112 protein-coding genes and 1 rRNA gene (1 of these 113 running past the window's edge) are annotated in these 110,819 nt (G+C 59.6%); 48 read left to right on the top strand and 65 right to left on the bottom strand.

The window, feature by feature from the left end:
• The first annotated feature begins 5 nt into the window (after positions 1-5).
• A 5S ribosomal RNA gene (rrf, locus tag K5E40_RS20000) occupies positions 6-121 on the top strand.
• A 179-nt stretch (positions 122-300) separates the two neighbouring features.
• Here the strand turns inward: rrf and K5E40_RS20005 are convergent.
• Positions 301-1,017, bottom strand: coding sequence for a response regulator transcription factor (locus tag K5E40_RS20005; RefSeq protein ID WP_221732224.1), 717 nt, complete (start codon positions 1,015-1,017; stop codon positions 301-303).
• A 167-nt stretch (positions 1,018-1,184) separates the two neighbouring features.
• Between K5E40_RS20005 and K5E40_RS20010 the strand changes: the two genes are divergently transcribed.
• The gene (locus tag K5E40_RS20010) at positions 1,185-2,717 is read left to right on the top strand and encodes a HAMP domain-containing sensor histidine kinase (protein WP_221732225.1); all 1,533 of its coding nucleotides are present in this window, start codon (positions 1,185-1,187) and stop codon (positions 2,715-2,717) included.
• 168 nt (positions 2,718-2,885) lie between these two features.
• On the opposite strand, the gene K5E40_RS20015 is transcribed toward K5E40_RS20010, so the two are convergent.
• From K5E40_RS20015 to glyQ, 4 genes are all read right to left on the bottom strand, one after another.
• Complete coding sequence (locus K5E40_RS20015; RefSeq protein ID WP_221732226.1) at positions 2,886-3,665, bottom strand: 1-acyl-sn-glycerol-3-phosphate acyltransferase; 780 nt, start codon at positions 3,663-3,665, stop codon at positions 2,886-2,888.
• An 82-nt stretch (positions 3,666-3,747) separates the two neighbouring features.
• Positions 3,748-4,287 carry a D-glycero-beta-D-manno-heptose 1,7-bisphosphate 7-phosphatase gene (gene gmhB, locus K5E40_RS20020; RefSeq protein ID WP_221732227.1) on the bottom strand — a complete coding sequence of 180 codons (540 nt, stop codon included), beginning with the start codon at positions 4,285-4,287 and terminating at the stop codon, positions 3,748-3,750.
• A gap of 4 nt (positions 4,288-4,291) precedes the next feature.
• A complete protein-coding gene (gene glyS, locus K5E40_RS20025) occupies positions 4,292-6,346 on the bottom strand; it encodes a glycine--tRNA ligase subunit beta (RefSeq protein ID WP_221732228.1) in 2,055 nt (684 codons plus the stop codon).
• Positions 6,343-7,296: a glycine--tRNA ligase subunit alpha gene (glyQ, locus tag K5E40_RS20030; RefSeq protein WP_034152298.1), complete on the bottom strand. Its 954-nt coding sequence runs from the start codon at positions 7,294-7,296 to the stop codon at positions 6,343-6,345. The genes glyS and glyQ overlap by 4 nt, the downstream gene beginning before the upstream one ends.
• A gap of 81 nt (positions 7,297-7,377) precedes the next feature.
• On the opposite strand from glyQ, the gene tag reads away from it, so the two are divergent.
• From tag to K5E40_RS20045, 3 genes are all read left to right on the top strand, one after another.
• Positions 7,378-7,935 (top strand): DNA-3-methyladenine glycosylase I, encoded by a 558-nt coding sequence (tag, locus tag K5E40_RS20035; RefSeq protein WP_221732229.1) that lies wholly within the window; start codon positions 7,378-7,380, stop codon positions 7,933-7,935.
• Positions 7,936-7,975: 40 nt separating this feature from the next.
• Positions 7,976-8,863: a lysophospholipid acyltransferase gene (locus K5E40_RS20040; protein ID WP_221732230.1), complete on the top strand. Its 888-nt coding sequence runs from the start codon at positions 7,976-7,978 to the stop codon at positions 8,861-8,863.
• Positions 8,864-8,947: 84 nt separating this feature from the next.
• Positions 8,948-9,187 carry a PilZ domain-containing protein gene (locus K5E40_RS20045; RefSeq protein WP_221732231.1) on the top strand — a complete coding sequence of 80 codons (240 nt, stop codon included), beginning with the start codon at positions 8,948-8,950 and terminating at the stop codon, positions 9,185-9,187.
• A gap of 1 nt (position 9,188) precedes the next feature.
• Here the strand turns inward: K5E40_RS20045 and K5E40_RS20050 are convergent, their stop codons facing one another.
• The 5 genes from K5E40_RS20050 to def form a co-directional block, all read right to left on the bottom strand.
• Positions 9,189-9,503 carry a tetratricopeptide repeat protein gene (locus K5E40_RS20050; protein WP_221732232.1) on the bottom strand — a complete coding sequence of 105 codons (315 nt, stop codon included), beginning with the start codon at positions 9,501-9,503 and terminating at the stop codon, positions 9,189-9,191.
• A gap of 144 nt (positions 9,504-9,647) precedes the next feature.
• A complete protein-coding gene (gene trkA, locus K5E40_RS20055) occupies positions 9,648-11,024 on the bottom strand; it encodes a Trk system potassium transporter TrkA (protein WP_221732233.1) in 1,377 nt (458 codons plus the stop codon).
• 22 nt (positions 11,025-11,046) lie between these two features.
• Positions 11,047-12,357 (bottom strand): 16S rRNA (cytosine(967)-C(5))-methyltransferase RsmB, encoded by a 1,311-nt coding sequence (rsmB, locus tag K5E40_RS20060; RefSeq protein WP_221732234.1) that lies wholly within the window; start codon positions 12,355-12,357, stop codon positions 11,047-11,049.
• Entirely contained in the window at positions 12,354-13,313 is a 960-nt protein-coding gene (gene fmt, locus K5E40_RS20065) for a methionyl-tRNA formyltransferase (RefSeq protein WP_221732235.1), read from the bottom strand. Before fmt ends, rsmB begins: the two co-directional genes overlap by 4 nt.
• Before the next feature lie 57 nt (positions 13,314-13,370).
• Positions 13,371-13,877, bottom strand: a complete 507-nt coding sequence (gene def, locus K5E40_RS20070; protein ID WP_221732236.1) for a peptide deformylase — start codon at positions 13,875-13,877, stop codon at positions 13,371-13,373.
• A gap of 158 nt (positions 13,878-14,035) precedes the next feature.
• Between def and K5E40_RS20075 the strand changes: the two genes are divergently transcribed.
• From K5E40_RS20075 to K5E40_RS20085, 3 genes are all read left to right on the top strand, one after another.
• Positions 14,036-15,061 carry a LysM peptidoglycan-binding domain-containing protein gene (locus tag K5E40_RS20075; protein WP_221732237.1) on the top strand — a complete coding sequence of 342 codons (1,026 nt, stop codon included), beginning with the start codon at positions 14,036-14,038 and terminating at the stop codon, positions 15,059-15,061.
• Between the two features lie 80 nt (positions 15,062-15,141).
• The gene (gene dprA / locus K5E40_RS20080) at positions 15,142-16,242 is read left to right on the top strand and encodes a DNA-processing protein DprA (protein WP_221732238.1); all 1,101 of its coding nucleotides are present in this window, start codon (positions 15,142-15,144) and stop codon (positions 16,240-16,242) included.
• 54 nt (positions 16,243-16,296) lie between these two features.
• Positions 16,297-16,854 (top strand): L-threonylcarbamoyladenylate synthase, encoded by a 558-nt coding sequence (locus tag K5E40_RS20085; protein WP_221732239.1) that lies wholly within the window; start codon positions 16,297-16,299, stop codon positions 16,852-16,854.
• Positions 16,855-16,943: 89 nt separating this feature from the next.
• On the opposite strand, the gene K5E40_RS20090 is transcribed toward K5E40_RS20085, so the two are convergent.
• Positions 16,944-17,921, bottom strand: a complete 978-nt coding sequence (locus tag K5E40_RS20090; protein ID WP_221732240.1) for an NADPH:quinone reductase — start codon at positions 17,919-17,921, stop codon at positions 16,944-16,946.
• Between the two features lie 162 nt (positions 17,922-18,083).
• Here K5E40_RS20090 and hemF point away from each other — a divergent pair, with 162 nt between their 5' ends.
• Both hemF and aroE read left to right on the top strand, forming a co-directional pair.
• The gene (hemF, locus tag K5E40_RS20095) at positions 18,084-18,998 is read left to right on the top strand and encodes an oxygen-dependent coproporphyrinogen oxidase (protein ID WP_221732241.1); all 915 of its coding nucleotides are present in this window, start codon (positions 18,084-18,086) and stop codon (positions 18,996-18,998) included.
• 9 nt (positions 18,999-19,007) lie between these two features.
• Positions 19,008-19,829, top strand: coding sequence for a shikimate dehydrogenase (aroE, locus tag K5E40_RS20100; RefSeq protein ID WP_221732242.1), 822 nt, complete (start codon positions 19,008-19,010; stop codon positions 19,827-19,829).
• A 91-nt stretch (positions 19,830-19,920) separates the two neighbouring features.
• Here aroE and K5E40_RS20105 read toward each other — a convergent pair whose 3' ends face one another.
• The 3 genes from K5E40_RS20105 to betC form a co-directional block, all read right to left on the bottom strand.
• Positions 19,921-21,489, bottom strand: coding sequence for a SulP family inorganic anion transporter (locus K5E40_RS20105; protein WP_221732243.1), 1,569 nt, complete (start codon positions 21,487-21,489; stop codon positions 19,921-19,923).
• 149 nt (positions 21,490-21,638) lie between these two features.
• The gene (choX, locus tag K5E40_RS20110; RefSeq protein ID WP_221732244.1) at positions 21,639-22,559 is read right to left on the bottom strand and encodes a choline ABC transporter substrate-binding protein; all 921 of its coding nucleotides are present in this window, start codon (positions 22,557-22,559) and stop codon (positions 21,639-21,641) included.
• 16 nt (positions 22,560-22,575) lie between these two features.
• Complete coding sequence (gene betC, locus K5E40_RS20115; RefSeq protein WP_221732245.1) at positions 22,576-24,090, bottom strand: choline-sulfatase; 1,515 nt, start codon at positions 24,088-24,090, stop codon at positions 22,576-22,578.
• A 114-nt stretch (positions 24,091-24,204) separates the two neighbouring features.
• Here betC and K5E40_RS20120 point away from each other — a divergent pair, with 114 nt between their 5' ends.
• Complete coding sequence (locus tag K5E40_RS20120) at positions 24,205-25,155, top strand: choline sulfate utilization transcriptional regulator (RefSeq protein ID WP_221732246.1); 951 nt, start codon at positions 24,205-24,207, stop codon at positions 25,153-25,155.
• A gap of 6 nt (positions 25,156-25,161) precedes the next feature.
• Here K5E40_RS20120 and K5E40_RS20125 read toward each other — a convergent pair whose 3' ends face one another.
• On the bottom strand, positions 25,162-25,827 hold the full coding sequence (locus K5E40_RS20125) for an NAD(P)-dependent oxidoreductase (RefSeq protein WP_221732247.1): 666 nt from the start codon (positions 25,825-25,827) through the stop codon (positions 25,162-25,164).
• An 83-nt stretch (positions 25,828-25,910) separates the two neighbouring features.
• On the opposite strand from K5E40_RS20125, the gene K5E40_RS20130 reads away from it, so the two are divergent.
• The 10 genes from K5E40_RS20130 (at position 25,911) to K5E40_RS20175 (ending at position 36,959) form a co-directional block, all read left to right on the top strand.
• Complete coding sequence (locus K5E40_RS20130) at positions 25,911-26,237, top strand: DOPA 4,5-dioxygenase family protein (RefSeq protein ID WP_221732248.1); 327 nt, start codon at positions 25,911-25,913, stop codon at positions 26,235-26,237.
• Between the two features lie 296 nt (positions 26,238-26,533).
• Positions 26,534-27,841, top strand: a complete 1,308-nt coding sequence (locus K5E40_RS20135) for a CitMHS family transporter (protein ID WP_221732249.1) — start codon at positions 26,534-26,536, stop codon at positions 27,839-27,841.
• A gap of 85 nt (positions 27,842-27,926) precedes the next feature.
• Positions 27,927-28,691, top strand: coding sequence for a TerC family protein (locus tag K5E40_RS20140; RefSeq protein ID WP_221732250.1), 765 nt, complete (start codon positions 27,927-27,929; stop codon positions 28,689-28,691).
• A 326-nt stretch (positions 28,692-29,017) separates the two neighbouring features.
• Positions 29,018-30,676, top strand: coding sequence for a Na/Pi cotransporter family protein (locus tag K5E40_RS20145; RefSeq protein ID WP_221732251.1), 1,659 nt, complete (start codon positions 29,018-29,020; stop codon positions 30,674-30,676).
• Between the two features lie 181 nt (positions 30,677-30,857).
• Entirely contained in the window at positions 30,858-32,246 is a 1,389-nt protein-coding gene (locus K5E40_RS20150; RefSeq protein ID WP_221732252.1) for a pitrilysin family protein, read from the top strand.
• 103 nt (positions 32,247-32,349) lie between these two features.
• On the top strand, positions 32,350-33,378 hold the full coding sequence (locus tag K5E40_RS20155; protein ID WP_221732253.1) for a DUF5924 family protein: 1,029 nt from the start codon (positions 32,350-32,352) through the stop codon (positions 33,376-33,378).
• Between the two features lie 54 nt (positions 33,379-33,432).
• Entirely contained in the window at positions 33,433-34,581 is a 1,149-nt protein-coding gene (locus tag K5E40_RS20160) for an ABC transporter permease (protein WP_221732254.1), read from the top strand.
• Complete coding sequence (locus K5E40_RS20165) at positions 34,578-35,381, top strand: ABC transporter ATP-binding protein (RefSeq protein ID WP_221732255.1); 804 nt, start codon at positions 34,578-34,580, stop codon at positions 35,379-35,381. Before K5E40_RS20160 ends, K5E40_RS20165 begins: the two co-directional genes overlap by 4 nt.
• Before the next feature lies 1 nt (position 35,382).
• Positions 35,383-36,321 carry an MlaD family protein gene (locus K5E40_RS20170; protein ID WP_221732256.1) on the top strand — a complete coding sequence of 313 codons (939 nt, stop codon included), beginning with the start codon at positions 35,383-35,385 and terminating at the stop codon, positions 36,319-36,321.
• A complete protein-coding gene (locus tag K5E40_RS20175) occupies positions 36,318-36,959 on the top strand; it encodes an ABC-type transport auxiliary lipoprotein family protein (protein WP_221732257.1) in 642 nt (213 codons plus the stop codon). Before K5E40_RS20170 ends, K5E40_RS20175 begins: the two co-directional genes overlap by 4 nt.
• A 109-nt stretch (positions 36,960-37,068) precedes the next feature.
• Here K5E40_RS20175 and K5E40_RS20180 read toward each other — a convergent pair whose 3' ends face one another.
• From K5E40_RS20180 to K5E40_RS20200, 5 genes are all read right to left on the bottom strand, one after another.
• Positions 37,069-38,298, bottom strand: coding sequence for a nucleoside recognition domain-containing protein (locus K5E40_RS20180; RefSeq protein ID WP_221732258.1), 1,230 nt, complete (start codon positions 38,296-38,298; stop codon positions 37,069-37,071).
• 249 nt (positions 38,299-38,547) lie between these two features.
• Positions 38,548-39,879: a glutamate/aspartate:proton symporter GltP gene (gltP, locus tag K5E40_RS20185; protein WP_221732259.1), complete on the bottom strand. Its 1,332-nt coding sequence runs from the start codon at positions 39,877-39,879 to the stop codon at positions 38,548-38,550.
• Between the two features lie 714 nt (positions 39,880-40,593).
• Positions 40,594-41,064 (bottom strand): inhibitor of vertebrate lysozyme family protein, encoded by a 471-nt coding sequence (locus tag K5E40_RS20190; protein ID WP_221732260.1) that lies wholly within the window; start codon positions 41,062-41,064, stop codon positions 40,594-40,596.
• Between the two features lie 2 nt (positions 41,065-41,066).
• Positions 41,067-41,231: a DUF1328 domain-containing protein gene (locus tag K5E40_RS20195; protein ID WP_003177151.1), complete on the bottom strand. Its 165-nt coding sequence runs from the start codon at positions 41,229-41,231 to the stop codon at positions 41,067-41,069.
• Positions 41,232-41,304: 73 nt separating this feature from the next.
• Positions 41,305-41,589: a hypothetical protein gene (locus K5E40_RS20200; RefSeq protein WP_221732261.1), complete on the bottom strand. Its 285-nt coding sequence runs from the start codon at positions 41,587-41,589 to the stop codon at positions 41,305-41,307.
• Between the two features lie 427 nt (positions 41,590-42,016).
• On the opposite strand from K5E40_RS20200, the gene algB reads away from it, so the two are divergent.
• A complete protein-coding gene (gene algB, locus K5E40_RS20205) occupies positions 42,017-43,363 on the top strand; it encodes a sigma-54-dependent response regulator transcription factor AlgB (RefSeq protein WP_047597026.1) in 1,347 nt (448 codons plus the stop codon).
• Between the two features lie 10 nt (positions 43,364-43,373).
• Positions 43,374-45,164, top strand: coding sequence for a KinB sensor domain-containing domain (locus tag K5E40_RS20210; RefSeq protein WP_221732262.1), 1,791 nt, complete (start codon positions 43,374-43,376; stop codon positions 45,162-45,164).
• On the opposite strand, the gene K5E40_RS20215 is transcribed toward K5E40_RS20210, so the two are convergent.
• The 7 genes from K5E40_RS20215 to K5E40_RS20245 form a co-directional block, all read right to left on the bottom strand.
• On the bottom strand, positions 45,161-46,774 hold the full coding sequence (locus K5E40_RS20215) for an EAL domain-containing protein (protein WP_221732329.1): 1,614 nt from the start codon (positions 46,772-46,774) through the stop codon (positions 45,161-45,163). The genes K5E40_RS20210 and K5E40_RS20215 overlap by 4 nt on opposite strands.
• 76 nt (positions 46,775-46,850) lie before the next feature.
• Positions 46,851-47,633, bottom strand: a complete 783-nt coding sequence (locus K5E40_RS20220) for an N-acetylmuramoyl-L-alanine amidase (protein WP_221732263.1) — start codon at positions 47,631-47,633, stop codon at positions 46,851-46,853.
• A gap of 101 nt (positions 47,634-47,734) precedes the next feature.
• A complete protein-coding gene (locus K5E40_RS20225) occupies positions 47,735-49,804 on the bottom strand; it encodes a GGDEF domain-containing protein (protein ID WP_221732264.1) in 2,070 nt (689 codons plus the stop codon).
• Entirely contained in the window at positions 49,801-50,679 is an 879-nt protein-coding gene (locus K5E40_RS20230; RefSeq protein ID WP_221732265.1) for an endonuclease/exonuclease/phosphatase family protein, read from the bottom strand. Before K5E40_RS20230 ends, K5E40_RS20225 begins: the two co-directional genes overlap by 4 nt.
• Before the next feature lie 14 nt (positions 50,680-50,693).
• On the bottom strand, positions 50,694-51,335 hold the full coding sequence (dsbA, locus tag K5E40_RS20235) for a thiol:disulfide interchange protein DsbA (RefSeq protein ID WP_221732266.1): 642 nt from the start codon (positions 51,333-51,335) through the stop codon (positions 50,694-50,696).
• Positions 51,336-51,535: 200 nt separating this feature from the next.
• Entirely contained in the window at positions 51,536-52,141 is a 606-nt protein-coding gene (locus K5E40_RS20240) for a cytochrome c (protein ID WP_221732267.1), read from the bottom strand.
• Positions 52,142-52,173: 32 nt separating this feature from the next.
• Entirely contained in the window at positions 52,174-52,479 is a 306-nt protein-coding gene (locus K5E40_RS20245; RefSeq protein WP_221732268.1) for a cytochrome c5 family protein, read from the bottom strand.
• Positions 52,480-52,670: 191 nt separating this feature from the next.
• On the opposite strand from K5E40_RS20245, the gene yihA reads away from it, so the two are divergent.
• Complete coding sequence (gene yihA / locus K5E40_RS20250; RefSeq protein ID WP_123455004.1) at positions 52,671-53,315, top strand: ribosome biogenesis GTP-binding protein YihA/YsxC; 645 nt, start codon at positions 52,671-52,673, stop codon at positions 53,313-53,315.
• Positions 53,316-53,648: 333 nt separating this feature from the next.
• On the opposite strand, the gene polA is transcribed toward yihA, so the two are convergent.
• Positions 53,649-56,453 carry a DNA polymerase I gene (polA, locus tag K5E40_RS20255; protein ID WP_221732269.1) on the bottom strand — a complete coding sequence of 935 codons (2,805 nt, stop codon included), beginning with the start codon at positions 56,451-56,453 and terminating at the stop codon, positions 53,649-53,651.
• A gap of 74 nt (positions 56,454-56,527) precedes the next feature.
• Between polA and K5E40_RS20260 the strand changes: the two genes are divergently transcribed.
• Together K5E40_RS20260 and K5E40_RS20265 are read left to right on the top strand one after the other, a co-directional pair.
• Positions 56,528-56,818, top strand: a complete 291-nt coding sequence (locus K5E40_RS20260; protein ID WP_221732270.1) for a DUF2782 domain-containing protein — start codon at positions 56,528-56,530, stop codon at positions 56,816-56,818.
• 60 nt (positions 56,819-56,878) lie between these two features.
• Positions 56,879-57,832 (top strand): homoserine kinase, encoded by a 954-nt coding sequence (locus K5E40_RS20265; RefSeq protein ID WP_221732271.1) that lies wholly within the window; start codon positions 56,879-56,881, stop codon positions 57,830-57,832.
• A 100-nt stretch (positions 57,833-57,932) separates the two neighbouring features.
• On the opposite strand, the gene K5E40_RS20270 is transcribed toward K5E40_RS20265, so the two are convergent.
• Positions 57,933-58,853 (bottom strand): metal ABC transporter solute-binding protein, Zn/Mn family, encoded by a 921-nt coding sequence (locus K5E40_RS20270; RefSeq protein ID WP_221732272.1) that lies wholly within the window; start codon positions 58,851-58,853, stop codon positions 57,933-57,935.
• Between the two features lie 66 nt (positions 58,854-58,919).
• Here K5E40_RS20270 and K5E40_RS20275 point away from each other — a divergent pair, with 66 nt between their 5' ends.
• From K5E40_RS20275 to K5E40_RS20290, 4 genes are read left to right on the top strand one after another with little or no spacing between them, the layout of a single operon-like run.
• On the top strand, positions 58,920-59,402 hold the full coding sequence (locus K5E40_RS20275) for a Fur family transcriptional regulator (RefSeq protein WP_007911760.1): 483 nt from the start codon (positions 58,920-58,922) through the stop codon (positions 59,400-59,402).
• Positions 59,402-60,187 (top strand): zinc ABC transporter ATP-binding protein ZnuC, encoded by a 786-nt coding sequence (gene znuC / locus K5E40_RS20280; RefSeq protein ID WP_221732273.1) that lies wholly within the window; start codon positions 59,402-59,404, stop codon positions 60,185-60,187. Before K5E40_RS20275 ends, znuC begins: the two co-directional genes overlap by 1 nt.
• On the top strand, positions 60,180-60,968 hold the full coding sequence (gene znuB, locus K5E40_RS20285) for a zinc ABC transporter permease subunit ZnuB (RefSeq protein WP_221732274.1): 789 nt from the start codon (positions 60,180-60,182) through the stop codon (positions 60,966-60,968). The genes znuC and znuB overlap by 8 nt, the downstream gene beginning before the upstream one ends.
• Positions 60,969-61,005: 37 nt before the next feature.
• Positions 61,006-61,719: a PA5502 family lipoprotein gene (locus K5E40_RS20290; RefSeq protein WP_221732275.1), complete on the top strand. Its 714-nt coding sequence runs from the start codon at positions 61,006-61,008 to the stop codon at positions 61,717-61,719.
• A 124-nt stretch (positions 61,720-61,843) separates the two neighbouring features.
• On the opposite strand, the gene katE is transcribed toward K5E40_RS20290, so the two are convergent.
• The gene (gene katE, locus K5E40_RS20295) at positions 61,844-63,985 is read right to left on the bottom strand and encodes a catalase HPII (protein WP_221732276.1); all 2,142 of its coding nucleotides are present in this window, start codon (positions 63,983-63,985) and stop codon (positions 61,844-61,846) included.
• Between the two features lie 262 nt (positions 63,986-64,247).
• Between katE and K5E40_RS20300 the strand changes: the two genes are divergently transcribed.
• The 3 genes from K5E40_RS20300 to K5E40_RS20310 all read left to right on the top strand — a co-directional run bounded on the left by K5E40_RS20300 (position 64,248) and on the right by K5E40_RS20310 (position 66,781).
• Entirely contained in the window at positions 64,248-65,255 is a 1,008-nt protein-coding gene (locus tag K5E40_RS20300) for a methionine ABC transporter ATP-binding protein (RefSeq protein WP_221732277.1), read from the top strand.
• Positions 65,255-65,929 (top strand): methionine ABC transporter permease, encoded by a 675-nt coding sequence (locus K5E40_RS20305; protein WP_221732278.1) that lies wholly within the window; start codon positions 65,255-65,257, stop codon positions 65,927-65,929. Before K5E40_RS20300 ends, K5E40_RS20305 begins: the two co-directional genes overlap by 1 nt.
• Positions 65,930-66,007: 78 nt before the next feature.
• The gene (locus K5E40_RS20310; RefSeq protein WP_221732279.1) at positions 66,008-66,781 is read left to right on the top strand and encodes a MetQ/NlpA family ABC transporter substrate-binding protein; all 774 of its coding nucleotides are present in this window, start codon (positions 66,008-66,010) and stop codon (positions 66,779-66,781) included.
• Between the two features lie 174 nt (positions 66,782-66,955).
• Here the strand turns inward: K5E40_RS20310 and K5E40_RS20315 are convergent, their stop codons facing one another.
• The 5 genes from K5E40_RS20315 to K5E40_RS20335 are packed head-to-tail and all read right to left on the bottom strand — an operon-like array spanning position 66,956 to position 70,864.
• Positions 66,956-67,591, bottom strand: a complete 636-nt coding sequence (locus K5E40_RS20315) for an SCO family protein (RefSeq protein WP_221732280.1) — start codon at positions 67,589-67,591, stop codon at positions 66,956-66,958.
• Positions 67,588-68,487: a heme o synthase gene (gene cyoE, locus K5E40_RS20320; RefSeq protein WP_221732281.1), complete on the bottom strand. Its 900-nt coding sequence runs from the start codon at positions 68,485-68,487 to the stop codon at positions 67,588-67,590. Before cyoE ends, K5E40_RS20315 begins: the two co-directional genes overlap by 4 nt.
• Complete coding sequence (locus tag K5E40_RS20325; RefSeq protein WP_221732282.1) at positions 68,475-69,554, bottom strand: heme A synthase; 1,080 nt, start codon at positions 69,552-69,554, stop codon at positions 68,475-68,477. The genes cyoE and K5E40_RS20325 overlap by 13 nt, the downstream gene beginning before the upstream one ends.
• A 10-nt stretch (positions 69,555-69,564) precedes the next feature.
• Positions 69,565-70,158 carry a hypothetical protein gene (locus K5E40_RS20330; RefSeq protein ID WP_221732283.1) on the bottom strand — a complete coding sequence of 198 codons (594 nt, stop codon included), beginning with the start codon at positions 70,156-70,158 and terminating at the stop codon, positions 69,565-69,567.
• Positions 70,124-70,864, bottom strand: coding sequence for an SURF1 family protein (locus K5E40_RS20335; protein ID WP_221732284.1), 741 nt, complete (start codon positions 70,862-70,864; stop codon positions 70,124-70,126). The genes K5E40_RS20330 and K5E40_RS20335 overlap by 35 nt, the downstream gene beginning before the upstream one ends.
• A gap of 70 nt (positions 70,865-70,934) precedes the next feature.
• Between K5E40_RS20335 and K5E40_RS20340 the strand changes: the two genes are divergently transcribed.
• Positions 70,935-71,138, top strand: coding sequence for a twin transmembrane helix small protein (locus tag K5E40_RS20340; RefSeq protein WP_007911731.1), 204 nt, complete (start codon positions 70,935-70,937; stop codon positions 71,136-71,138).
• Positions 71,139-71,145: 7 nt separating this feature from the next.
• Here K5E40_RS20340 and K5E40_RS20345 read toward each other — a convergent pair whose 3' ends face one another.
• The 4 genes from K5E40_RS20345 to coxB form a co-directional block, all read right to left on the bottom strand.
• Positions 71,146-72,033 (bottom strand): cytochrome c oxidase subunit 3, encoded by an 888-nt coding sequence (locus K5E40_RS20345; RefSeq protein WP_221732285.1) that lies wholly within the window; start codon positions 72,031-72,033, stop codon positions 71,146-71,148.
• A 25-nt stretch (positions 72,034-72,058) separates the two neighbouring features.
• Complete coding sequence (locus tag K5E40_RS20350; protein ID WP_221732286.1) at positions 72,059-72,610, bottom strand: cytochrome c oxidase assembly protein; 552 nt, start codon at positions 72,608-72,610, stop codon at positions 72,059-72,061.
• Between the two features lie 63 nt (positions 72,611-72,673).
• Positions 72,674-74,260: a cytochrome c oxidase subunit I gene (ctaD, locus tag K5E40_RS20355; protein WP_221732287.1), complete on the bottom strand. Its 1,587-nt coding sequence runs from the start codon at positions 74,258-74,260 to the stop codon at positions 72,674-72,676.
• A gap of 82 nt (positions 74,261-74,342) precedes the next feature.
• A complete protein-coding gene (gene coxB / locus K5E40_RS20360; protein WP_221732288.1) occupies positions 74,343-75,470 on the bottom strand; it encodes a cytochrome c oxidase subunit II in 1,128 nt (375 codons plus the stop codon).
• Positions 75,471-75,840: 370 nt separating this feature from the next.
• Here coxB and K5E40_RS20365 point away from each other — a divergent pair, with 370 nt between their 5' ends.
• The gene (locus K5E40_RS20365) at positions 75,841-76,491 is read left to right on the top strand and encodes a hypothetical protein (protein ID WP_221732289.1); all 651 of its coding nucleotides are present in this window, start codon (positions 75,841-75,843) and stop codon (positions 76,489-76,491) included.
• A gap of 137 nt (positions 76,492-76,628) precedes the next feature.
• On the opposite strand, the gene K5E40_RS20370 is transcribed toward K5E40_RS20365, so the two are convergent.
• The gene (locus K5E40_RS20370; RefSeq protein ID WP_221732290.1) at positions 76,629-78,155 is read right to left on the bottom strand and encodes a SulP family inorganic anion transporter; all 1,527 of its coding nucleotides are present in this window, start codon (positions 78,153-78,155) and stop codon (positions 76,629-76,631) included.
• A gap of 90 nt (positions 78,156-78,245) precedes the next feature.
• Entirely contained in the window at positions 78,246-78,974 is a 729-nt protein-coding gene (locus tag K5E40_RS20375) for a carbonic anhydrase (RefSeq protein ID WP_221732291.1), read from the bottom strand.
• Positions 78,975-79,403: 429 nt separating this feature from the next.
• Between K5E40_RS20375 and K5E40_RS20380 the strand changes: the two genes are divergently transcribed.
• Complete coding sequence (locus K5E40_RS20380; protein ID WP_221732292.1) at positions 79,404-79,796, top strand: hypothetical protein; 393 nt, start codon at positions 79,404-79,406, stop codon at positions 79,794-79,796.
• A 64-nt stretch (positions 79,797-79,860) separates the two neighbouring features.
• Here the strand turns inward: K5E40_RS20380 and K5E40_RS20385 are convergent, their stop codons facing one another.
• Positions 79,861-80,919, bottom strand: a complete 1,059-nt coding sequence (locus K5E40_RS20385) for a PA0069 family radical SAM protein (RefSeq protein ID WP_221732293.1) — start codon at positions 80,917-80,919, stop codon at positions 79,861-79,863.
• A 217-nt stretch (positions 80,920-81,136) separates the two neighbouring features.
• On the opposite strand from K5E40_RS20385, the gene K5E40_RS20390 reads away from it, so the two are divergent.
• Positions 81,137-81,439 (top strand): hypothetical protein, encoded by a 303-nt coding sequence (locus K5E40_RS20390; RefSeq protein WP_221732294.1) that lies wholly within the window; start codon positions 81,137-81,139, stop codon positions 81,437-81,439.
• A gap of 105 nt (positions 81,440-81,544) precedes the next feature.
• On the opposite strand, the gene K5E40_RS20395 is transcribed toward K5E40_RS20390, so the two are convergent.
• Positions 81,545-82,090 (bottom strand): hypothetical protein, encoded by a 546-nt coding sequence (locus K5E40_RS20395; RefSeq protein ID WP_221732295.1) that lies wholly within the window; start codon positions 82,088-82,090, stop codon positions 81,545-81,547.
• 263 nt (positions 82,091-82,353) lie between these two features.
• Between K5E40_RS20395 and K5E40_RS20400 the strand changes: the two genes are divergently transcribed.
• The gene (locus tag K5E40_RS20400) at positions 82,354-82,629 is read left to right on the top strand and encodes a hypothetical protein (protein WP_221732296.1); all 276 of its coding nucleotides are present in this window, start codon (positions 82,354-82,356) and stop codon (positions 82,627-82,629) included.
• 56 nt (positions 82,630-82,685) lie between these two features.
• On the opposite strand, the gene K5E40_RS20405 is transcribed toward K5E40_RS20400, so the two are convergent.
• From K5E40_RS20405 to K5E40_RS20415, 3 genes are read right to left on the bottom strand one after another with little or no spacing between them, the layout of a single operon-like run.
• Positions 82,686-83,984: a cytochrome c gene (locus K5E40_RS20405; RefSeq protein ID WP_221732297.1), complete on the bottom strand. Its 1,299-nt coding sequence runs from the start codon at positions 83,982-83,984 to the stop codon at positions 82,686-82,688.
• 12 nt (positions 83,985-83,996) lie between these two features.
• Positions 83,997-85,781 carry a GMC family oxidoreductase gene (locus K5E40_RS20410; protein WP_221732298.1) on the bottom strand — a complete coding sequence of 595 codons (1,785 nt, stop codon included), beginning with the start codon at positions 85,779-85,781 and terminating at the stop codon, positions 83,997-83,999.
• Between the two features lie 2 nt (positions 85,782-85,783).
• Positions 85,784-86,521 carry a gluconate 2-dehydrogenase subunit 3 family protein gene (locus K5E40_RS20415; RefSeq protein ID WP_221732299.1) on the bottom strand — a complete coding sequence of 246 codons (738 nt, stop codon included), beginning with the start codon at positions 86,519-86,521 and terminating at the stop codon, positions 85,784-85,786.
• A gap of 290 nt (positions 86,522-86,811) precedes the next feature.
• Between K5E40_RS20415 and K5E40_RS20420 the strand changes: the two genes are divergently transcribed.
• Positions 86,812-87,456 (top strand): tyrosine-protein phosphatase, encoded by a 645-nt coding sequence (locus tag K5E40_RS20420; protein ID WP_221732300.1) that lies wholly within the window; start codon positions 86,812-86,814, stop codon positions 87,454-87,456.
• A gap of 9 nt (positions 87,457-87,465) precedes the next feature.
• Here K5E40_RS20420 and K5E40_RS20425 read toward each other — a convergent pair whose 3' ends face one another.
• From K5E40_RS20425 to prlC, 3 genes are all read right to left on the bottom strand, one after another.
• Positions 87,466-89,496: a M3 family metallopeptidase gene (locus K5E40_RS20425; RefSeq protein ID WP_221732301.1), complete on the bottom strand. Its 2,031-nt coding sequence runs from the start codon at positions 89,494-89,496 to the stop codon at positions 87,466-87,468.
• Positions 89,497-89,606: 110 nt separating this feature from the next.
• Positions 89,607-89,897, bottom strand: coding sequence for a YheV family putative zinc ribbon protein (locus tag K5E40_RS20430; RefSeq protein WP_221732302.1), 291 nt, complete (start codon positions 89,895-89,897; stop codon positions 89,607-89,609).
• Entirely contained in the window at positions 89,894-91,945 is a 2,052-nt protein-coding gene (prlC, locus tag K5E40_RS20435; protein ID WP_311775962.1) for an oligopeptidase A, read from the bottom strand. Before prlC ends, K5E40_RS20430 begins: the two co-directional genes overlap by 4 nt.
• Positions 91,946-92,034: 89 nt before the next feature.
• Here prlC and K5E40_RS20440 point away from each other — a divergent pair, with 89 nt between their 5' ends.
• The gene (locus tag K5E40_RS20440; protein ID WP_221732304.1) at positions 92,035-92,580 is read left to right on the top strand and encodes a gamma carbonic anhydrase family protein; all 546 of its coding nucleotides are present in this window, start codon (positions 92,035-92,037) and stop codon (positions 92,578-92,580) included.
• A 28-nt stretch (positions 92,581-92,608) separates the two neighbouring features.
• Positions 92,609-93,262 carry an HAD family hydrolase gene (locus K5E40_RS20445; protein WP_221732305.1) on the top strand — a complete coding sequence of 218 codons (654 nt, stop codon included), beginning with the start codon at positions 92,609-92,611 and terminating at the stop codon, positions 93,260-93,262.
• Between the two features lie 106 nt (positions 93,263-93,368).
• Here the strand turns inward: K5E40_RS20445 and K5E40_RS20450 are convergent, their stop codons facing one another.
• Positions 93,369-94,445, bottom strand: coding sequence for an aminopeptidase (locus K5E40_RS20450; protein ID WP_221732306.1), 1,077 nt, complete (start codon positions 94,443-94,445; stop codon positions 93,369-93,371).
• A gap of 58 nt (positions 94,446-94,503) precedes the next feature.
• Here K5E40_RS20450 and K5E40_RS20455 point away from each other — a divergent pair, with 58 nt between their 5' ends.
• Together K5E40_RS20455 and K5E40_RS20460 are read left to right on the top strand one after the other, a co-directional pair.
• Positions 94,504-94,926, top strand: a complete 423-nt coding sequence (locus K5E40_RS20455) for a hypothetical protein (protein ID WP_221732307.1) — start codon at positions 94,504-94,506, stop codon at positions 94,924-94,926.
• Between the two features lie 40 nt (positions 94,927-94,966).
• Positions 94,967-95,386, top strand: coding sequence for a hypothetical protein (locus K5E40_RS20460; RefSeq protein WP_221732308.1), 420 nt, complete (start codon positions 94,967-94,969; stop codon positions 95,384-95,386).
• A gap of 6 nt (positions 95,387-95,392) precedes the next feature.
• Here the strand turns inward: K5E40_RS20460 and K5E40_RS20465 are convergent, their stop codons facing one another.
• Together K5E40_RS20465 and K5E40_RS20470 are read right to left on the bottom strand one after the other, a co-directional pair.
• The gene (locus tag K5E40_RS20465) at positions 95,393-95,632 is read right to left on the bottom strand and encodes a DUF1161 domain-containing protein (protein WP_221732309.1); all 240 of its coding nucleotides are present in this window, start codon (positions 95,630-95,632) and stop codon (positions 95,393-95,395) included.
• 243 nt (positions 95,633-95,875) lie between these two features.
• The gene (locus tag K5E40_RS20470; RefSeq protein ID WP_221732310.1) at positions 95,876-96,307 is read right to left on the bottom strand and encodes an OsmC family protein; all 432 of its coding nucleotides are present in this window, start codon (positions 96,305-96,307) and stop codon (positions 95,876-95,878) included.
• Between the two features lie 238 nt (positions 96,308-96,545).
• Between K5E40_RS20470 and K5E40_RS20475 the strand changes: the two genes are divergently transcribed.
• Positions 96,546-97,547, top strand: a complete 1,002-nt coding sequence (locus K5E40_RS20475) for an LLM class flavin-dependent oxidoreductase (RefSeq protein WP_221732311.1) — start codon at positions 96,546-96,548, stop codon at positions 97,545-97,547.
• An 84-nt stretch (positions 97,548-97,631) separates the two neighbouring features.
• Here the strand turns inward: K5E40_RS20475 and K5E40_RS20480 are convergent, their stop codons facing one another.
• Both K5E40_RS20480 and K5E40_RS20485 read right to left on the bottom strand, forming a co-directional pair.
• The gene (locus K5E40_RS20480) at positions 97,632-97,856 is read right to left on the bottom strand and encodes a DUF1161 domain-containing protein (protein ID WP_221732312.1); all 225 of its coding nucleotides are present in this window, start codon (positions 97,854-97,856) and stop codon (positions 97,632-97,634) included.
• Positions 97,857-97,983: 127 nt separating this feature from the next.
• Positions 97,984-98,199 (bottom strand): dodecin, encoded by a 216-nt coding sequence (locus tag K5E40_RS20485; protein ID WP_221732313.1) that lies wholly within the window; start codon positions 98,197-98,199, stop codon positions 97,984-97,986.
• Positions 98,200-98,355: 156 nt separating this feature from the next.
• Between K5E40_RS20485 and K5E40_RS20490 the strand changes: the two genes are divergently transcribed.
• Positions 98,356-98,682, top strand: coding sequence for a YqjD family protein (locus K5E40_RS20490; protein ID WP_221732314.1), 327 nt, complete (start codon positions 98,356-98,358; stop codon positions 98,680-98,682).
• Here the strand turns inward: K5E40_RS20490 and K5E40_RS20495 are convergent.
• The gene (locus tag K5E40_RS20495) at positions 98,655-99,572 is read right to left on the bottom strand and encodes a LysR family transcriptional regulator (protein ID WP_221732315.1); all 918 of its coding nucleotides are present in this window, start codon (positions 99,570-99,572) and stop codon (positions 98,655-98,657) included. The genes K5E40_RS20490 and K5E40_RS20495 overlap by 28 nt on opposite strands.
• Before the next feature lie 107 nt (positions 99,573-99,679).
• On the opposite strand from K5E40_RS20495, the gene trpB reads away from it, so the two are divergent.
• From trpB to K5E40_RS20510, 3 genes are all read left to right on the top strand, one after another.
• Positions 99,680-100,912 (top strand): tryptophan synthase subunit beta, encoded by a 1,233-nt coding sequence (gene trpB, locus K5E40_RS20500; RefSeq protein ID WP_221732316.1) that lies wholly within the window; start codon positions 99,680-99,682, stop codon positions 100,910-100,912.
• Complete coding sequence (gene trpA / locus K5E40_RS20505) at positions 100,912-101,724, top strand: tryptophan synthase subunit alpha (protein ID WP_221732317.1); 813 nt, start codon at positions 100,912-100,914, stop codon at positions 101,722-101,724. The genes trpB and trpA overlap by 1 nt, the downstream gene beginning before the upstream one ends.
• A 121-nt stretch (positions 101,725-101,845) precedes the next feature.
• On the top strand, positions 101,846-102,298 hold the full coding sequence (locus tag K5E40_RS20510) for an anti-virulence regulator CigR family protein (protein WP_221732318.1): 453 nt from the start codon (positions 101,846-101,848) through the stop codon (positions 102,296-102,298).
• Between the two features lie 47 nt (positions 102,299-102,345).
• On the opposite strand, the gene K5E40_RS20515 is transcribed toward K5E40_RS20510, so the two are convergent.
• The 10 genes from K5E40_RS20515 to K5E40_RS20560 form a co-directional block, all read right to left on the bottom strand.
• Positions 102,346-104,307, bottom strand: a complete 1,962-nt coding sequence (locus K5E40_RS20515) for a DUF4105 domain-containing protein (protein WP_221732319.1) — start codon at positions 104,305-104,307, stop codon at positions 102,346-102,348.
• A complete protein-coding gene (locus K5E40_RS20520; RefSeq protein ID WP_221732320.1) occupies positions 104,304-104,624 on the bottom strand; it encodes a DUF2388 domain-containing protein in 321 nt (106 codons plus the stop codon). Before K5E40_RS20520 ends, K5E40_RS20515 begins: the two co-directional genes overlap by 4 nt.
• 27 nt (positions 104,625-104,651) lie before the next feature.
• Positions 104,652-104,960: a DUF2388 domain-containing protein gene (locus tag K5E40_RS20525; RefSeq protein WP_221732321.1), complete on the bottom strand. Its 309-nt coding sequence runs from the start codon at positions 104,958-104,960 to the stop codon at positions 104,652-104,654.
• Between the two features lie 108 nt (positions 104,961-105,068).
• A complete protein-coding gene (locus K5E40_RS20530; protein WP_221732322.1) occupies positions 105,069-105,386 on the bottom strand; it encodes a DUF2388 domain-containing protein in 318 nt (105 codons plus the stop codon).
• 134 nt (positions 105,387-105,520) lie between these two features.
• Positions 105,521-105,730 (bottom strand): DUF1127 domain-containing protein, encoded by a 210-nt coding sequence (locus tag K5E40_RS20535; protein WP_221732323.1) that lies wholly within the window; start codon positions 105,728-105,730, stop codon positions 105,521-105,523.
• Between the two features lie 258 nt (positions 105,731-105,988).
• Positions 105,989-106,204, bottom strand: a complete 216-nt coding sequence (locus K5E40_RS20540; RefSeq protein ID WP_003220409.1) for a DUF1127 domain-containing protein — start codon at positions 106,202-106,204, stop codon at positions 105,989-105,991.
• Between the two features lie 321 nt (positions 106,205-106,525).
• Positions 106,526-108,019, bottom strand: coding sequence for an acetyl-CoA hydrolase/transferase family protein (locus K5E40_RS20545; protein ID WP_221732324.1), 1,494 nt, complete (start codon positions 108,017-108,019; stop codon positions 106,526-106,528).
• A 214-nt stretch (positions 108,020-108,233) separates the two neighbouring features.
• Complete coding sequence (locus K5E40_RS20550) at positions 108,234-109,667, bottom strand: NAD(P)(+) transhydrogenase (Re/Si-specific) subunit beta (RefSeq protein ID WP_221732325.1); 1,434 nt, start codon at positions 109,665-109,667, stop codon at positions 108,234-108,236.
• Positions 109,667-109,987 (bottom strand): NAD(P) transhydrogenase subunit alpha, encoded by a 321-nt coding sequence (locus tag K5E40_RS20555; RefSeq protein WP_003220416.1) that lies wholly within the window; start codon positions 109,985-109,987, stop codon positions 109,667-109,669. Before K5E40_RS20555 ends, K5E40_RS20550 begins: the two co-directional genes overlap by 1 nt.
• A 15-nt stretch (positions 109,988-110,002) precedes the next feature.
• Positions 110,003-110,819: the 3' portion of a Re/Si-specific NAD(P)(+) transhydrogenase subunit alpha gene (locus tag K5E40_RS20560; RefSeq protein WP_221732326.1), read on the bottom strand. Its footprint extends 305 nt past the window's final position; only the last 817 of its 1,122 coding nucleotides appear in the window; the start codon falls outside the window, past its right edge — the gene reads right to left on this strand; the stop codon is at positions 110,003-110,005.

The raw sequence follows: 110,819 nt of genomic DNA on the forward strand, positions 1-110,819 counted from the left end.
AATTTCTTGACGACCATAGAGCGTTGGAACCACCTGATCCCATCCCGAACTCAGCAGTGAAACGATGCATCGCCGATGGTAGTGTGGGGTTTCCCCATGTGAGAGTAGGTCATCGTCAAGATTAAATTCCGAAACCCCAATTGCGAAAGCAGTTGGGGTTTTGTTTTTTGGCTCGAAAAAGCATTCTAAAAGTAACTGTCCGGTCAGTACCCACTCCATAACCGTTCTCCAAATTAACCAAGATAGTGGACACCATTTTTTAATGGGCACTATCTTGGAGGTAGGGTGGCGTTCGGACGCTTACTTCGCTATCGCCACACTTTCTAACCGATATCCATAACCGTAAATTGTCAGCAGTTGCCAACCACGATCCGCTGTAAGTCCTAGCTTGTTGCGCAGGCGATAAATGTGGGTATCCAGAGGTCTCGACGAAGCCACTTCTTCATGGGGCCAGAAGCGCTCATAGAGATAGTCGCGTGATAACGGCCGACCGAGATTGCTGAACAGACAGCGCGCTAACCGATACTCGCGCTCCGTCATGATGATCGCCTTGCCTTCGCGGGTGACGCTCAGTTCGGCGTCATCGAAGGTCAAATCATTGAAGCAGCGGACTTCGGTAGCGGCAGTACGTTGCAGACTGTGTCGGCGCAGTACCGCAGCAACTCGAGCCTTCAGCTCGTTGGGCCGAAACGGTTTGCTGACATAGTCATCAGCTCCTGCATTCAATGCCTGAACGATATCGCTTTCGCCGTCGCGGCTGGTAAGCATGATCGCGGCCGGTGGCGCTTCCATGTGTTCGCGGGTCCAGCGTAAGAGGGCCAGGCCGGAGAGGTCGGGGAGTTGCCAGTCGAGGATTAGCAGGTCGAAGGTTTCCCGGCGCAACTGTCGCAGCAGGTCTTCGCCACGTTCGAAGCTGTGCAGTGACCATGGCTGATCTCCGGCGTCAGCCATTTGTTGCAGGGTTTGCTCGACCCGGCGCAGTTCGGCGGGCTCGTCGTCCAGTATCGCAACGCGCATACGCGGTTCTTCCTTGTTGCTGGGGCGGTGGGGTATCGACAATACCGGCTCGCCCATCGCTATGAAAGTAAGCGGCCGCCATTGGTCGACGTCCGCTATGATTCTTCGTTCTACGTATTCAGACCTGTGGCCCATGAAACCATTCACCCTCCCTCGCCCTTTCTCCCATGAATGATCGGCGTCGGTACGAAAGTCGTGAACCCAGCCAAGTGCAGCGACTGTTTCGACAGTTGGTACGCGAGTGGTTGTGGATAAGTCTAGTGCTGTTGCCGCTGACTGCGTTGCTGTCTTATCGCGCGCAGATCAACTTGCACGCTGCGTCACCCGGAGTGGGAGCGTTGCTGTCGGTGGGCATGGTGGCGTTTGTGTTGGGTTTGCTGCTTTGGCGTCCGCGATGGGCGCTTTGGATAACGCTGACAGGCATGGCGTGTGCGCTGACGACCAGTGCCGGGCTCGCTGAAATGCGTCGTTGGTGGTCGCCGACGCCTGCGGTACTGGGCATGTTGTTCGGCTATTTGATCTGGAACTGGCGACGTCTGAGTGTGGTGTTGACCTACTTCGGTTGGGAGTTGGCACGACTGGACAGCGAGCCGAAAGTCTTTCCCGAACGCCGCCGCACACAACTCACCGGCGCCGATCGATTGCAGGGCCAGATCATGGCGCTTGAGCAAGCCATGAGCCGCACCCGTGATACTCGGCGTTTCATCGCTGACGGCCTGGAATACCTGCCGGTCGCGACACTGATCAGCGATCCAAAGGGGCAAATCCTGCTGGGCAACCGTAAGGCTCGGCATCTCTTCGAAGATCAACTGGTGGGCGCCGACATCCTCGTTCAACTGGCGCGCCTCGGTTATCCAGAGTTATCTACCGAGCCACACCCGCAGTTGTCCGCGCTGCCACTGTTGGAGTTCAGAGATCACAAGGAACGCAGCCTGCGCCTGGAACGTGCGGCACTGCTGCCGGTGGACGGTGACACGCCCATCGGCTGGCTGTTGAGCCTGACAGATCTGAGTGCTGAACGCGCTGCGGAAGAACAACGCGGGGTGTTGCTGCGCTTTCTCTCCCATGATCTGCGCGCTCCACACTCGGCGATTCTCGCGTTGCTCGACGTCCACCGTCATCAGGCCGGTGCTGACTCGCCGTTATTTGAACAGATTGAGCGTCAGGTCCGTCGTGCTCTGGATCTGACCGATGGCTTCGTGCTGCTGGCGCGCGCCGAATCCGAGGCCTATCAGTTTCAGCCAACGTTGTTCGCGATGTTAGTGCTCGACGTGCTGGATCAAGTCTTACCCATTGCCCAACAAAAACGCATCGAAGTGTTTCACAACATGGATGAGCAATCGCAGGAGCGGTTGATACAGGCCGACCAAGGGTTGCTGACCCGCGCCTTGTTCAACTTGCTGGAAAACGCGATCAAATACAGCCCGGCGGATAGCCGGATCGCGCTGCGTGTCAGTTGTGACGGTGAATGGCTGCAGTGTGAGTTGACCGATCAGGGCAAGGGCATTGCCGCGCAGGAACTGCCGGATCTGTTCAGCCAGTACCGGCGTTTTTCATCCGCCCAAGGCATTGATGGTGTAGGCCTGGGCCTGTCGATGGTCAAGGCTGTGGTCGATCACCATGGCGGCCGCATCGAGTGCCGCAGCGTGGTTGATCAGGGCACCACGTTCGTCCTTGAGTTGCCGCTGATACCCGAGTGAACAGGTACAAAAAAACCGGCTATATCAGCCGGTTTTTTTACATCCGAAAAAAACTTATGCACCATTTACGGCGTTTTATGAGGTTGAGAAATATATAAGTAAATCAATCTCTTATATTGAATATTCAGGCTTTTTCATAAGAATCGTGCACAGGTTATCCACAAAATCTCAGACAGCCACCTGATCGCTGGCGGCGGGTGCTTGCGGGGCCGGTGGCAGTGAACCCATTTCGCGCTGGGTCTTCTCGTTCCACGCTTGCACACGGTCATTGAGTTCGGCGATGGCGCGAGGGCCAGTGCCTTCGGCGTACATCGGCTCGCCGATGACCACCGTGATCACACCAGCGTTTTTCCCCCAGCCCATTTTCGGCCAGAATTTGCCGGCATTGTGTGCAATCGGTAGCACCGGCAGTGCAGCATTCACCGCTAAAGCGCTGCCACTGCGGGAGAACTTGCCGACAGTGCCAAAAGGAACGCGTGTACCTTCAGGGAAGATCAGTACCCAGACATTGTCCTTGAGCAGTTCATCACCCTTGGCCGCGACTTGTTTGAGCGCCGCTTTTGGGTTGTCCCGATCAATCGCGATCGGCCGCAGCATCGCCATGGCCCAGCCGAAGAAAGGCACGTAGAGCAATTCGCGCTTGAGCACTTGGCTCAAAGGCGAGAAATAAGCGGAGAGAAAGAACGTCTCCCAAGTGCTCTGGTGGTTCGATTGAATCACGCAGGGCTGGTCAGGCACGTTTTGCGCGCCTTTGACCTCGTAACGGATACCCAGAAACACCTTGGTTAACCACAAGGCGCAACGACACCAGTACACGTTGATAAAACGATACCGCGCCTTGAATGGCAGAAAGGGCGCGATGAAAAAGCTCAGGCTGCACCACAACAAGGAGGTGGTGCCCAGCAGCAGGTAAAAGAGGAATATTCTGAAGGCCCGCAGTATCGACATGGCGACGTTTACCGTTACGGGCAATGCCCGACTGTTCAAGCGCACTCCCGATCAATCCCTGGTCAGGAATTTCAGAAGTACTCTAGTTGTGGATAAGTTCTGCGGCAATCGCCGCTAGATCGTCAAAAATCAGAGTGCCAACCGGCAGGGTTTTGCCCTGAGTCTTTTCGCCTTTCCCGGTCTTTACCAAAACGGGTTGTGAATCGACGGCTTTGGCGGCCTCCAGGTCACCAAGGCTGTCACCGACGAACCAGACATGGGTCAGCTCGACGTTGTAATGCGCCGCGATGGTTTTCAACATCCCCGGTTTCGGCTTGCGGCAATCGCAGCCTTCATCCGGCCCATGCGGGCAATACACGATCAGCCCGACTTCACCGCCCTGCTCCGCCACCAACTCGCGCAGGTGCGCGTGCATGGCGTCGAGGGTGGCGAGGTCGTAGTAGCCGCGAGCAATGCCCGACTGGTTGGTGGCGACCGCCACCGTCCAGCCGGCCTTGCTCAACTGCGCAATCGCCTCGATCGAGCCGGGCAAAGGAATCCACTCCTCCACCGACTTGATGTAAGCGTCGGAGTCGTAATTGATCACTCCGTCACGATCGAGAATCAGCAGTTTCAACAGCAATTCCTCAACCCAGCAGCGAAATATCGGCCACGCCCAGGAACAGGCCACGCAGACGCGCCAGCAGCGCGTAACGGTTGGCCCGCACATTGGCGTCTTCGGCATTGACCATCACCGCGTCGAAGAACGCATCCACCGGCTCACGCAATGCCGCCAGGCGTGCCAGCGATTCGTTGTACTGACGCGCTGCGGCCATTGGCTGTACAGCCTGATCCGCTTGCTGGATCGCCGAATACAGCGAGAACTCGTTGGCATTGTCGAAGTACTTGGCCTGAACCTCGGTCGGTACAGCGCCTTCAAGCTTGCTCAGCAAGTTGGAAACACGCTTGTTCACCGCCGCCAGCGCTGCGGCCTCCGGCAATTTGCGGAAGGCTTGAACCGCTTGCACACGCTGGTCGAAGTCCAGCGCCGAACCTGGCTTCAGGGCACGTACCGACAGGTAGGTCGCCACATCCACGCCTTCGTCTTCGTAACGCGCACGCAGACGGTCGAAGATGAATTCCAGCACGGATTCGTTGAGGCCGGCAGCCTTGACCTTGGCACCGAACGCATTCACGGCGAAGGCCACGGCGTCGTTCAGGTCCAGATCCAGTTGTTTCTCAATCAGGATGCGCAGCACGCCGAGAGCCGCACGGCGCAGGGCGTACGGGTCTTTGCTGCCCGTTGGCAGCATGCCGATGCCGAAGATACCGACCAGAGTGTCGAGCTTGTCAGCGATAGCGACGGCTGCACCGGTCAGGGTCGCCGGCAGTTCAGCACCGGCACCGCGTGGCATGTACTGCTCGTTCAGCGCCAGCGCGACATCTTCCGGCTCGCCGTCATTGAGGGCGTAGTAGTAACCGGCGACACCTTGCATCTCCGGGAACTCGCCGACCATTTCGGTGGCCAGGTCGCACTTGGACAGCAAGCCTGCACGGGCAGCCCACGAAGCATTGCCACCGATGCGTGCGGCGATATAAGCCGCCAGTTTCGAAACGCGCTCGGCCTTGTCGTAGACGCTGCCGAGTTTTTCCTGGAACACCACGTTCTTCAGGCGATCATTGAAAACTTCGAGTTTCTGCTTCTTGTCTTGTTTGAAGAAGAACTCGGCGTCGGTCAGGCGTGGACGAACCACTTTCTCGTTACCGGCGATGATCTGCTGTGGGTCTTTGCTTTCGATGTTGGCGACAGTGATGAAGCGTGGCAGCAACTTGCCGTCGGCATCCAGCAGGCAGAAATACTTCTGGTTGTCCTGCATGGTGGTGATCAGTGCTTCCTGCGGCACGTCGAGGAAGCGTTCCTCGAACGAGCACACCAGCGGCACCGGCCATTCAACCAGTGCGGTCACTTCGTCGAGCAGCGCCGGCGGAACGATTGCCGTGCCTTCCTGACGGGTGGCCAGTTCTTCGGTGCGCTTGCTGATGATCTCGCGACGCTCGTTGGCATCGGCCAACACATAAGCGGCACGCAGGTCGGCCAGGTAGCTCGACGGCGAGCCGATGCGAACGCTTTGCGGGTGGTGGAAGCGGTGACCACGAGAGTCACGGCCAGCCTTCTGCGCGAGGATCGTGCAGTCGATGACCTGGTCACCGAGCAGCATCACCAGCCATTGGGTCGGACGCACGAATTCTTCCTTGCGCGCACCCCAACGCATGCGTTTCGGGATCGGCAGGTCGTTCAGAGAGTCTTCGACGATGGTCGGCAGCAGGCTCGACGTCGGCTTTCCGGCGATGTTCTGGCTGTAGCGCAGTTTCGGACCGCTCTGGTCGATTTCGCTCAGATCGACGCCGCACTTCTTGGCAAAACCCAGGGCTGCTTGCGTCGGATTGCCTTCAGCATCGAATGCGGCCTGACGTGGCGGGCCGTCCAGGTTGATGCTGCGATCCGGCTGCTGAGTCGCCAGTGCGGTGATCAGTACTGCCAGACGACGCGGCGCGGCGTAGACGGTTTTCGTCTCGTAGCTCAGGCCGGCGGCTTGCAGGCCCTTGTCGATACCGGCGAGAAACGCGTCGGCCAAAGTGTTCAGGGCTTTGGGTGGCAGTTCTTCGGTGCCCAGTTCAACCAGAAAATCTTGCGCACTCATTGTGCAGCCTCCAGCTTGGCCAGTACTTCGTCACGCAGGTCCGGGGTCGCCATCGGGAAGCCCAGCTTGGCGCGAGCCAGCAGGTAGGCTTGCGCAACGGAACGCGCCAGGGTGCGCACGCGCAGAATGTATTGCTGACGCGCGGTCACCGAGATCGCCCGGCGCGCGTCCAGCAGGTTGAAGGTGTGCGAGGCCTTCAACACCATTTCGTAGCTCGGCAACGGCAGCGGCTGGTCGAGTTCGATCAGGCGCTTGGCTTCGCCTTCATAGAAGTCGAAAAGTTCGAACAGCTTGTCGACGTTGGCGTGTTCGAAGTTGTAAGTGGATTGCTCCACTTCGTTCTGGTGGAACACGTCGCCGTAGGTCACTTTGCCCATCGGGCCGTCAGCCCAGACCAGGTCGTAGACCGAGTCCACGCCTTGCAGGTACATGGCCAGACGTTCCAGACCGTAGGTGATCTCGCCGGTCACCGGGTAGCACTCGATGCCGCCCGCTTGCTGGAAGTACGTGAACTGAGTGACTTCCATACCGTTGAGCCAGACTTCCCAGCCCAGACCCCATGCGCCGAGGGTCGGCGATTCCCAGTTGTCTTCGACAAAGCGAATGTCGTGGACCAGTGGGTCCAGGCCGACATGCTTGAGGGAGCCCAGGTACAGTTCCTGGAAGTTGTCCGGGTTCGGCTTCAGAACAACCTGAAACTGATAGTAGTGCTGCAGACGGTTCGGGTTTTCGCCGTAGCGGCCGTCAGTTGGACGGCGGCTTGGCTGCACGTAGGCGGCGTTCCAGGTTTCCGGGCCGATGGCGCGCAGGAAGGTCGCGGTGTGGAAAGTGCCGGCGCCTACTTCCATATCGTAGGGCTGAAGTACCACACAACCTTGCTCGGCCCAGTATTGCTGGAGCGCGAGGATCAAGTCTTGGAAGGTACGCACGGCTGGCGTAGGCTGGCTCACGAAATTCACCTGTTTCTTGGGCTGCGATTTAAAGAGCGGGAGTATACCCGATTCGTTGCTGCGCACGCCCCCTGGAGCCTTATGCCACGCTGCTTTTGGTGTACCGAAGATCCGCTGTACATGGCTTATCACGATCAGGAGTGGGGCACGCCGCTACGCGATGCGCAGGGTTTGTTCGAGTTGCTTTTGCTCGAAGGGTTCCAGGCCGGGCTTTCCTGGATCACCGTACTGCGCAAACGCGAGCGTTATCGCGAGGTGTTGTTCGGCTTCGACGTCCAGCGCGTGGCGCAGATGACTGACGCCGAAATCGACGAATTGATGCTCGATCCGGGGATTATCCGCAACCGCCTCAAACTCAATGCTGCGCGGCGCAATGCCCAGGCGTGGCTGGCGCTTGAGGACCCGGTGGGCTTTCTCTGGTCGTTCGTTGGCGACCAATCGATCATCAATCATTTCAAGGATCGCAGCGAAGTCCCGGCGATTACCCCCGAAGCGCTGGCGATGAGCAAAGGCCTGAAAAAGGCCGGGTTCACGTTCGTCGGCCCGACCATTTGCTACGCGCTGATGCAGGCCTCGGGCATGGTCATGGATCACACTCGGGACTGCGACCGCTACGCGCAGCTCGTCAACGGCGGTTAGAATGGCCGCCTCGCGCACAGCACAAGATCAGGAGTGACCTGTGGAAAAGTTTAAAGGCGCCTTGCTGGTAGGCGCTCTGCGGCTGTTTGCCCTGCTGCCATGGCGGGCCGTGCAGGCCGTGGGTTCGGCGATCGGCTGGATCATGTGGAAAACCCCCAACCGTTCACGCGACGTGGTGCGGATCAACCTCGCCAAGTGTTTTCCACAGATGGACCCGGCCGAGCGTGAACGCCTGGTCGGCCAGAGCCTGAAAGACATTGGCAAGTCTCTGACCGAAAGCGCCTGCGCTTGGATCTGGCCAGCCCAGCGTTCCATTGATCTGGTGCGCGAAGTCGAAGGCCTCGACATCCTCAAGGATGCACTGGCCTCGGGCAAAGGCGTGGTCGGCATCACCAGTCACCTGGGCAACTGGGAAGTGCTCAACCACTTCTATTGCAGCCAGTGCAAACCGATCATTTTCTATCGCCCGCCCAAGCTCAAGGCTGTGGATCAATTGCTGCGCAGACAGCGCGTGCAGTTGGGCAACAAAGTCGCCGCTTCCACCAAAGAAGGCATCCTCAGTGTCATCAAGGAAGTGCGCAGAGGTGGTGCGGTGGGCATTCCGGCCGACCCGGAACCGGCCGAATCCGCCGGGATCTTCGTGCCGTTCTTCGCCACTCAGGCGCTGACCAGCAAATTCGTACCGAACATGCTCGCTGGCGGCAAAGCGGTTGGCGTGTTCCTGCATGCACTGCGTCTGCCCGATGGTTCCGGCTACAAAGTGATCCTCGAAGCCGCGCCCGACGCCATGTACAGCACCGATACCGAGACGTCCTGCGCGGCCATGAGCCAAGTGGTCGAGCGTTATGTGGCGGCGTATCCGAGCCAGTACATGTGGAGCATGAAGCGTTTCAAGAAACGTCCACCGGGCGAGGAGCGCTGGTACTGAGGCGTTGGAGATCATGATTGGCATGATCTGTGGATAACTTAACCTTCAGGGTTATCCACAACCGTTCATTCAAGGGCGCAGCAGATGTCCGAACACCGCAAATCGTTTCGCATCAAAATCAGTCACGACAGTTTTGGCGAATGCCTTGGGCAAACGCGCAACCTGTCGCCTACCGGGGTGTATGTCCAGCATCCGCGTTTGGCGTCATTGCCCAAAGGCGCGGTGGTTTACGGGCAGGTGCAGGATTTACCCACAGGCGCGCCGCGCGTGCGGATGGAAGTGGTGACGGTGGATGCCGACGGGATCGGCCTGCGCTATCTGTAGATCATTGCGCCTGACGATCGAGCTTCTTCAGAAAAACCGTCATTTCCTTCTCGGCTTGCTTGTCGCCATGGGCGCGGGCCGCTTCCAGACCGTGCTCCCACGCCTGCCGTGCGGCGGCGCTATCGCCCAACGCCAGTTGCGCCTTGCCCAACAGTTTCCACGCCGCCGAATATTTCGGATCGAAACCGACACAGCGCTCAAAGTGCTCGGCAGCCTTGGCGTTCTCTCCCAGATCCAAGTAGCCCTTACCCAAGCCAAAGCGCAGCAGGGCGTTATCCACACCCTTGGCGAGCATTTTTTCCAGGGATTCGAGCATTTGTGGATTCCTTTCTGTGGAGTGTCAGGAGTTGATGGGGGGTAGTGAGGCCTATTCGCGAGCAAGCCCGCTCCCACAATTGGAACGCATTCCCCTGTGGGAGCGGGCTTGCCCGGGAAGAGGCCAGTGCTGTCACCGCAACACTCAGAAAAAGCTCAACCCCACATGGAACAACTTCTCCACATCCCGGATATGTTTTTTATCCACAAGGAACAGAATCACATGGTCACCCGCTTCGATCACGGTGTCGTCGTGGGCGATGATCACTTGTTCATTGCGGATGACGGCGCCAATGGTGGTGCCCGGTGGCAGGCCGATTTTATCGATGGGCTTGCCGATCACTTTGCTCGACTTGGCATCACCGTGGGCGATTGCTTCGATCGCTTCCGCAGCCCCCCGTCGCAATGAGTGCACGCTGACGATATCGCCACGGCGTACGTGGGCCAGCAAGGTGCCGATGGTCGCCAGTTGCGGGCTGATGGCGATGTCGATGTCGCCGCCCTGGATCAGGTCGACGTAAGCCGGGTTGTTGATGATCGTCATCACTTTCTTCGCCCCCAGCCGTTTGGCCAGCAGCGACGACATGATGTTGGCTTCGTCATCGTTGGTCAGGGCGAGGAAGATATCCGCGTCGGCGATGTTCTCTTCCAGCAGCAAGTCGCGGTCCGACGCGCTGCCCTGCAGCACCACGGTGCTGTCGAGGGTGTCGGAGAGATAGCGGCAGCGTGCCGGGCTCATCTCGATGATCTTCACCTGATAACGGCTTTCGATGGCCTCGGCCAAGCGTTCGCCGATCTGCCCGCCACCGGCGATGACGATGCGTTTGTAGGTTTCGTCGAGACGGCGCATTTCACTCATCACCGCGCGAATATCCTCACGCGCAGCGATGAAGAAGACTTCGTCATCGGCTTCGATCACCGTGTCGCCCTGGGGCAGGATCGGCCGGTCGCGGCGGAAAATCGCCGCCACGCGGGTCTCGACATTCGGCATGTGTTCGCGCAATTGGCGCAGTTGCTGACCCACCAGCGGCCCGCCGTAATAGGCACGCACGGCCACCAGTTGCGCCTTGCCTTCGGCGAAGTCGATCACCTGCAAGGCGCCGGGATGCTGGATCAGGCGCTTGATGTAATTGGTGACGACTTGCTCGGGGCTGATCAGCACGTCGACCGGAATCGCTTCGTTCTGGAACAGCTGTTCCTCGCGGGCCAGGTAAGACGCTTCGCGCACCCGGGCGATTTTGGTCGGGGTGTGGAACAGCGTGTGGGCGACCTGGCAGGCAACCATGTTGGTTTCGTCGCTGTTGGTCACCGCTACCAACATGTCGGCGTCGTCGGCGCCGGCCTGACGCAGCACCGACGGCAGCGAGCCACGGCCCTGAATAGTACGGATGTCGAGGCGGTCGCCGAGGTCGCGCAGGCGCTCGCCGTCCGTGTCGACCACCGTGATGTCGTTGGCCTCGCTGGCCAAATGTTCAGCCAGCGAACCGCCGACCTGTCCTGCACCGAGGATGATGATTTTCATCCAGTCACTCCGTTGAATCCGTTTAGCCGCGAGATGCAGCGATCTTGATCAGCTTGGCGTAATAGAACCCGTCATGGCCACCCTGCTGGGCCAGCAATTGGCGACCATGGGGCTGCTTGATCCCGGCCGTCGTTGCCAGATCCAGTTCCCGTGCGCCCGCCGTGCGTTCGAGGAACGCGGCAATCACTTCGGTGTTCTCGGTCGGCAAAGTCGAGCAAGTGGCGTAGAGCACAATGCCGCCGACTTCGAGGGTTTTCCACATCGCGTCGAGCAACTCGCCTTGCAGTTGCGCCAGAGCCGCGATGTCGTCGGCCTGGCGGGTCAGTTTGATGTCCGGATGGCGGCGGATGACGCCTGTGGCCGAGCACGGTGCGTCGAGCAGGATGCGCTGGAACGGTTTGCCGTCCCACCATACCGCCGTTTCGCGACCGTCGGCTGCGATCAGTTCGGCGCTCAGCCCCAAACGTTCAAGGTTCTCTCTGACTCGCACCAGGCGCTTGGCTTCCAGATCCACCGCCACCACGCCAGCCAGCGCGGGTTCGGCCTCAAGGATGTGGCAGGTCTTGCCTCCCGGGGCGCAGCAGGCATCGAGCACCCGCTGGCCCGGAGCGAGGTCGAGCAAGTCGGCGGCCAGTTGCGCCGCTTCGTCCTGCACGCTGATCCAGCCATCGGCAAAACCCGGCAGGCTGCGCACATCGGCCGCGGCTTCGAGGACGATGCCGTCGCGGCTGTAAACGCACGGTGTCGCCGCGATACCGGCCTCAGTCAGCAATCCCAGGTAGGCGTCGCGACTGTGATGACGGCGATTGACCCGCAGAATCATCGGCGGATGCGCGTTGTTGGCTTCGCAGATCGCTTCCCACTGCTCGGGCCAGAAAGCTTTCAGGGATTTTTGCAGCCAGCGGGGGTGGGCGGTACGCACCACCGGATCACGCTCCAGCTCGGCGAAAATCGTTTCGCTCTCGCGTTGCGCGTTACGCAGCACAGCATTGAGCAGACCTTTGGCCCAAGGCTTTTTCAGCTTGTCGGCGCACCCCACCGTTTCACCGATGGCGGCGTGGGCCGGCACACGGGTGTAGAGCAGTTGGTAGAGCCCGACCAGCAGCAACGCCTCGACATCGGCATCGGCGGCCTTGAAGGGCTTCTGCAGCAGTTTCTCCGCCAGTGCCGACAAGCGTGGCTGCCAGCGCGCTGTGCCGAACGCCAGATCCTGAGTGAAGCCGCGATCGCGATCCTCGACCTTGTCCAGTTGCGTCGGCAAGGAACTGTTCAGCGAGGCTTTGCCACTCAGTACAGCGGCGAGTGCCTTGGCGGCGGCCAGACGCGGGTTCATTGCGCGGCCACCGCAGCGCCCAGCACGGTGCCGACGGCGAATTTCTCACGACGGCTGTTGAACAGGTCGCTGAAGTTCAGCGCCTTGCCGCCGGGCAATTGCAGACGGGTCAGGCACAGTGCCTGTGCGCCGCACGCGACGATCAAGCCGTCCTTGCTGGCGCTGAGGATGGTGCCCGGTGCGCCGTTGCCTTCGGCGAGCGTCGCCGCCAGCACTTTCAGCGCTTCACCGTTGAGGGTGCTGTGGGTGATCGGCCATGGATTGAAGGCGCGGACCAGACGCTCCAGCTCAACGGCCGGGCGGCTCCAGTCGATGCGTGCTTCGTCCTTGTTCAGTTTGTGCGCGTAGGTGGCGAGGTCATCGTTCTGCACTTCGCCTTCCAGCGTCCCGGCAGCGAGACCGGCAATCGCCTGCACCACGGCCGGTGGGCCCAGCTCGGCGAGACGGTCGTGGAGGCTGCCGCCAGTGTCGCCGGCGCTGATCGGCGTGACGACCTTGAGCAGCATCGGCCCGGTGTCGAGACCCGCCTCCATGCGCATCACGGTCACGCCACTTTCGGCATCACCCGCTTCGACGGCGCGCTGAATCGGCGCCGCACCGCGCCAGCGAGGCAGCAAGGAGGCGTGGCTGTTGATGCAGCCCAGGCGCGGAATATCCAGCACCACTTGCGGCAGGATCAGGCCGTAGGCGACCACCACCATCAAGTCCGGCTTCAGCGCGGCGAGTTCAGCCTGAGCGTCAGCGTTGCGCAAAGTCGGCGGCTGCAACACCTGGATATTATTTTCCAGCGCTAGCTGTTTAACCGGGCTCGGCATCAGTTTTTGCCCGCGACCGGCCGGACGATCCGGTTGGGTGTAGACCGCAACGATCTCGTAATGGCTGCTCAGCAAGGCCTTGAGGTGTTCTGCGGCGAATTCCGGGGTACCGGCAAAAACGATGCGCAGTGGCTCAGTCATGGAAGGAGTCTCATAAAAAGAAAAAGGCTTGCCGCAGCAAGCCTTTGAAGAGGGGCATCAAGCGTTCTGGCGATGCTGCTTTTCCAGTTTCTTCTTGATCCGGTCGCGTTTGAGCGTGGACAGGTAATCGACGAACAATTTGCCGTTGAGGTGGTCGCATTCGTGCTGGATACACACGGCGAGCAGGCCTTCGGCGATCAGTTCGTAAGGCTTGCCGTCACGGTCCAGCGCCTTGATCCTGACCTTCTGCGGGCGGTCGACGTTTTCGTAGAAACCCGGCACCGAGAGGCAGCCTTCCTGATACTGATCCATTTCTTCGGTCAGCGATTCGAACTCGGGATTGATGAATACCCGTGGTTCGGTGCGGTCTTCTGAAAGGTCCATCACAACGATACGTTGGTGCACGTTGACCTGGGTCGCGGCGAGGCCGATGCCCGGCGCTTCATACATTGTTTCAAACATGTCATCGACCAACTGACGCACTTCGTCGTCCACTACGGCCACAGGCTTGGCGATAGTACGCAGACGCGGGTCCGGAAATTCGAGGATGTTTAAAATGGCCATAGGCTGATTGCTGCACGTATTGAGTAAAGTCGGGTCGATGGCCTGGCAGGTCCGAAGATGCAGGCTACCGTTGTGAAGCGTAGCTGCTGCAATTGCAGGAGCGAGCCACGGGGGCTCTGACGATTCACGCGAACGCACATGATAAAGGGATTCGCTGCATGAGGAAAACACTACTCGCCCTGCTGCTTCTGGCTTCGGCCGGCGTGGCGCAAGGGCAAGTGCAACTCAGGGATGGTTTTCCACAGCAATACACGGTGGTTTCGGGGGATACGCTCTGGGATATTTCCGGCAAATACCTGCGCGAGCCCTGGCAGTGGCCACAGCTGTGGCGGGCCAACCCGCAGATCGAAAACCCCAACCTGATCTACCCCGGCGACACGCTGACGCTCAGTTACGTCAACGGTCAGCCGCAACTGACCCTCAACCGTGGCGAGTCACGGGGCACGATCAAGCTGTCGCCACGAATTCGCACCAGCCCGGTGGCCGAGGCGATTCCGAGCATCCCACTGAAATCGATCAACAGTTTTCTGCTGAGCAACCGCATCGTCGACAAGGTCGAGGACTTCGACAAGGCGCCGTACATCGTCGCCGGCGATGCCGAACGGGTGCTCAGCGGCACCGGCGACCGCATCTTCGCGCGTGGCCATTTCGACCCGAACCAGCCGGTTTACGGGATTTTCCGCCAGGGCAAGGTCTACACCGATCCGCAGACCAAGGAGTTTCTGGGGATCAACGCCGACGACATCGGTGGCGGTGAGATCGTGGCCACCGAAGGCGACGTCGCCACCCTCGCCCTGCAACGCACCACCCAGGAAGTGCGCCTCGGCGACCGTTTGTTCAGCGGCGAAGAGCGTTCGATCAACTCAACCTTCATGCCCAGCGCACCGGCCAGCAACATCAACGGGGTGATCATCGACGTGCCACGCGGCGTCACCCAGATCGGCGTGATGGACGTGGTCACCCTGAACAAGGGCAAACGCGACGGTTTGGCCGAAGGCAATGTGCTGGTGGTGATGAAAACCGGGGAAACCGTGCGTGACCGCATCACCGGCCAACCCTTGAAAATTCCCGACGAACGCGCCGGATTGCTGATGGTGTTCCGCACCTACGAAAAGCTCAGCTACGGCCTCGTGCTCAACGCATCGCGCTCGCTGGCGGTGCTCGACAAGGTGCGCAATCCGTAAGCGTGCTCAACAAGTTACCAACAGAGTTATCCACAGCTTGTTCCGAATGGTTCGGGGCTTATAACGATCAAGGATGATCCATGATGATGTCTGTCTGTACGCCCGTTTCCCCGGCGGAACTGGAAGCGCGCCTGCGCCTGCACCGCTTGCCGGAAATCGGCCCGAAGCGGTTTGCCAAATTGCTCGAAGCCTTCGGCTCGGCTTCCAAAGCCATCAGCGCCCCGGCCAGTGCCTGGCGCTCGCTGGGTTTGCCAGCGGCATGCGCTGAAGCGCGGCGCTGTCCTGAAGTGCGCGATGGCGCCAGTCATGCCATGCGCTGGCTAGAGCGCCCAGGTCAGCATTTGCTGATGTGGGATCAACCGGATTACCCGGCCTTGCTGGCGCAGATTCCTGATCCGCCACCGCTGCTGTTCGTGGCTGGTGATCCGCTTATTCTGGAGAAACCGCAACTGGCGATGGTGGGCAGTCGACGCGCTTCGCGTCCGGGTATGGACACGGCGGCGGCGTTTTCCCGCAGTCTCGCCGGGGCCGGTTTTGTCATCAACAGTGGCTTGGCGTTGGGTATTGATGCCGCCGCGCATCAAGCGGCACTGGACGTGGGAGGGCAGACGGTCGGCGTGCTCGGCACGGGTCTGGAAAATTTTTATCCACAGCGCAATCGGCGACTGGCTGACGCAATGATTGCCTCGGGCAGCGCGGTGCTTTCGGAGTTCCCGCTGGACGCCGGACCGAGCGCGAGCAACTTCCCGCGACGTAACCGGATCATAAGTGGCTTGTCCCTTGGTGTATTGGTGGTGGAGGCAAGTGTCGCCAGTGGTTCGTTGATCACCGCGCGGCTGGCGGCGGAGCAGGGGCGAGAGGTTTACGCCATTCCTGGCTCCATTCATCACCCCGGTGCGCGGGGTTGTCACCAGTTGATCCGCGATGGCGCGGTGCTGGTGGAAACCATCGAACATATTCTTGAAGCGCTGCGTGGCTGGCAGCATCTACCGATATCCACCGACACCCCGAAAACCGATCACCCACTGCTGCGCCTGCTCCACGCGGCGCCACACACCAGTGAAGCCTTGGTCGATAGCAGCGGCTGGGCTTTGCCCAAAGTGCTGGCGGCACTGACCGAACTGGAAATGGACGGCCGTGCAGTGTGTGAAAACGGTCGCTGGTTGGCGAGGACACGCTAGGTTTTACAGGGAAGATCGGTAAACTGCGCGAAACCTGTTTGCGGAGAGTTTTTCATGGTCAACAGTTGGCGTGTGCAACAAGCCGCACGAGAGATTCGTGCCGGGGCGGTGATTGCCTATCCAACCGAAGCCGTCTGGGGACTGGGTTGCGACCCGTGGAACGAAGAGGCGGTGGATCGGTTGCTGGCGATCAAGAATCGTTCGGTCGACAAGGGCCTGATTCTGGTCGCCGACAACATCCGCCAGTTCGACTTTCTGTTCGAAGACTTCCCGCAGGAGTGGATCGACCGCATGGCCAGCACCTGGCCAGGGCCGAACACCTGGCTGGTGCCGCACCAGAACCTGCTGCCTGAGTGGGTTACGGGTGTACACGACACCGTGGCGTTGCGGGTCAGCGATCATCCGCAGGTGCGCGACTTGTGCTCGATGGTCGGGCCGCTGATTTCGACCTCGGCCAACCCACAAGGGCGTCCGGCGGCGCGCACGAGGTTGCGGGTCGAACAGTATTTTCGTGGGCAGATCGATCTGGTGCTGGGCGGGGAACTGGGTGGGCGCAAGAACCCGAGCCTGATTCGCGATCTGGCCACCGGCAACGTCGTGCGCCCGGCCTGAAGACCGAGCTGCGCTCCTTCGCGAGCAAGCCCGCGCCCACAGGTTATCGGTGATCTCTGTGGGCGTGGGCTTGCTCGCGAAGGGGCCGGTCAAGGCAACAGGATTGTTGACCCCGTCGTGCGCCGTGCCGACAACTCGGTTTGGGCTTTAGCCGCATCCGCCAGTGAATACCGCTGACTGATAGCCACGTTGAGCTTGCCGCTGATGATCATCCCGAACAGCTCATCGGCCATGCGTTGCAGGTTCTCGGCATTGTTGGCGTAGGTCGCCAGGGTCGGCCGGGTCACGTACAACGAACCTTTCGCTGCAAGAATCCCCAGATTGACACCGTCGACTGCACCGGACGCGTTGCCGAAGCTGACCACCAGCCCTCGCGGCGACACGCTGTCGAGCGAGGTCAGCCAGGTGTCCTTGCCGACGCCGTCATACACCACCGGGACTTTCTTGCCGTCGGTCAACTCCAGCACGCGCTGCGCGACGTTTTCGTGGCTGTAGTCGATGGTCGCCCAAGCGCCGTTGGCTTTGGCCAGGTCGGCTTTCTCTTTGGAACTGACGGTGCCGATCAGTTTGACGTCCAACGCCTTCGCCCATTGGCAGGCCAGCGAACCGACGCCGCCAGCAGCGGCGTGGAACAGAATGGTTTCGCCCCCCTTGAGCTCAAAAGTCTGGCGCAGGAGGTACTGCACGGTCAGGCCCTTGAGCATGACCCCGGCAGCGGTTTCGAAACTGATGGCGTCTGGCAGGTGCACCAGATTGGCTTCGGGCAGAACGTGCAGTTCGCTGTAGGCACCCAACGGGCCGCTGCCATACGCCACGCGGTCACCGACCTTGAACCGGGTGACCTCGCTGCCCACGGCATCGACGATGCCCGCACCTTCCGCGCCCAGACCGGACGGCAAGGCCGGCGGTGCGTAAAGACCGCTGCGAAAGTAGGTGTCGATGAAGTTCAGGCCGATGGCTTTGTTGCTCACGCGAACCTGCTGCGGGCCAGGCTCCGCAGGCTGGTAGTCAATATATTCGAGGACTTCGGGACCGCCGTGGGCGCGGAACTGGATACGCTTTGCCATCTGCCTGCTCTCCTTGGGTCTTTTGTGAGGTCCCTATCCAACTCCCATGCTTGATCTTCGTCAACTGCGGTGCGCCGGTTTGCGGTGGTATGCTACGCGCCCATTTGCGTCGACCCCCGCCTGCGGGGCGCCGCGTAGTGATGCCCGATTCAAGGTGAAGCCATGACGACCCGCACCGACGCCGTAAAGGCCTATCTGCTCGACCTGCAAGACCGTATCTGCGCCGCGCTGGAAATCGAGGACGGCGGCACGCGCTTCGTCGAAGACGCCTGGGCCCGACCTGCTGGCGGTGGCGGTCGCACCCGCGTGATCGAAAACGGCACGCTGATCGAGAAGGGCGGCGTCAACTTTTCCCATGTCTTTGGCAGCGGTCTGCCGCCGTCGGCCAGCGCCCATCGGCCGGAGCTGGCCGGTCGCGGTTTTGAAGCCCTCGGCGTATCGCTGGTGATTCATCCGCACAACCCGCATGTGCCGACGTCGCACGCCAACGTGCGCTTTTTCATCGCCGAGAAGGAAGGTGAGGAGCCGGTCTGGTGGTTCGGCGGCGGCTTTGACCTGACCCCGTATTACGGCAACGAAGAAGACTGCATCCATTGGCACCGCGTCGCCGAGCAGGCCTGCGCGCCGTTCGGTGCGGACGTCTACCCGCGTTACAAGGCTTGGTGCGACACCTACTTTCACATCAAGCATCGCCACGAACCGCGCGGCATCGGCGGCCTGTTCTTCGATGACCTGAACGAGTGGGACTTCGACACCAGTTTCGCCTTCATGCGTGCCATCGGCGATGCCTACATCGACGCGTATCTGCCCATCGTGCAGCGGCGCAAACACGATGCGTTCACCGCCCAGCAGCGTGAGTTCCAGGAATTCCGTCGTGGCCGCTACGTTGAATTCAACCTGGTTTACGACCGTGGCACGCTGTTCGGCCTGCAATCGGGCGGGCGTACCGAGTCGATCCTTATGTCGCTGCCGCCGCAAGTGCGCTGGGGCTACGACTGGAAAGCCGAGCCCGGCAGCGAAGAAGCACGCCTGACCGAGTACTTCCTGCAAGACCGCGACTGGCTCGCCCAGGCCTGAGGACATCTGATGGATCGTTACGTCGTTTTCGGTAACCCGATCGGCCACAGCAAGTCGCCGATGATTCACAAGCTGTTCGCCGAACAGACCGGGCAGAGCCTCGACTACAGCACCTTGCTGGCGCCCCTCGACGATTTTTCCGGTTGCGCCACGGCGTTTTTCCAGGAAGGTCGCGGCGCCAACGTCACCGTGCCATTCAAGGAAGACGCCTATCGTCTGGCCAACAGCCTGACCGCTCGTGCACAACGTGCTGGCGCGGTGAACACCTTGAGCAAACTGGCTGACGGCTCGCTGCTGGGCGACAACACCGACGGCGCCGGACTGGTGCGTGATCTGACGGTGAACGCCGGATTCAGCCTGACCGGCAAACGCATCCTGCTGCTCGGCGCCGGTGGCGCCGTGCGTGGGGCGCTGGAGCCGTTGCTGGCGGAGCAACCGGCGTCGGTGATCATCGCCAACCGCACGGTGGACAAGGCCGAATGGCTGGCCGAGTTGTTTTGCGATCTGGGGCCGGTATCGGCCAGCGGTTTCGACTGGTTGCAGGAGCCGGTGGACATGATCATCAACGCCACCTCCGCCAGCCTCTCCGGTGAAGTACCGCCTATTGCGCCGAGCCTGATAGAGCCGGGCAAGACCCTGTGCTACGACATGATGTACGGCAAGGAGCCGACCGCGTTCTGCCGCTGGGCCAGTGAACACGGCGCAGCGGTGTCGATGGATGGTTTGGGCATGCTGGCCGAGCAAGCTGCCGAGGCGTTCTTTTTGTGGCGCGCAGTGCGGCCCGACACGGCGCCAGTACTCGAAGAGTTGCGTCGTCAACTAGCCCTTTAAAAGCTTCGCGAGCAAGCCCGCGCCCACATTTGAGATGCATTCCAATGTGGGCGCGGGCTTGCTCGCGAATGGCAGCACCGCCGATCCTGGATCAATCCTCAAACCGGATCGGACACTGCTCCGGCCCTTCGAGCTTGCGCAACTCCTCCACCACCTGCGGCCGCGCACCGCGCAACGTCAGGCTGCGATTCTGACGCAATAAACGCCGCGCCTCCTGATGCAGCATCTCCACCCCTGAATAATCGATGAAGTTGATCTGCTGCGCCTCAATCACCACCCGCGTGCCGTGCATGCGTTGCAAACGCACTTGCAGGTAATGGCTGGCGCCGAAAAAAATGGAGCCGCCAACCCGCAGCACATCGTCCTCACCATCGCGAAAATGCTGCACTCGTGGTTGTGAAGTGCGCTTGAGATAGAAGAACAGCGACGCCAGCACCCCGGCGTAAATCGCCGTCTGCAATTCCAGCAGCAACGTGGCGAGACAGGTCAGGGCCATGACCACGAACTCGGCACGGCTGACCCGCAGCAATGACCGAATGCCGCGATGATCCACCAGTCCCCAGGCGATCAACAAAATGCTGCCGGCCATGGCCGGAATTGGAATCTGCGCGATCAGCCCTGCCCCGAAAATCGCAAACAGCGCCACCCAGATCGCCGAAAACACTCCGGCCAGCGGCGAGCAGGCACCCGCCTCGTAACTGAGGCCCGAGCGGGTAAACGACCCGGCCGACAGCGAGCCGGAAAAGAACGCCCCGACGATATTGGATAAACCCTGCGCCCGAACCTCTTGATTGGCGTCGAGCAGTTGTTGCGAGCGCGCTGCAATCGAGCGGGCAATCGACAGGCTGGTGACCAGCCCGAGCATGCCCACCGCTACAGCGCTCGGCAGCAGGCGCAGGATCAAGTCCAGATCCAGCGGCAAGCCACTGAACGGCGGCAGACGCCCGATAAAAGCGCTGACCCGGTGCACATGCCCGAACATTGCCGGCCACAGCCAAACCAGCAAGCTGGCCAGTACCAGCGTGATCAACAGCGTTGGCCAGCGTGGCAGCAATTGTTTCAACACCACGCCGACCGCGACCGTGGCCACGCCAAGCGCCAGCGAAGGTTTATCCACAGCCCTGAGGTGTTGCAGCAGATCCATCAAACTGGCCAGCGCCGTGGCTTTGGCCGGCAGATCCAGCCCCAACAGATTGGGCAACTGGCCGATGGCAATCACCACCGCCGCGCCCAGGGTGAATCCGAGCACCACCGAATGCGAGACGAAGTTCACCAGTGCGCCAAAGCGCAGCAAACCGATCAGCCATTGGAAAACCCCGGCGAGAAAGGTCAGCAGCAGAATCAGGGTGATGTAGTCCTGTGACGCTGGCACGGCCAATGGACTGACGCTGGCAAACAGCACAATCGAAATCGCCGCCGTAGGCCCGCAGATCAGATGCCACGACGAACCCCACAGGCAGGCGATCAACACCGGGATGATCGCCGCGTAGAGACCGTATTCGGGTGGGAGTCCGGCGATCAGCGCGTAGGCAATCGACTGGGGTAACGCGAGAATTGCACCGCTGAGGCCGACGATCAGGTCCCGTCCGACGCTGGCGCGGGTTTGCCGGGGCAGCCAGGTGAGGAAGGGGAACAGTGAGCGGCGAGTGGGGAAGGCCATGGGTCCTCGCGGTTTGGGGTTTGCGCAAGAGTAACAGGGTAAAACGTACGGGAGCGTGCCCTCTGGTGAATGCGGTGGGTCATTCGACAGAGACACCGCATTCGCGAGCAAGCCCGCTCCCACGGGGTGAGACGACTGCCTCTAGTGAATCAGAGCCTGGCTTTCACCGCCGGCAAAGCCGCCTTCCCATCCAACGTCTTCACGCCGTCCAGCCACTTGTCCAGCACCGCCGGATTCGCCTTGATCCAAGCCTTCACCGCCTCAGCATTGCTGACCTTCTTGTTGGTCACCTCCGCCATGATGCTGTTCTCCATCTCCTGAGTGAACGAAAGATTGGTCAGCAATTTACCCACATTCGGACACGCCTCGGCGTAGCCCTTGCGCGTCAACGTAAACACGCTGCCGGTGTCGCCAAAATACTTCTCGCCACCCTTGAGGTAATGCATGTTCAACTGCACGTTCATCGGATGCGGGGTCCAGCCGAGGAAGGTGACGAACTTCTGTTTCTTCACCGCCCGCGAGACTTCGGCGAGCATTGCCTGTTCGCTGGACTCGATGAGCTTCCACTGGCCCAGGTCGAAGTCATTTTTCTTGATGATTTCCTGCAACGAGATGTTCGCTGGCGCGCCCGAACCGATGCCGTAGATTTTCTTGCCGAACTTGTCGGCGAATGTATTCAGATCCGCGAAGTTGTGCACACCCGCGTCCCAGACGTAATCCGGCACGGCGAGGGTGAATTCGGTGCCGTCGAGGTTCTTCGCCAGTTGTGTCACGTCACCGGTGGCGATGAACTTGTCGTAGAAGCCCTGCTGCGCCGGCATCCAGTTCCCCATGAACACATCCACCTGGCCATCCTTCAGGCCGCCGAAGGTGATCGGTACCGCGAGGGTGTCGACCTTGGCCTTGTAGCCCATGCCGTCCAGCAGAAAACCGGTGATGGCGTTGGTCGCGGCGATGTCGCTCCAGCCGGGATCGGCCATTTTCACCGTCTCGCAACTTTGCTCGGCAAATGCCGAGGCACTGCCCAGAGCCAGCAGGCTGACCGTCAGTGCTGTGGATAACTTGCGCATGGACTTCCCCTTAACGTTATTGGTTTTGGCAGGGTTGTGGGTAACGTGCTTTGCGTTCCAGATCATCGAGGTCGATGTGGTTGCGCATGTACTGCTGACTGGCGTCGACCAGAGGCTGGTGATCCCAGCTCTTCAGCTTGCCGACGGTCAATGCATCGGCGACAAAACGGCGGCGACGCTGGCTGGCGAGGACGGCCCGGTGGATCGCCGGCATGTCCCACTTGGCCCGTGCCTCGGCGAGAAAATCGTCGAATAGCTGGTGATGTTGCGGCGATTGGCTGAGTTCTTCCAACTCGCGCGGATCGTTGTCTACGTCGAAGAGTAGGCAAGGGTCGCTTTCACTGTAGATAAATTTCCAGGCGCCACGGCGGATCATCATCAGCGGACTGATGGTGCCTTCGGCCATGTACTCGCCAAATACCTCGTCATGGCCGCCCTGCCTTTGCAGGTGTGGCACCAGCGAGCGGCCATCCAGCGGCAGGCCCGGCTCCAGCGTGCCGCCGGCCAGTTCGACGAAGGTTGGCAACAGGTCTGCGGTCGACACGGCAGCGCTGATGCGCCCGGCCTCGAACTGGCCAGGCGCACTGATCAACAGGGGGACGCGGGCGGCCATTTCGTACCAGTGCATTTTGTACCAGAGGCCTTTCTCGCCAAGCATGTCCCCGTGGTCGCCGGAGAAGACGATGATCGTTTCGTCCATCAGCCCTGTTTCTTCAAGGGTTTGCAGGAGTTTGCCGACGTTGGCGTCGATATAGCTGCAAGCGCCGAAGTAGGCGCGCCGTGCATCGCGAATCTTATCCACAGGCAGCGGCTTGTCCCACAGGTCGTAAACCTTGAGCAGACGTTGCGAATGCGGGTCGAGTGCGTGTTGAGCCGGCGTTGTCGGAAGCGGGATATCGCCATCGTCGTACAAATCCCAGAAGGCCTTGGGAATCGTGTACGGATCGTGTGGGTGAGTCATCGACACCGTCAGGCAGAACGGCTGATCGCCGTCCTCGCGAATGTGATCGAACAGATATTGCTGGGCCTTGAACACCACCTCTTCGTCGAAGTCGAGCTGGTTGGTACGCACGCAGGGCCCGGCTTGCAGCACCGAAGACATGTTGTGATACCAGGTCGGCCGCACGTCAGGCTCATCCCAGTTCACCGACCAACCGTAATCGGCCGGATAGATATCACTGGTCAGGCGTTCTTCGTAGCCGTGCAACTGATCGGGGCCACAGAAATGCATCTTGCCCGACAGCGCGGTGCGGTAGCCGAGACGGCGAAGGTAGTGGGCGTAGGTCGGGATGTCGGCGGGGAAATCAGCGGCGTTGTCGTAGGCGCCGATTTTGCTCGGCAATTGGCCGCTGACCAGGGTGAAGCGCGACGGTGCGCACAATGGGCTGTTGCAGTAAGCGGCATCGAACACCACGCCTTGGGCGGCGAGGCGCGAAAGATTCGGCAGTTTGATCGGCGATGGGCCATAGATCGGCAACATTGGCGCGGCCATCTGATCGGCCATGATGAAAAGAATATTCTTGCGCTTCATGTGATCGCGGCATTCCATAGTGAATATTTATGCGACATTGCTGCAATCGAGCATGGAGTCCATGCGCTATCCGGTAAAGCCCGTGCCGGACAATGACTAGGATAAGCACAGCTTATGTATGACGCCCTTGGCGATTTGTCTCTGGACTTGCTCCGCGCCTTCGAAGCCGCCGCCCGTCAGCGCAGTTTTACCGCCGCCGCGGTAGAGCTTGGCACCACGCAACCGGCGATCAGCCAGCAGATCAAACGGCTTGAGGAACAGCTCGGCACGCGCCTGTTTGATCGCATCTACCGGGGCATCGAACTGACTGAGGTCGGCACGATTCTTTTTGAACAGGTTCAGCTCGGTTTGCAGAATATCGATGCAGGATTGAGCGCAATCAGCGCCCAACAGCAGCATGAGGTGTTGCAAGTCGCCACCGACTTCGCCTTCGCGGCGTATTGGCTGATGCCACGACTGCACCGTTTCCATGAAGCCAATCCCCACGTTGACGTCAGCCTGGTCACCAGCGAGCGCAACCACAATATGCTGCGCACCGACATCGACGTGGCCATCCTGTTTGGCGACGGGCGGTTCAAACAGGGTGAAAGCCACTGGCTATTCAGCGAGGAAGTGTTCCCGGTGTGCAGTCCGCAATTGCTCAAGGATCGCTCGTTACCCTTACCGGCTGACACGTTGCTGGAACTCCCGTTGCTGCACCTGCGTGGTGAAAACAGCAGCAACTGGTTCGACTGGAGCGGGCTGTTCCGCGAGCTTGGCATCACTGCGCCGCCAGCCCCGGGGCAACTGCGTTTCGACAATTACACCCTGATGATTCAAGCGGCAATTGGTGGCCAGGGCGTGGCGATTGGCTGGCGGCACCTTGTGGATAACTTGCTGACCCAAGGTTTGCTGTGCCGACCCATCGCCGAAACCACGTTGTCGCGCCTCGGCTATTACGTGGTGCTGCCGCAGCGCAAACGCCGAGGGGCGTTGATTCAGCAGTTTGTCGATTGGTTGATGGCGGAGCAGGCCGGCAGCGTTGAGTCTCTGAGCGGGTTGGGATTTGCGTCGATTGCGGTTTGAAGATTTTTACGAATCCGAAGACGCCACAAAATTTACATGCTGGCCCACATGCAGATTCAAGCGCAGCTCATCGGCAATCCCTACCGCCACGCGATTCAGGCGTTCCAGCGGTTGCGCCAGTCCCGCCTCCAGACTGCTACTGACCTGGTTGAAATGCTCAATCGTCAACCCCGCTAAGCTGTGAGGCGCATTGACCAGCGTCCACTTCAGCGGACTGCTCTGCAGCGCTTCGCGGATTTCTTCGGCAGCGTGGCGTTGCAGGCGATCATCCCGATCCGGCTCGTCGAGCACGGCAAAATCGCCCACCAGAAACAGCCGCGAGACATTGGCCGCTTGCAGGCCATCCACCAGCGAATCCACCGCCAATACCTGCTCGACCGGCCCCAGCAGGGCCGTGCGTTCAACTTGTTCGCTGCTGAACGGCAAACCCGGCGCATCAAGCAAACAGATGACCGCCGAGCTGCCGGCGACACTTTGATTGACCCGCTCTGAATCGAACAGATCGCCGCTCTTGGTGCGCAGACCCGGGCGCGGCGCGAGCGCGGTGAGGTCGTCGAGAATAGCGATGACTTCGTGCTGTCGGCGCAGCAACTCAGCCATCAACGCGCCGCCCAGGCTACTCATGGCACCATAGAGCACCACTTTGACCACCGGGGTTTCGGCATTTTTCATGGCTGATCCCTTTTGTTTTCCCTTGTATGGCGTGTGACATACGCGTAACGACAAGGGTTCGAACCGATTTTCGAGGGTTTGCGATGCAAGCGATCAAGGGTTACCACGCCCATGTCTATTTTGATGCCAGCACCCTTGAACGGGCGCGGGCCTTGTGCGAGCGGGCTGCGCAGTTGTTTGCACTGCAAATGGGCCGCGTCCACGAACGCCCGGTCGGCCCGCACCCGGACTGGAGTTGCCAATTAGCCTTCGGCCCGGAGCTGATCGGCGACGTGCTGCCGTGGCTGGCACTCAATCGCCAAGGCTTGGTGGTGTTTTTGCACCCGGACACGGGCGATGATTTGCTTGATCACACCGAGCATGCGATCTGGATGGGCGCCATGAGGCCGCTGAATCTGGCTGTTTTTTGATGACGCCCGCCGCATTCGGCGGGCCGGTTGACCGTTCACTCAAAGCTTTCACCCGCGAAAGCTGGCTGAAAGCTTCCCCCATTAGGATCGCCCCCACTGCCGGCAACAGACCGGTTGGCCAACGCGTGTGATTGCTCGCATGCAAGGCCCAATTAACAACAACAATGGTGATTCTGATGTCCTCTGTAGCCCGCCTCCGCGCTGTCACTCCGTCCGTACGTCTCGTGCTCCCCGTTCTGCGCTGATCCCGTCCGATCCGCTCATTCAATTAGCCGCGCTACGCCTGGAGTATTCCCATGCTGACTTTCCTTGGCTTCGCCATGGTCATCACGTTCATGTTCCTGATCATGACCAAGCGCCTGTCCGCGCTGATCGCTCTGATCATCATCCCGATCCTTTTTGCTCTGTTCGGTGGTTTTGCGCCGAAGATCGGTCCGATGATGCTCGAAGGCATCACCAAGCTTGCGCCGACCGGCGTGATGCTGATGTTCGCCATTCTCTATTTCGCCCTGATGATCGACTCCGGTCTGTTCGACCCGGCCGTGCGCAAGATCCTCAAACTGGTCAAGGGCGACCCGCTGAAAGTTTCGGTCGGCACCGCCGTACTGGCGCTCGTCGTTTCCCTCGACGGTGACGGCGCGACCACTTACATGATCTGCGTGGCCGCCATGCTGCCGCTGTACAGCCGCATCGGCATGAGCCCGCGAATCATGGCCGGCCTGATCATCCTTGCCGGTGGTGTGATGAACATGACGCCATGGGGCGGCCCGACCGCCCGTGCTGCCAGTGCGTTGCACGTCGACCCGTCGGACATCTTCGTACCGATGATTCCGGCCATGGCGGCCGGCGTGGTGGCGATTCTGGTCATTGCCTATTTCTACGGCAAACGTGAGCGAGCGCGTCTGGGTGAGTTGCACCTGATCGACGACGAGATCGATCACAGCGAAATCAGCGTTTCGCAGTTTCCGGACGCCCGTCGTCCGAAGCTGATCTGGTTCAACGGCGCCCTGACCTTCGGCCTGATGTGCACCCTGATTGCTGGCCTGTTGCCGCTGCCGGTGTTGTTCATGGTGGCGTTCAGTATTGCCATGATCGTCAACTATCCTTGCCTGCAAATGCAGAAGGACCGCATCGCGGCCCACGCCGGCAGTGTACTGGCAGTGGTCGGGCTGATCTTTGCGGCGGGTATCTTCACCGGTATCCTGTCGGGCACCGGCATGGTCGATGCGATGTCCAAGAGCCTGCTGGCGGTGATCCCGGATTTCCTCGGTCCTTACCTGGCCGTGATCACGGCACTGGTGAGCATGCCGTTCACGTTCTTCATGTCCAACGACGCGTTCTACTATGGCGTGTTGCCGGTGATGGCCGAAGCCGCCAGTCACTACGGCATCACCGCCGTGGAAATGGCCCGGGCCTCGATCGTCGGTCAGCCCGTTCACTTGCTCAGCCCGCTGGTGCCATCGACCTATCTGTTGGTGGCCCTGGCCGGGATTGATTTTGGCGACCACCAGCGGTTCACCCTCAAATGGGCGATCCTGGTTTGTATCTGCATTCTGATTGCTGCACTGCTGCTCGGGACTTTCCCGGTGTTCAGCACTCTATAAGCCCAAGACTCACCGTTTGCGGTCCTGGCTTCGTGGTTTGAAGCCAGGACTTTTTTCGGTTTAACACACGCTCAAAGGAATACACATGGATTGGCTGACCAACCCCGAAATCTGGGTTGCCTTCTTTACCCTGACCGCCCTGGAAATTGTCCTGGGTATCGATAACATCATCATGATTTCGATCCTGGTCAGCCGCATGCCCAAACACATGCAGCCGCGCACGCGGATCTTCGGTCTTGGCCTGGCCATGATCACGCGGATCCTGTTGCTGCTGTCGATCACTTGGGTCATGCGCCTCACCGCCGACCTGTTCGAAGTGTTCGGCCAGGGCATCTCCGGGCGTGACCTGATCCTGTTCTTCGGGGGGCTGTTCCTGCTGTGGAAAAGCTCGCAGGAGATGTACCACGCGCTGGAAGGTGAAGACGAAAGCGGCGACGAGCCTTCGGGCAAGGGCGGTAACTTCCTCTACACCATTATTCAGATCGCGATCATCGACATCGTCTTCTCGCTGGACTCGGTGATCACGGCGGTCGGCATGGTGTCCCATGTCCCGGTGATGGTTGCAGCGATCATCGTCGCGGTGCTGGTGATGATGGCGGCGTCGGGCAAGATCAGCGAATTCATCGACAAACATCCGTCGCTGAAGATGCTCGCGCTGTCGTTCCTGTTGGTGGTCGGTACGGTACTGATCGCTGAATCGTTCGATGTGCACGTACCCAAAGGTTACGTCTACTTCGCCATGGCGTTCTCGCTGGCGGTGGAAGCGATCAACATCAAACTGCGCGGCGCGATGGCCAAAAAGAAGCAGCAAGATCCGGTGAAACTGCGCAAGGACATTCCGGGGCAGTAATCCGGTCGTCCAGCAATACGCAATACCCCTGTGGGAGCGGGCTTGCTCGCGAAGGCGGAGTATCAGTCGACAAAAATGTTGGCTGATCTACTGCCTTCGCGAGCAAGCCCGCTCCCACATTTGTTTTGTACGTTGGCTAACACTCACTCCAGCAGGGAGGGTGTCAGTGAAGCGCTGTTCATGACACTTTTGTTTCAATCATGGTTTTAGCTGTGCAATGCTGGCGCCCAGACCGTTAGCCAACTACAGCTTAAGTATCAGAACGTAGAAACCGCGCGGTACCGTCAACTTGCCTCTCTGGGGCGCTGCCATTACAGGGGGTCTGCATGCTCACCCTGCTCAATCTTCTTTCTGCCGTCGCCCTGCTGATCTGGGGCACGCACATCGTTCGAACCGGCATCTTGCGGGTGTATGGCACCCAGCTGCGCCATGTGATCGGTCAGAACATGTCCAAGCGCTGGCTGGCGTTTGTTGCGGGCATCGTCGTCACGGCGATGGTGCAAAGCAGCAACGCGACGGCGATGCTCGTCACCTCTTTCGTTGGCCAGGGCCTGATGGCGCTGACGCCGGCGCTGGCGACCATGCTCGGCGCCGATGTCGGTACGGCACTGATGGCGCGGGTGCTGACGTTCGACTTGTCGTGGCTGTCGCCATTGCTGATTTTCCTTGGGGTGATTTTCTTTCTGTCGCGCAAACAGACGCGGCTCGGGCAAATGGGCCGGGTCAGCATCGGTTTGGGGCTGATCATTCTCGCGCTGCAACTGATCGTCGAGGCCGCTGCACCGATCACCCACGCCCAAGGGGTGAAGGTGATTTTCGCTTCGCTGACCGGCGACATCCTCCTCGACGCCCTGGTCGGCGCGCTGTTTGCGATGATTTCCTACTCCAGCCTCGCCGCTGTGCTGCTGACCGCTACCTTGGCCGGCGCTGCCGTGATCAGTCTGCCGGTGGCGATTGGCCTGGTGATCGGCGCCAACATTGGCAGTGGCATTCTGGCGTTCATGAGCACCAGCATGCAGAACGCTGCCGGGCGGCAAGTGGCGCTGGGCAGCCTGTTGTACAAACTGATTGGCCTGCTGTTGATCATCCCGGTGCTCGACCCACTCGTGCATTGGATCGACAGTCTGGATTTCAGCCCGCAGGAAATGGTCATTGGCTTCCACCTGCTCTACAACACCGCACGCTGTCTGATCCTGCTGCCGAGTGTCGGGCCGATGGCGCGTTTGTGCGCCTGGCTGCTGCCGGAACGGCCTGAGGTCAACGGCACCGCCAAACCGCGTCACCTCGACCCGACCGCGCTGGTCACGCCAAGCCTGGCCTTGGCCAACGCCGTCCGCGAAACCCTGCGCATGGGCGATCTGCTCGACAACATGCTCGACGCGACCCTCGATGTGCTGCGCGGCAAGCAAACGGCGATCACCCAGGACATGCGTCGGATGACCGATGACGTTGAGTCGCTGTACAGCGCGATCAAGCTGTACCTGGCGCAAATGCCTCGCGAGGATCTCGGCGAGCAGGACAGTCGGCGCTGGGCGGAGATCATTGAACTGGCGATCAACCTCAAACTGGCCTGTGACTTGATCGAGCGCATGCTGCGCAAGGTCCAGCAGCAGAAGACCTCGCAACGACGTTCGTTTTCCGAGGAAGGGCTGGAGGACCTGGCCGGGCTTCAACAGCAACTGATCGCCAACTTGCGGTTGGGGTTGTCGGTGTTTCTCAGCGGCGACAAGGAAAGCGCTCGCCAGTTGCTGCGCGAGAAACGGCGCTTCCGCGCACAGGAACGCCGTTTGGCCCATGCGCACGTCAGCCGTTTGCAACGCAAGATCGTGCAGAGTATTGAAACCAGTTCGTTGCACCTGGAGCTGATCGCCGACATGAAACGGCTCAATTCACTGTTTTGCAGCAGCGCTTATGTGGTGCTGGAAACGGCGGACACCGGTGCGCTGGCGGCGGATGAAATGGCCGACATTACGCATTCGCCTTGAACGTCTGCGGCTGGGTTTAGTCAGTAACTTTGATTCAGCCTTAAGACCTTCGCGAGCAGGCTCGCTCCCACCTCTGAAACACGTTCCCTTGTGGGAGCGACGGTGCGACGATTCGACCTGCTCGCGAAGGGCGGCCTGAATAGCGACACGGATCTCCAAATCAGCCGTACGGAAGCCTGTTATGCGTTGCCTGTTGTTCGCCTGTCTGTTGCTCGGTTCACTCCCTTCCTTGGCCCTGGATCGTTTTCAGGTCGAAGGTTATGCGCTGCCCAACGGTTTGCAGTTGTTGCTCAAACCCGGCACCGAGCGCGGGCATGTCGCGATCCGGCTGGTGGTCGGCGTCGGTCTTGACGATTTTGACTGCGGTGAAAAAGAGCTGCCGCACCTGCTTGAACACTTGCTGTTCAGTGGCATTGACGCCTCTGGCGAAGGTGGCCTCGAAGAGCGCATGCAGGCCCTGGGCGGTGACTGGAACGCCTTCACCAGCAATGCCGATACCACCTTCGTCATCGAAGCCCCGGCGAAAAACCAGCGCAAGGTACTCGACCTGCTACTGGCGCTGATGACACAGACCCGCATCGACGACAACGCGATCAACGCCGCCAAGCGTGTGGTCGAGCGTGAGGACGGCGGCCACTACACACGCCTGCGCCGCTTTCTCGATCGCCAGGATCTGGGGCACAGCGCGAGCAATCAATTGGCGGTGGAGCTGGGCCTTAAATGCCCGCAGCGCGCCGAAGTCGCCCCTCTGACCCAGGCGCAACTGGAGAAGGTGCGCAAAGCCTGGTATGCGCCGAACAACATGACCCTGATTGTCGTCGGCGAGCTCGACAAACTGCTGCCGGCCTATCTGGAGCGGACGTGGGGCGCGCTTGATGCGGTCGAGCCGAGTGAGCACCGGCCGTTGCCGGATATCCGCACCAGCGCGGCCCATGAGCGCACCCTCACACGCGGTTTTATCGGCGACAGCGCCAAGTTGCACTGGTTGGTGCCGGAGCCGGTGCTGGATGGTCAGTACGACGAGACGTTCGACATCCTCAAGGACTACCTCGACTGGGCGCTGTACCGACAGATTCGCCTCAACCATGGTTTGTCTTATGGGCCGTGGGCCGAGCGCGAAGTGTTTGGGGGTGTCGGGTTCATGAGCCTCAATGCCGACCTTGATCGCGATGACGTCGACGAAGCCATTCAGGTACTGGAAGACATCAAGGCCGACCTGCTGAAAAACGGTCTCGATCCGGCCACCTTCGCCCGCATCAAACAGGCGGCCATCGCCCATCAGGCCTGGGCGGTGCAAGGCAACAGCGCGATGGCCGATTACTACTGGAGTGCGCTGGGCGACTACGAGGACGGCCGCTTCGCCAATCCCGCCCGCGAACTGCAAGGCGTGACGCTGGAAACGGCGAACAAGGCCATGCGCGAGTTGTTGCTGCAACCGGGGTATCTGCGTATCGAGAAGCCGTTGGTCAGTGATGATCAGGTGTTGTGGCTGAGTGCGGGTGGGTTGGGCGTGCTGCTGCTGATCCTGATTGGCTGGCGCCTGAATCGCCGCAAATCTGCCGAACACTGAACCTGTGGGACTGTGGTGATTTTACTGACCGGCAGCCTCGCCACACCGCCCCGCCGGCGGTACTCTGTCGAGGTTTTTTCCTACGACTATTGTGAATCGCCAAATGCCGAAAATACCCCAGATCATCCAGCGCATTCTCGAACTGATGAAGCGCTATCCCGGGGTTATTGCGTTGGGTGGTTTCATCTCCGGGGTTGGCAGTTTCATTCTGGTCGACCGCCAGCAAGGGCTGGCGAGCTGGATCACCATCATCATGCTGCTGAGCTGGATCTGGCTGATGCTGGAAAACACCCTCACCGGCCTTTTTACGCGAATTTTCAAACGGGAAATCCCCCAGCCGCTGCTGCGTTACGCCACGCAGATGATTCACCAGGAAAGCCTGTTTTTCGTTCTGCCATTCTTCTTCATCACCACGACGTGGAACAGCAGCCAATTGATCTTCACCGGGCTGCTGAGCCTCGCCGCGCTGATCTCCGTCATCGATCCGCTCTACTACAAATGGCTGGCGCCCCGGCGCTGGGCGTTTCTGGCGCTACACACCCTGACCCTGTTCGCCGCCCTGCTGACTGCACTGCCGGTGATCATGCACCTGACCACGTCGCAGAGCTTCAAATGGGCGCTGGGCATTGCCGTGCTGTTGTCGTTCCCGAGCCTGGCGTCGATCTTCCCGATCCGCACCGTGCGCAATGCGCTGGCGATCCTGTGCATCTCCGTGGGTATCGGCGGTGTGGGTTGGGCGCTGCGCTCGTGGGTGCCGCCGGCAACGCTGTGGATGACTGACGTGGCGATCAGCACGCAGTTGCAGGATCGCACCCCCGGCGCGAGCCTCAAGCAAGTCAGCGCCGAACAGATCCGTGGCGGTGGCCTCTACGCCTATACCGCGATCAACGCGCCACGCGGGCTCGATGAGCGGATTTATCACGTCTGGCAGTTCAACGGCAAAGAGGTCGACCGCATTGCTCTCGATATCCATGGCGGGCGCAAGGAAGGCTACCGGGCGTGGACGCACAAGCAGAATTTCCCCGGCAACCCGGCGGGCAAGTGGCAGGTTCGGGTGTTGACCGAGGACGGCCAGGTGATCGGCGTGCTGCGCTTTGAAGTCACCGACAGCACAGCGATCAAAGAAAAGTAGTCGGGTTCGTGCTATTACGTATGCCAGCCTCATCAGCCGAAAAGCACGGAGTTTATGACCAGCAGCTCGATGACGGGCAGTGCCCAACTCGACACATCGACCACCCCTGCTCGCCTGCGAGTCAGCGGGGACTGGACGCTTGCCCATTACGCTGACCTCAAGCAACTGAGCGAAAAGCTCCACGGCCAATACGACGCCCATACGTCCATCGACCTGAATGACCTGGGCGCCCTCGATACCGCTGGCGCATCCTTGCTGGTGGAACTGCTCGGTTCCGAGCGCTTGGGCAAATCCGCTGAACATCCCGACTGTACGATTTCCCAGGCTGACCGCGCGTTGCTGCAGACGGTGTATCGCTCGCTGACCGATTTCTGTGTGCCGATCAAGGAGCCGGAAGTCGGCGTCAGCGTGCAACTGCTGACACGCATCGGGCGCGCCGTGGAAACGGTCTGGCAGGACACCTTGCAAGTGCTGGGCTTCATCGGCCTGATTCTGGAAACCATCGCTCGCAGCGTGTTCCGCCCCAAGCGTTGGCGCATTACGCCAATCGTCGCGCACATCGAACAGACCGGCCTCGACGCTGCGCCGATTGTGGCGTTGCTGACCTTTCTGGTGGGCGCCGTGGTGGCTTTTCTTGGCGCGACGGTGCTGGCCAGTTTTGGGGCCAGTGTGTTCACCGTCGATCTGGTGGCGTTTTCATTTCTGCGTGAATTCGGCGTCTTGCTCACCGCGATTCTGATGGCCGGGCGCACCGCCAGCGCCTTCACCGCGCAAATCGGTTCGATGAAGGCCAACGAAGAGATCGATGCGATCCGCACACTGGGCCTCGACCCGATGGAACTGCTGGTGGTGCCACGGGTATTGGCGCTGCTGATCGCGCTGCCGATGTTGACCTTTCTGGCGATGCTCTGCGGGATCGTCGGCGGTGGCGTGGTCTGCGCGTTGTCGCTGGGGATTTCACCGGCGATGTTCCTCTCGCTGCTGCAATCGGACATCGGTGTTCAGCATTTTCTGGTCGGGCTGGTGAAAGCGCCGATCTTCGCCTTCCTGATCGCCGCGATTGGCTGTCTCGAAGGCTTCAAGGTCAGCGGCAGCGCTGAATCGGTCGGCGCCCACACCACGTCCGCCGTGGTGCAATCGATTTTCGTGGTGATCGTCCTCGATGCAGTGGCCGCGCTGTTCTTCATGGAGATGGGCTGGTGAGTCGTCCACCCCGCGCGCCCTCGGAGGCGGTGATCGAAGTCCGTGGCCTGTGCAACCGCTTTGGCAACCAGAGCGTGCACGAAGGCCTCGACATGGATTTGTACAAAGGCGAAATCCTCGCCATGGTCGGCGGCTCTGGCAGCGGCAAATCGGTATTGCTGCGCAGTATCATCGGCCTGCGCCGGCCCAGCGAAGGGCGGGTGAACGTGTTCGGCCAGAACCTGCCGAGCCTGTCCGGGCATGAGCGCTCGCTGATCGAACGACGCTTCGGCGTGCTGTTTCAAAAAGGCGCACTGTTCTCCTCATTGACGGTGACCGAAAACGTCGCCCTGCCCCTGATCGAGCATGCCGGGCTGAGCCGCAACGACGCCGAGCATCTGGCGGCAGTGAAACTGGCGTTGGCCGGGCTGCCGTTGTCGGCGGCGGACAAATACCCCGCGTCGCTGTCCGGCGGCATGGTCAAGCGCGCGGCGCTGGCACGGGCATTGGCGCTGGATCCGGACATCCTGTTTCTCGACGAGCCCACCGCCGGTCTCGATCCGATTGGTGCGGCGGCATTCGATCAACTGATTCTGACCCTGCGCGATGCGTTGGGCCTGAGTGTGTTTCTGGTCACCCACGACCTCGACACGCTCTACACCATCACCGACCGCGTGGCGGTGCTGGCGCAGAAAAAGGTGCTGGTCGCCGGTCCGATTGACGTCGTATCGGAAACCGATGACGCGTGGATTCACGAATATTTCCACGGCCCCCGCGGCCGCTCGGCGCTGGACGCCGCCAAACTGCTCAACGAGGTCTGACATGGAAACCCGAGCCCATCATGTGTTGATCGGCCTGTTCGCAGTGATTGTCGTGGCGGGCGCCCTGCTGTTCGGCCTGTGGCTGGCCAAGTCCAGTATCGATAGCGAGTTCAAGGATTACGAAGTCGTGTTCAACGAGGCGGTCAGCGGCCTGTCCAAGGGCAGCGCGGTGCAATACAGCGGGATCAAGGTCGGTGACGTGGTTCGCCTGCGTCTTGACCCGAAGGATCCCCGCCGGGTGCTGGCGCGGATACGTCTGGGCGGTGACACACCGATCAAGGAAGACACCCAGGCCAAGCTGGCGCTGACCGGGATTACCGGTACGTCGATCATCCAGCTCAGCGGCGGCACGCCCAATAGCCCGAGCCTAAGTGGCCATGACGGCAAATTGCCGATCATTGTCGCGTCGCCCTCGCCCATCTCGCGGTTGCTCAATGACAGCAATGACTTGATGAGCGGCATCACCGCGCTGCTGCAGAACGCCAACCAGATGTTCTCCGCCGAGAACGTCGAGCGCGTCAGCAAAACCCTCGCCCACCTGGAACAGACCACCGGCTCGATCAACGATCAGCGTGGCGACCTGCGCCAAGCCATGCAGCAACTGGCGACGGTCGGCAAACAGGCCGGCAGCATGCTCGAACAGACTTCGCTGCTGATGCGCAATGCCAACGGTTTGCTCAACGACCAAGGCAAGCAGGCACTGGGCAGTGCCGAGCAGGCAATGAAGTCGCTGGAGCAAAGCAGCGCCACGATCAACGGCCTCCTGAGCAACAACCAGAACGCCCTCGACAACGGCCTGCAGGGCCTCAATGGTCTGGCGCCGGCCATCCGTGAATTGCGAGAGACGCTGACTTCGCTGCGCGCCATCTCACAACGCCTTGAGGCCAACCCCAGCGGTTACCTGCTGGGCAGTGACAAGAACAAGGAGTTCACGCCATGAAGCTGACTCGACTCGCCCTCTTCGCCGCTGGTTTTACCTTGATCGGCACGCTGATCGCGTCGTGCTCGATCCTGCCCCAGTCGCAGCCATCGGACGTTTATCGCCTGCCAGCCGCGCAGGTGCCTGCGCCGGCCGGTTCAGCGGCCACTCAGCACTGGTCGCTGCGGCTGAACAAATGGCAGGCCAGCGAAGCGCTGAACCGGCCGAACATTGCAGTGATTCCACAGGGCAACATGATCAGCAGCTACAAGGCGTCACGCTGGAGCGATCCCGCACCGGTGCTGTTGCGAAATCGGCTGCTCGAAGGCTTTACGCGTGATGGCCGGGTGACGTTGCTGAGCACCGATGACAGCTACTTCCAGGCGGATCTGGAACTGGGTGGGAATTTGCAGGCGTTTCAGACTGAATATCAGGGCGATAAGGCCAGCGTTGTCGTGCGGGTCGATGCGTTGCTGGTGCGTGGCTATGACCAGCGCATTCTGGCCAGCCGCCGGTTTGAAGAGCGCCAACCGCTGAGTGATGTGCAGGTGCCAGCGGTGGTCGCCGGGTTTGGTCAGGCCAGTGATCGCCTGACCGCGAAGGTTGTGGCGTGGGCGGTCGAACAAGGCCAGCAGTTCGCGCCCTCACCCAGACTTTAACCTTATACATAGCCCCTGTAGGCGCGGGCTTGCTCGCGAAGGCGGTGTGTCAGGCAATGCATGCGTCGACTGACACGCCCTCTTCGCGCACCCACAGGGGGATTTGTGGTTAACCGAAGAACCAGTAGCAGACGCCAATGGCGCCGAGTACCCCGGCCAGTTCGGCCAACAGCGCGCAACCTACCGCATGCCGCGCCCGCTGAATCCCCACCGCGCCGAAATACACCGCCAGCACATAGAACGTCGTCTCGGTACTGCCCTGAAGCGTCGCCGCCACCAGCGCCGGGAAGCTGTCCACACCGGAAGTCTGCATGGTTTCGATCAGCATCGCCCGCGCCGCGCTGCCGGAGAATGGCTTGACCATCGCCGTGGGCAGCGCATCGACAAAGCGTGTGTCCCCTCCGGCCCATTCGACCAGATGACGGATCCCGTCGAGGCCAAAATCCAGCGCTCCGGACGCACGGAGCACGCCGACGGCGCAGAGCATCGCCACCAGATACGGCAGCAGGTTCTTCGCCACATCGAAGCCTTCCTTCGCGCCTTCAACGAATGCTTCGTAGACCTTCACCTTGCGTAGAGCACCCATCACCAGAAACAGCATGATCAGACCGAAAAGCGTGAGATTGCCGAGGATCGACGACAATCCCGCCAAAGCGGTGGCCGACATTGTCCCCAGCAATGCCATGAAGGCGCCGAGCATCAACGCGCCGGGAATCAGGTAGGCCAGCACCACCGGATCCCAGATCCGCAAACGCTGCATGAACGCCACCGACAGAAAGCCGACAATCGTCGAGCAACTGGTCGCCAGCAAAATCGGCAGGAACACCAGCGTCGGGTCCGGCGCGCCTTGTTGGGCGCGATACATGAAGATCGTCACCGGCAGCAGGGTCAGGGAGGAGGCATTGAGCACCAGGAACAGGATCTGCGCGTTGCTGGCGACGGTGGCGCTGGGGTTGAGTTCTTGCAGTGCCTTCATGGCTTTCAGGCCGATGGGCGTGGCGGCGTTGTCCAGGCCCAAGCCATTGGCGGCGAAGTTCAGAGTGATCAGGCCAAGGGCAGGGTGACCGGGCGGGACTTCCGGCATCAGTCGCAGGAACAGCGGGCCCAATACCTTGGCCAGCCATTCGACAATGCCGGCCTTCTCGGCGATGCGCAGAAAACCCAGCCACAGGGTGAGGGTGCCAAACAGCAGCACCATGACTTCGACCGACAGCTTGGCCATGGCAAAAATGCTTTCCACCATCGCCGCGAAAATCCCGGCATTACCGCCAATCAGCCACTGCGCCAGCGCTGACACGGCTGCCACGACGAAGAAGCCAAGCCACAGGCCATTAAGCATCAGTCAAATCCCTCGGAAGATGCGGCGAATAATAGCGGGGTGGCCAGAAACGACAAACCCCGGATTTTGTCCGGGGTTTGTCTGTGCATCACTGGCGGGGGCAATGAATGCTTGGCTCTGACTCAAATCCCCTGTGGGAGCGGGCTTGCTCGCGAAGGCGTCCTGTCAGAAACACCTCTGCTGACTGACACTGCGCATTCGTGAGCGAGCCCACTCCCACAAGAAGCCAATCCCCACAATGTTCAGCAATCAGTTCTTGGAAATCTCGCCCGCCGGCAGTTTTTCCTTGCTGCGCCAGTGCGGCAGGGAGTTCCAGTAGCGCTCGCCCTTGGCGTCGTCGTACATGCCTTCCCAGCGCGAGATGACCAAGACTGCCAAGGCGTTGCCGATCACGTTCAGTGCGGTACGCGCCATGTCCATGATGCGGTCGACACCCGCGATAAACGCCAGACCTTCCAGCGGAATACCCACACTGCCCAGCGTCGCCAGCAGCACCACGAAGGACACGCCCGGTACGCCGGCGATGCCTTTGGAGGTGACCATCAGGGTCAGTACCAGCAGCAGTTGCTGGCTGATCGACAGATCGATGCCGTACAACTGGGCAATGAAGATCGCCGCGATGGACTGGTACAGGGTCGAACCGTCGAGGTTGAACGAGTAACCGGTCGGCACCACGAAGCTGCAGATGGCTTTCGGCGCGCCGTAGGCTTCCATTTTCTCGATCACGCGTGGCAGCACGGTTTCCGAGGAGGCGGTGGAGTAGGCCAGCACCAGCTCATCCTTGAAGATGCGCATCAGCTTGAGCACCGAGAAGCCGAACAGCTTGGCGATCAGGCCCAGTACCACGAAGGCGAAGAAGGCGATGGCGACGTAAACCAGGATCACCAGTTTGGCCAGCGGCAGCAGGGAGGCGAAGCCGAAGTTGGCGACGGTCACCGCGATCAGTGCGAATACGCCGATCGGGGCGTAGTTCATGATCATGTGGGTGACTTTGAACATGCTTTCCGACACGCCCTGGAACATCTTCACCAGCGGATCGCGCAGGTCCGACTGCAAGCTCGACAGACCGAGACCGAACAGCACGGAGAAGAAGATGATCGGCAGCATTTCGCCGCGAGCCATGGCCGCGAAGATGTTCGACGGGATCAGGTTGAGGATGGTCTGGATGAACGCGTGTTCATGCTGGACTTCGGCAGCGGTGGCCTGGTACTTGGAGATGTCCACCGTACCCAGGGTGCTCATGTCGATGCCGCTACCTGGATGGAACACGTTGGCCAGCAGCAGGCCGACGACGATGGCGATGGTGGTGACGATTTCGAAGTAGATGATCGTCTTCAGGCCGATACGCCCAAGCTTCTTGGCGTCGCCCACGCCGGCGATGCCGACGATCAGGGAGGAGATGACGATCGGGATCACGATCATCTTGATCAGACGGATAAAGATATCGCCTGCCGGTTGCAGGACGTTGCTGATCCACCAGGCCTTTTCGGCACTGAAATGGTTGAGCAACGCACCGATTGCAATCCCTAAAACCAGACCGATGAGGATCTGCCAGGCGAGGCTGAGTTTTGCCTTCTTCATTATCTTTACCCTTACTTGCGTTGGACTCAGGCACATGCAGGAACTGGAACGCTCTTTAGCGGAAAAGTCTGTGCATCTGCCTCCGTATAAGGTGCCCTGAAGCGCGTGTTTACGGCTCTTCGGCAGGCGAAAAAAGGCGCAACTATTCCGATGCAAGGTTGCGCCGTCTAATGCCGTAAACGCCTACCCTATGCTGAATCGGCATGAGCTTTTTTAATTGAAACCCGCGTCCCAATCGGTTCGATTGCGCCATTTAAGCCAGCATAAGTGCCGTGAACCGGCCATTTCAGCGTAAGGTGGGTTGTTTTTTGATCGAGTAATTTCGACGTAAAACTTCGGAAAAGGCCTACGTTGCAAGACCAATAGTCCTACTGTTTAAACGGTATCTTTCTCGATATACGGTCGCCCGGAAACACCGCGTAATGTTTTCGCGCGCAGTGTGAGCGATAGAGAAGATGAGCTGGACGCTCTGGATCAACGTTTTGACGGTTTGAAAGTTGAAAGCTCAGCGCAAGTCCGTCACGCCACTGAGGGCTGGCGAACTTGCGGCGCAGCTTTTTTTCCCTGACCCGGCCCTCTCGCAGGCACTCCTTGTACCCGTAGGTCACTGCGACCCTGTAACAGTCAGAGCGTCCCGGCCCCTTGGTCATGCGCCGGCCCTCCTCGGGCAGGTGCAATAAAGAGCAGCGGGGCTGCTGCCCTTATGTTCGAAACCTAATACCAGTTCGGATCTTTCTTCAGGGTTTCCATCAGCAGATCCTGCATGCCCTCGTCGGGTTTGCCGAGGAAGCGGTAGGTGGCATGTCGCGTTGGCGACTTGTCGGCCGGCAGTCCTTCGGGCACATCGACGAGCATGGCGTAAGCGTCTTTCTTGTCGAAACTGAACGCGACGATCAAGCGGTGGTTCAGGCATTTTTCTGCGGATTCGCAGAGAGGCCCAACCAGATACTTGTCGCCATCTTCCGTCACGGCAGTCATCTGTTGGTCAGGCGTGCCAGAGAGGTTCATCACCCACTCCGGCAGCCGCTCTTCCTTCTTCACCACGCCTTCCCAGGTTTCCCGGTATTGCGCATCGGAGCTCAACAACTCGTTGGCCCTTGTCTGGCCATCATTGGCCGCCATCGCCATGGCACTGCCGCCCAGAAGCAGGGCGGCTGCCAGTGTCTTTAACGCAAGCGCACTCATCGTTAACCTCGGCCGCGACGGCCAAAGAAGAAGGAAGCGATGAACATCACCAGGAACACGACAAAGAGGATCTTGGCGATACCCGTGGCGGTGCCCGCGATACCACCGAAGCCCAATACGGCGGCGATGATGGCAATGATCAAGAACGTAATTGCCCAACTCAACATGGTGATTCTCCTTACTTCTCTATTTAGGGATGTTGCGTGTTCCGGCGCGTCGCGCCCGAATCTGTTTAATCCGTCAGAAAACCCAACGTTCTTCGCGTGGCAACTCATTGAGTGGCTGCGCTTGATCGACATCCATCATGCGCATCGACGCGCTCTCGGACTGACTGCTGCTGACGGCGCTGAAGTGCTTCTGCGTGCTGTGCTGGATCGAGATCAGCGGCTCAGGCTTCTGGCTGTTTTCCCAACTCAGGTATTGCTGGCACACGATCAGCGTGCTCAACAGCGCAAGTACGCCAAACAGGCCTTGCTGGAGATGCAGTGGCGAGATACGCACTTGGGCGGCACGTTGGCGAGTCATCCTGGGTTCCTCACGCTTGTTCGGTTGGGGCAGTTCTGATCTGCCCGGGATGAAAGAGGTATTGCAGCCTGCATGCCAGTTTTTTGATTGGAAAAAAACCAATAAAATCAATAGCTTGAAGTTGATCGAAAAATAATTCGAGACGCATCCTGCACGATGGGTCATCTGTGGTCGTGCGGATTGCACGATTATTTCGTAGGAGTTTTCATTCTTATTGAATTGAGAGCAGGTCGTGGATGTCAGAAAAGGACGCAGGGAATGCCCTGCAAATCGGTGATTGTTTAAAAAATCAACAAAATCAGTGGATTAGCCGTAAAGGCATGAGAGAGCTACCCTCCTATGGCTGGCATCGTTCAGAATCAACCATGCAACTTGCCCGATTTTTTCGGGACTAACTCAAGACCAATCACTATGGAGCGTAGGAAAAATGGAATCTGCCACTGAGCATCAAGGCCGCATTCTGCTGGTGGACGATGAGTCCGCCATCCTGCGCACCTTCCGTTATTGCCTCGAAGACGAAGGCTATACAGTGGCCACCGCCAACAGCGCGGCTCAGGCCGATGCATTGCTGCAGCGCCAGGTGTTCGACCTGTGCTTCCTTGATTTGCGTCTGGGCGAGGACAATGGCCTCGACGTGCTGGCGCAAATGCGCGTTCAGGCACCTTGGATGCGTGTGGTCATCGTTACCGCGCATTCCGCTGTCGATACCGCCGTTGATGCGATTCAGGCCGGTGCCGCCGATTATCTGGTGAAACCGTGCAGCCCTGACCAGTTGCGTCTGGCCACTGCCAAGCAACTGGAAGTGCGCCAACTCTCGGCACGTCTGGAAGCGCTCGAGGGCGAGATTCGCAAACCCAAGGATGGTCTCGATTCCCACAGCCCGGCGATGAAAGTCGTACTGGAGACCGCGCGGCAAGTGGCGGGCACCGACGCCAATATTCTGATTCTGGGTGAGTCCGGCACCGGTAAGGGTGAACTGGCCCGGGCGATCCATGGCTGGAGCAAGCGCGAGAAGAAATCCTGCGTGACCATCAACTGCCCGTCGCTGACGGCGGAATTGATGGAAAGCGAGCTGTTCGGCCACAGTCGTGGTGCGTTTACCGGGGCCAGCGAAAGCACCTTGGGTCGCGTCAATCAGGCCGACGGAGGCACGTTGTTTCTCGACGAGATCGGCGATTTTCCCCTGACATTGCAACCCAAGTTGCTGCGCTTCATCCAGGACAAGGAATACGAAAGGGTAGGCGATCCGGTGACCCGACGCGCCGATGTGCGGATTTTGGCGGCGACCAACCTCAATCTTGAAGACATGGTGCGCGATGGCCGTTTCCGTGAAGACCTGTTGTATCGCCTCAACGTCATTACTCTGCATCTGCCGCCACTGCGCGAGCGTGCCGAAGACATCCTGACCCTGGCCGACCGTTTCCTTGCACGCTTCGTCAAAGAGTATGCACGCCCCGCGCGAGGGTTCAGCGATGAGGCCCGTGAGGCGCTGCTCGGCTATCGCTGGCCGGGCAACATCCGTGAACTGCGCAACGTCGTTGAGCGGGCGAGCATTATCTGCCCGCAGGAGCGTGTCGAAATCACTCACTTGGGTATGGCCGAACAACCCGCGAACAATGCGCCAAGGGTCGGCGCTGCGCTGAGCCTGGATGAGTTGGAAAAAGCCCACATTGGCGCGGTGCTGGCCACTGCCGGCACGCTGGATCAAGCGGCGAAAACCCTGGGCATCGACGCATCTACCCTGTATCGCAAGCGCAAGCAGTACAACCTGTGAGTGCGCGACGATGAAACCGGCGGTGAAGTTGCGCACGCGTCTGTTCCTCAGTATTTCCGCGTTGATTACTGTGGCCTTGCTCGGGCTACTGCTCGGGCTGGTCAGTGTGATGCAAATGGCCAGGACTCAGGAAGCGACGATTAGCAGCAACTTCTTAACCCTGGATCTGGGACTCAAGCTGCGCCAGACCCTCGGCGACCAGTTGGTGCTTATGCTTGCGGAGAAGCCCGACCCTGCGGCGTTCGAGGCGTCCAGGCAGCGTTACCTGCAATTACTGGATGAAGGTATTGCGCAAGAAGTGGGAGGGGAGGCCAGAGAGTACGGCTTCAAACAGGCCAAGTCGGACTATCTGAGTTTCCTCAAGGCATTCGATCTGTCCCGCGACCCGACCAACGTACTCAGTGGCAATCGTGATCTTAGAGAGCGCTTCAACACGTTGCGCAACGGATTGATCACCGAGCACAAGCACGCGCTGGATAACGTCAACGCGGTGCAGCACGAGGCCCGTGACCGGGCACTTTTGATCGCTGGCCTGCTCGGGCTGGTGGGGCTGGCGGTGTTGATCATCGGTTTCGTGACTGCGCATGCAATTGCCCGGCGAATTGGTGCGCCCATCGAGGCATTGGCCAAAGCGGCTGACAACATAGGTCAGGGTAATTTTGAAGTGACCCTGCCGACATCGACAGCGATGGAAGTGAATCTGTTGTCCCGTCGTTTTGGCCTGATGGCGCAAGCGCTGCGCGAGCATCAGGCCACCAACGTCGACGAACTGTTGGCCGGCCAGCAACGGTTGCAGGCCGTACTCGACTGCATCGATGACGGATTGCTGATGATTGATCGTGACGGGCATCTAGAGCACCTCAATCCGGTAGCCCAGCGTCAATTGGGCTGGGACGATGACCGTCTGGGCCAAGGCTTGGCCAGCGCTCTTGAGCGGCCGGAACTGGATGCACAACTGCAACTGGTGTTGCGCGGTGGCACCCTGGAGCGAGCGCCGGAGGATTTGAGCATCGAGGTCGACGGTGAATCCCGCTTGCTGACGTATAGCCTGACGCCGGTCAGCCACACCCAGGGCCATATCCTGGGCGCAGTGATGGTGTTGCACGACGTCACCGAGCAACGGGCCTTCGAACGGGTGCGCAGCGAGTTTGTGCTGCGTGCGTCCCATGAGCTGCGCACCCCGGTCACGGGCATGCACATGGCGTTCGGTTTGTTCCGTGAGCGGGCGAAGTTTCCAGCGGAGTCTCGCGAAGCCGACCTGCTCGACACCGTCAACGAAGAAATGCAGCGTCTGATGCAGTTGATCAATGACTTGCTGAATTTCTCGCGTTACCAGAACGGTTTGCAGAAGCTGACGCTGGCGCCCTGTTCCATCGAAGATTTGCTGGGGCAGGCGCAGTTGCGGTTTGCCGAAACGGCAGCGGAAAAAGGCGTCTCATTGGAGGTGGAGGTGCAGGGGGTATTGCCGCATCTGCAGGCCGATCAGGCGCAACTGGATCGGGTGCTCGACAATCTGATCGACAATGCCCTGCGCCACACTGCTCGCGATGGCCAGATCCGCTTGCAGGCGCGCCGTCATGGCGAGCGTGTGATTATCAGCGTCGAAGACAATGGCGAAGGCATTGCCTACGGTCAGCAAGGGCGGATCTTCGAACCGTTCGTGCAGGTCGGGCGCAAGAAGGGCGGCGCCGGGCTCGGATTGGCGCTGTGCAAGGAAATCGTTCAACTGCATGGCGGGCGGATGGGGGTTTATTCGCGGCCGGGGCAGGGCACGCAGTTCTATATGGCGCTGGCGGTTTAGGCCTCGTCATCCATTCGGCGTCCCGCAAGGCGTCGCCCACGGGTGATCAGTTCAATGAACTGCACCGCGCTCAGCGCATGGGCGAACAGCCAGCCCTGACCGAACTTCACGCCTTCGCTGCTGAGCAACACGGCTTGTGACTCAAGTTCGATCCCTTCGGCAATTACCTTCAAATCCAGTGCCTGAGCCATGTGAATGATGTGCGGCGCAACACCGCTGCTGGCGGCGTCATGGCCGAGCGCATCAATGAAGGCCTTGTCGATCTTCAGGCAGTCCACCGGCAGGGTTTGCAGGTACGCGAGGCTGCAATAGCCGGTGCCGAAATCATCGATCAACACTTGATGGCCAACATCGCGCAACGCTTGCAGGTTTTCCCGCGCCACCACCACATCGATCAAACCGCGTTCGGTGACTTCGAAGGCAATCTGCCGCGCTGCGACCCGGTGCAGCGTCAACAGCCGCGCCATGACCTGACCGATGCGCGGCACCATCACGTCGCAGGCAGCGAGATTCACTGAGATGTACAACTGCGGGTTGGCGCGCAGCACCGGCCCCAATTGTTCGAGCAAACGCTGGAGGACGAAATCGGTCATCTGGCGGATCTGCCCGGTGTTTTCCGCCATGGGGATGAACAGATCGGGGCTGGTCAGTGTGCCGTCCGGGCGGCGCCAGCGTAGCAGGGCTTCAGCGCCGACGCAGTTGCGGCTGTCGAGGTCGAAGATCGGTTGATAGAGCACCTGCAACTCGCCCCGGCGGATGGCCCCGTGCAGTTCGGCGTCCAGCGACTGGTGCTGGCGCACCAGTAAAAACACAAAAAACCCCAAAAACGCACCCAGTAGCGCGCAGGCTGGAATCATCCACCACCAGATGGCGGGGATGTGCATGGCGCTCCTCGGCGTGATCAACACCAGTTGGTATTGCGGATTGTCAGTGGGCATCCGGTAGATCAACCGGTTTTGGGTGACTTGCAAAACATCGCGGCTTTTTTTCGGCCAGGTTTCTGCGGGTGGCCAGGCCTGAGCCGTCCCCAGAACCGGGATCGCTCGGGTGCCATGATCCAGCACCACGAGCAAGCTGCTGCCGGGCGACAGGTCAACCATGTCCGTCAAATGTCCACGCGAGGTCGCCACACGAAAATTGCCACGCCCGAGCATCAGCGCGGCACGGTTTTCATCGGGTTCGGTGGTGGTGTTCAGCCAATAGCTGTAGGTCGGGCCTTTGATGTCGGGAGGGCGCGCGACCGACAGGCCTTCCTGCCGTGGTCGGTTGGAGCAGGTGCGCGTGGCGTCCTTGTAGGCGGCCTCGTAGACGAAGCGGTAGTTGAAGGTGACTTGCTGCAGCGTGGCGATCATTTCGTCATCGCAACGGCGCAACGGTTGGGCTTCCAGATCGTCGAGGCTTTCGCGCAACTGGCCGAACAGTTGCTCAAGACGTGCGAGAAAACGTTCGCCCTGAGCGTTCATTTCCTGGCTTTCACTTTGCTCGACATACCGCGTGGCGATGAACATTGTGCCTGCGATCAACAGGCAGGTGCTGAGGACAGCCGCGATCATCGCCAAAAACCAAGGGCGATAAAACCAGCTACGCAGTGTCTCTCGGGTAGCAACCATCATGGAATATCCGAAGAGTTACCAATGAGTTATAGCTGCTGATTGCGGATTTGCCCTGACCGCCGGGCGGGCGTCATTATTTTGTCTGATTGAGTACCAGCAACAATGCTGCCGTTTGCGCGTCCGGCGTGCCGTCGAAACGCGCGGGGCGGAAATGCATCTGGAACGCAGCGATTACATGACGCGTCGCTACGTCCAGTTCGCCGGTCTGCGGAGTGTCGTAGCCCAGGTGCGCCAGTTGTGCCTGGAACCAGCTAATGCTCGGCAGTTCGCTGCTGTTGAACAGCGCTTGCTGACGGGCCACGGCTTGTTCATTGGGCCACACGCCAAGGCCTTGTTCGGCGAGTCGCTTCCAGGGAAACAACGGCCCCGGATCGAGTTTGCGCAAGGGCGCAATGTCGCTGTGACCGATGATGTGGCGTGGGCTGATGCCATTACGCTTGCTGATGTCCTTGAGCAGGACAATCAGGGCTTGAATCTGCGCTTCGCTGTAGGGATACCACAGGCGTCCGGTCGGGGTGTCCTTGAAACCCGGATTGACGATTTCGATACCGATGGAGCTTGAGTTGAGCCAGGTGCGGCCCTGCCATTGGCTTTCGCCGGCGTGCCAGGCGCGCTGACGTTCATCCATCAATTTGTAGACCGTCGCGTTTTTATCATCACCAATCAGGTAATGGCTGCTGACTTCGCCGTGGGTCAGCAATTGCAACGAGCGCTCAAGCGAAGCGGACGTGTAATGCACGATCACGAACTGGATGCGGCTGTCGTGATTGGCTGAAGGATGGCTGGTGTCGTAACGCGGGCCGCTGGCACAACCGGCAAGAACGAGCAGTGACGCGAGGAGGGCAAAAAATTTCATGGCAGAGGGCAATACACGCAAGTCAGTAATGCAACAGTGTAACGTACTGACTTGCGTCTAGACGGTCAGCGGGTGGATTTAAACAAAATGGAACAATTTGCTCAGCCCAGTTCGATCCGGTTGCGCCCGGCATTTTTCGCGCGATAAAGCGCCTGATCGGCTCTTTTGATGACGAGATCGCTGTGTTCTCCCGCCCTGAACGTGGCGAGTCCCATCGAAAGGGTGATCGTGACCCGTTCGCCCTTGAAGTGGAACGGACACGCCTCGACGGCTGCCCGCAGGGTTTCCAGCAATTTTGCGCCGACCGCTGGCGGGGTAGCCGGCAGCAGCAGAACGAACTCTTCGCCGCCGAAACGGGCGATGAAGTCAGAGCCACGTAGACGCTTGCGCAGCACGGTGGCGATGATCTTCAGCACTTTGTCGCCGGCCAGGTGGCCATAGTTGTCGTTGATCCGTTTGAAGTGATCAAGGTCGAGCATCGCCAGGCTCAAGGTGTTGCCGTGTTGCTGCCATTGCTTGATTTCATGTTCGAGGCGTTCGCTCCACGCGGCGCGGTTGGGCAGGCCGGTGAGCGGGTCGATCAAGGCCTTTTGGCGTTGTTCTTCAAGGTGCTCGCGAAAGCCCTGAGCCTCTTGTTCCATATGGGCCACACGTTCGGACAGACCTTTGAGTCGCGCCGCCACTTCCTGCTCGCGGGCATCGCGCTGCTTCTGGTGCTGATCCATGGTGCCGAGCAAACCTTCGAGATGGTTTTCCAGCACTTGCTTGAGGTCATCCAGATCTGCCGCTTCCTGCACGCTGGTCTGCAAGCCGTCGACTTGCTCACGGATCTGCGTGTCCATGGCCCGCGCCGCCGAGCTGTTGTCGGCATGGCCATCGCTGGCGGCTTGCAGGTTGCTCTGGAATGCTTCGAGGCGTTCGTTGAGTTGCTGCAGATACACTTCGAATTCGTGCTGGCCGCTGTCGGTGATGGCCAGCATCAACGTCGCGAGATCGTCGAGGATCGGGATCAATTCGTACCAGTTCAGGCCGTGCTTGAGCCGGTCGCGCATGGCTTCGGCTTGCGGACGGTGACGTTCGGGCAGGGTCAGGTCGTCGAGCAGGCCGATCAGCGTGTCTTCGATGTGCTTGGCCACCGAGCTGTAGGACGGCTCGGGGGAGTCAGGCAGTGCGAACAGGATATCGTCCTCGGATTGCTCCGGGTCGATGGCTGCCAAGGCCTGAGCGATTGGCTCGGGCAAGGGCAGGCTGTCGAGGATCATCGGCGTTGGATCACCGGGGTGGATCAACTCGTCGGGGTTCAGGTTCGCGGGGATGACCGGGGTCGGAGCTGGAGCGGCAATGACTTCAGGCTCAGGTTCGAGTGTTTTTGCTTCGGTCGGGGCGCTGAGCACTTCAACGGCGACCTTGGGCGGCACAAAGGCGACCACTTGCGGTTCGGCCTGAATCGGGGCCGTTGGTGCGGGTGTTTCGATCGCTACGGCTGGCGCTGCTTGCTCAAGCACAGGAGCCGCAGGGACTGGTTCGCTGATGTCGGTGGGAGCGATCGCTATGGGCTCGGACTCGGGCGCCGCGGTGGCGAGCGACGGCTCTTTGGGTGTTTCCCGCGCAGGCGCTTCTGGGGCTGACGCTGGCGTCTCCTCAGTGTCACGACTGCCAAACAAGCGCTGGAACAATCCCGGACGCCCCGGTTCTGCCGGCGTCTCCAACTGGCTCAAGGCTTTGCCTTGCAAACTGCTCAGCTCACTCAGCAGCAGCGGCATTTCGCGGGCCTGACCCACTCGGCCGTCCAATTGTTTGGCGAATTTTTTCAGCGGTTGAGCGACGTCCCTTGGCAACGGCAAGGATTGCAACTGAGCGACCAGCGCGGTCAGCGCGGTGCTGACCTGATCAATCCTGGTTTCGCGACGCTGCTCGGAATCGAGCACGGCTTTTTCCAGGCGTGGCAACAGGGCGGCGAGGCCGGCATCCATGTCGTCGGTGCGCACCACATCGCGCATTTCTTTCATGCATTGATCAACGACGCGGTCGGTGCCTTCGGCCGCTAGCGTGCTGCGCACCAGCCCCCGACGCAGCAAGTCGAGCCGGGCGGCCCAGCGGCGCTCCAGCTTGTCCTGTTGTTCGATGCTTTTGAGGTACTTCTCTTTCCAGCGCTGGGCGTCGTCGCTCATTCAGGGGTTCCGCGAGGGGCAGGACTCAACGCGGGGAATGCATCGGCCGTGAGCGAACCCGGCAGACGAATCTCCACCGCGACCGGCAGGTGATCGGAAATCGGTTGGGCCAGCACTTCGACCTTTTCCAGGGTCAGGGTCGGGCTGAGCAAAATATGATCAAGGCAGCGCTGAGGTCGCCAGCTGGGGAATGTCGCTTCCACCTGCGGGGCCAGCAAGCCGAGATCGCGTAACGGTGAGTGTTGTAGCAAATCGCTGGCATGGGTGTTCATGTCGCCCATCAACACTTGGTGCTTATAGCCACCGATCAGCTCTCGAATGTAGGCCAATTGCAGGCTGCGCACGCGCGCGCCAAGGGCCAGGTGCATCATCACCACCACCAGCGCTTCCGGCCCTTCGCCGAAGCGCAGCAGGATCGCGCCGCGACCTTTCGGGCCGGGCAGTGGGTGATCTTCGATCGCCCACGGGCGCAGACGACTGAGCACGCCATTGCTGTGCTGAGCCAGTCGGCCGAGGTTGCGATTGAGTTGTTGATACCAATAGGGGAAGGCGCCGAGGTGGGCCAGATGTTCGACCTGATTGACGTAGCCTGAGCGCAGGCTGCCGCCATCGGCTTCCTGCAGGGCGACCAGATCGAAATCGCCGAGCAGGTCGCCGATCTTTTGCAGATTGCCCGAGCGCCCGGTGTGCGGCAGCAGATGCTGCCAGCTACGGGTCAGGTAGTGCCGATAACGCTCGGTGCTGATGCCAACCTGAATGTTGAAACTGAGCAAGCGCAGACGCTGGTCTGCTGGCAGGCCCGTAGACGCCAGGTGATGCTCGTTGACCTGCGGATCATGCAGGCCAACGATGCGTTCGGTCTTCCAGCGGCGCATGACGGTTGCCGCGCTTAGTTGGCAGCAGCCTTGTTGGCCGCTCGCTCTTTGGCGACCAGTTGGTCAGCCAGTTGCAGAGCTTGCTCGGCACCACCGGCGGAGCCGATGTCGAAGCGGTACTTACCGTTGACGATCATGGTTGGTACGCCGGAGATTTCATATTTCTTGGCAAGCTCTTTGGCTTTGACGATCTGACCTTTGATGGCGAAAGAGTCGAAGGTTGCCAGGAACTTGTCTTTATCCACGCCTTGGGTGGCGAGGAAATCGGCCATGTCATTCTTGTCGGTCAAGCGTTTGTGCTGCTTCTGGATGGCTTCGAACACGGCGGCGTGAACCTTGTGCTCGACACCCATGGCTTCCAGCGTCAGGAACATCTGACCGTGAGCGTCCCATGGGCCGCCGAACATGGCAGGAATGCGCACGAAATTCACATCTTTGGGCAGTTTTTCGACCCATGGATTGATCACCGGCTCGAACGCGTAGCAATGCGGGCAGCCATACCAGAACAGTTCGACCACTTCGATCTTGCCTGGCTCTGCCACTGGCACCGGGTTGGCTAATTCCACGTAAGGAGCGGCAGGGGCTTCGGCGGCCTGTGCGGTCACGCCGAACAGGCTGGCAGCGACGAGGGCGGCGCTGATGATCAGATTACGCATGCTTTACTCCTGAACAATTTGGGTCGCCTCGCGCGACCTGTTTTCAGACAGGTCCTGGCGGGCATGAGTTCTGTAGTGTAACGGCAGCGGCCACAAAAAAGGGCGGCCAAAGCCACCCTTTTTATACTTGCTGCGAAGGATTAATCGAGCGTTAACGTTGCAGGAGATGTGCATCGCCCGCAACGTTCGAATCAAGGCGATCAGTGCAGGCCTTGAATGTAGCTGGAGACTGCCTCGATGTCCTTGTTGCTGAGCTTGGCAGCGATGCTGCGCATGATCATGGTGTCGCCATCATTGGTGCGATCACCCTCACGGAAATCGGTCAACTGCTTGGCGATGTATTGAGCGTGTTGGCCACCCAGGTGCGGGAAGCCGGCAGCTGCGTTGCCAGCGCCATTTGGCGAGTGGCAACCGATGCACGATGGCATGCCTTGATCGAGCTTGCCGCCACGGAACAGTGCTTCACCGCGCGCGACGAGCTTGGGATCCGCTGCGCCGACGCTGCCTTTCTGGCTGGCGAAGTAAGCGGCGAGGTCGGACAGATCCTGATCGCTCAGGTTGGTCAACAGGCCGGTCATTTCCAGAACGACGCGTTTGCCCGACTTGATGTCGTGCAGTTGCTTGGTCAGGTAGCGTTCACCTTGACCCGCCAGTTTCGGAAAATTTGGCGCCATGCTGTTCCCGTCCGGGCCATGGCAGGCACCGCAAACGGCGGCTTTCGCCTGGCCGGCGGCGGCATCACCGACAGCATGGGCAAAGCCTGAGATTCCCACGGTCAACAGCAGACTCACGATCAATTTGTTCATCAGCTAATCCAACTACGGCTAAGGGTTAAGAGTTATGGGCCGGGCTTACTCTCGCTCATCCAAAGGATGATGGCCTGGTAATCCTCGGCACTGCAGTCCATGCACAAACCACGCGGCGGCATCGCCTTGAAACCCTGGGTCACGTGTTGCACCAGCGTCTCCATACCTTTCGCCAACCTCGGCGTCCAAGCTTCCTGATCGCCTCTTTTGGGCGCCATGGGGAGTTGGCCGGAATGACAGGCACCACAAACACGGTTGTACACGGCTTCCGGTTCCTGTGTAGCCTGTGCGCTGTAAAGCGGTATCAGGACTCCGGCAGCCAGCAGCCATTTCGTCATAAAACGACCTTTTCAGGGTTGAGAGCGTTCTGCGTTCTAATGCGCAATCAAGGTCTGTCGCTCTCCTGAGCTTCATCCTACGCTGGGACAAAGCACACACAAAATCTGCGGCATTATATACTGGCGTCACTGAAACGGAAGCGACACCGCGTTCCGCGCCCAATCCCGGCGCCGCCCACATCGGAAATCTCATGCAACTCAAGAATCCCATCCTCGGCCTGTGCCAACAGTCCACGTTCATGCTCAGTGCCGCCAAAGTCGATCAATGCCCCGACGACGAAGGCTTTGAAGTGGCTTTCGCCGGTCGTTCCAACGCCGGCAAATCCAGCGCCCTGAACACCCTGACTCACGCCAGCCTGGCGCGCACCTCGAAAACCCCGGGTCGCACGCAGCTGTTGAACTTCTTCAAGCTAGACGATGATCGGCGTCTGGTCGACCTTCCGGGCTACGGTTATGCAAAAGTGCCGATCCCGCTCAAGCAGCACTGGCAGCGTCACCTTGAGGCTTACCTCGGTGGACGCGAGAGTTTGAAGGGTTTGATTCTGATGATGGACATCCGTCATCCAATGACCGACTTCGACCTGTTGATGCTCGACTGGGCCGTTGCGGCCGGCATGCCGATGCATATTCTGCTGACCAAGGCCGACAAACTGACTTACGGCGCGGCCAAGAACACGCTGCTCAAAGTGCAGTCGGAAATTCGCAAGGGTTGGGGTGATCTGGTCACTATCCAGCTGTTCTCGGCGCCAAAACGCATGGGCCTGGAAGAGGCCTACACTGTGTTGGCAGGCTGGATGGAATTGGCTGACAAGGGCGCTGAAGCAGCGGCTGAGTAAGTGATTGCAAAATTGTCTGTGGCGCCTTCTGGCAAGGGCGTCGCAGGCAATTTTTGGGCAAAAAAAGCCCCGGATTTCATTTGGGGAGGGAGAAATTCCGGGGTTCAAGTTCCGAACCGCTAGGGCGGGGTTCAGATATCTGCCAACACTTAACACAACATAGGAGCATCGAAGGGCTTCACCAGCCATTCAGTAACTCTGAGTGATGTTCTTCCAGATTAGTTCAGATTTTTTTCAAAAAGCTTTGGAATAATCCCAAGAGCTTTTCGGACTAAGCGCATTTTCCGGGCTCTGCCGCGACGTCATGCCGCAGCAGAGCCGGCTTCAACTGGCTCAGTGAGCCTCATCCCAGTTGTTGCCCACGCCGACTTCCACCAGCAACGGCACATCCAGTTTCGCCGCTTCGCTCATGTGCACGCGAATCTCGGCGCTGACCTGCTCGACCAGATCCTCGCGAACCTCCAGTACCAGTTCATCGTGCACCTGCAGGATGACTTTGGCGTCCAGTCCGGACGTCGCCAGCCAGTTATCCACCGCCACCATGGCCTTCTTGATGATGTCTGCCGCTGTACCCTGCATAGGCGCGTTGATTGCCGTGCGTTCGGCGGCTGCGCGTTCCTGTGGCTTGTTGGAGTTAATCTCCGGCAGGTACAGGCGGCGGCCGAAGAAGGTTTCGACATAACCTTGATCCGCCGCTTGGGCGCGGGTGCGATCCATGTACTCGCGAACACCCGGATAACGGGCGAAGTAGGTATCGATGTAAGCCTTGGCGGTCTTGGTGTCGACGCCGATGTCCTTGCCGAGTTTTTGTGCGCCCATGCCGTAGATCAGACCGAAGTTGATCGCTTTGGCGCCGCGGCGCTGGTCGGAAGTGACTTCGTTGAGCTCCACCTTGAACACTTCGGCAGCGGTTGCGGTATGCACGTCCAGATTGTTGCGGAAGGCGTTCATCAAACCTTCGTCCTTGGACAGGTGCGCCATGATCCGCAGTTCGATCTGCGAATAGTCCGCCGCCAGCAGTTTGTAGCCTTTTGGCGCCACGAACGCCTGCCGGATGCGCCGGCCTTCAGCGGTACGCACCGGAATGTTCTGCAGGTTTGGATCGCTGGAGGACAAACGACCGGTCGAGGCCACAGCCTGATGGTACGACGTGTGGATGCGCCCGGTACGCGGGTTGATCTGCTCCGGCAGGCGATCGGTGTAAGTGCTTTTCAGCTTGCTCATGGAACGGTGTTCCATCAGCACTTTGGGCAAGCGGTGATCGTCCTCGGCCAGTTTCGCCAACACTTCTTCAGCGGTGGATGGCTGGCCCTTGGCGGTTTTCTTCAGCACCGGCAGGCCGAGTTTCTCGTAGAGAATCACGCCCAGTTGCTTGGGCGAGCCAAGGTTGAATTCTTCCCCCGCGATCTCGAACGCTTCGCGCTCCAGTGCGACCATTTTGTTACCCAATTCAATACTCTGGATGCCGAGCAGTTCGGCATCGACGAACGCGCCTTGGCGCTCGATGCGCGCCAACACCGGCACCAGCGGGATTTCGATGTCGGTCAGCACGCTGGCCAGGCTTGGGATCGCGCTGAGTTTTTCGAACAACGTCTGGTGCAGACGCAGGGTGATGTCGGCGTCTTCGGCGGCATACGGCCCGGCCTGCTCCAGCGCAATCTGGTCGAACGTCAGCTGTTTGGCGCCTTTGCCGGCGATGTCCTGGAAACTCACAGTGGTGTGATCCAGGTACTTCTGCGCCAGGCTGTCCATGTCGTGACGGGTGGCGGTGGAGTTGAGCACGTAGGACTCAAGCATCGTGTCGAAGGCGATGCCGCGCACGGTGATGCCTTGGTTCTGATCACCGCCGATGGCGCAGTTGGCCAGGATATTCATGTCGAACTTGGCGTGCTGGCCGACCTTGAGCTTGTTCGGGTCTTCCAGAATGGGCTTGAGCGCGCGCAGAACGGTGTCACGATCCAGTTGCTCAGGCACGCCGATGTAAGAGTGAGTCAGCGGAATGTAGGCCGCTTCGTTGGCCTGCACAGCGAACGACAGACCGACCAGTTGCGCCTGCTGCGCGTCGATGCCGGTGGTTTCGGTGTCGAAGGCGAACAGCTTGGCGTTCTTGAGTTTTTCCAGCCAGACGTCAAAACGCGCCTGATCGAGGATGGTTTCATAGGCGGCTTGGGCCGGAGCGGCCGGGGTCTCGGCCTCCGGCGTGCTGAACAGATCGCCTGCCGGCTCAGGCGCCGCAGCGCTGCTCAATTCCAGTCGTTTGGCATCGCGATCGAGATCGTTGATCCAGCTCTTGAATTCCAGCAGCGTGTAAAGCTCGTAGAGCTTGGCCGGATCTTCGGCGCGCATCTGCAAATCGTCGAGTTCGACGTCCAGCGGCACGTCGATCTTGATGGTCGCCAGTTGATAGGAGAGGAACGCCATTTCCTTGTGCTCTTCGAGCTTGGCCGGCAGGGTTTTGGCGCCGCGAATCGGCAGGGTCGGCACGATGTCGAGATTCGCATACAACTCGGTGAGGCCGCCGTTAACGCCGACCAGCAGGCCGGAAGCCGTTTTGGGGCCGATGCCCGGAACGCCCGGAATGTTGTCGGAAGAATCGCCCATCAACGCCAGATAATCGATGATCTGCTCTGGAGCGACGCCGAATTTCTCCTTCACGCCCTCCACGTCCATCGAACTACCGGACATGGTGTTGACCAAGGTAATGTGGCCATCGACCAGTTGCGCCATGTCCTTGTCGCCGGTGGAGATGACCACCGGGCGATCCGCCGCCGCGCTGCTGCGGGCCAGGGTGCCGATCACGTCGTCAGCCTCGACGCCTTCCACGCACAGCAGCGGGAAGCCGAGGGCGATCACGCTCTGGTGCAGCGGCTCGATCTGCACGCGCATGTCGTCGGGCATGCTGGGGCGATTGGCCTTGTATTCGGCGTACATCTCATCGCGAAAGGTCCCGCCCTTGGCGTCGAACACCACGGCGAACGGGCTGTCCGGGTACTGCTTGCGCAGACTCTTGAGCATGTTCAGCACACCCTTGACCGCGCCGGTCGGCAGGCCTTTGGAGGTGGTCAACGGGGGCAGGGCGTGGAAAGCGCGGTACAGGTAAGACGAACCGTCCACCAGGACGAGGGGGGCTTGGCTCATGAGCAGAATCAACCTTTTCGGCGGGCCCGGCGCTAGAATAGCGGGACCGTTGACGACAAAGGGACAAGGTTATCATGCGTACGTTAAATCGCTTGCTGCTGGTCAGTTTGATTGCTGTCTCACCGTTGGCCGCAATGGCGGCAGATGATGCGCCGTCAGCGGATCCGGAAGTTACCATTCGCACCGAAGGCGACAAAACCATTCAGGAGTACCGGCAAAACGGTTTCCTGTATGCGATCAAAGTCACCGTGAAGGGCGCGCCGCCCTACTTTCTGGTGCGTGCAGACGGGACGGATGCAAACTTCATCCGCTCGGATCAGCCGGATATGCTGATTCCGTCATGGAAGATTTTCGAATGGAAGTAGTCTCTTAAACTTAATCGGCGCCGCTGTACTGGCGGCGCCCGAACTGAGCAGTTTTTAACCATGTCTGTGTTCACTCCCCTGGCTCGGCCTGAGCTGGAAACCTTTCTCGCCCCTTACGGGCTTGGCCGTCTGCTTGATTTCCAGGGGATCGCCGCCGGCAGCGAAAACACCAATTTCTTTATCAGCCTGGAGCAGGGCGAGTTTGTCCTGACCTTGGTCGAGCGCGGCCCGGTGCAGGAGATGCCGTTCTTCATCGACCTGCTCGACGTGCTGCACGAAGCCGATTTGCCGGTGCCTTACGCACTGCGCACCACCGAAGGCGAGGCGTTGCGGGAGCTCAAGGGCAAACCGGCGCTGCTGCAACCGCGCCTGGCCGGCAAGCACATCAAGGTCGCCAATGCTCAGCATTGCGCGCAGGTCGGCGAGTTGCAGGCGCATCTGCACCTGGCGACTCAGGGCGAACGAATGATCAAGCGCAAGACCGACCGTGGCCTGGACTGGATGCTGAAAGAGGGCAACGAGTTTCTCTCGCATCTGAGCGACGAGCCGCGTGCGCTGCTGCACAAGGCGCTGGATGAGATCACTGCGCAGAAAGAAAAAATTCTCGCGTTGCCACGGGCCAATATCCACGCCGACCTGTTCCGCGACAATGCGATGTTCGAAGGCACGCACCTGACCGGTCTGATCGATTTCTACAACGCCTGCTCGGGGCCGATGCTGTATGACGTGGCGATTGCCTTGAACGACTGGTGTTCGGACGATGACGGCTTGATCGATGGTCCGCGTGCCCGGGCTTTCCTCGGTGCCTATGCGGCGCTGCGGCCGTTCACGGCGGCGGAGGCTGAGTTGTGGCCGACGATGCTGCGCGTGGCGTGTGTGCGGTTCTGGCTGTCGCGGTTGATCGCGGCCGAACAGTTTGCCGGTCAGGACGTGTTGATTCACGATCCGCAAGAGTTTGAGCAGCGGTTGGCGCAGCGCCAGCAGGTCAACACGCCTCTACCGTTTGCCCTTTAAAAGCTTCGCGAGCAAGCCCGCTCCCACCTTGGATTTGTGCGTGACACAGAACCAAGGTGGAGCGGGCTTGCTCGCGAATGGGTCAACACAGATGCCGGGTTTAGAGAGATTCCAGGCAGCCGGCCAGATCATTGCCCAATTTTTCCAGCACCTGCTCATACCCCTGAGCAGTCGCCGGGGTGTAACCGCCCAGCGCATCGAGTTCCGCCAGTTTTACCGGCAGACCTGCCACCAGTGTTTCCGCCAGACGCGGGCGCAGTGGCGGCTCGCTGAATACACACGTCTTGCCGATTTCCTGCAAGCGTGTGCGCATCGCCGCCACGTGTTGCGCGCCGGGTTGCACTTGCGCCGCTACGCTGAACACGCCGGTGTGCTTCAAGCCGTAAGCGTCTTCGAAGTAATCAAACGCTTCGTGAAAAACGAAGTACGGTTTGCCTTCAATGCTGGCCAGACGCTTCTTGAGCCGCTGGTCCAAAGCATCCAGTCGCTCATCGAACGCTTTGGCGTTGTGCTGATAGCGCTCGGCATTGGCCGGGTCGGCGGCGCTTAGATCCGTTGCCATTTTGTCGGCAATAACGCGTGCGTTCACCGGCGATAGCCACAAATGCGCGTCCAGCGTGCCCGGACGGTGATCGTGATCATGCTCATCGGCGTCTTCGGAGTGGGAATGGCTGTCTTCAGCGAAATGACGCAATTTCAATCCCGGCAAATCCTGTACCGCCACGCTCGGCAGCTTTCGACCGCTCAGCACGCGCGGCAGGAAACCTTCCATGTCCGGGCCGATCCAGTAGAGCAGGTCCACCGATTGCACCTTCCGTACGTCGGATGGGCGCAGGGCATAGTTATGCGGCGACGCGCCCGGCGGCAGTAGCACTTCGGGAATCGCCACGCCGTCCTGCACCGCCGCTGCAATCAACTGCAAAGGTTTGATGCTGGTGAGGACTTTGACCTCGGCCTGAGCCGAACCGATCAGCAGGAAACTGGCGACAAACGCCACAAAAACAGAAAAAATTCGGGACACGATGACCACTCAAGGAGGCGAGAACGGGTAACATAATAACGTCTCTATCAAAACTCGTCGCCGCCCATGCCCATTACTCCGATTGCCAGCCGTCCCCACGACCACTCTCATTGCGTGCACAGCGCTTTGTCCGAGGCCGATACCTTGTGCGCCCAGAAAGGCCTGCGCCTGACCGCATTGCGCCGCCGGGTACTGGAGCTGGTGTGGCAGAGCCACAAGCCGCTGGGCGCTTATGACATCCTCGCGGTACTCAGCGAGCAGGACGGCCGCCGCGCCGCGCCGCCGACCGTGTACCGCGCGCTGGATTTCCTTTTGGAAAACGGCCTGGTGCATCGCATCTCTTCGCTCAACGCCTTCGTCGGCTGCGTCCACCCGGAGCACGCGCACCAAGGCCAGTTCCTGATCTGCCGTGATTGCCACGCCGCCATCGAACTTGAGCAAAAAGTGATCAGCGACGCGATCATCAACAGCGCCAAGGACGTCGGCTTCATCGTCGAGGCACAGACCGTCGAAGTGGTCGGCCTGTGCTCCGGCTGCCAGGGGGCTTGATGAGCAACGCGCTGATCCGTCTGGAGCAGGTCGCTGTCACGTTTGCCGGGCAGACCGTGCTGGACAACATCGATTTGAGCGTCGAGCCGGGGCAGATCGTCACCCTGATCGGCCCCAACGGCGCCGGCAAGACCACGCTGGTGCGCGCCGTGCTCGGGTTGTTGAAGCCGGACAGCGGCAGCGTCTGGCGCAAGCCGAAGCTGCGCGTCGGCTATATGCCGCAAAAACTTCATGTCGACCCGACCCTGCCGCTCTCGGTGCTGCGCTTTCTGCGCCTGGTGCCGGGCGTCGATCGCCCGCGTGCGCTGGCGGCGTTGAAGGAAGTGGGCGCCGAACACGTCATCGACAGCCCGGTACAAAGCGTTTCCGGCGGTGAAATGCAGCGCGTGCTGCTGGCCCGGGCGCTGCTGCGCGAACCGGAACTGTTAGTGCTCGACGAACCGGTGCAAGGCGTCGACGTTGCCGGTCAGGCCGAGTTGTACAGCCTGATCACCCGGCTGCGCGACCGGCATGGCTGCGGTGTGCTGATGGTTTCTCACGATTTGCATCTGGTGATGAGCACCACCGATCAGGTGGTCTGCCTCAACCGTCACGTCTGCTGCTTCGGGCACCCCGAGCAAGTCAGCGGCGATCCGGCGTTCGTCGAGTTGTTCGGCAAAAACGCGCAGAGCCTGGCGATCTATCACCACCATCATGACCACGCCCACGACCTGCACGGTTCGGTGGTCAAGGGCCCGGTTTCGGGCCAACCCCACGTTCATGGAGACAACTGCAAGCATGGCTGATTTTCTGTTGTATGCCCTGCTTGCAGGTCTGGCGCTGGCGCTGGTTGCCGGGCCGTTGGGGTCTTTCGTGGTCTGGCGGCGCATGGCCTATTTCGGCGATACGTTGTCGCATGCGGCCCTGTTGGGGGTGGCCTTGGGCTTTGTGCTGGATGTCAGCCCGACGGTTGCCGTAACGGTCGGTTGCCTGCTGCTGGCGGTGCTGCTGGTGACGTTGCAACAGCGCCAGCCACTGGCGTCCGACACGCTTTTGGGAATTCTCGCACCGAGCACGCTCTCTCTCGGGCTGGTGGTACTAAGCTTCATGCATGAAGTGCGGATCGACCTGATGGCCTATCTGTTCGGCGACCTGCTGGCGATCAGCCCGACCGATCTGGCGTGGATCCTCGGCGGCAGCGCGGCGGTGCTGGTGTTGCTGGTGGCACTGTGGCGCCCATTGCTGGCGATCACCGTGCATGAAGAGTTGGCCAAAGTCGAAGGCCTGCCGGTGGCCGGTCTGCGCATGGCGCTGATGCTGTTGATTGCGGTGGTGATCGCGGTGGCGATGAAAATCGTCGGTGTGTTGCTGATTACCTCGTTGTTGATCATTCCGGCGGCTGCGGCACAGCGTCATGCCCGTTCACCGGAGCAAATGGCCGTGGGCGCAAGCCTGCTGGGCATGCTCGCGGTGTGTGGCGGCCTGGCGCTGTCGTGGTTCAAGGACACCCCGGCCGGCCCGTCAATCGTTGTGACGGCGGCCGCACTGTTTCTGCTGAGTTTTGTTCTGCCCCGTCGAGGGGTGTAGACTTGCTCGCTTTTTGCGCAAATAGAGAGTCGCAGGAATGAAGCCGTTCGCCTCCCGTTATCTGCTCCTTGTCGCATTTTCACTGCTGCTGGGCGCCTGCCAAAGCACGCCACCGGTGGCTGAAGTCCCCGATGCGCGAGCTACGGCCATCGCACAGCTGGAGCAAAGCCTGGCCAGCAGCGAATTGGCCACTGCCGAAGACCAGTTGGCCGCCATGCAGGCCGAAACCCCCAACGATCAATCCCTTGAGCATTATCAGCGGCAATTGGCCGAGGCGTATCTGCGTCGTAGCCAGATCGTGCTGCAGAAGGGTGACGTGAATGCTGCCGCTACCGCGTTGAGCCGTGCGCGTGCGTTGATGCCGAAAGCGCCAGCGCTGACCGGTGGCGTCAACGGTGCCATCACCCAAGCGCGCAAGGCCGAGCTGGAAAAGGCCGAAGCAGCGTTGTTGGCAGCCGAAGCCAAGCCGAAAGCCAAGGTGATTGATCCGACCGCCGAGAGCACTACGGTTGCGCTGAACATCACCGATAGTCGCAAACTTCGTCGGCAACTCGATGCGATCGCCGCCGATGTGGTGAATTACGAATGTGCAGTGAGCATTCAGGCGCCCCGCACCAATGATTACCCTTGGTTGGCGACGTTGCTGACCAAGCGGGTGAAGAAATTGAATCCGGATTTCGATCTGAAAATCGAGAAACAGATTTTGCGCACGGTGCCGGCGCAGATGGTTCTAAGTCCGAAAAAGCCCTAAAAGCTTCGCAAGCAAGCCCGCTCCCACCCTTGAACTTCTGTGCCCACAAATTTTGTGTTCGACGCAGATCCAGAGTGGGAGCGGGCTTGCTCGCGAAGGCGTCCCTTCAGTCAGTGAATGACTTTTAGGCCGGAATGGCTTTCGCCTTGGGCTCGCGCGCCCAAACCCGATGCTGCCCGATCGCGGCAAAGAACGGTTTGGTCAGCGCACCAACATCCTTGCCCTCAAGCAGCCCGGCATCCGCCTCCAGCTTCAGCACATCCAGCAACTGCTTGGCGTCACCCTGCAACGCAATCGCCTTCAAATGCTTGTACGCCTCCAGCAGGTAGTGCAACGCCACGCCGTCACCGCTCAACGCCTTGATCGATGCCGCGCCACCCGGCACGAACACCGCATCAAAGATCACCGAAGGCATACCTTCCATCGAGGCATCCACCGGCAGGCTTTTGCCATCAGCGGTTTTGACTGGCGCCGACGTCGGCCCGAGCAGTTTGGCGTGCGCACCTTGTGCTTCAAGCGCTTTCTTCATGGCGTCAATCGCCGCACCATCGACGCCGTTGGCCGCAAGAATCGCTACTTTTCGCGTCTTGATGTTCTCCGGCAACAGATTCGCCTGACTCAGTGCCGGGGATCGATCCGGTGACGTTTTGCGCACCTCAATCGTGCCTTTGGCTGGCGCCGGCAAACCGAGGTTCTCGGCCACTCGCTTGGCCAGTTCCAGGTCGATGTTGGCCAGAATTTCGTTCACCTGACGCGCACGGATGAATTCCCGCTCGACCTTGCCCAACTCAAAGCTGTAAGCAGAAATGATGTGTTCTTGCTCATGCTTGCTCATGCTGTGAAAGAACAACCGTGCTTGAGAGAAGTGATCGCTGAACGACTCGCTGCGCTGGCGGATCTTGTTGGCGTCAATGCGTTCCGGATAGCTCTCGAAACCACCGTCCTGCGCAGCCGGCGGGGTTTCTTTCGGCCAGCCGCCATCAATCGAGTTCGGCTCGTAGGACGCACGGCCCTTGTCGATCACTGTGCGGTGCTGAGCATCGCGCTGACCGTTGTGGAACGGCGCCACCGGGCGATTGATCGGCAGTTCGTGAAAATTCGGCCCGCCGAGTCGGCTGATTTGCGTATCGGTGTAGGAAAACAGCCGACCTTGTAGCAATGGATCATTGGAAAAGTCGATTCCCGGGACGATGTGGCCCGGACAGAACGCAACCTGTTCAGTCTCGGCAAAGTAATTGTCCGGATTGCGGTTGAGGGTCATTTTGCCCAGCGGCGTGATCGGCACGATTTCTTCGGGGATCAACTTGGTCGGGTCGAGGATGTCGAAATCGAAGTCGTGCTCGTTTTCCTCCTCGATGATCTGTACGCCCAGTTCCCATTCCGGGTAGTCGCCCATCTCGATCGATTCCCAAAGGTCGCGACGGTGGTAGTCCGTGTCCTTGCCGGCGAGTTTCTGCGCCTCATCCCACACCAACGAGCAAGTGCCGGCGGTAGGGCGCCAGTGGAATTTGACGAAGCGCGATTTGCCTTCGGCGTTGATCAAACGGAAGGTGTGGATGCCGAAGCCCTGCATGCTGCGCAGGCTTTTCGGGATCGCCCGGTCGGACATTGCCCAAATAACCATGTGCGCCGATTCCGGGACCAGCGAGACGAAATCCCAGAAGGTGTCATGGGCCGAACCGCCGGTAGGGATTTCGTTGTGGGGCTCGGGTTTCACCGCATGGACGAAGTCGGGAAACTTGATCGCATCCTGAATGAAAAACACCGGCATGTTGTTGCCGACCAGGTCGAAGTTACCTTCATCGGTGAAGAACTTCACCGCGAAACCGCGCACGTCACGCACGGTATCACCGGAGCCGCGTGGCCCCTGCACCGTGGAAAAACGCACGAACACCGGAGTTTTCTTCCCCGGATCTTGTAGGAAGCCAGCCTTGGTCAGATCGGCATGATTTTCATAGGCCTGAAAGAAGCCATGGGCTCCGGTGCCGCGGGCGTGGACGATGCGTTCTGGAATCCGCTCGTGGTCAAAGTGCGTGATCTTTTCACGCATGATGAAATCTTCGAGCAGCGACGGCCCGCGGGCGCCGGCCGTCAGGGTGTTCTGGTTGTCGGCAATTTTTACGCCCTGATTGGTGCGCAGAGCCTGGCCGGTGGCGTCTGAACGGAATGTCTCCAGGCTTTCGAGCTTGGCGTTGGTGTTGGCGCGATCCTTGGTATCGGTTCCGGCCAGTTGGCTTTTGTCAGCGGTGGGCTTCTTACTGCTCATCAGACGTAAACTCCTCGTTTGACCCCGAGGCTTGCCGGGGGCTCTTGAGTGGTTCCCGGGCACGGCACCCAGGGTTTTCAAGTCGCTTACCTAGTGACTGACGAGGATTTTGAGCGTTCCTTTTTTATGACCTTTGATCTTGTTATTGCCAAATCGAAGGTTAATTGAGAAATAAATGCTAAGAACCTCTATACGGACAGGCTAAAATGCGCGCCCGGCTAAACGCTGATCCTTTTCTAACGCGCCCCACAAGGTTCGCTACGTGATCGAGTTTCAAAACGTCCACAAGACTTACCGCGTCGCCGGTAAGGACATTCCCGCCCTGCACCCGACCAGCCTCTCGATCGAGAACGGTCAGGTCTTTGGCCTGATCGGTCATTCCGGTGCGGGCAAAAGTACCCTGCTGCGTCTGATCAATCGCCTGGAAGAATCCAGTGGCGGCAAAATCATCGTCGACGGCGAAGAAGTCACCGCGCTGGACGCCAACGGCCTGCGTCGTTTCCGTCAGCAAGTCGGGATGATCTTCCAGCACTTCAACTTGCTCGCGTCCAAGACTGTGGCTGACAACGTTGCGCTGCCGCTGACCCTGGCCGGCGAGCTGTCGAGCAGTGAAATCGACAAGCGTGTGGCCGAGTTGCTGGCGCGGGTCGGTCTGTCCGACCACGCCAAGAAGTATCCGGCGCAATTGTCCGGTGGCCAGAAGCAGCGCGTCGGCATTGCCCGCGCCCTGGCGACCAAACCCAAGATTCTGCTCTGCGACGAAGCCACCAGCGCCCTTGACCCGCAGACCACCGCGTCGGTCCTGCAACTGCTGGCCGAGATCAATCGCGAGCTGAAACTGACCATCGTCCTGATCACTCACGAGATGGATGTGATCCGTCGCGTGTGCGACCAGGTTGGCGTGATGGATGCCGGCGTGATCGTCGAGCAAGGTCCGGTGGCTGATGTGTTCCTGCACCCGCAGCACCCGACCACCAAGCGTTTCGTTCAGGAAAGCGAGCAGGTCGACGACAACGAACAGCGCGATGACTTCGCTCATGTGCCGGGTCGTATCGTGCGTCTGACCTTCCAGGGCGAAGCGACCTACGCGCCGTTGCTCGGTACCGTCGCCCGGGAAACCGGGGTCGACTACAGCATCCTTGCCGGTCGCATCGACCGCATCAAAGACATTCCGTACGGGCAATTGACCCTCGCCGTCACCGGTGGCGACATGGAAGCGGCGTTCGCCCGTTTCACTGCCGCTGACGTTCACATGGAGGTGCTGCGTTAATGGAACTGCTCAAGACTTTCTTCGAAAACATCGACTGGTTTGAAATCTGGTTGGCGACTGGCGACACCCTGCTGATGCTCGGCGGTTCGCTGCTGTTCACCGTGTTGCTCGGTTTGCCGCTGGGCGTGTTGCTGTTCTTGTGCAGCCCGCGTCAGTTACTCGAAGCCAAAGGCGTCTATGCCATGTTGTCGCTGGCGGTGAACATTCTGCGTTCGCTGCCGTTCATTATTCTGTTGATCGTGATGATCCCGTTCACGGTGCTGATCACCGGCACGTCGCTGGGCGTGGCCGGTGCGATTCCGCCGTTGGTGGTGGGTGCAACGCCGTTCTTCGCGCGTCTGGTGGAAACCGCCCTGCGTGAAGTCGATCGCGGCATCATCGAAGCGACCCAGTCGATGGGCGCGACGACCCGGCAGATCATCGTCAACGCCTTGCTGCCAGAGGCCCGTCCGGGCATCTTCGCAGCGATTACGGTGACGGCGATTACCCTGGTGTCCTACACGGCCATGGCCGGTGTCGTGGGCGCTGGTGGTCTGGGTGACCTGGCGATCCGGTTCGGCTATCAGCGTTTCCAGACTGACGTGATGATCGTCACCGTTGTGTTGCTGCTGATCCTGGTGCAAGTGTTGCAAATGGTAGGTGACAGACTGGTCGTGCATTTCTCGCGCAAGTAACCGGTTTCGTCATTAATAAATGAGCCGGCCATTCGCTGGCAGGCGCCGCAAGCGGGTGCCTCAAATGGAGTTAGCTGAATGAAAAAACTGATCGTTGCCCTCGCCGCCGTGGCGGCTTTTTCGGCCCAGGCAGAAGAAACCCTGACCGTTGCCGCCACTCCGGTGCCGCACGCTGAAATCCTCGAGTTCGTGAAGCCGGCTCTGGCCAAAGAAGGCGTGGATCTGAAGGTCAAAGTCTTCACCGACTACGTTCAGCCGAACGTGCAGGTCGCGGAAAAGCGTCTGGACGCCAACTTCTTCCAGCACCAGCCGTACCTCGATGAGTTCAACAAAGCCAAGGGCACCCACCTGGTGGCTGTGACCGGCGTGCATCTGGAGCCGCTGGGCGCTTACTCCAGCAAGATCAAGGATCTGAAAGACCTGCCAAGCGGCGCCAATGTGGTGATCCCGAACGACGCCACCAACGGCGGCCGTGCGCTGTTGCTGCTGGCCAAGGCTGGCGTGATCAAGTTGAAGGATTCGAACAACATCCTGTCGACCGTCAAAGACATCGTCGAAAACCCGAAAGACCTGAAGATCCGTGAACTGGAAGCCGCGACCATTCCGCGCGTGCTGACTCAGGTCGACCTGGCGCTGATCAACACCAACTACGCGCTGGAAGCCAAGCTTGATCCGTCCAAGGACGCGCTGGTGATCGAAGGCAACGACTCGCCTTACGTGAACATCCTGGTGTCCCGCGAGGACAACAAGGACAGCGACGCGATGAAGAAACTCGCTGCTGCCCTGCACAGCCCGGAAGTCAAAGCCTTCATTCTCGAGAAGTACAAAGGCGCGGTATTGCCGGCGTTCTGATTCAGATTGCTGCAACGAAAAGGGGACGCCATGTGCGTCCCCTTTTTTGTGCCCGAAAACACAGTCCCTTGTGGGAGCGAGCCTGCTCGCGAAAGCGGTGTGTCAGGCAATGTAGATGTTGACTCTGCCGACCTCTTCGCGAGCAGGCTCGCTCCCACAGGGGGCAGTGGCGTGTTATTTGCGGTTAAGCATCACCGGCAACTGCGCCACCAGTTTGGCGTTGTTCAGCGGCGCCCGAATAAACCCGCGCTGCGTGCCGTCCGGCCCGATTACCGCCAGATTGCCGCTGTGATCCACCGTGTAATTTGGCTTGCTGGTGTCCGCTGGAATAAACGGAATGCTCACCGCGTTGGCGACTTTCTGCAGCTCTTCGATCGAGGTCGGCGTCAGGCCGATGAACTGCGGATCGAAGTAGCCCAGGTACTGCTTCAACTGCTTGGGGTTATCGCGATTCGGGTCGACGCTGACCAGGACGATCTGCAACTTATCCACAGCCTCTTTGGGCAACTCGCTCTTGATCTGGCGCAGTTGGGCGAGGGTGGTCGGGCAGATGTCCGGGCAGAAGGTGTAGCCGAAGAACAGCAGGCTCCACTTGCCTTTGAGCTCATTGATCGCGACCGGTTTGCCGTCCTGATCGGTCATCGTCACGTCCGGCAGGGTGCGGCTTTGCGGCAGCAGGATGATACCGGCGTCGATCAGCGCGGTGGGGTCGCCCTGGCCCTTGCCGCTCAGCACTTTGTTAACGGTAAGGCCCAAGATCAGCGCGATCACGGCGACGAGGATGAAGACGGTTTTCTGGGTTCGAGTCATAGGTTCAACAGTAAGTAGTGGTCTACGAGCAGGGCGATGAACAACAGGAACAAGTAATAAATAGAGTACTTGAAGGTGTTGATCGCCGCGTGCGGCCGAGTGCCACGGTACAGCACCACGGCCCATTGCAGAAACCTTGCGCCCAGGCCGAGGGCGCAGATCAGGTACAACACGCCGCTCATGTGGATCACATACGGCAGCAGACTGACCGCCAGCAGAACGAAGGTGTACAGCAGAATGTGCACCTTGGTGTAGTGCTCGCCGTGGGTGACTGGCAGCATCGGAATATCGGCCTTGGCGTATTCCTCTTTGCGGTGGATCGCCAGTGCCCAGAAGTGCGGCGGGGTCCAGGCGAAGATGATCAGCACCAGCAGTAACGGTTCGGCGCTGACATGGCCGGTGGCAGCGGTCCAGCCGAGCAGCGGTGGCGCGGCGCCGGCGAGGCCGCCGATGACGATGTTTTGCGGCGTCGCGCGTTTGAGAAAACCGGTGTAGATCACCGCGTAACCGAGCAACGAGGCCAGCGTCAGCCACGCCGTCAGCGCATTGGTAAAGGTCAGCAGCATCGCCTGACCGAGCAGCGCCAGTACCAGCGCAAAGGTCAATGCGGCGGCAGGCGAAACCCGGCCTTCGGCCAGCGGCCGTTTGTGTGTGCGCGCCATCACTGCATCGATACGCCGATCCACCACATGATTAACCGCCGCCGCGCCACCGGCACACAGCGCAATACCCAGATTGCCAAACACCAGCACCGTCCACGGCACCCCGGCGCGGGTGGCGAGGAACATGCCGACCAGCGAGGTGATCAGCATCAACACCACGACTTTTGGTTTGGTCAGTTCCAGATAATCACGCCAGATCGCCTGAGTGGGACGTTCGCCAATCAGAATCGCCATGGCGTTTCTCCTTTTAGGGTGATGGGCGCAGCGCAGTGTTTACGTGGGCTCAGGCGCCAGCGCGCAAGCACCGGTTGTCTGACCCGGACCAGACTGGTACGCGCGTGATAATTGACCAGCACCAAGGTCAGCAACAGCGCTGCGCCGCCGGCGTTGTGCGCCACGGCCACCGGCAGTGGCAGATGGAACATCACGTTGCTGATGCCAAGCGTGATTTGTGCGCCGAGGGCGATCAGCACCAGCCCGGCCAGCCGCGTCATGCCGACCACTTTCAGTTGCCAGGCCAGGCCGAGCAGCACCAGCGTCACCAGCAGCGCGCCGATGCGATGAGTCAGGTGAATCGCCGTGCGCGCATCGCTGTCGAGTTGTCCGCCCAGGTAATTGGGGCCGATGTGTTGGGTCAGGTGAAAGCCGTTGGCGAAATCGGCGGGCGGTAGCCATTGGCCGTGGCAGGTCGGGAAATCGATGCAAGCCACCGCGGCATAGTTGGAGCTGACCCAGCCACCGAGCGCGATCTGGCCGATCACCAGCAACAGGCCAGCGGTCGCCCAGTACTGCAAGCGTTTGGGCACGGTCAGCGCCGGCAGTACGCCGGACAGCCTCAACGTCAGCAGAAACAACAGACTCAGCGTCGCAAAACCGCCGAGCAAATGCCCGGTGACCACTTGCGGCCAGAGCTTGAGCGTCACCGTCCACATGCCGAACGCGGCTTGGGCGAACACCACTGCCAACAGAAACAGCGGTAATTTCAACGGTTGTCCCGGGTGCCGACGATTGACCCAGGCGCGTGCGGCCAAGATCGAGATGAGCAGGCCAAGGGTGCCGGCGAAATAGCGGTGGATCATCTCGTTCCAGCCCTTGTGCGCCTCAACCGGCGAGTCGGGGTAATGCAGTTCGGCATGGGCCAGTTGGGCTTCGCTTTTCGGCACACTGATAAAACCATAACAGCCCGGCCAGTCCGGGCAGCCGAGGCCCGCGTGGGTCAGGCGCGTGTAGGCGCCGAGCAGCACGACAATCAGTGCCAGCAGGGTGGCAAACAGCGCGAGGCGAAATCCAGGTTTGGCCATGACGATGCCCTTATCCGATGTTCGACAGTTTCAGCAGGTGGCGCAGATCGTTGAGCAGGTCCTTGCCCTTCACGCTTGGGTCGTAACGCAGCACGAGGTTGCCGTGGGGGTCGATGATCCACAGTTGCGGCGTGGCCTTGTCGCCCGTCGTCTTGCTGAACACGGCGGCGTCCAGCGGATAGCGCTGCAATTTCGGGTATTCGCGGGTCAGTTTGGCTTGGTAGTCGGTGCTCAGCGGTTGCGCGGTGGCGAGGGCGTGGCTGGCGCGGCCGGCATCGCGGCCCAGGCCGATCTGGATTTGCCGCGCCAGATACACCAGTTGCTGGCAATCCACCGCGCAATCTTTCGGTGCGGTCACTAGCATCTGCCAGCGCTCTTCATCCGCCTGCACGCCAAGGTCGGCGCGGGTCTGGCCGTTGCCGATCAGTTCGCCGTGATAGCTGCGACCTTCCGGGACCCAGAACTGCAATTTGTACATGCCGGTGGCGAGGATCATCGGGCCGACCACGCCGAGCACAATCAGCAGCAGTTGAAGGCGTCCGCGACGACGGCTGGCGGCAGGTTTCGCCTCAGACATGTTGGGTGGATTCATGGCCGTTCCCATGGTGTTTCTCCTTTGCGTTGTGCCAGCCGAGGTAGACGTAGAGGCCGAGCAGGGCGGTGGCCATGGCGAACCACTGCACGGCGTAACCGAGGTGTTTTTCCGGGCCCATGGCAACCACCGGCCAATCGGCCTGATAGCTGGCCGGGCCGGGCTCGGCGCGTAATTCATAAGCGAAGCCGTCGCGTTCGAGGGTTTTCCACAGCTTGGCCGGCTCGACGGCGGTGATGGTTTGCGGCCAGGTATTGCTGACCGGGTCGGCGTGCAGCTGGAAGGTTGCGCCGGGGGCGATGTAGACCCAGGCGTCGATATTCAGCGCCTCGGAAGGCGTTTTGAATTGCGGCGCTACGCGCCGATCCGGCCAAGGCAGCCAGCCGCGATTGACCAGCAGCCACAGACCCGTGCGTTGATCCTGAAACGGTTGCAGCAACTCCACGCCGACCTTGCCGTTGCGCTGGCTGTTGTCGAGCAGCAGGCTGTGCGCGGTATCGAACTGGCCGTAAAGGTGTACGCGGCGAAAGGCCGGATCGGCGCTGTGCAGCAACTCGCTGCTGGCCATCGGCTCGGCGGCACGACGTTCGGCATAACTGGCGAGCAGGGCGGTTTTCTCTGCGCCACGGCCCAGTTGCCAGAAGCCCAGCGACACCAGCAACGGCAGCAACAACGCCACCACCACAGTCGGTACGACGCCCGGGCGGAAGCGCTTCATGGCCGTGCCACAAAGTCAGTCGTCGTGATCGCTATACTCAAACACATCGCCTGTCCCCCGGAGTCTTCCCATGCTCAAAACAGCCATCGTCCTGATGCTGATTGCCACGGTGATCAGCCTGTTCAGCGGCCTGTTTTTCCTGGTCAAGGACGACAGCAGTTCCAATCGTCTGGTCATCGCCTTGAGTGTTCGGGTGGCCTTGGCCGCTGCCACTGTCGGCTTGATTGCCTGGGGCTTTTACAGCGGCCAACTGGTGTCGCATGCGCCTTGGTAGCGGGCGCTTAAAGCACGTAGACGAAAACGAACAAGCCGATCCACACCACGTCGACGAAGTGCCAATACCAGCTCGCCGCCTCGAAACCGAACTGATGTTCGTTGTCGAAGTGGCCCTTCATGATCCGCATCAGCATCACGAACAGAATGATCGTGCCGATGGTCACGTGGGCGCCGTGGAAACCGGTGAGCATGAAGAACGTCGCACCGTAGATGCCCGAACCCAGCGTCAGGCCCAGCTCGTGGTAGGCGTGCATGTATTCCTCAGCCTGGAAGCCGAGGAACGCGCAGCCCAGCAGCACGGTGATCGCCAGCCAGATTTTCAGTGCACCGCGATGGCCCTTCTTCAAGGCATGGTGGGCGATGGTGATGGTCACGCTGGAGCTGACCAGCAGAATCGTGTTGATCAGCGGCAGGCCCCACGGGCTGATGACTTCCTTGGGTGGCGGGAACAGTTTCGGATCCGGGGTGTGCAGCAGTGGCCAGGTGAACTGGAAGTTCGGCCACAGCATATGGGCAATGCCTTTGGGGCCTTCACCGCCGAGCGCCGGGCCGGAGATGTGCCGCACGTAAAACAGCGCACCGAAGAAGGCGGCGAAGAACATCACCTCGGAGAAGATGAACCAACTCATGCCCCAACGGAACGAACGATCCAGCTGCGCGCTATAAAGCCCCGCGCGGCTTTCCTTGATCACCGCGCCGAACCAGCCGAACAGCATGTAGGCCAGTAACAGTCCGCCGACGAAAAAGATGTACGGCCCGTGGGATTCAGGGCGTGCCGCCTTCAGATCGTTGAACCAGGTGGCCAAGCCATACACCGTGATCGCCATGCCGAATGTGGCGATGATCGGCCATTTGCTCTGGGCCGGAACGTAATAGTGCTCATGAGTTGCCATTTATTGTTCTCCTTATCGGGCACGCTTAACCGCCAGTGTGTACAGCCACCGGAGGATGTCGGGCGGTGATATCGAACAGCGTGTAGGACAGCGTCAGGTGCTTCACATCCTTGGGCATGTCGCGGTCAACAATGAAACGCACCGGCATTTCGATCTGCTCACCGGGCTGCAGCACCTGCTGGGTAAAACAAAAGCACTCGGTCTTGTGGAAATACGCCGCTGCGTTGCTCGGCGCGATGCTCGGCACGGCTTGCGCACTCATCGGTTTGTCGGTGGGGTTGCGGGCGATGAAGATCATCTCGTTCACCGCCCCGGGGTTGGCCGTCAGCTCGTCGTGCTTGGGGTAGAAGTCCCACGGCATGTCGACGTTGTTGGTCGACAAAAACTGCACGCGCACCTGCCGCGAAGTGTCGACGACCTGCTCGCCCTCATACTGCCCGGCGGTCTTGCCATTGATACCGAAGGCTTTGCACATCACGTCGTAGATCGGCACCAGGGCGAAACCGAAAACAAACATCGCCACCACCACGCCGAGTAGACGGGTGACCAGTTTCTTCAACGAAATCGAGTCAGCCATGGTTCCAACCCTCAACCAAGAACCCCTGTGGGAGCAAGCCCCCTCCCACAGAAGCAAGGCGTTTCATTTCACTTCCGGCGGCGTAGTGAAGGTGTGATACGGCGCCGGTGACGGCACGCTCCATTCCAGACCTTCGGCGCCATCCCACGGCTTGGCCGGTGCCGGCGCGCCGCCTCGAATGGTCTTGATCACGATGAACAGGAAGAAAATCTGCGTGGCGCCGAACATGAACGCGCCGATCGACGAGACCATGTTGAAGTCGGCGAACTGCAGGTTGTAGTCCGGAATCCGCCGCGGCATTCCCGCAAGGCCGACAAAGTGCATCGGGAAGAAGGTCAGGTTCATGCCGACGAACGACAGCCAGAAGTGCAGCTTGCCGAGGGTTTCGTCGTACATGTGGCCGGTCCATTTCGGCAGCCAGTAGTACGTGGAGGCGAAGATCCCGAAAATCGCCCCCGGCACCAGCACGTAGTGGAAATGCGCGACCACGAAGTAGGTGTCCTGATACTGGAAGTCCGCCGGGGCGATGGCCAGCATCAGCCCGGAGAACCCGCCGATCGAGAACAGGATCACGAACGCCACGGCAAACAACATCGGCGTCTCGAAGGTCAGCGAGCCTTGCCACATGGTGCTTGCCCAGTTGAACACCTTGACCCCGGTAGGCACGGCGATCAGTAGCGTGGCGTACATGAAGAACAGCTCGCCCACCAGCGGAATGCCGACCACAAACATGTGGTGCGCCCAGACAATGAACGACAGGAACGCAATGCTCGCCGTGGCATAGACCATCGAGGTGTAGCCGAACAGCGGTTTGCGCGAGAACGTCGGGATGATCGAGCTGACGGCACCGAAGGCCGGCAGGATCATGATGTACACCTCGGGGTGGCCGAAGAACCAGAACACATGCTGGAACAAGACCGGGTCACCGCCACCGGCAGCACTGAAGAAACTGGTGCCGAAATGGATGTCCATCAGCATCATCGTCACGCACCCGGCCAGCACCGGCATCACCGCGATCAGCAGGAATGCTGTGATCAGCCAGGTCCAGACGAACAGCGGCATTTTCATCAACGTCATGCCGGGAGCGCGCAGGTTGAGGATGGTCGCGACTACGTTGATCGCGCCCATGATCGAGCTGATCCCCATCAAGTGGATGGCGAAGATGAAGAACGTCACGCTTTCCGGTGCGTAAGTCGTCGACAGCGGTGCGTAAAACGTCCAGCCGAAGTTCGGCCCGCCACCGGGGGTGAACAGGGTCGAGACCAGCAGCAGGAACGCCGCCGGGAGCAGCCAGAAGCTGAAGTTATTCATGCGCGGCAGGGCCATGTCCGGCGCGCCGATCATCAACGGGATCATCCAGTTGGCAAGGCCGACGAACGCCGGCATCACCGCACCGAAGACCATCACCAGACCGTGCATGGTGGTCATCTGGTTGAAGAACGCCGGTTCGACGATCTGCAAACCGGGCTGGAACAGCTCGGCGCGGATCACCATGGCGAACGAGCCGCCCAGCAGGAACATGCAGAACGCAAACCACAGATACAGCGTGCCGATGTCCTTGTGGTTGGTGGTCAGCACCCAGCGCATCAGGCCTTTGGCGGGGCCGTGGGTGTGGTCGGCATGACCGTGGTCATCGATGACAGCGCTCATGGCCGGTCTCCTTTACGTGAGTGGACGGGGCTGGCCGGGGCACGCTGCCCCGGCCGGTTCACGAAGTACGCGATAGACCGGCTCATTTGCTTTGCGCCTGTTTCAGCTCCAGCACTTCTTTTGGCGTGACCATGTCGCCCTTGTTGTTGCCCCAGGCGTTACGTTCGTAAGTCACGACCGCTGCGATATCGACTTCCGACAGTTGCTTGCCGAACGCCGCCATCGCGGTGCCGGGTTTGCCGTGGAAGACAATGCTCAGGTGACCTTCTTTCGGCCCCGTGGCGATTTTCGAGCCCTTGAGTGCCGGGAACATTGGCGGCAGGCCTTGGCCTTCAGCCTGGTGACAGGCCACGCAAGTGGTGTGATAGACCTTGTCGCCGCGCTCCTTGAGCTCGTCGAGGGTCCATTCCTTGCTGGTCAGCTCTTTGAGCTGCGCGGCCTCGGCCTTACGCTCGGCGAGCCACTTGTCGTAGTCGGCCTTTTCCTTGACCTCGACCACGATCGGCATGAAGCCGTGATCCTTGCCGCACAATTCGGCGCACTGGCCACGGTAAATGCCGGGCTTGTCGATGCGCGTCCAGGCTTCGTTGACGAACCCCGGGATTGCATCGCGCTTGACTGCGAAGGCCGGCACCCACCACGAGTGGATGACGTCGGCTGAGGTTACGAGGAAGCGCACCTTGGCCCCGGTTGGCAGCACCAACGGCTTGTCGACCTCAAGCAAGTAGTGCTCGCCCTTGGCTTCCTTGTTGTGGATCTGCTCGGCGGGGGTGGCCAGGTTGCTGAAGAACTCAACGTCCTGGCCCAGGTATTTGTAGTGCCACTTCCACTGATACCCGGTGATCTGGATATCGATATCCGGCTCACTGGTGTCGTACATCTTGATCAGGGTGGCGGTCGCCGGAACGGCCATCGCCACCAGAATCAGGAACGGCACGATGGTCCAGAGGATCTCGACGGTGGTGCTTTCGTGGAATTTTGCGGCGACCTGTCCGGTAGAACGGCGGTGCACCATCATCGACCAGAACATGGCGCCGAAGACGATGACCCCGATCACCACACAGATCCAGAAAATGGTCATGTGCAGGTCGAATACTGCGTGACTGATCTCAGTCGCTCCAGGCGCCATATTCACAGTCCAGGCCGCATTAGCCTGGCTGAAAATCGACCACAACAGGAGGCCCATCCAGACGTGTGGATGTCGCATCATTGCGGGTTCCCCTTATCGTTCTTGTTATCCCGTAGGCGCAACGCCTGCGGCAAGGGAGCGGCTGCATCAGACTACGAACTTGAATCGCCGGGCCTTGCTGCGTGGGCAGTCGGGCGTCATCAGCTAACTCCATTCAATGGCGAGTATAGACAGCGACTGGAAATTGCAATGTGAGGACGTAAATGATCTGAAACAGCCAGGACTTGCGTTCGAGGGCACGAATGGAGAAGGATGCAGACGAGTGGTGGCAAACGGATATAACGAGGGTGCATCAAGGATGAAATAATTATGACAAATGCGTCTTAGCATTTTTCGTAAGCCAGCTAACTTATGTCTTCCCTATTTCATTGCCTTGTTTCCTGGAGTTTTCATGAACACCGCCGCATTGCGCGAGCAGATCCAAACAGCCCAACAACATGAGAAAGACACCGGCCTGCTGACTCGTCAGCTGGAAAGCAAGCTGCCTCATTTACATCCGGCGATCCAATTGCCGGAAGCCGACGCCCAAGGCGTGCTGACGCGTTTTGTCGCCGCCTACATCGAAGAAGTGCCAGACCTGCTGGATGCAGCCAATGAGGTCGCCAGGGAAGCGGGAATCGAATCGCAGATCAAACCGGTGCTGAAAATCGCCGAGCAGTATTTCCTCCAGCCGCCGGCCATCATGGCCGGGCACGTTGGCCTGGACAGCCTGCTGGACGAAGCCTATCTGGCGCACCGTTTTGTCGAAGAGGTCAACGACCTCTACATCAAGCATTTCGGCCAGCCACTGATCCCCTTGGACATGACGGTCGCCAATCTGATTGCTCACCAATTGATCGGTGAGGAATTTGCCAACCAACTGGACGAAGCTGTGCATCACGCCATCGACGAGATGCTCAACGAAGAGAGTTTTGCGCTGGAGTCGGTAGAGGCCTACCGCGAAAAACTCAGCAGCCCGGACACCGGCGCCGCGTGGAAACGCTGGCCGTGCATGGGCCGCCGACTGGGCGTGGGCCTGGAGCTGGATCAACCCGCCGCCTGATTTAAAGGCGTGCGCAAATGCCAATGTGGGAGGGGGCTTGCTCCCGAAGGCGGTGTGTCAGTCGCTAACAATGTCGACTGATCCACCGCCTTCGGGAGCAAGCCCCCTCCCACAGGGGGTATTTGCAAACCAGGTGTTTAGCCAGCCGCCCCTATACCGACATTCGTCCGGACCCGCCCCTCAAGCCTGCGCTTCAACCCACGCGACTCGATCAACAGCTTCGACCCCTTCGCCGCATTCGCCCGGCCCCACTCTTCCAGCAACTCCAGACACGAATGGTCGATGTAGCTCAGGTTATTGAGCGGCACATGCACCGTCGTGCCCGTTGGAATCGTGTTCAGCACCTGCGTCAGTGCCGGCACCTTGAGGAACGTCGCCGCGCCGAGCAGACGCAACTCCATCTCGCCTTTCTGCGGCAGATCGATCAGGCTGATTTTCAGTCGTGAAGCCTTGAACGCCAGTTTCAGCAAGGTCAGACCGAAACCGATCAGTACGCCGGTCAGCAGATCCGTGAAGATGATCGCCAGCGCCGTCGCGGCGTAAGTGAACATCGGCATCCGGCCATAACGGCTCAGACCACGGAAGACTTTCAGGTCCACCAGTTTGAAACCGGTATACACCAGCACACCCGCCAGACTCGCCACCGGAATGCTTTGCAGCACGCTCGATAACAACAGCACGAACGCCAGCAACCACAGGCCATGGAAAATCGTTGAGTAACGCGTGGTCGCACCGGCCTGAACGTTGGCCGAACTGCGCACGATCACCCCGGTCATCGGCAGCGCACCGACCAGACCGCAGAGCATGTTGCCCACGCCCTGCGCCGACAGTTCACGGTCGAAGTCCGAGCGTACGCCGCTGTGCATCCGATCGACCGCGGCCGCCGACAACAGGGTTTCGGCGCTGGCGATAAACGCTACGGCAAGCGCAGCGATCAGCAGCGTCGGATCCGCCAGACTGAGCAGATCCGCAGGTTTCAGCCAGTCGATGGCTTGCGCCAGGTTCGCCGGCACTTCAACCCGTTTCACCTGCAAAGCGAGCATCAGACTGGCACCCGTGGCCAGACCGACCCCCAGCAATGCGCCGGGAATGAAGCGCAGCGAATGCGGGCGCAATTTCTCCCACAGCCACATCACCGCAATGGTTGACAGCCCGAGCAGACCGGCCTGCCAGCCTAACGACGGCAAGGCTTGCGCCACGGCGCCGGGGAAGGCCGTGAGGTTATCCAGGCCGGAGGGCTTTGGTGAGGCGTCGAGCATTACATGGATTTGTGAGAGCACGATCAACACGCCGATCCCGGCCAACATGCCGTAAACCACCGCTGGTGCCGTGACCCGAAACCAGCAACCGAGCTTCAGGCGCCCGGCCACCCATTGCAGAAAACCGGCCAGCAGCAGAATCGGCCCGAGCATCTCGATGCCGTGCTGTCGTACCAGTTCGAACACCAACACCGCCAAACCCGCCGCCGGCCCGCTGACCTGCAAAGGGGAACCGGCCAGCCAACCCACCACCAGACCACCGATGATCCCGGTGATCAACCCTTTGGCCGGTGGCAGCCCCGACGCAATCGCAATGCCCATGCACAGCGGCAGGGCGACCAGAAACACAACCACCGAAGCCAGCAGCTCCCGTGGCAACACCGCTTTCAATTGAGCTGCACGCATGGTGATTCTCCCGAAGTTTTCTTCAGGCGTGGCAAGGCCGGGCCGCTGAAACAGCGGCCGGCGTCAAACCACACAGATTTTTAGGAAGATTTAGAAGCGCGCTTTGGGCGTCGCCACCGGAATCGGATGGCTGCCGTCGAGCGGCAGGAATCGACTCTGATCCGCGTCGTAAGCTTTGATTTCGCTGGTTTCGATGTTGTAGACCCAGCCATGGATGAACAGATGACCGTTCGCCATGCGTGAGGCTACCGAAGGATGGGTACGCAAGTGCTGCAATTGGGCGATGACGTTTTCCTCGGTGAGGATCGGCATGCTTTCTTTTTCGTCGGCGCAGTGACAGTTGTCGTGCACCATGGTTTTCGCGACTTCAGCGTGGCGCAGCCAGGCTTTGACCGTCGGCATTTTTTCCAGGCTGTCCGGGTTGAGCACCGCACGCATGGCGCCACAATCGGAGTGCCCGCAGATGATGATGTGCTGCACGCCCAGCGCCAGCACCGCATATTCGATGGCGGTGGAAACGCCGCCGTTCATCTGGCCGTACGGCGGAACAACGTTGCCGACGTTACGCGTCACGAACAGGTCGCCGGGTGAACTCTGAGTGATCAGCTCGGGGACGATGCGCGAATCGGCGCAGGTAATGAACATCGCCCGTGGCGATTGGGCCGTGGCGAGTTTCTTGAAGAGTTCTTCCTGCTGCGGGAAGACCTCATGATGAAAATGCAAAAAGCCGTCAACGATCTGTCGCAGCGCTGCATCAGCGGATTGCGCCTCAGGGGCTTGCGCCGACGCAGCCAACGGCTGTTTATCCTTGTCACTCATGATTGATCCTCTTTGGCGGATTCAGGGAGTCATGCCCCGGTATTCCGGTATGAAGCCAGTGGCTGTTTAAACATCCGGGTCATCCCGACCCGTCAGTCACTCGATGAACAAGGTAGCCGCCGAAACTTAACTCAAACTGAATCAAGCGCTCTAGAACGTGTGTTCCAGGTCACAAAAAACGTGACTGAGGTATTTCGACGGAGGGGTTCCAACCGCTCAACCATAGGTCAATTGTCGCTAAATCAACGACATCTGGCGACCCGGCGGACAGAAGGCTGTGCAATTTTTATCGGGCCTTGCGGTGGGTGAGCCCTTCCTCGCCGCGAAAAGTCGTGGCGGCGTCGCTGACACTTAGCCATTGAGGGCCAGAGCAATGGCCCGAGCCAGTCCTTGGGTTAACGATAAGAAACCTGATGAAACAGATGTTGAATGGCGTTGAAGATGATGCCCCGTATGATCCGAAGTGCCAAGGCGTTCAATAAGGCAAATAAATTAAAAAAGGGATTTTTTATGACATCTGTTTTGCGTCCAAATAGTATCAAAGGTATTTTTCTAGAAAAGGTGGAGATTTCGCTGCCTCGCAAAGAAATCATGGTGATCATGAACTTTGCAACTAAACAAAAACAACAGGATCCAGAAACAAAACTTATAACTGAGAAGTTGGTTGACATTAAACAGATTGCTGCAATATCACGCGATAACGGCAAAAATTTTGAGGTCGGGCCATACGGCGATATGGACGGTGACGGTGATATTGACCGTCATGACCGGGCGAAGTTGATAGCGTTGGCGAAGGCTTACAGTGGCATCGTCATTGTGTAAATAAAGACAAGGCCTGTATAAGTTCTCATACAGGCCTCGTTATATCCATGCATTGGCCCATTTGCTAAATCAATGACATCTGCCGTCCTGGCGGACAGAAGGCTGTGCAATCGAGGTTGTAGCCCTCGCGGTGATTGAGTCCAAGACGCTTGATGGCCTTGGCAAAGCGTTGCGCGAGCAGATCGGCAAACGGCCCTTCGCCCCGCATCCGTACGCCGAAACGGCTGTCGTAGAGTTCGCCGCCACGGCTCTGGCGGATCAGGCTCAGCACATGCGCCGCCCGTTGCGGATAGTGTGCTTGCAGCCACTCCTCGAACAGCGGCGCCACTTCCAGCGGCAGGCGCAGCATCATGTACGCAGCGCTTTGCGCGCCGGCGGCGTGAGCCTCGGTGAGCAGGCTCTCGATCTCGCTGTCGTTGATCATCGCAATCATCGGCGAACACAACACGCCCACCGGAATCCCCGCCTCGCGCATCACCCGGATTGCCCGCAGTCGTGCCTTGGGCGCGGCTGCGCGGGGCTCTAGGATGCGCTTGAGCTCATCGTCCAGCGTCGTGAGGCTGATCATCACCGCCACCAGCCGTTGCTGCGCCAGTTCGGTCAGTAGATCGAGATCGCGCAGGATCAGCGAACCTTTGGTGACGATGGTCACCGGATGTCGATAGCGCAAAAGTACTTCGAGGATCTGACGAGTGATCTTGTGTTCGCGTTCGATTGGCTGATACGGATCGGTGTTGGAGCCGAGATTGATCGGCGCGCATTGATAGCCTTTTTTCCCGAGTTGTTCTTCAAGTACCTGTGCGGCATTGGTCTTGGCGATCAAGTTCGTTTCAAAATCCAGACCCGGCGACATATCCCAATAGGCGTGGCTGGGCCGCGCGTAGCAATAGATGCAGCCGTGCTCGCAGCCACGATAGGGATTGATCGAACGATCAAAGGGCAGATCCGGCGACGTGTTACGAGTGATGATGGTCTTCGCGGTTTCGATCATCACCTCGGTGCCCTGCGTCTCGGGCACTTCCTGATACCAGCCGTCGTCCTCGACCACCGAACGGTTCGGCGCGAAACGGTTGTGCGGGTTGGTGGCGGTGCCGCGACCGCGGGGAGGGAGATGGCTGATCATTGAAGAATCTCGGGTCTGTATATGCATACAGTATCCGGTAATGCCCATCGTGATCCAGTACCGTTCAGCCAAGCAGCCTGCTGATAGGTTTCTTAAATAGCTACAACTATGGAAAGCCCGCGATACATATGTTCCGTTGTATATGAAAATTATCAAATATAGTCTTGTTCAACTTTCAGGTACTGACGCCTGATTTTAAATTAAAAGGACTTTATGTATGTCGTACCTCAATCAACGTGGTGTTTTTTTACAAATGATGCTGCCGGGGCCATCGGAGCCCAACACGATTGTTTCCATGCAACTTGCCCGCAAGGAACTGGGCTGGAATGCCGAGGAGCAACTATCGACTGAGGCGTTGGTCGATTCGATTTACGTGGTCGCGGTATCCGCTGATCGTGGCAAGTCCTTCACCATCCGCACGGACAAGAAAGATGTCGACGGCGACGGTGACATTGATGGCGATGACAAAGCCAAGTTGATGGCGCTGGCCAAGGCTTATGCAAGTATCGTTAATCCGTAAGGCGCACGGCGATAAATGCAAAAAAACCCTGCATGATTCACGCATGCAGGGTTTTTTGTCGGACAGTGTTTCGTCGACACCGTAGCAACCATGTCAGCGCTTATTTCAAACTTTAAAATCTCTCATTGACGCAAAGGAGACCGCGATTTTTCTGAAAATAAACTCATCGTCCAGATCAATATCGCCATCACCGTCTGCGTCCGTCGATCCTGACACTTTTTTATACATACCCTTGTCATAACCTGTGACGGTCACGACTGAATCCGGGCGAGTCAAATCGGAGTTCGCGACATTAAACAAACCAATGTTGACGTCGGCAAGTTTGCTCCCTGAGGCGTTGTCTCCAAATGAGATAAGTATGCATCGATAAAGACGGCCCGCACCGACGGTACTCAAACCGACCAAAGCAGAGGCGAGGTCGCCTGCCAGGGCATAATAGGATTCGTCATCCTCATCAATGTCACCGTCGCCCTCGACGTCGTCGACTCCGGTGACCGTGTCAAATTTTCCGTTGGCGGTATTGGCGTACGCCGTGACCACAACGTCGGGCATTGAATTAACTGCATCTCCATTGTTGTACCGGGAAATTACCGCTTCTGCCTTTCCGTCCCCATCCGTGTCTTTGAACTCATATAGCAATGAATAGCTCATGTCTTTGTGCTCCATACCAGGGCGATATTAAGGGCAATTGCGTCTGCGTCCCTTTGCACCCTAAGTAACGTAAAGAAGAGTGTCTACTGTCAGAGTTGACAGGTGTCAGTATTTACAGTGGTTATTGTTCAGGCCAGACGACTGTATGGGTATACATCCTGTCAAGTCTGACAGTAGACCCGATTTCTCCCCAACTTTAATATCCAGAAACCTAGGCACGATTGTCGGTTGTATGGGCGAAATCAACTGTAAGGACTTGATCAATGGCTATCAGGATATTGCTGGAAATTGCGGATATGGACCGAGACGGAAATCCTGAGGTCGCGTTTTATCACTACGATGAAGACGCGACCGAAATGATGGACTACGACTACTCGCTCTTCGCCTCTTCATCGGAAGGCAATGGTCGTTATGACCTGATTTCCGAAGACGCCGTTGACGCCGATGGCGATGGTGACGTCGATAAATACGACAAAAAACTCTACCTGCAGTTAGCCGATGCCTTTGCGCAATTCAAGGGCTTTCAGTCCACGCGTTGAATTGCCCGCTGACACAGCGAAAACACCCATGCCATGTCAGCGGTATTCAAGCCTCGTTACTGCGCAGTAACTTGCCCTAGGTCATCCCCGGAAGTGGTCTGCGTATCGTTCTTGCGCAGGCTCGCGACATCGGCAGCGTTCACCGGCGCGCCCCTGTTGCCCCAACTGCCGCGAATGAAGCTCACCACATCCGCCACTTCCTGATCCGACAACCGCCAGGCAAAGCCGGGCATGGTGAAGGTCGAAGGCGCGGTGTGCGTTGCCGGCAATGTCCCGCCCTTGAGCACGATGTGGATCAATGAGGTTGGATCTTCCGATTGCAGCACCGGATTACCTGCCAGCGCCGGGAATACCCGCGTATAGCCGTGGCCGTCGGTGCGGTGGCATGCCGCGCAGTTGTCGATGTAAACCGACGCGCCGCGCTGGCTGTCGTCACCGTTCCATAGGGCCTTGGCGGCATTTTCATCGTACGAGTGCGGTTGATCGTTCGGATCAGTCGCTGGCAACGACTTCAGGTAGCGAGCAATTGCAGTCAGGTCGGCGTCGGTCATGTATTGCATGCTGTGGGTGACCACATCGCTCATGCCGCCGAACACTGCGCTGCGGTCACTGCGGCCGGTCTTGAGGAACTGCACCAGTTGCTCTTCGCTCCAACTGCCGAGGCCGTCCTTGTGATCGCCGCGCAGGCTCTTGGCGATCCAGCCTTCCAGTGGCGCGCTGCCGGCCAGGAACGTGCTGCCATCGGCCGCGCTCAGGGATTTTTCCTGCAGGGTCAGGGCACGCGGCGTGTGGCAGGCGCCGCAATGGCCCAGGCCTTCCACCAGGTACGCCCCACGGCTGATCACCGGATCATCCGATGTCGCTTTATAGCCCTCGACCTTCGGCGCAAACATCCAGCGCCAGCCCATCAGCGGCCAGCGCATGCTCAACGGCCATGGAATGTCGCTGGCCTTGTTCTGTTGCGCCACCGGTTCTACGCCTTGCATGAAATACGCGTACAGCGCTTTCATGTCGGTTTGGCTGACACGGGCGTAGGACGGATACGGCATCGCGGGGTACAACGTACTACCGTTTTTAGCGACACCATGACGTACGGCCTGATCAAAGTCCTCGAAGCTGTAATCACCGATGCCGGTTTTATCCGGAGTGATGTTGGTCGAATAGATCGTGCCGATCGGGGTTTCCATCGGCAGGCCACCAGCGAACGCCTTACCGTTTTTTGCAGTGTGGCAAGCCACACAGTCGCCGGCACGGGCGAGGTATTCGCCCTTTTTGATCAAAGTTTGATCGACTTCGGCGGCCTGCAAAGAGGCGCTGCCGAGCAGGGCCAAGGTCGCGATAACAAGATTTTTCATGGTCATCGCTCCTTAAGCCTGAACCAGCGGGCCGGGGTTTTTCAGGTATTGCTCGCGGATCGCTTTTGCCGACCAGTAGGTCAACGCAGCCACCAGCCCGGTCGGGTTGTAACCCAGGCCCTGCGGGAACGCTGAAGCGCCCGGCACGAAGACGTTATGCACGTCCCAGCTCTGCAAGTAGCGGTTCAGCGCGCTGGTCTTCGGATCGGTGCCCATGATCGCGCCACCGTTGAGGTGCGTGGTCTGGTAGGCCGCGGTGTTGAAGTGATCGCCAACTTTCTTGCCAATCACCGCAATGGCTTTCGGGCCCATCGCCTCGGCGACTTTGCCCATTTTCTCGACCATGAAGCGGTTCATTTTGATGTCGTTTTCCTGCCAGTCGAACGTCATCCGCAGCAGGGGCAAGCCGTAGGCATCGCGGTACACCGGGTCGAGATCGAGGTAGTTGCCTCTGTAGGATTGATGCGCGCCGTGAGCGTCCATCGACACCTGGTGGGTGTAGTAATCGGCGGTCGCGCGTTTCCAGGCACTGCCCCAGGCCGGAGTGCCCGGTGGGTTGGAGGTGCCGGCAATCGGTCGGCTGCCAGCCTGGTTGACCCACATTGGCGAACCGCCGACGAAGCCGTGCGGGCCGTGGTCGAAGTTGTCGGCGTTGAAGTCATCCAGCGCCACACCGTTACCGCCGGCGCCAATGAAGTTGTTGGTGTGGGTGTCCTTGTCGAAGAACGCCTTGATGGTCGCCATGTTCTGGTAGGCGAAGTTACGCCCCACCACACCTTCGCCGCTGATGGGGTCGTAAGGTTTGCCAATCCCGGAAAGCAGCATCAGACGCACGTTGTGCAACTGGAAAGCGCCGAGGATCACCAGGTCCGCCGGTTGCTCGATCTCGCGGCCCTGGCTGTCGACGTAAGTGACGCCGGTGGCTTTGGTTTTGGTGCTGTCGAGGTTGATCCGCAGCACATGGGCATTGGGTCGCAATTCGAAATTCGGCAGCGGCTTGAGCGCCGGCAGAATGTTCACGTTCGGCGAGGCCTTGGAATACATGTAGCAAACGTAACCGCTGCAGAACCCGCAGAAATTGCACGGGCCCATCTGCGCGCCGTAGGGATTGGTGTACGGGCCCGAGGTATTGGCCGAAGGCAGGTTGTAGGGTTTGTAACCAACCTGCGTAGCCGCTTTGCTGAACAGCTGTGCGGACACGGTGTTTTTCTGTGCCTGCAGCGGGAACGGGTTGGAGCGATCCGGTGCGTAAGGGTTGCCCCCCTTGCCCTGACCGACCAATTGACCTTTCACGGTCCAGGCCTGGCCCGACGTGCCGAAGACCTTTTCGGCGAAATCGAAGAACGGTTCCAGCTCTTCATAGCTGACGCCGAAGTCCTGGATGGTCATGTCTTTGGGGATGAAGCTTTTGCCGTAACGCTCTTCGTAATGGCTGCGCATGCGCAACTCGATCGGGTCGACACGAAAGTGCACACCCGACCAGTGCAGCCCGGCGCCGCCGACGCCGTTGCCCGGGAGGAACGCGCCCAATTGGCGGTTGGGCAAGGCAATGTCGTTGACGCTATGGCGAATGGTCACGGTCTCTTTGGAAATGTCCTGGAAGAGTTTTTTCCGCACGCTGTAGGTCAGTTCGTCAATCACCTGTGGATAGTTGCCGTCGGGGTAGGTGTCCTGCATCGGCCCGCGCTCCAGCGCCAGCACGTTGAGCCCAGCCTCGGTCAGCTCTTTGGCCATGATCGCGCCCGTCCAGCCGAAACCGACGATCACTGCGTCGACCTTCTTCATTACCGTTGCCATGCTCACGCCCTCTCGCCGCGAATCGAAACTGCCGGGAAGGGGTATTGCTCGTTGCGTTCCACCCAATCCATGAAATCGGCGCGGGCGCCGGGAAAGCCGATCATGGTCCAGCCGACCATGCCTTTATTGCCGCCGTGGATCGGGTCGCAGAAGAATCCTTCCTTGGTGTTTTGCAGCAACAGGTTGAAGAAAATCTTCGCGGGGACGGTATCGAATTGCGGTTTTCCGGCTTCGAGTTGTTTGAGTAAATCGTCTCGGGTAGCGCTGTCTTGGTCAGCAAATACTTTACCGTTGATGGATTTTGCCCACTGATCCGTGGCGGCGATGCCGAGGCGATAGATCTCTTTTGGTACGAGTTTGCTCTGCCAGCCCATCTCCGGCGCCGCGTCGGCGTTGAAGGGGCCTTGCATGTACCAAAGGGCGCCAGCGGCATACGGGGTGTTCATCTGACGATCGATGTATTGCGGCACGCCAGCTTCCAGCGCTCCCGGGCCTTGATCGTCGTTGGGGATCAGTTGCGCCACGGCGGCATGGATGAAGGCCCATTCTTCGGCGGTGAAATAGCTTGGCTGATAATCGTCGGCGTCAGCGCGAACCGGTTGCGTTGCGGGAGCAGCTTCAGGCGCGGCTTGCAGCACGCTGCTGCCCAGACTGGTACCGGCCAGGGTGACGACGGGAATCAGGGTCAGGGATTTGCGCAAAAACTCACGCCGCGGGTTGTCTCGATCTTCATCAGACATGGGGGGGCACCTCATCAGGCATCAAGGGTGGTCAGCCGTTTCTGCGAACGGCTTGAGGATTTTTCGTCGCGACGTGGCCGGGATGATCCGGAGAGCTGCAACATGATGTGACAAATGGTAGCAGCCTAAGCATTGAGATGAATCGTTTCAGTCGAAAAAAGCCGAAATGGCTGACCCGCTTTTCACCGGATTGATGCCGATTCACATTTCTTTGACAGACGGCTCACGGGGCTTTGACCGGCAAACCTTGAAGCTTCAATTCTTCAAAAACCCGACACGGTCTACCCAGCATGTCTCGAGTGCGTCTTTTCCCCGCTTTGTGTTTGTCGCTTGTAGCAATGCTGCACCTGATCCCGGCCCAGGCGGCTGATACCGTGCCTTCCCGTCCGGAGGAGTGGGCGCAGCCGGTCGAGGTGCAATACAACCTGTTCCAGATGTCGCCGACCCTCTATCGCAGTGCATTACCCGATAGCGGCGCAGTGCCGCTGTTGAAAAATCTCAAAGTGGCAACGGTGATCAACTTCTTGCCGGAGGCCGATAGTCGCTGGCTGTCCGAGCCAGGCATCAATCAAGTGCAGTTGTCCTATCGCACCAATCACGTTGATGACAGCGATGTGCTCAAGACTTTGCGCGCTATCCAGAGCGCCGAAGCCAAGGGCCCGGTGTTGATGCATTGCAAACACGGTTCTGACCGCACCGGCCTGATGGCAGCGATGTATCGCGTGGTGGTGCAAGGCTGGAGCAAAGAGGATGCCTTGAACGAGATGACCCAAGGTGGTTTCGGCGAAAGCGGCCATTTCAAGGATGGTGTTCGCTACATGATGCAGGCCGATGTCGACAAACTGCGCACTGCGCTGGCCAATGGTGATTGCAGCACCAGCGCGTTCGCCACCTGCTCGATGAAGAGCTGGTTTCAGACCGTCAATCTCAAGTGAGCGGAGAATTCATTGAGGCGCGGCCGCAAAAAATTGCGCGTTGACCGGTTCGCCGAGAAACGCCTGCGCCGCGCTCAGCAACGAACGTGAGTCGCCGGGGGAAAAGAACGCCTCGCGAAAATCCCGCCCCGTTTGTGCGTCGAACACCCAGTCGCGCTGAAACCGCTTGAACACTTCAGTTGCCAGCACGCCAGACCATTTGTAGGCATAGACTGACGCCTCGTAACCGGTCACTAAATAGTCAAAGCCATAGGCGAAGCGGTGATAACCCGACATTCCTAGATGAGGAATTTCGCGTTGTACATCCTCGAACACTTGTTCGATGCTTCGGCCATCGCCATGAGTGTGGTGCAACTCCAGATCAAACAACGCCGTCATCAGTAACATCGCGGTGGTCCGACTGGTGTGGGCGCCAATGGCGGCCAGCGCGGTGTTGACCCGCGCTTCTGTCAGGCGTTCGCCGCTCTGGTAATGCGCCGCCAGCCACACCAGAAACTCGGACGACAGGCACCAGTGTTCAAACAACTGCCCGGCAAATTCGGCGGTATCACGCGCCAGTTGGGAAACCCCCGACAAGTTGCGATGGGGCGAGCGCGTCAGCACATGCTGCTGGCAATGGCCGAATTCGTGGAACAGCACCCGCAGGTTTTCATGGGAGAGCAGGCACGGGTGCTCGTCGGTGGCAGGGCTGAAATTGCAGTAGAGGCAAGCAATCGGCAGTGACGGCCGTCCCTCGGCATTGATTCGACGGGTGCGCAAGACGGAGGTGAAGGCGTAGTCGGCCGCGTCTTCACGGTGATAGGGGTCGACATAGATATGCCCGATCACCTGCCCATGTTCACTGACTTCCAATAGCCGTACGCTTTCATGCCAGTGGCTGACGGTCGTTTGTTCGACGATGCTGATCCCGAACATGCGCTCGCTGAACAGACAAAGTCGGCGCAACGTGCCCTCCAGCGGGAAGTACTCTCGCAAGCCTTTCAGCGCACCGTTCAACTGCTGGAGGCGTAATTGCTCGGCGAGGAAGTCTTCATCCCACGCCTGGATATCCACAATCCCTTGGGTGTGCGCAAACGCTTTCAGGGCTTGGGCATCGCGCCGCAGGGCCGGCGTATTCAACGCCACTTGCTGGCGCAAAAAAGCTTCAACCTGTGCAGCAGAGGTGGCCATGCGGTTTTCGAGACGCAACTGAACGAGATTCTCGAAGCCCAACAATTGGGCTTTCTCGTGACGCAATGCGATCAGCACTTTGAGTACCGGATCGTTATCGAGTTTTTTCGCCTGTGGGCCTAGATCGGACGCCCGGTTGATCCAGGCCGTGAAATAGGCCTCACGCAGCGCCCGGTTTTGCGCGTGGGTCATGATTTGCCGGTAGGTGTTTTGCTCCAGCGTCAGCCGCCAGCCCTCGTGTCCTGCCTCTTTGGCGTTGAGTGCCAGGCGCGCCTTCACTGCTGCTGACAAGCCTTCGAGCTGAGTGACATCGTCTATGCGTTGGCTCCACGCGGCGTTGGCCAGCTCCAGATGACTTCGAAAGCGTTGCTCCGTAAGCCGGATCTCGCCATTCAAACGGGCAAGTTTGCGCTGTTGTGCGAGCGGCAGTTCGATGCCGGACAACCGGAATTTGCGCAGAATTTTCGCCAGCGACGCTTTGCGTTGATCGTCGAAACCGGTGGCGACCGAACTCTTCGCCAGCCGTTGATAACTGCGGTACAGCGCCAGGTCAGCGGTCTTGTCGGCTCTGTACTGAGCGGCAACGACGCTGCACAACGCGCTTTCCCTGAGCCAGTCGATATCGTTGGATTTGACCGTCGAAAGCGTCTCGATAACGGCCATGGCCTCACCCAGACGTGCATCGGCTTCGTCGATGGCCACGACCAGATCGTCCCAGCCCGGATGCTCGGTCTGGCTGGTGATCACCCTGGCAATGACCTGGCGGTTATCGGTCACGATCGCGTTGATGGCTGGCAGCAGATGTTCGGCGCGTATCGCCGACCACGGTGGCAGGGTCCAGTGTTGTAAAAGGGGATTGGTGTGGAGCATGGCGTCTTCCTTGAGCGATGGCTGAAAGTGCCAGCCTAAGCAGGAAGCGTGAAAGAAGGGCGGTACATAGTTACCACCTTCCACCGCAATCGGTGGAAGGTGGCACTGACTCAGTGTTGCTCGTCGGGTTTCTTCTTCAATTTTGGATTCGGGAAGAACTGCACCGCCTGGACTTTCTTGTCCGCTGGCGGTTTGAGCGCGCTGGTGTTGACCCGCGTGCCCAGCTCTTTGGGCACCGACAGCCCTTGCTCGTTGAGCGTGTCGCAGTAACCGCAGGCCACGCATTCGCGGTGTGGCACGCTGTCCTCGCTCCACATCATCAACTTGTCCGGCTCGCTGCACGCCGGGCAAACCGCCCCGGCGATAAAGCGTTTCTTGGTAATCACAGGCCCCTCACTCATGCTGCCGCGTCCTCACTCAGGCCGCTGTGGCGCAAGAGTGCGTCAATCGACGGCTCGCGACCACGGAAGTCGACGAACAGCACCATCGGCGCCTGCGAACCGCCGCGCGCCAGAATCGCTTCGCGGAAAGCGCGGCCGGTTTCAGCGTTGAGCACGCCGTCTTCTTCGAATTTGGAGAAAGCATCCGCCGACAGCACTTCGGCCCACTTGTAGCTGTAGTAACCCGCCGCGTAACCGCCGGCAAAGATGTGCGCAAAGCTGTTGGGGAAGCGGTTGTAGGCCGGTGGACGCATCACCGACACCTCGTCGCGTACGCCTTCGAGCACCTGCGCGGCGCTGCGACCGTCACCGTGGGTGGCGTGCAGTTCGAAGTCGAAGAGCGAGAACTCCAGCTGACGCACCATCATCAGGCCAGACTGGAAGTTTTTCGCCGCGAGCATTTTTTCCAGCAGGTCCTGTGGCAGCGGCTCGCCGGTTTCGTAGTGACCGGAAATCAGCGCCAGGCCTTCCGGCTCCCAGCACCAGTTTTCCATGAACTGGCTTGGCAGCTCGACGGCGTCCCACGCCACGCCGTTGATCCCGGACACGCCGGCATGATCGACACGGGTCAGCAGGTGGTGCAGGCCATGGCCGAATTCGTGGAACAGGGTGGTCACTTCATCGTGGGTCAGCAGCGCAGGCTTGCCGCTGTCGGCCGGGGTGAAGTTGCACACCAGATTGGCCACCGGGCTTTGCAGCACGCCGTCGACGGTACGACGACGGTCACGAGCGCCGTCCATCCATGCACCGCCACGCTTGTTGGCACGGGCATAGAGGTCGAAGAAGAAGCGGCCGACGTGCTGGCCGTTTTCCTTGATCTCGAACAGGCGCACGTCCGGGTGCCAGGTGTCGAAGCCTTTGAGCTCGGCAATCTCGATGCCGTACAGGCGTTGAACGATGGCGAACAGGCCGCCCAGGACCTTGTCGATCGGGAAGTACGCGCGCAGGGTTTCCTGGGCGACGCTGTAGCGTTGTTCACGGAGTTTTTCGCCGTAGAAACCGCTGTCCCAGCTTTGCAGATCGGCGCAGCCCTGTTCGGCGGCGTAGGCACGCAATTGTTGCAGATCCTGCGCGGCAAACGGTTTGCTGCGCTTGGCCAGGTCGCGCAGGAAGCTCAGCACCTGATCGCTGGACTCGGCCATTTTCGTCGCCAGGCTCAACTCGGAGAAACTGGCGAAACCCAACAGCCTGGCCAGTTCCTGACGCAGATCCAGAATCTCTTCCATCACCGGGCCGTTGTCGTTCTGGCCGGCATTCGGGCCTTGATCCGAGGCGCGGGTGCAGTAGGCGGCGTAGACTTCTTCGCGCAGCGCACGGTCTTGGGCATAGGTCATCACCGCGTAGTAGCTCGGGAATTCCAGGGTGATCAGCCAGCCGTCCAGACCTTTAGCCTGTGCGGCGGCAGCCATTTGCGCCTTGGCCGAATCGGTCAGGCCGGCGAGGGCGGCTTCGTCGGTGACGTGCTTGCTCCAGGCCTGGGTGGCGTCGAGCAGTTGGTTGGAGAAGCGGCTGCCCAGCTCGGACAGTTTGCTCTGCACTTCGGCGTAGCGCTTCTGTTCAGCTTCCGGCAGGTCTATACCCGACAGGCGGAAGTCGCGCAGGGCGTGTTCCAGAATGGTTTTTTGCGCCACGTCGAAACCGGCAGCTTGCGGGCTGTTGGCCAGGGCTTCATAGGCCTGGAACAATTCGCGGTTCTGGCCCATCTCGGTGGAGTAGGCGCTCAGGGCTGGCAGACATGACTCGTAGGCATCACGCAGTTCGGCGCTGTTGCACACGGCGTTGAGGTGGCTGACCGGGCTCCATGCCGCACCGAGGCGGTCATTGAGTTCGTCCATTGCCAGTACCAGGCCGGCCCATGTCGGGTTCTGACCTTGGGTCTTGAGGATGTCGGCGATGGCGGCGCGGTTGTCGGCCAGGATGGTTTCAATGGCCGGCAGGACGTGTTCGGCACGGATCGTGGAGAACGGCGGCAGGTCGTAGGACTGCAGAAGAGGGTTGTTCACGCTCACGGTTGGCACCTTGGCTGGAAGAAACATGCGCCCATCTTAATTACAATCGACACTCACCGCAGCTATCGGCGACAGAGAGAGAACTAATCGTGTCACTTCGCAAATACCAGAATCACACCCCGCAGTTGAGCAACGGCGCATTTGTCGACGGCTCGGCGGTGGTGATCGGCGACGTCGAAATCGGTGAAGACAGCTCCGTCTGGCCGCTGACGGTCATTCGTGGCGACATGCACCGCATCCGCATTGGTGCGCGCACCAGCGTGCAGGACGGTTGCGTATTGCACATCACCCACGCCGGCCCGTTCAACCCGGACGGCTTCGCGCTGCTGATTGGCGACGACGTGACCATTGCCCACAAAGTCATGCTTCACGGCTGCACGGTTGGCAGCCGCGTGTTGATCGGCATGGGCAGCATTGTCATGGACGGCGCGGTGGTCGAGGACGATGTGATCATCGGCGCTGGCAGCCTGGTGCCGCCGGGCAAACGTCTGGAAAGCGGTTTTCTGTATGTGGGCAGCCCGGTGAAACAGGTCCGTGCGCTGACCGACAAGGAAAACGCCTTCTTCACCTACAGCGCGGCGAATTACGTGAAGCTCAAGGATCTGCACCTGGCTGAAGGCTACGACCAGCTCTGAATCGACTTACACCTGCTCAGGATTTCTCATGCATTACCAGACCGTACTGTTCGACCTCGATGGCACCCTGACCGACCCGCGTGAGGGCATCACTCGTTCCATTCAGTTCGCCCTCGGCAAGCTCGGAATCGACGAGCCGGACCTGACAAAGCTTGAGCATTTCATCGGCCCGCCGCTGTTGCAGGCGTTCATGCAGTTCTACGATTTCGACGAGGCCAAGGCCTGGGAGGCGGTGAATTTCTACCGCGAGCGTTTCAAGGTGACGGGACTGTACGAGAACCGCGTGTTCGACGGTGTCACGCCGTTGCTGGAAACCCTGAGTGGCCAAGGGCGGCAGCTGTATATCGCGACGTCCAAGCCATGGGTGTTCGCCCGCGAGATCGCCCGGCACTTCGACTTTGCCCGGCACTTCAAGGTGATCTACGGCAGTGAGCTGGATGGCACGCGGACCAACAAAGTCGAGTTGATTGCCCATTTGATCGCCGAGGAAGGGCTGAATCCGGCGGACACGCTGATGATCGGCGATCGTAAACATGACCTGATCGGTGCGCGCAGCAATGGCCTGGATGCGGCGGCGGTGGGCTATGGGTTTGGCAGTTTTGAAGAGTTGAACGCTGAAGCGCCGGCTTATCACTTTGAAACGCTGGATGAGTTGCATCAGGCGTTTTTGCACAACAGATGAAATTGCTTTCGCGAGCAAGCCCGCTCCTGTAGGGCCTGTATGTCGTATACAAGTCCAGTGTGGGAGCGGGCTTGCTCGCGAATAGGCCCGTTCAGCCAGCCAGAAATCAAGAATCTGCCAGCGTTTTCAATGCCGCCTTACGCTCGAGTACCGGTAAATTCCCCAGCCTCTCGACCTCTGAATAAAACCTCACCCAATCCCCTCCCTCCTGCCTGAACAGCGCAGCAAACGCCGGCACCCACTGGTCGTACAGTCCAAACGGCAACAGCCGCGCATTGTTCAGCGGCGCATAGACCCAGGCGTCAAAGCGCTTGTCCCCGGCCCACTGACTATCCCGCATCACCCGGTAATCCCGGCGAAACTGTTCGAACTGCGCCGCTTTGCGCTCACGCATCTGCTCGGCCGGCAATGACTGGGCGTAGAGCTTTTCCAGACGTGAACGGGTATCGAGCACCAGTGCAATGAACTGGTCACGCTGTTTGAGTTTTGAGTCGTTATCCGCTGGCAATCCGCGAAACGCCCGCCATTGCCGGGTGCCTTCCTGCTCGACGAACGTGGCGAAGGACTCGTTGAACTCGGTGTCGTCCTTCACATAGAAGCGCTGATGGGCCAACTCATGAAAAATCAGTGTGGCCAACCGCTCGTCGCCCCAACCCATCATCGAATTGAGTATTGGGTCGTTGAACCAGCCCAGCGTGGAGTACGCCTCGACGCCGCCGATCGACACGTCCATGCCCTGCAGGCGTTGGATCGCGGCTTCGCCCCGGGCCGCGCTCTGGCTGTAGTAACCGCGATAGGCCACGCATCCGGCAATCGGGAAACAGTGGTTTTGCGGGGTCAGCGAAAACTCTTGGGTGGCGAACACATTCCACACCACAAACGGCCTTCCAATGTCGGCGTACAGGCGATAGCTCTGGTTATCCGGAAGGTGCAAGTGCTGGCTGGCGAAGGTGCGGGCCTTTTGTGACTGCGCCAAGTGTGCGCGTAACTTTACGTCGCGGCTTGGGTCGGCAATCACCTCGGCCACCGGCTCGCGGGCCCGCAGCAATTGCCATTGACCGCTGGCCAACTGGCCGTAGTAGCTGACGCTGGCGCAACCGTTGAGCAACAAAAACATCACACCCGGAAACAAAATCCGAAAAACGCGATCAAGTAACCGATGGCTTGAAAGCGGCCTGATCAAAATAAGAAACCCCTGGAAAGTCTGCCCGCAAGACTATCCCGCCCATTGGAGCTGCGCTATGCGTATGTTGATGCTGACAGGAGGCCTGCTGACGCTGGCCGGATGTGCCGGATTTGGAGTGCCGGATCCTGACCCCTCGCAGGCCTGGATCGATCTGAATGCCCGGCAGCAGGACACGGCACTGCAAGCGCTGCAAGTCGACCGCAAGGCTGCCATCGACAGACGCTATTTCGAGGTGCAGCCCGGCAGTCATGAGCTGACGGTGCGTTATCAGTTTCCGGTGGAAGCCACCAATATTGGTCCCGACGCCGAGCCGCTCTGGCGCGATTGCCAGTTGAACGTGAAATTCAACGGTTTCAACGCCGGCCAGCGTTATCAATTGCAGGCCGGCAGTATCGGTTTCCGACCTTGGGCCAAGCTCTATGACGAGCAGCGCAAGGTTGTGGGGCAGGGCACTCCGGCGGGCTGTCAGAAGACTTGATCGGCGCTATGCTCAATGTCCCATCCAAAGGACATTGATCATGCGCAGGTTGACGTTGTTGCTTGCTGCAAGTGTGGTTGCCGGCTGCCAGAGCCCGATGCCAGCGGCTGACCCTGGTAAGGCCTGGGTCGACTTCGCCATGCCCACCCCTGGCGGCAAAGTGCTGATGGCGGAACGGCTGGACAAACAGAGAATGCCGGACGGACGGTTTTTCCAGGTCACGCCGGGCAGTCACGAGTTGACGGTTCGCTTTGATTTCGAGGTGTTCGGCGGTGGCATGAGCATGAACACCGATCCGCAGGAGCGGCTGTGTTACCTGACCGTGCGTTACGATCATTTCGAGGCCGGGCAACGTTATCGTCTTGAAGCCAGGTCACTGGCATTTACGCCAAGCGCCCGGTTGATCAATCACCAAGGGCAGATCGTTGCCGAAGAACGGCAGGTCAACTGCGTGCCTTGATCGACTTCAACTGTCGTTTTTCTGATAGATGATCGCTTTGGTGCCGTTTTCACACGAGCCTACGACCATGGCGATGTCGTGTTTTGCGGCCTCTTCCTTGCTGACGATTTCCAGCGTGTAGGAGGGCACGGCATTCGCCTGGATTTTGATTTCGATCTCGTTCTTCAATTCTTCACAGTCTTTGGGTGCGGCAAGAGCCGAGGTGGCCAGTGCACTGCAAAGAATCGCCAAGCCAATACGTTTCATGATTGAAGCTCCCTGAGGCAGCGCGCACGGATGTGCGCTGAAGCTGCTGTCATTTATTCGACCATACTATCGCTCAGCGAGTTCTGACTTCGCTCACAGGTCTTGTTAATCGGCTCAGGCTTCGTGGGGATTTTCAGGTCGCCTTCGCGAGCAAGCCCGCTCCCACAGAGGATCTTTGGTGTTCACAAGATCTGTTGTGGGAGCGGGCTTGCTCGCGAAGACGTCGGCTCAGCCAACGCCTGCTTATGCGACCAGCGATGCCTCAAGGGTGATCTTCGCATTGAGTACCTTGGACACCGGGCACCCTTCCTTGGCCTTGTTGCTCAGTTCTTCAAACTGCGCCTGACTGGCTCCCGGGATCTTCGCCTTGAGAATCAGCTTCACCGCCGTGATCGCAAAACCGCCATCGACCTGGTCGAGGGTGACTTCAGCGTCGGTGTCGATGCTGTCGGCCTTCAGGCCTGCATCGCCGAGAATCATCGAAAACGCCATGGAGAAACAACCGGCATGTGCGGCGCCGATCAGTTCTTCCGGGTTGGTGCCCTTACCGCCTTCGAAACGGGCCTTGAAACCGTAGGGTGCTTCTCTGAGGACGCCGGTTTCAGTAGAAATCGAGCCGATACCGGTTTTCAGATCACCTGCCCAATGTGCGGATGCTTTCTTAACGATAGCCATGCTGCCTCCTCAAGATCGGGCGCGGAACACCGCGCCGTTATGAATTTTGCTTGCAAGGCTTCTGAGGATAGACGCCGGGACAAAGTTCAGCTCGTCTGAATCGTTGACTTTTTTAGTAGGATTTTTCGTTCTGCTATTGAAACTCGGGTATATGCCCTCATTGCACAAAACACGCTTATGATTCGGCAGGTTTTCGTTCGCAAGAAAAACCTGCCTCCTCACTCGGAGAAGCAGGTTTATGAAGCAACTCTCAGACGTAAAATTTTCTACCCTCGATCTGGTGCCAGTGCGCGAGAACGGCAGCCCGGCGCAATCGCTGCGCAACTCGCTGAACCTGGCGCAGCATGTCGAGAAACTCGGCTATACGCGGTTCTGGGTGGCTGAACACCACAACATGGACGGCATCGCCAGTTCCGCCACTTCAGTGCTGCTCGGTTATCTGGCCGGTGGTACGTCGACCATCCGCGTCGGCTCCGGCGGCGTCATGCTGCCCAACCACGCACCGCTAGTGATCGCCGAGCAGTTCGGCACGCTGGAAAGCCTGTATCCGGGGCGGATCGACTTGGGGCTGGGCCGCGCGCCCGGCTCCGATCAAATGACTGCCCGTGCCCTGCGCCGCGAGCGCTCCGGCAGCGCCGACGATTTCCCCGAAGATGTTGCCGAGTTGGCGCGCTTCCTCGGCCCGCGCACCCCGGAGCAACGAGTCATCGCGATGCCCGGCACCGGCACCCATGTGCCGATCTGGCTCCTTGGTTCCAGCCTGTTCAGTGCACAACTGGCCGGCGAGCGCGGTTTGCCCTACGCCTTCGCCTCACATTTCGCACCGCGCTTGATGCATGAGGCGATCCGCGTCTACCGCAATCACTTCAAACCGTCGGCAGTGCTCGACAAGCCGTATGTGATGCTCGGTGTGCCGCTGGTGGCCGCTGATACCGATGAGCAAGCGGACTACCTGGCGACCTCGGTGTACCAGCGCATTCTTGCGCTGATGCGTGGGCAAAGTCTGGTTCAGCGCCCTCCCGTGAAAACCATGGACGGGCTGTGGCTGCCCCACGAGCGCGAGGCTGTGGGCGATTTCCTCGGTCTGGCAATGGTCGGCAGCCCGCAGAAGATCCGCGCCAAACTGGAAATGCTGGTTGAGCAGACGCAGGCCGATGAGCTGATTTTCACCTGCGATCTGTACGAGCATGCTGATCGTCTGCATTCCTACGAGTTGCTGGCGCAGGTGATGAAGGGCTGAGACGGTGCACCGTCCCCCATTGGAAACGTGTTGACCACAAAAAAGCCGACGCATGAGCGTCGGCTTTTTGCATTTCAGGCACGATCAACCGCGCTTGTAGACGATTTCCTTGGTGCCGCCTTCACAACTGCCGACCACATCGCCGCCAGCCGCCGCACCCTTATCGACGATCTCCAGCGAATACCCGGCAACCCCCTTGGCATCCAGCTTCGCCGCAATCTCGCTCTTGAGCTCGTCACAAGGCTTGCCGGCAGCAAACGCACCACCGGCAAGGCTCAACAAACCTATTGCCAATATGAACTTCTTCATCGGTCGCACTCCTGGTCGGATTAATAGAGGCGGGCATCGGAGCATTGGCCCGATGCGCTCACCCTGTAGCGCTTTGCCATTCCTATGGCACTCGGCCAGCGCGCAAGTTCAGAAGTGTAGACCCAACTCAGCTACTGGCGATCCGGAAGCCGACTTTGAGCGTCACTTGAAAGTGCGCGGCCTTGCCGTCCTTGATGTGACCGCGGGTTTCGATCACTTCGAACCACTCAAGATGCTTGATGCTTTTGTTCGCTTCGGCCAGCGCGTTGTTGATGGCCTCTTCGATGCTGTTGGTGGAAGAACCGACCAGCTCGACTTTCTTGTACGTGTGATGGTCACTCATGACGATCTCCTAGGCGTGTGGATTTGAGACTAGCAGTGAATTGCACTGTTGATTTCGGCGGCTACACGCAAGCGAAGTTCAGATTTTCTGCACTTTCTCAAACCGCTGAAGTCCCAATCAACACACGCCACTCATCACCAATGCAGGAGAGCCACCATGGCCAACACCTCTTTACGTAAAGCCTCGTTGCAAAGCATGGAAGCCGAGATCGAGAGTCTGCTCAAATCGTTGGAAAGCCTCAAAGACGACGCTTCGGACGAGTCGCGCAAGACCCTCAAGGCGCTCAAAAGCAACGCCGAAAGTGCGCTGAAACACTCGCGCCACCTGCTCAGCGATGCCTATGAAGAAGTCAAAGTGAAAACCCGCGAGACCGGGCTCGCCACCCGTGATTACGCTCAGGAACATCCGTGGACAACTGCCGGTGTGGCGGTCGGTGCAATGGGCCTGCTCGCGGCCTACTTGCTGTTCAAGCGCGGCGAATGATCCGGCTGGCGCAGCTCGTTTTTGAGCCATTGCGCCAGTTGCCGGGCGCGCCCGTCTGCGGCGCGTTTGGGTAGCCACAACGCCAGTTGCGCCGGGGTTTCACAGAAGCCCCATGGCGCAACCAGGCGACCGGCCCTCAAGTCTTCAGCCACCAGCGGCTCCGGCGCGATTGCCACGCCAAGACCTGCCACTGCGGCCTCCAGTAAGTAATACAAATGCTCGAAACCTTGCCCGAGCTTCAACGCCTTGGCGTCGAGGTGGTTTTGCTGTGCCCAGCTCGGCCAGGCTTGCGGGCGCGATGTGGTGTGCAGCACTGGCTCATCGAGCAAAGCCTTGGCAGATGCCCTTTGCAGGCGTTGATAGCCGCTGAATAGTGGGCTCATCACCGGGCCGATGCGCTCGGCAGCTAATTCATACACCTGCATGTCCGCCGGCCATGGTGGCTCGGCGAACAACAGCAAAGCATCGAGCCCGGGACGTCGAGGGTCAAGATCGCCCTCACCGGCCGACAGATGCAGGCGTAAATCCGGCAGATCGGCATTCAGTCGTCCCAAGCGTGGAATAAACCAGCGCGCCAGCAGGCTTCCGGAACAACCGAGCACAAATGGCGCGTCGGCCGTGCTTTGGGTTAATTCGGTGCAAACACTGCGCAACCGATCAAACGCTTCAGCGCTGGCGTCGCGTAGACGCACGCCTGCATCTGTGAGTTTCAAGCCGCGTCCATCCTTGATGAACAGGCTGAGGCCTAGGTGCTCTTCCAGCACCTTGAGCTGACGACTGACCGCACCATGGGTGACGTGCAGTTGTTCGGCCGCCTGACTGACGCTGTTCAGGCGTGCGGTGGCTTCGAAGGCGCGCAAAGCGTTCAGCGGGGGAAGGTCATGGCTCATGGTATCTGTGAGTTTTCCTGACAGGTTGCGGCGATCTTATCGGTTTTCAGCATAGAAGGTCAGGGGTAGAGTGGTCGTCATTGTCTTTTGACCCCCTGGAGCAAACCATGACCCAGACTTCGCACCACGCCGATCTGCGTAACGGCCCTGACGCCAACGGCCTGTTCGGCTCGTTCGGTGGCCGCTACGTCGCCGAAACCCTGATGCCGTTGATCCTCGATCTGGCCCGCGAATACGAAACGGCCAAGGAAGATCCTGCATTCAAAGAAGAATTGGCCTACTTCCAGCGCGATTACGTCGGACGTCCGAGCCCGCTGTACTTCGCCGAGCGTCTGACCGAGTTCTGCGGTGGCGCCAAGATCTACCTCAAGCGTGAAGAGCTGAACCACACTGGTGCGCACAAGATCAACAACTGCATCGGCCAGATCCTGCTGGCGCGGCGCATGGGCAAAAAACGCATCATCGCCGAGACCGGCGCCGGCATGCACGGCGTGGCAACTGCCACCGTGGCTGCGCGCTTCGGTCTGGACTGTGTGATTTACATGGGCACCACTGACATCGAACGTCAGCAGGCCAACGTGTTCCGCATGAAGTTGCTGGGCGCCGAAGTGATCCCGGTGGTCGCCGGCACCGGCACCCTGAAGGACGCGATGAACGAAGCCCTGCGTGACTGGGTGACCAATGTCGACAGCACTTTCTACCTGATCGGCACCGTGGCCGGGCCGCACCCGTATCCCGCGATGGTTCGCGACTTCCAGGCCGTGATCGGCAAGGAGACCCGCGACCAACTGCAAGCCCAGGAAGGTCGCCTGCCGGATAGCCTGGTGGCCTGCATCGGCGGCGGCTCCAATGCCATGGGCCTGTTTCACCCGTTCCTCGACGACAAAAGCGTTGAAATCATCGGCGTTGAAGCCGCCGGCTACGGCATCGAAACCGGCAAGCACGCGGCCAGCCTCAACGGCGGCGTGCCGGGTGTATTGCACGGCAACCGCACCTTCCTCTTGCAGGACGACGATGGCCAGATCATTGACGCGCACTCGATTTCCGCCGGTCTCGACTATCCGGGCATCGGTCCGGAACATGCCTGGTTGCATGACATCGGCCGCGTGCAGTACACCTCGGTGACTGACGATGAAGCCCTCGCCGCGTTCCACAAATGCTGCCGCCTGGAAGGGATCATTCCTGCCCTGGAAAGCGCTCATGCCCTGGCTGAAGTGTTCAAACGCGCACCGAAGCTGCCGAAGGATCACCTGATGGTGGTCAACCTCTCCGGTCGTGGCGACAAAGACATGCAGACCGTGATGCACCATATGGAACAGTCGCAGCAGGAGAAACACTGATGAGCCGCCTGCAAACCCGTTTTGCTGAACTCAAGGAACACAATCGCGCTGCGCTGGTGACCTTCGTCACCGCCGGTGACCCGGACTACGACACCTCGCTGGCGATCCTCAAAGGCCTGCCGAAAGCCGGTGCCGATGTGATCGAATTGGGCATGCCGTTCACCGATCCGATGGCTGACGGCCCGGCCATCCAACTGGCCAACATCCGTGCGCTGGGTGCCAGGCAGAATCTGGCGAAAACCCTGCAAATGGTTCGCGAATTCCGTGAAGGCAACAGCGACACGCCGTTGGTGCTGATGGGCTACTTCAACCCGATCCACATGTATGGCGTGCCGAACTTCATTGCTGACGCGAAAGAGGCAGGCGTCGACGGTCTGATCGTGGTCGACATGCCACCGGAGCACAACGAAGAGCTGTGCGACCCGGCCCAGGCTGCCGGTCTGGACTTCATCCGTCTGACGACTCCGACCACGGATGACGCGCGTCTGCCGAAGGTGCTTAACGGCAGTTCCGGATTTGTTTACTACGTCTCGGTGGCCGGTGTCACCGGTGCCGGGGCAGCGACGCTGGAACACGTCGAAGAGGCGGTCACTCGCCTGCGCCGCCACACGGATCTGCCGATCAGCGTCGGTTTCGGCATTCGTACGCCGGAACAAGCGGCGGCCATTGCGCGTCTGGCAGACGGTGTTGTCGTGGGGTCGGCGCTGATCGATCACATTGCCAATGCCACGACGCCCGATCAGGCGATCGACGGCGTGCTGAGCCTGTGCTCGGCGCTGGCTGAAGGCGTGCGTAAGGCCCGCGTCAGTTGAAGGTAAAGTTCCTGATACAGAGGAATTAGCACCTCGCGGCACAGACTAATCAAGCAAGACCGAGGGATTCAGAACCGCGTTCTGAATCCCTTTTTGCTGTTAGTGCAGTGAGGAAACTCCCATGAAAATGCCGAAACGTCTGATTGCCAGTCTGGGCGTGCTGATGATCAGCGCGACACCGCTGCTGGCCAGCGCCGATCAGCGCGATGATCACGACCGCGGCGGCCCGCAGCAGGGCCATTACGATAACCGTGGGGATAATCGCGGCAACGATCACCGTGGCCCACAGAACAACCACCGAGGTGGCCCGCCGCGCGACTTCGGCCCGGTACGCCAGACCATTCGCGACAACCATGGCTACTTCGTGCGCGGCGCACCGCCGCCTCCGGGCATCCATCTGGTACGAGGCCGGCCGCTGCCCCACGGTTATTACGGTGAGCGCCTGGAGGGTCGTGCGTTAGGTCGTTTACCGGTCTATCCAGGTTACGAATGGCGCCGGGCCGGGCGCGATATCGTGCTGATCGCGGTGGGTACCGGGATCATTTATGAAATTCTGGATGGGGTTTTGTACTGATTCACAGGCAATAAAAAAGATCGCAGCCCAGGCTGCGATCTTTCGCGTCAGGGCAACTCCAGCCCGCCCGAGGCTTTGTGCAGTTTGCGCAAATGCTCGCCAATCTGTTTCACGTTGGCTTCGCTCGCGGCAATCTCGGCCGCGCGCTTGGGTTCAAGCAGCTTGCGCACCTCCGTGTCCAGATCGCCGGAAAGCGCCAAGAGCTTTTTTTGCCGCTGGCTGCTTTCCGCTTGCAGTCGGCTGAACTCGCTCGGTTGCGGCAAACCGTAACCCTTGGAATCGAGCAATTCTGCCGGACGACTGAGGAAGCCGCTGTTGGCGAGGATTTCCTGCAAAGTCGCGTTGGCCTTGTCCATCCCACCGTTATCCAGCTCGCGTTCACCGAGGTAGCGCTGCTTGACCTCGTCCTGAGCCAGCAGCAGTTGCCGACGAAAACTGGCCTGCTCCAACAGCAGCAGTGCGGCGCTGGTGCGCAGGTCGGCGCGATCAAACCACGGACGGCGTTCCTCGGCCGACAACGATAGCCACTCCTCGACGCTGTTCTGTTTGATCGGTAATTGCTTCTTCAGTACAGCGAACATCGCTTGATAGCGATCGCGGAACGAGTCGAAGCGATAGCCCAGGCGCAGGGCCTCTTTTGGATCGTCCAGCACACTGGTGTCGGCGAGGCCGCGCCCTTTAAGCACTTCCAGCAAACCATTGGGCATGATGCTGTCCAGACCGACGAGCTGAGCGTTGTTGCTGCCGCTGCGCAACAGCTTCAGGCCTTCCACCGCGCAGTTGTTGGACAGGAAGAAGTAGTTGCCGTCGTAGCTCCAGTGCATCTCGGCGGCGTGTTCGACCACGCCTTCAATCTCGCTGCGTGACAGGTTCAGCGGCACCGATGCAAGGCTGCGCAGCTCGGTTTTGGTGTATTCATCGATGACCTGCGCCAGTGGCAAGACGAACAGCCGCGAGGGGTATTTGCCGACCAAGCCGTCCCAACTCGACAGTTGCACATCGCCCACGAAGGCGCGGTAGGACAGCACCAGATGCTGGTCCAGATCGAGCCGGCAATCCGGGCCACGTGGCCGACCCGGTGCGCAGATCACCAGACGCAACATGCTGTGGCCCCAACGGCTGACCCAGTTCTGATTGGCCTCGGCGAGCAGGTAGTCGACGGCGTACACCCGCTCCGGATCGACTTGTCCTAGCGGCTGCTTGGCGAAGTCGTTGCCCGCATTGAGAAACGCGAAACTCTTGCTGCAAGTGTCCTTGGCAGGCGGCGCCCAGCCAAAGTGTTCCTTGTAATAGCGGTACAGCGCCGGGCGGCGGCAGGCGTAGCTCGAGTCGAGGAGGAAATACTCCATGTTGACCGCGACGAACTCTTTCGGACTGGAGATCTCGTACAGATCCGGGCTACGGGCGATCTGGCGGTTGTGTTGCTCGCGTTCGCCGCGACGGCCGACGTATTGCTGCCAGCCGGCGAGGTCGAGCAGGCGCGGGTCATCGCTGAGGGTAAAGCGGCGGCCGTTCTGGCCACGGCATTCATCGGGGATACCGATCAGCCCGGCGCTGTTGAAACGCCGGGTGCAGCGCTGGATCAGCGTACGTTCGGCGCTCGGCCACAAACGCGCGCGGTCATAAATGTGGGTGATTTCGTGCAGCACCGTGGCGAGCAGTTCCTGACGCACAGTGCCGTGGGGGCGATTGGTTTTTTCTTTGGCCGCGCTGCCGTCGGTGAGGCTGTCGAGCAGTTTGCGGTTCAGATCGAGCTCGGCGACCAGCGTGGCTTGGCCGTAGGCATTGCCGGGCATGTCGTCGGTCCAGCCGACGTCGATGCGCCGGTCCAGCCGCTCGATGAAGCTCGGCGGCAGCGCGCGCATGGCTTCATCTATCAGCGTCTGGCTGGCCTGTTGTTGGGCGGCGCTCAGATCGTCGGTCTTGAGCCGCAATTGCAGGCTGGCGTGGGCGTTGTTGCCAAGCAGCAACAACGTCCCGGCCAGCAGCCAGGCGCCGAGTGATTTCACAGTGCGAGGATGGCTTCGGCGAGTACCTGATCGCTGGCGTCGCGAGCTTCCGGCACGCGAGTGCGCAAGGTGTTGAGCGCGGCTTCCAGGTGTGCGCCGCGGATATCACCGTTGCTGGCGACAAAACTGGCGGCATCGTCGTGAGCTTCGCGGATGATTTTCGAGTCGCGAATCGAGGTGGTGGTATCGGACGTGAAATCGATGCTGCGCTGGGAGGCACGAACGATGATGTTACTGGTGGCTACCAGGGTGTGCGCCTGGGCCACGTCGGCCAACAAAAACAGGCCAAGGGTGGCAGCAATCAGCGGGCTACGCATGGAACGACTCCGGAAGGACAAGGATAGCTATTGGACGAGAATTGCCTGCGCCAGTTCACGGTCGCTTACATGAAGTTTCGGCCGGGTTTTGCGCAGGTAATGCAGTGCTGATTCCAGTCGAGCGCCTCGCAATTCACCGTCAGTGGCAACAAACGCAGCCGCGTCATCGTGAGCGGCGAGCACCAGTTTACGGTCGAATGGCGCGGAAGACACCATGCCGGTCGCCCAAAGGCTCACTACGGTGTTCTGCGTGGAGACATCGAAGGCATTGGCCGGTGTCACCCAGCAGGCGGTTAATAATACGGAGGGGATAAGCAGTTTTTGAAGAAAGTGCATAAGACTCGGTAACTGTTAGCGAGCCGCAAGGCTAGCGCAATGCCCGGGCCGGAGCCAGCGCCAAAAGCATCGGGACACGACCGGCGTGTCCCTTCATGCCACGCTGATTCAGATCGCAAGAATCGCTTGGGCCAGTTGTGCATCGGTCGCGCTCAACTGCGGCGCTTGATGGCGGATAAGATCCAGCGCGCTTTCCAGCTTCACACCACGGATCTGGCCTTCGCTGGCAACGAAGCTGGCCGCGTCGTCACGGGCGGCGAGCACTGTTTTGTTGTCACGCAACGACGAGGTGGCATCGGAGGTAGCGTCGGAAGAAGATTTGAGCGCGCCAACGACGGCGTCGGTGGTCACGATGAAGCTGGAGGCGCTGGCGTTGGCAGCCACGGCCAGCAGGGCGGCAGCGCTGAGCAGACGAAGACGGGACATGATGTAACTCCTGTGGATAAACCGTATTGAGAGGTGGCTCGGTATCTGAGGAGTCAGACGCCAATGGCACAGCATTCGCCACGTTCTGCGTGGATATTAGGCCTGCAGACGAGGTTCGCACAGTGGGCAGAATGCTAGCGCCAGAAGGGTTTCTCCAGTTCATTCAGCCGATCGGCGTGGCTGAGACCCAGATCCGCGAGATCCCGCCCATCCAGTTGCGTCAATAGACGCCGCGTCCTGGCTTGCTCAAGGCCTTGGCATAAGCGGCTCAACAGGCGTTTTACGAGGTTGCGGCGAAGGGCGGGTTGTAAAGAAACTGCTGAAACATCCTGTAAGCCATTCATGACTGATTCCTTTTTACCGTCAAAGTCGGACAGTCATGTTGAACCCGATGCAGGCAACGGGGCAGATACACCAGCGTTAAATTGTACTGGTTCAGATTTGGCAATCTTATATCTGTACTGTTGTTTGTAGCCGCCACCTGTAATGCATGTTTTCCTCGCCTGAAACGACAAAACCCGTCGCGGTTTCCCGCGACGGGTTTTGTTTGTTCAATTCGGGTTGCTGGCGGTGGGTCTAACGACCAGAGCCAGCGACGCTACTTAGCGCCAGAACGGCTTGCTCAGCTCTTCGTAGCGTTGTGCTTCGCTGATACCGGCGTCAGCCAGCAGACGCGAATCCAGACGAGCCAGTTGGTGGCGGCTGGAGATGCGGCGCTGCCACAACATCAGGTTGGCGATAACGCGCAGAGGCAGGGAAGCCTGGGTTTTTGCAGCTTTGTCTTCGAAGAACAGTTCGGAACTGAGTGTACGTTCCATGGTTGACATCCTTCCGCTTGTGGCGGGATTAGGTAGTGGTTTAACTGGTGCCCATGATCCTCTCGTTTGCCTAGTCTCTCTAGATACAGTTCAACTGTATTGTGAGTGACCAGTTAACTGTTTAAAGGGGGTGTACGGGTCAAAATTGAGCAAACTGTACCTGTCTGCACTAACTCGGTGCATTTTCGCATTAGTAGGGAGTATTTGTAGGTAAATGCTGTAGGAAATGACCGGTACAGAAGTACAGTTTTTGCAAAGAAAGCGCTTTTGAAAAATCCACCGACGCAAACTGTGTTTGCGTCGGTGGAATATCTGTGCGAATCACACCGCCAGCATGCGTCCGGTTTCTTCCAGGTTAATGTGCCAGCTCAAGGCTTCACGCAGGATATGCGGGGTGTGACCGCCAATTGCACAGGCAGCGGTGAAGTAATCATCCAGCGCCTGACGAAAGTCCGGATGCACACAATTATCGATGATTACCCGCGCGCGCTCTCTTGGAGCCAGCCCACGCAGGTCCGCCAGACCCACCTCGGTCACCAGAATGTCAACGTCGTGCTCAGTATGGTCGACGTGGCTGACCATCGGCACCACGCTGGAAATCGCGCCACCCTTGGCAATCGATTTGGTCACGAACACCGCCAGATGCGCGTTGCGCGCGAAGTCACCGGAGCCGCCGATGCCGTTCATCATCCGTGTGCCGCAGACGTGGGTCGAGTTCACATTGCCGTAGATGTCGAACTCCAGCGCCGTGTTGATGCCGATGATGCCCAGGCGCCGCACGACTTCCGGGTGGTTGGAGATCTCCTGTGGGCGCAGTACCAGTTTGTCTTTGTACTTCTCCAGGTTGCCGAACACGTCGCTGTTGCGTCGCTCGGACAGGGTGATCGAGCTGCCCGAGGCGAAGCTCAGCTTGCCGGCGTCGATCAGGTCGAACGTCGAATCCTGCAGCACTTCGGAGTACATGGTCAGGTCTTCGAACGGCGAGTCGATCAGGCCGCACATCACCGCGTTGGCGATGTTGCCGATCCCGGCTTGCAGCGGGCCGAGCTTGTTGGTCATGCGCCCGGCATCGACTTCCTGCTTGAAGAAGGTGATCAGGTGATCGGCAATGGCGTTGGTGTCGGCATCCGGCGACGACACGGTCGACGGCGAATCCGCTTGCTGGGTGATGACAATGGCAACGATCTTCTCTGGCGGAATCGGAATCGCGGTGCTGCCAATGCGGTCGTCGACCTTCACCAGTGGAATTGGCGTGCGCGTCGGACGATACGTCGGGATATAGATGTCATGCAGACCTTCGAGATTGGCGTTGTGCGCCAGGTTGATCTCGACGATGACCTGTTTGGCGAAAATCGCGAAGCTCGCTGAGTTACCCACCGAGGTGGTCGGCACGATGTGGCCCTGTTCAGTGATCGCCACGGCTTCGATCACCGCGATGTCCGGCAGCTTCAGTTGCTGGTTGCGCAGTTGCTCGACGGTTTCCGATAGATGCTGGTCAATGAACATCACTTGGCCGGCGTTGATCGCCTTGCGCAAGGTGCTGTCGACCTGAAACGGCATGCGCCGTGAGAGTACGCCGGCTTCGGTCAGTTGCTTGTCGAGGTCGTTACCCAGGCTCGCTCCGGTCATCAGGCTGATCTTCAGCGGCGTGACCTTGGCTCGCTCGGCCAACGCGTGAGGGACGGCTTTGGCTTCGCCGGCGCGGGTGAATCCGCTCATGCCGACGGTCATGCCGTCCTCAATCAGAGCGGCGGCGTCGGCGGCGCTCATCACTTTATCCAACAACGAAGGCAGGCGAATACGGTCACGGTACATGGATTATTATCTCGGGAAGCGAGTAGCAGGATGCGCAGTCTAGTGAATTTCCCAGGCGCCTGTCCCGCTACCAAGGTCGCAAAAGAGGCGTCTATTTAGCGGGTTTGAAGTAAAACACCGTTACCGGATCTGCAACAACGCGGCATAGTGTCCGACGTTTTGCACAAACAAAAACGCCCCGACAAGTCGGGGCGTTCGGTATTGCAGCGGCGAGTTACTCGACCGCTTTGACCATGTCTTCGATGACTTTTTTCGCGTCGCCGAACACCATCATGGTCTTGTCCAGGTAGAACAGTTCGTTGTCCAGCCCGGCATAGCCGCTGGCCATCGAGCGCTTGTTGACGATGATGGTCTTGGCCTTGAACGCTTCGAGAATCGGCATGCCGGCAATCGGCGACTTCGGATCGTTCTTGGCGGCCGGGTTGACCACGTCGTTGGCGCCGAGTACCAACACCACGTCGGCCTGACCGAACTCGGAGTTGATGTCTTCCATCTCGAACACCTGATCGTAAGGCACTTCGGCCTCGGCGAGCAGCACGTTCATGTGGCCAGGCATACGGCCGGCAACCGGGTGGATCGCGTACTTCACAGTCACGCCACGGTGTGTCAGCTTCTCGGTCAATTCTTTCAGAGCATGCTGCGCGCGGGCCACCGCCAGACCGTAGCCCGGCACGATGATCACGGTGTCGGCGTTGGTCAGCAGGAACGTTGCGTCATCTGCCGAGCCGGATTTCACCGGACGCGCTTCTTTCGCACCGGCCGGGCCAGCGTCAACCGTGTTACCGAAACCGCCGAGCAGTACATTAAAGAAGGAACGGTTCATCGCCTTGCACATGATGTACGAGAGGATTGCACCGCTCGAACCCACCAGCGAACCGGCGATGATCAGCATCGAGTTGTTCAGCGAGAAACCGATACCCGCCGCTGCCCAGCCTGAGTAACTGTTGAGCATCGACACCACCACCGGCATGTCGGCGCCGCCGATCGGGATGATGATCAGCACACCCATCACGAACGCCAGTGCCAGCATCAGCGCGAACGCTGTGAGGTTGCCGGTGAGCATGAACGTCACACCGAGGCCCAGAGTCGCCAGACCCAACACGGCGTTTAGCTTGTGCTGACCGGCAAACTGTACCGGTGCACCCTGGAACAGACGGAACTTGTACTTGCCCGAGAGCTTGCCGAACGCGATCACCGAACCGGAGAAGGTGATTGCACCGATGGCTGCACCGAGGAACAACTCCAGACGATTGCCCGCCGGAATCGAGTCGCCCAAGTGTTTAACGATGCCCAGCGACTGCGGCTCGACCACTGCGGCAATGGCGATGAACACCGCGGCCAGACCGATCATGCTGTGCATGAACGCGACCAGTTCCGGCATTTTGGTCATTTCAACGCGCTTGGCCATGATCGAACCGGCAGTGCCGCCGATCAGCAGGCCGACGATCACGTAGCCGATACCGGCAGTTGCCAGCTCAGCGCCCAGCTTATAGATGAGGCCGACGGTGGTGAGGATGGCCAGTGCCATGCCAAGCATGCCAAACAGGTTGCCGCGCCGCGATGTGGTGGGGTGCGACAGGCCTTTGAGGGCCTGTATGAAGCAGATCGACGCGATCAGGTAGAGCGTCGTGACGAGATTCATGCTCATTACTTCGGCGCCTCTTCTTTTGCTTTCGGGGCTTTCTTCTTGAACATCTCAAGCATGCGGCGGGTGACCAGGAAGCCACCGAACACATTGACCGCGGCCAGCGCCACGGCGAGGGTGCCCATGGTTTTGCCCAGCGGCGTGACGGTCAGCGCAGCGGCGAGCATGGCACCGACGATCACAATGGCTGAAATGGCGTTAGTCACCGCCATCAATGGCGTGTGCAGCGCAGGCGTAACGTTCCAGACCACGTGGTAACCGACATAAATCGCCAGCACGAAGATGATCAGGTTGTAGATACCGGGGGAGATAAGCTCTTCCATCGTCTGAATCCCTGCTTAGGCGTTTTTGCGGATGACTTGGCCGTCGCGGCACATCAGGCACGCGGCGACGATATCGTCTTCGAGGTTGACGTCGAACTGGCCTTCTTTGGTGAACACCAGTTTCAGGAAGTCCAGCAGGTTGCGCGCATACAGCGCCGAAGCGTCTGCGGCGACTTCACCGGCCAGATTGGTCGGGCCGCAAAGGGTCACGCCGTTCTCGATCACGACCTGATCGGCCACGGTCAGCGGGCAGTTGCCACCCTGAGCCGCCGCGAGGTCAATGACCACCGACCCTGGTTTCATCTGCGCCACGGTCTCCGCACTCAACAGCGTCGGCGCCTTGCGGCCCGGAATCAGCGCGGTGGTGATCACGATGTCAGCCTGCTTGGCGCGTTCATGCACGGCCTGGGCCTGGCGCTGCATCCAGCTCGCCGGCATCGGCCGCGCGTAACCGCCGACACCCACGGCGCACTCGCGCTCTTCATCGGTCTCGTACGGAACATCGACGAACTTGGCGCCGAGGGATTCGATTTGTTCCTTCACCGCCGGACGCACGTCAGACGCTTCGATCACCGCACCCAGACGTTTCGCCGTAGCAATCGCCTGCAACCCGGCCACACCTGCGCCGAGGATCAGCACGCGCGCCGCTTTCACGGTGCCCGCAGCGGTCATCAGCATCGGCATGAAGCGTGGATAGTAATGAGCGGCCAGCAACACGGCTTTATAGCCGGCTATGTTCGCCTGGGACGACAACACATCGAGACTCTGCGCCCGAGAGGTGCGCGGCGCCGCTTCCAGGGCAAACGCGGTAATCCCGCACTCGGCCATTTTG

The sequence above is a fragment of the Pseudomonas baetica genome (genome assembly GCF_019733355.1).
In the GTDB taxonomy this organism is placed as follows: domain Bacteria; phylum Pseudomonadota; class Gammaproteobacteria; order Pseudomonadales; family Pseudomonadaceae; genus Aquipseudomonas; species Aquipseudomonas baetica_A.

What these genes read in the sequence shown, in the direction of transcription:
- K5E40_RS20125 (WP_221732247.1), bottom strand. Translation starts at nt 25,827, where the DNA reads ATGAAAAATGCCGAAACCCCGGTGGTCAAAGTGGTGCTCTATGGTGCC.
- dprA (WP_221732238.1), top strand. Translation starts at nt 15,142, where the DNA reads ATGATGATGTCTGTCTGTACGCCCGTTTCCCCGGCGGAACTGGAAGCG.
- K5E40_RS20385 (WP_221732293.1), bottom strand. Translation starts at nt 80,919, where the DNA reads ATGATCAGCCATCTCCCTCCCCGCGGTCGCGGCACCGCCACCAACCCG.
- K5E40_RS20430 (WP_221732302.1), bottom strand. Translation starts at nt 89,897, where the DNA reads ATGAGTGAGGGGCCTGTGATTACCAAGAAACGCTTTATCGCCGGGGCG.
- K5E40_RS20260 (WP_221732270.1), top strand. Translation starts at nt 56,528, where the DNA reads ATGCGTACGTTAAATCGCTTGCTGCTGGTCAGTTTGATTGCTGTCTCA.
- coxB (WP_221732288.1), bottom strand. Translation starts at nt 75,470, where the DNA reads ATGATGCGACATCCACACGTCTGGATGGGCCTCCTGTTGTGGTCGATT.
- K5E40_RS20345 (WP_221732285.1), bottom strand. Translation starts at nt 72,033, where the DNA reads ATGGCAACTCATGAGCACTATTACGTTCCGGCCCAGAGCAAATGGCCG.
- K5E40_RS20365 (WP_221732289.1), top strand. Translation starts at nt 75,841, where the DNA reads ATGAACACCGCCGCATTGCGCGAGCAGATCCAAACAGCCCAACAACAT.
- K5E40_RS20490 (WP_221732314.1), top strand. Translation starts at nt 98,356, where the DNA reads ATGGCCAACACCTCTTTACGTAAAGCCTCGTTGCAAAGCATGGAAGCC.
- K5E40_RS20350 (WP_221732286.1), bottom strand. Translation starts at nt 72,610, where the DNA reads ATGGCTGACTCGATTTCGTTGAAGAAACTGGTCACCCGTCTACTCGGC.
- ctaD (WP_221732287.1), bottom strand. Translation starts at nt 74,260, where the DNA reads ATGAGCGCTGTCATCGATGACCACGGTCATGCCGACCACACCCACGGC.
- K5E40_RS20445 (WP_221732305.1), top strand. Translation starts at nt 92,609, where the DNA reads ATGCATTACCAGACCGTACTGTTCGACCTCGATGGCACCCTGACCGAC.
- K5E40_RS20425 (WP_221732301.1), bottom strand. Translation starts at nt 89,496, where the DNA reads ATGCTCCACACCAATCCCCTTTTACAACACTGGACCCTGCCACCGTGG.
- K5E40_RS20380 (WP_221732292.1), top strand. Translation starts at nt 79,404, where the DNA reads ATGGCGTTGAAGATGATGCCCCGTATGATCCGAAGTGCCAAGGCGTTC.
- K5E40_RS20370 (WP_221732290.1), bottom strand. Translation starts at nt 78,155, where the DNA reads ATGCGTGCAGCTCAATTGAAAGCGGTGTTGCCACGGGAGCTGCTGGCT.
- K5E40_RS20105 (WP_221732243.1), bottom strand. Translation starts at nt 21,489, where the DNA reads ATGGCCTTCCCCACTCGCCGCTCACTGTTCCCCTTCCTCACCTGGCTG.
- K5E40_RS20420 (WP_221732300.1), top strand. Translation starts at nt 86,812, where the DNA reads ATGTCTCGAGTGCGTCTTTTCCCCGCTTTGTGTTTGTCGCTTGTAGCA.
- K5E40_RS20130 (WP_221732248.1), top strand. Translation starts at nt 25,911, where the DNA reads ATGCAAGCGATCAAGGGTTACCACGCCCATGTCTATTTTGATGCCAGC.
- K5E40_RS20240 (WP_221732267.1), bottom strand. Translation starts at nt 52,141, where the DNA reads ATGAACAAATTGATCGTGAGTCTGCTGTTGACCGTGGGAATCTCAGGC.
- K5E40_RS20005 (WP_221732224.1), bottom strand. Translation starts at nt 1,017, where the DNA reads ATGCGCGTTGCGATACTGGACGACGAGCCCGCCGAACTGCGCCGGGTC.
- K5E40_RS20455 (WP_221732307.1), top strand. Translation starts at nt 94,504, where the DNA reads ATGCGTATGTTGATGCTGACAGGAGGCCTGCTGACGCTGGCCGGATGT.
- K5E40_RS20085 (WP_221732239.1), top strand. Translation starts at nt 16,297, where the DNA reads ATGGTCAACAGTTGGCGTGTGCAACAAGCCGCACGAGAGATTCGTGCC.
- K5E40_RS20145 (WP_221732251.1), top strand. Translation starts at nt 29,018, where the DNA reads ATGCTCACCCTGCTCAATCTTCTTTCTGCCGTCGCCCTGCTGATCTGG.
- gltP (WP_221732259.1), bottom strand. Translation starts at nt 39,879, where the DNA reads ATGAAGAAGGCAAAACTCAGCCTCGCCTGGCAGATCCTCATCGGTCTG.
- K5E40_RS20155 (WP_221732253.1), top strand. Translation starts at nt 32,350, where the DNA reads ATGCCGAAAATACCCCAGATCATCCAGCGCATTCTCGAACTGATGAAG.
- K5E40_RS20120 (WP_221732246.1), top strand. Translation starts at nt 24,205, where the DNA reads ATGTATGACGCCCTTGGCGATTTGTCTCTGGACTTGCTCCGCGCCTTC.
- trpA (WP_221732317.1), top strand. Translation starts at nt 100,912, where the DNA reads ATGAGCCGCCTGCAAACCCGTTTTGCTGAACTCAAGGAACACAATCGC.
- K5E40_RS20150 (WP_221732252.1), top strand. Translation starts at nt 30,858, where the DNA reads ATGCGTTGCCTGTTGTTCGCCTGTCTGTTGCTCGGTTCACTCCCTTCC.
- tag (WP_221732229.1), top strand. Translation starts at nt 7,378, where the DNA reads ATGCCACGCTGCTTTTGGTGTACCGAAGATCCGCTGTACATGGCTTAT.
- def (WP_221732236.1), bottom strand. Translation starts at nt 13,877, where the DNA reads ATGGCCATTTTAAACATCCTCGAATTTCCGGACCCGCGTCTGCGTACT.
- K5E40_RS20470 (WP_221732310.1), bottom strand. Translation starts at nt 96,307, where the DNA reads ATGGCTATCGTTAAGAAAGCATCCGCACATTGGGCAGGTGATCTGAAA.
- cyoE (WP_221732281.1), bottom strand. Translation starts at nt 68,487, where the DNA reads ATGGCGATTCTGATTGGCGAACGTCCCACTCAGGCGATCTGGCGTGAT.
- katE (WP_221732276.1), bottom strand. Translation starts at nt 63,985, where the DNA reads ATGAGCAGTAAGAAGCCCACCGCTGACAAAAGCCAACTGGCCGGAACC.
- K5E40_RS20525 (WP_221732321.1), bottom strand. Translation starts at nt 104,960, where the DNA reads ATGCACTTTCTTCAAAAACTGCTTATCCCCTCCGTATTATTAACCGCC.
- hemF (WP_221732241.1), top strand. Translation starts at nt 18,084, where the DNA reads ATGACGACCCGCACCGACGCCGTAAAGGCCTATCTGCTCGACCTGCAA.
- K5E40_RS20220 (WP_221732263.1), bottom strand. Translation starts at nt 47,633, where the DNA reads ATGAAATTTTTTGCCCTCCTCGCGTCACTGCTCGTTCTTGCCGGTTGT.
- betC (WP_221732245.1), bottom strand. Translation starts at nt 24,090, where the DNA reads ATGAAGCGCAAGAATATTCTTTTCATCATGGCCGATCAGATGGCCGCG.
- K5E40_RS20275 (WP_007911760.1), top strand. Translation starts at nt 58,920, where the DNA reads ATGCCCATTACTCCGATTGCCAGCCGTCCCCACGACCACTCTCATTGC.
- K5E40_RS20530 (WP_221732322.1), bottom strand. Translation starts at nt 105,386, where the DNA reads ATGTCCCGTCTTCGTCTGCTCAGCGCTGCCGCCCTGCTGGCCGTGGCT.
- K5E40_RS20170 (WP_221732256.1), top strand. Translation starts at nt 35,383, where the DNA reads ATGGAAACCCGAGCCCATCATGTGTTGATCGGCCTGTTCGCAGTGATT.
- K5E40_RS20335 (WP_221732284.1), bottom strand. Translation starts at nt 70,864, where the DNA reads ATGAAGCGCTTCCGCCCGGGCGTCGTACCGACTGTGGTGGTGGCGTTG.
- dsbA (WP_221732266.1), bottom strand. Translation starts at nt 51,335, where the DNA reads ATGCGTAATCTGATCATCAGCGCCGCCCTCGTCGCTGCCAGCCTGTTC.
- K5E40_RS20075 (WP_221732237.1), top strand. Translation starts at nt 14,036, where the DNA reads ATGAGGAAAACACTACTCGCCCTGCTGCTTCTGGCTTCGGCCGGCGTG.
- znuB (WP_221732274.1), top strand. Translation starts at nt 60,180, where the DNA reads ATGGCTGATTTTCTGTTGTATGCCCTGCTTGCAGGTCTGGCGCTGGCG.
- K5E40_RS20200 (WP_221732261.1), bottom strand. Translation starts at nt 41,589, where the DNA reads ATGACTCGCCAACGTGCCGCCCAAGTGCGTATCTCGCCACTGCATCTC.
- K5E40_RS20160 (WP_221732254.1), top strand. Translation starts at nt 33,433, where the DNA reads ATGACCAGCAGCTCGATGACGGGCAGTGCCCAACTCGACACATCGACC.
- yihA (WP_123455004.1), top strand. Translation starts at nt 52,671, where the DNA reads ATGCAACTCAAGAATCCCATCCTCGGCCTGTGCCAACAGTCCACGTTC.
- K5E40_RS20135 (WP_221732249.1), top strand. Translation starts at nt 26,534, where the DNA reads ATGCTGACTTTCCTTGGCTTCGCCATGGTCATCACGTTCATGTTCCTG.
- znuC (WP_221732273.1), top strand. Translation starts at nt 59,402, where the DNA reads ATGAGCAACGCGCTGATCCGTCTGGAGCAGGTCGCTGTCACGTTTGCC.
- K5E40_RS20390 (WP_221732294.1), top strand. Translation starts at nt 81,137, where the DNA reads ATGTCGTACCTCAATCAACGTGGTGTTTTTTTACAAATGATGCTGCCG.
- K5E40_RS20405 (WP_221732297.1), bottom strand. Translation starts at nt 83,984, where the DNA reads ATGAAAAATCTTGTTATCGCGACCTTGGCCCTGCTCGGCAGCGCCTCT.
- K5E40_RS20010 (WP_221732225.1), top strand. Translation starts at nt 1,185, where the DNA reads ATGAATGATCGGCGTCGGTACGAAAGTCGTGAACCCAGCCAAGTGCAG.
- K5E40_RS20090 (WP_221732240.1), bottom strand. Translation starts at nt 17,921, where the DNA reads ATGGCAAAGCGTATCCAGTTCCGCGCCCACGGCGGTCCCGAAGTCCTC.
- K5E40_RS20140 (WP_221732250.1), top strand. Translation starts at nt 27,927, where the DNA reads ATGGATTGGCTGACCAACCCCGAAATCTGGGTTGCCTTCTTTACCCTG.
- K5E40_RS20230 (WP_221732265.1), bottom strand. Translation starts at nt 50,679, where the DNA reads ATGCGCCGCTGGAAGACCGAACGCATCGTTGGCCTGCATGATCCGCAG.
- K5E40_RS20330 (WP_221732283.1), bottom strand. Translation starts at nt 70,158, where the DNA reads ATGGGAACGGCCATGAATCCACCCAACATGTCTGAGGCGAAACCTGCC.
- K5E40_RS20475 (WP_221732311.1), top strand. Translation starts at nt 96,546, where the DNA reads ATGAAGCAACTCTCAGACGTAAAATTTTCTACCCTCGATCTGGTGCCA.
- K5E40_RS20190 (WP_221732260.1), bottom strand. Translation starts at nt 41,064, where the DNA reads ATGAGTGCGCTTGCGTTAAAGACACTGGCAGCCGCCCTGCTTCTGGGC.
- K5E40_RS20520 (WP_221732320.1), bottom strand. Translation starts at nt 104,624, where the DNA reads ATGCGTAGCCCGCTGATTGCTGCCACCCTTGGCCTGTTTTTGTTGGCC.
- K5E40_RS20175 (WP_221732257.1), top strand. Translation starts at nt 36,318, where the DNA reads ATGAAGCTGACTCGACTCGCCCTCTTCGCCGCTGGTTTTACCTTGATC.
- K5E40_RS20535 (WP_221732323.1), bottom strand. Translation starts at nt 105,730, where the DNA reads ATGAATGGCTTACAGGATGTTTCAGCAGTTTCTTTACAACCCGCCCTT.
- K5E40_RS20415 (WP_221732299.1), bottom strand. Translation starts at nt 86,521, where the DNA reads ATGTCTGATGAAGATCGAGACAACCCGCGGCGTGAGTTTTTGCGCAAA.
- glyS (WP_221732228.1), bottom strand. Translation starts at nt 6,346, where the DNA reads ATGAGTGCGCAAGATTTTCTGGTTGAACTGGGCACCGAAGAACTGCCA.
- K5E40_RS20375 (WP_221732291.1), bottom strand. Translation starts at nt 78,974, where the DNA reads ATGAGTGACAAGGATAAACAGCCGTTGGCTGCGTCGGCGCAAGCCCCT.
- K5E40_RS20290 (WP_221732275.1), top strand. Translation starts at nt 61,006, where the DNA reads ATGAAGCCGTTCGCCTCCCGTTATCTGCTCCTTGTCGCATTTTCACTG.
- K5E40_RS20395 (WP_221732295.1), bottom strand. Translation starts at nt 82,090, where the DNA reads ATGAGCTATTCATTGCTATATGAGTTCAAAGACACGGATGGGGACGGA.
- trpB (WP_221732316.1), top strand. Translation starts at nt 99,680, where the DNA reads ATGACCCAGACTTCGCACCACGCCGATCTGCGTAACGGCCCTGACGCC.
- K5E40_RS20050 (WP_221732232.1), bottom strand. Translation starts at nt 9,503, where the DNA reads ATGCTCGAATCCCTGGAAAAAATGCTCGCCAAGGGTGTGGATAACGCC.
- K5E40_RS20305 (WP_221732278.1), top strand. Translation starts at nt 65,255, where the DNA reads ATGGAACTGCTCAAGACTTTCTTCGAAAACATCGACTGGTTTGAAATC.
- K5E40_RS20310 (WP_221732279.1), top strand. Translation starts at nt 66,008, where the DNA reads ATGAAAAAACTGATCGTTGCCCTCGCCGCCGTGGCGGCTTTTTCGGCC.
- aroE (WP_221732242.1), top strand. Translation starts at nt 19,008, where the DNA reads ATGGATCGTTACGTCGTTTTCGGTAACCCGATCGGCCACAGCAAGTCG.
- algB (WP_047597026.1), top strand. Translation starts at nt 42,017, where the DNA reads ATGGAATCTGCCACTGAGCATCAAGGCCGCATTCTGCTGGTGGACGAT.
- choX (WP_221732244.1), bottom strand. Translation starts at nt 22,559, where the DNA reads ATGCGCAAGTTATCCACAGCACTGACGGTCAGCCTGCTGGCTCTGGGC.
- K5E40_RS20015 (WP_221732226.1), bottom strand. Translation starts at nt 3,665, where the DNA reads ATGTCGATACTGCGGGCCTTCAGAATATTCCTCTTTTACCTGCTGCTG.
- K5E40_RS20540 (WP_003220409.1), bottom strand. Translation starts at nt 106,204, where the DNA reads ATGGAACGTACACTCAGTTCCGAACTGTTCTTCGAAGACAAAGCTGCA.
- K5E40_RS20495 (WP_221732315.1), bottom strand. Translation starts at nt 99,572, where the DNA reads ATGAGCCATGACCTTCCCCCGCTGAACGCTTTGCGCGCCTTCGAAGCC.
- K5E40_RS20550 (WP_221732325.1), bottom strand. Translation starts at nt 109,667, where the DNA reads ATGAGCATGAATCTCGTCACGACGCTCTACCTGATCGCGTCGATCTGC.
- K5E40_RS20465 (WP_221732309.1), bottom strand. Translation starts at nt 95,632, where the DNA reads ATGAAACGTATTGGCTTGGCGATTCTTTGCAGTGCACTGGCCACCTCG.
- K5E40_RS20045 (WP_221732231.1), top strand. Translation starts at nt 8,948, where the DNA reads ATGTCCGAACACCGCAAATCGTTTCGCATCAAAATCAGTCACGACAGT.
- K5E40_RS20485 (WP_221732313.1), bottom strand. Translation starts at nt 98,199, where the DNA reads ATGAGTGACCATCACACGTACAAGAAAGTCGAGCTGGTCGGTTCTTCC.
- K5E40_RS20180 (WP_221732258.1), bottom strand. Translation starts at nt 38,298, where the DNA reads ATGCTTAATGGCCTGTGGCTTGGCTTCTTCGTCGTGGCAGCCGTGTCA.
- rsmB (WP_221732234.1), bottom strand. Translation starts at nt 12,357, where the DNA reads ATGAACCCGCGTCTGGCCGCCGCCAAGGCACTCGCCGCTGTACTGAGT.
- trkA (WP_221732233.1), bottom strand. Translation starts at nt 11,024, where the DNA reads ATGAAAATCATCATCCTCGGTGCAGGACAGGTCGGCGGTTCGCTGGCT.
- K5E40_RS20195 (WP_003177151.1), bottom strand. Translation starts at nt 41,231, where the DNA reads ATGTTGAGTTGGGCAATTACGTTCTTGATCATTGCCATCATCGCCGCC.
- K5E40_RS20340 (WP_007911731.1), top strand. Translation starts at nt 70,935, where the DNA reads ATGCTCAAAACAGCCATCGTCCTGATGCTGATTGCCACGGTGATCAGC.
- K5E40_RS20265 (WP_221732271.1), top strand. Translation starts at nt 56,879, where the DNA reads ATGTCTGTGTTCACTCCCCTGGCTCGGCCTGAGCTGGAAACCTTTCTC.
- K5E40_RS20460 (WP_221732308.1), top strand. Translation starts at nt 94,967, where the DNA reads ATGCGCAGGTTGACGTTGTTGCTTGCTGCAAGTGTGGTTGCCGGCTGC.
- K5E40_RS20210 (WP_221732262.1), top strand. Translation starts at nt 43,374, where the DNA reads ATGAAACCGGCGGTGAAGTTGCGCACGCGTCTGTTCCTCAGTATTTCC.
- K5E40_RS20315 (WP_221732280.1), bottom strand. Translation starts at nt 67,591, where the DNA reads ATGACTCGAACCCAGAAAACCGTCTTCATCCTCGTCGCCGTGATCGCG.
- K5E40_RS20410 (WP_221732298.1), bottom strand. Translation starts at nt 85,781, where the DNA reads ATGGCAACGGTAATGAAGAAGGTCGACGCAGTGATCGTCGGTTTCGGC.
- K5E40_RS20400 (WP_221732296.1), top strand. Translation starts at nt 82,354, where the DNA reads ATGGCTATCAGGATATTGCTGGAAATTGCGGATATGGACCGAGACGGA.
- K5E40_RS20245 (WP_221732268.1), bottom strand. Translation starts at nt 52,479, where the DNA reads ATGACGAAATGGCTGCTGGCTGCCGGAGTCCTGATACCGCTTTACAGC.
- K5E40_RS20325 (WP_221732282.1), bottom strand. Translation starts at nt 69,554, where the DNA reads ATGGCCAAACCTGGATTTCGCCTCGCGCTGTTTGCCACCCTGCTGGCA.
- K5E40_RS20555 (WP_003220416.1), bottom strand. Translation starts at nt 109,987, where the DNA reads ATGGAAGAGCTTATCTCCCCCGGTATCTACAACCTGATCATCTTCGTG.
- K5E40_RS20215 (WP_221732329.1), bottom strand. Translation starts at nt 46,774, where the DNA reads ATGGTTGCTACCCGAGAGACACTGCGTAGCTGGTTTTATCGCCCTTGG.
- K5E40_RS20545 (WP_221732324.1), bottom strand. Translation starts at nt 108,019, where the DNA reads ATGTACCGTGACCGTATTCGCCTGCCTTCGTTGTTGGATAAAGTGATG.
- K5E40_RS20480 (WP_221732312.1), bottom strand. Translation starts at nt 97,856, where the DNA reads ATGAAGAAGTTCATATTGGCAATAGGTTTGTTGAGCCTTGCCGGTGGT.
- K5E40_RS20510 (WP_221732318.1), top strand. Translation starts at nt 101,846, where the DNA reads ATGAAAATGCCGAAACGTCTGATTGCCAGTCTGGGCGTGCTGATGATC.
- K5E40_RS20225 (WP_221732264.1), bottom strand. Translation starts at nt 49,804, where the DNA reads ATGAGCGACGACGCCCAGCGCTGGAAAGAGAAGTACCTCAAAAGCATC.
- fmt (WP_221732235.1), bottom strand. Translation starts at nt 13,313, where the DNA reads ATGACTGAGCCACTGCGCATCGTTTTTGCCGGTACCCCGGAATTCGCC.
- polA (WP_221732269.1), bottom strand. Translation starts at nt 56,453, where the DNA reads ATGAGCCAAGCCCCCCTCGTCCTGGTGGACGGTTCGTCTTACCTGTAC.